This is a genomic window from Microbispora sp. H11081 (genome assembly GCF_012999535.1).
Taxonomy (GTDB): domain Bacteria; phylum Actinomycetota; class Actinomycetes; order Streptosporangiales; family Streptosporangiaceae; genus Microbispora.
In genome coordinates this window covers 285,664-401,006 of the sequence record NZ_JABBWV010000002.1, presented here as the reverse complement: position 1 = coordinate 401,006, position 115,343 = coordinate 285,664, and the positions used below count along the sequence as shown (strand labels likewise).

At 72.3% G+C, this 115,343-nt stretch carries 95 protein-coding genes (2 of these 95 only partly in view); 47 read left to right on the top strand and 48 right to left on the bottom strand.

Annotation, left to right across the window (positions count from 1 at the left end; all coding sequences use genetic code 11):
- A protein-coding gene (locus HHX31_RS06935; protein WP_169946215.1) for an aromatic amino acid ammonia-lyase crosses the window boundary here: on the top strand, window positions 1–1,088 show its 3' portion. Its footprint begins 418 nt before the window's first position; only the last 1,088 of its 1,506 coding nucleotides appear in the window; the start codon falls outside the window, past its left edge; it ends in the stop codon at window positions 1,086–1,088.
- Between the two features lie 73 nt (window positions 1,089–1,161).
- Here the strand turns inward: HHX31_RS06935 and HHX31_RS06930 are convergent, their stop codons facing one another.
- On the bottom strand, window positions 1,162–2,169 hold the full coding sequence (locus tag HHX31_RS06930; protein WP_169946213.1) for a LysR family transcriptional regulator: 1,008 nt from the start codon (window positions 2,167–2,169) through the stop codon (window positions 1,162–1,164).
- Between the two features lie 195 nt (window positions 2,170–2,364).
- Here HHX31_RS06930 and HHX31_RS06925 point away from each other — a divergent pair, with 195 nt between their 5' ends.
- From HHX31_RS06925 to HHX31_RS35555, 3 genes are read left to right on the top strand one after another with little or no spacing between them, the layout of a single operon-like run.
- A complete protein-coding gene (locus tag HHX31_RS06925; RefSeq protein ID WP_169946211.1) occupies window positions 2,365–3,516 on the top strand; it encodes an epoxide hydrolase family protein in 1,152 nt (383 codons plus the stop codon).
- Window positions 3,513–3,662, top strand: coding sequence for a hypothetical protein (locus HHX31_RS06920; RefSeq protein ID WP_169946210.1), 150 nt, complete (start codon window positions 3,513–3,515; stop codon window positions 3,660–3,662). The genes HHX31_RS06925 and HHX31_RS06920 overlap by 4 nt, the downstream gene beginning before the upstream one ends.
- Window positions 3,659–5,005 carry a fumarylacetoacetate hydrolase family protein gene (locus HHX31_RS35555; protein WP_211589371.1) on the top strand — a complete coding sequence of 449 codons (1,347 nt, stop codon included), beginning with the start codon at window positions 3,659–3,661 and terminating at the stop codon, window positions 5,003–5,005. The genes HHX31_RS06920 and HHX31_RS35555 overlap by 4 nt, the downstream gene beginning before the upstream one ends.
- 41 nt (window positions 5,006–5,046) lie before the next feature.
- On the opposite strand, the gene HHX31_RS06905 is transcribed toward HHX31_RS35555, so the two are convergent.
- Window positions 5,047–5,862 (bottom strand): helix-turn-helix domain-containing protein, encoded by an 816-nt coding sequence (locus tag HHX31_RS06905; protein WP_169946209.1) that lies wholly within the window; start codon window positions 5,860–5,862, stop codon window positions 5,047–5,049.
- Window positions 5,863–5,964: 102 nt separating this feature from the next.
- Here HHX31_RS06905 and HHX31_RS06900 point away from each other — a divergent pair, with 102 nt between their 5' ends.
- A complete protein-coding gene (locus tag HHX31_RS06900; RefSeq protein ID WP_169946208.1) occupies window positions 5,965–6,798 on the top strand; it encodes an SDR family oxidoreductase in 834 nt (277 codons plus the stop codon).
- A gap of 49 nt (window positions 6,799–6,847) precedes the next feature.
- On the opposite strand, the gene HHX31_RS06895 is transcribed toward HHX31_RS06900, so the two are convergent.
- A complete protein-coding gene (locus HHX31_RS06895) occupies window positions 6,848–8,053 on the bottom strand; it encodes a DUF6716 putative glycosyltransferase (RefSeq protein ID WP_169946206.1) in 1,206 nt (401 codons plus the stop codon).
- Entirely contained in the window at window positions 8,050–9,099 is a 1,050-nt protein-coding gene (locus HHX31_RS06890; RefSeq protein WP_311931633.1) for a hypothetical protein, read from the bottom strand. Before HHX31_RS06890 ends, HHX31_RS06895 begins: the two co-directional genes overlap by 4 nt.
- 99 nt (window positions 9,100–9,198) lie before the next feature.
- On the opposite strand from HHX31_RS06890, the gene HHX31_RS06885 reads away from it, so the two are divergent.
- The 7 genes from HHX31_RS06885 to HHX31_RS06855 all read left to right on the top strand — a co-directional run bounded on the left by HHX31_RS06885 (window position 9,199) and on the right by HHX31_RS06855 (window position 17,744).
- The gene (locus HHX31_RS06885) at window positions 9,199–10,017 is read left to right on the top strand and encodes an aldo/keto reductase (protein WP_169946204.1); all 819 of its coding nucleotides are present in this window, start codon (window positions 9,199–9,201) and stop codon (window positions 10,015–10,017) included.
- A gap of 109 nt (window positions 10,018–10,126) precedes the next feature.
- Entirely contained in the window at window positions 10,127–11,626 is a 1,500-nt protein-coding gene (locus HHX31_RS06880; protein ID WP_169946202.1) for a sulfatase, read from the top strand.
- 338 nt (window positions 11,627–11,964) lie between these two features.
- A complete protein-coding gene (locus HHX31_RS06875; protein WP_169946200.1) occupies window positions 11,965–13,314 on the top strand; it encodes an ABC transporter substrate-binding protein in 1,350 nt (449 codons plus the stop codon).
- An 84-nt stretch (window positions 13,315–13,398) separates the two neighbouring features.
- A complete protein-coding gene (locus HHX31_RS06870; protein WP_169946198.1) occupies window positions 13,399–14,373 on the top strand; it encodes a carbohydrate ABC transporter permease in 975 nt (324 codons plus the stop codon).
- A gap of 5 nt (window positions 14,374–14,378) precedes the next feature.
- The gene (locus tag HHX31_RS06865) at window positions 14,379–15,263 is read left to right on the top strand and encodes a carbohydrate ABC transporter permease (protein WP_396710573.1); all 885 of its coding nucleotides are present in this window, start codon (window positions 14,379–14,381) and stop codon (window positions 15,261–15,263) included.
- A 41-nt stretch (window positions 15,264–15,304) separates the two neighbouring features.
- Complete coding sequence (locus HHX31_RS06860; protein ID WP_169947205.1) at window positions 15,305–16,696, top strand: GH1 family beta-glucosidase; 1,392 nt, start codon at window positions 15,305–15,307, stop codon at window positions 16,694–16,696.
- A gap of 28 nt (window positions 16,697–16,724) precedes the next feature.
- Window positions 16,725–17,744 carry a LacI family DNA-binding transcriptional regulator gene (locus HHX31_RS06855; RefSeq protein WP_169946196.1) on the top strand — a complete coding sequence of 340 codons (1,020 nt, stop codon included), beginning with the start codon at window positions 16,725–16,727 and terminating at the stop codon, window positions 17,742–17,744.
- Window positions 17,745–17,822: 78 nt separating this feature from the next.
- On the opposite strand, the gene HHX31_RS06850 is transcribed toward HHX31_RS06855, so the two are convergent.
- The 9 genes from HHX31_RS06850 to HHX31_RS06810 are packed head-to-tail and all read right to left on the bottom strand — an operon-like array spanning window position 17,823 to window position 35,151.
- Window positions 17,823–20,933, bottom strand: a complete 3,111-nt coding sequence (locus tag HHX31_RS06850; protein WP_169946195.1) for a non-ribosomal peptide synthetase — start codon at window positions 20,931–20,933, stop codon at window positions 17,823–17,825.
- Entirely contained in the window at window positions 20,930–22,870 is a 1,941-nt protein-coding gene (locus HHX31_RS06845; RefSeq protein ID WP_169946192.1) for a non-ribosomal peptide synthetase, read from the bottom strand. Before HHX31_RS06845 ends, HHX31_RS06850 begins: the two co-directional genes overlap by 4 nt.
- Window positions 22,871–22,900: 30 nt before the next feature.
- A complete protein-coding gene (locus HHX31_RS06840; RefSeq protein WP_169946190.1) occupies window positions 22,901–24,310 on the bottom strand; it encodes a condensation domain-containing protein in 1,410 nt (469 codons plus the stop codon).
- Window positions 24,307–24,495 (bottom strand): MbtH family NRPS accessory protein, encoded by a 189-nt coding sequence (locus HHX31_RS06835; RefSeq protein WP_169946188.1) that lies wholly within the window; start codon window positions 24,493–24,495, stop codon window positions 24,307–24,309. Before HHX31_RS06835 ends, HHX31_RS06840 begins: the two co-directional genes overlap by 4 nt.
- A complete protein-coding gene (locus tag HHX31_RS06830) occupies window positions 24,492–26,270 on the bottom strand; it encodes a condensation domain-containing protein (protein ID WP_169946186.1) in 1,779 nt (592 codons plus the stop codon). The genes HHX31_RS06835 and HHX31_RS06830 overlap by 4 nt, the downstream gene beginning before the upstream one ends.
- Window positions 26,267–26,497, bottom strand: coding sequence for an acyl carrier protein (locus HHX31_RS06825; RefSeq protein WP_169946184.1), 231 nt, complete (start codon window positions 26,495–26,497; stop codon window positions 26,267–26,269). The genes HHX31_RS06830 and HHX31_RS06825 overlap by 4 nt, the downstream gene beginning before the upstream one ends.
- Window positions 26,497–28,053 (bottom strand): condensation domain-containing protein, encoded by a 1,557-nt coding sequence (locus tag HHX31_RS06820; protein WP_169946182.1) that lies wholly within the window; start codon window positions 28,051–28,053, stop codon window positions 26,497–26,499. Before HHX31_RS06820 ends, HHX31_RS06825 begins: the two co-directional genes overlap by 1 nt.
- Before the next feature lies 1 nt (window position 28,054).
- Entirely contained in the window at window positions 28,055–29,617 is a 1,563-nt protein-coding gene (locus tag HHX31_RS06815; protein ID WP_169946180.1) for a class I adenylate-forming enzyme family protein, read from the bottom strand.
- Window positions 29,614–35,151, bottom strand: a complete 5,538-nt coding sequence (locus HHX31_RS06810; protein ID WP_311931631.1) for a non-ribosomal peptide synthetase — start codon at window positions 35,149–35,151, stop codon at window positions 29,614–29,616. Before HHX31_RS06810 ends, HHX31_RS06815 begins: the two co-directional genes overlap by 4 nt.
- Window positions 35,152–35,653: 502 nt before the next feature.
- Here HHX31_RS06810 and HHX31_RS06805 point away from each other — a divergent pair.
- The 6 genes from HHX31_RS06805 (at window position 35,654) to HHX31_RS06780 (ending at window position 42,656) form a co-directional block, all read left to right on the top strand.
- On the top strand, window positions 35,654–36,577 hold the full coding sequence (locus tag HHX31_RS06805; RefSeq protein WP_169946176.1) for a thiamine pyrophosphate-dependent dehydrogenase E1 component subunit alpha: 924 nt from the start codon (window positions 35,654–35,656) through the stop codon (window positions 36,575–36,577).
- Window positions 36,574–37,551 (top strand): alpha-ketoacid dehydrogenase subunit beta, encoded by a 978-nt coding sequence (locus HHX31_RS35550; protein WP_169946174.1) that lies wholly within the window; start codon window positions 36,574–36,576, stop codon window positions 37,549–37,551. Before HHX31_RS06805 ends, HHX31_RS35550 begins: the two co-directional genes overlap by 4 nt.
- On the top strand, window positions 37,548–38,810 hold the full coding sequence (locus HHX31_RS06795) for a 2-oxo acid dehydrogenase subunit E2 (RefSeq protein WP_169946172.1): 1,263 nt from the start codon (window positions 37,548–37,550) through the stop codon (window positions 38,808–38,810). The genes HHX31_RS35550 and HHX31_RS06795 overlap by 4 nt, the downstream gene beginning before the upstream one ends.
- A 4-nt stretch (window positions 38,811–38,814) precedes the next feature.
- A complete protein-coding gene (locus HHX31_RS06790; protein WP_249345672.1) occupies window positions 38,815–40,137 on the top strand; it encodes a GH1 family beta-glucosidase in 1,323 nt (440 codons plus the stop codon).
- 608 nt (window positions 40,138–40,745) lie between these two features.
- Window positions 40,746–41,642: an aldose 1-epimerase family protein gene (locus HHX31_RS06785; protein WP_311931630.1), complete on the top strand. Its 897-nt coding sequence runs from the start codon at window positions 40,746–40,748 to the stop codon at window positions 41,640–41,642.
- A gap of 9 nt (window positions 41,643–41,651) precedes the next feature.
- Complete coding sequence (locus tag HHX31_RS06780) at window positions 41,652–42,656, top strand: phosphotransferase family protein (RefSeq protein WP_169946168.1); 1,005 nt, start codon at window positions 41,652–41,654, stop codon at window positions 42,654–42,656.
- Window positions 42,657–42,674: 18 nt separating this feature from the next.
- Here HHX31_RS06780 and HHX31_RS06775 read toward each other — a convergent pair whose 3' ends face one another.
- Window positions 42,675–42,842 carry a hypothetical protein gene (locus HHX31_RS06775; protein ID WP_169946166.1) on the bottom strand — a complete coding sequence of 56 codons (168 nt, stop codon included), beginning with the start codon at window positions 42,840–42,842 and terminating at the stop codon, window positions 42,675–42,677.
- 129 nt (window positions 42,843–42,971) lie between these two features.
- On the opposite strand from HHX31_RS06775, the gene HHX31_RS06770 reads away from it, so the two are divergent.
- Together HHX31_RS06770 and HHX31_RS06765 are read left to right on the top strand one after the other, a co-directional pair.
- Window positions 42,972–44,219 carry an FAD-dependent oxidoreductase gene (locus HHX31_RS06770; RefSeq protein WP_169946164.1) on the top strand — a complete coding sequence of 416 codons (1,248 nt, stop codon included), beginning with the start codon at window positions 42,972–42,974 and terminating at the stop codon, window positions 44,217–44,219.
- An 11-nt stretch (window positions 44,220–44,230) separates the two neighbouring features.
- A complete protein-coding gene (locus HHX31_RS06765; protein WP_169946162.1) occupies window positions 44,231–45,583 on the top strand; it encodes a class II 3-deoxy-7-phosphoheptulonate synthase in 1,353 nt (450 codons plus the stop codon).
- A gap of 92 nt (window positions 45,584–45,675) precedes the next feature.
- Here HHX31_RS06765 and HHX31_RS06760 read toward each other — a convergent pair whose 3' ends face one another.
- Window positions 45,676–46,041: a thioredoxin domain-containing protein gene (locus HHX31_RS06760; protein ID WP_169946160.1), complete on the bottom strand. Its 366-nt coding sequence runs from the start codon at window positions 46,039–46,041 to the stop codon at window positions 45,676–45,678.
- A gap of 124 nt (window positions 46,042–46,165) precedes the next feature.
- On the opposite strand from HHX31_RS06760, the gene ctaD reads away from it, so the two are divergent.
- Window positions 46,166–47,854 (top strand): cytochrome c oxidase subunit I, encoded by a 1,689-nt coding sequence (ctaD, locus tag HHX31_RS06755; protein WP_169946158.1) that lies wholly within the window; start codon window positions 46,166–46,168, stop codon window positions 47,852–47,854.
- Between the two features lie 44 nt (window positions 47,855–47,898).
- Here the strand turns inward: ctaD and HHX31_RS06750 are convergent, their stop codons facing one another.
- The 3 genes from HHX31_RS06750 to HHX31_RS06740 all read right to left on the bottom strand — a co-directional run bounded on the left by HHX31_RS06750 (window position 47,899) and on the right by HHX31_RS06740 (window position 51,934).
- Window positions 47,899–50,343 carry an ExeM/NucH family extracellular endonuclease gene (locus HHX31_RS06750; protein WP_169946156.1) on the bottom strand — a complete coding sequence of 815 codons (2,445 nt, stop codon included), beginning with the start codon at window positions 50,341–50,343 and terminating at the stop codon, window positions 47,899–47,901.
- Between the two features lie 150 nt (window positions 50,344–50,493).
- Window positions 50,494–51,375 (bottom strand): universal stress protein, encoded by an 882-nt coding sequence (locus HHX31_RS06745; RefSeq protein WP_169946154.1) that lies wholly within the window; start codon window positions 51,373–51,375, stop codon window positions 50,494–50,496.
- An 88-nt stretch (window positions 51,376–51,463) separates the two neighbouring features.
- Window positions 51,464–51,934 (bottom strand): universal stress protein, encoded by a 471-nt coding sequence (locus HHX31_RS06740; RefSeq protein ID WP_169946152.1) that lies wholly within the window; start codon window positions 51,932–51,934, stop codon window positions 51,464–51,466.
- 460 nt (window positions 51,935–52,394) lie between these two features.
- Between HHX31_RS06740 and HHX31_RS33560 the strand changes: the two genes are divergently transcribed.
- Complete coding sequence (locus HHX31_RS33560) at window positions 52,395–53,111, top strand: permease prefix domain 1-containing protein (protein ID WP_211589368.1); 717 nt, start codon at window positions 52,395–52,397, stop codon at window positions 53,109–53,111.
- Here HHX31_RS33560 and HHX31_RS06730 read toward each other — a convergent pair.
- Complete coding sequence (locus HHX31_RS06730) at window positions 53,071–53,394, bottom strand: helix-turn-helix transcriptional regulator (protein ID WP_169946150.1); 324 nt, start codon at window positions 53,392–53,394, stop codon at window positions 53,071–53,073. The genes HHX31_RS33560 and HHX31_RS06730 overlap by 41 nt on opposite strands.
- Window positions 53,395–53,486: 92 nt before the next feature.
- Between HHX31_RS06730 and HHX31_RS06725 the strand changes: the two genes are divergently transcribed.
- The 4 genes from HHX31_RS06725 to cydC are packed head-to-tail and all read left to right on the top strand — an operon-like array spanning window position 53,487 to window position 58,830.
- Entirely contained in the window at window positions 53,487–54,674 is a 1,188-nt protein-coding gene (locus HHX31_RS06725; protein WP_169946148.1) for a cytochrome ubiquinol oxidase subunit I, read from the top strand.
- A 13-nt stretch (window positions 54,675–54,687) separates the two neighbouring features.
- Window positions 54,688–55,434 carry a cytochrome d ubiquinol oxidase subunit II gene (locus HHX31_RS06720; protein ID WP_169946146.1) on the top strand — a complete coding sequence of 249 codons (747 nt, stop codon included), beginning with the start codon at window positions 54,688–54,690 and terminating at the stop codon, window positions 55,432–55,434.
- 10 nt (window positions 55,435–55,444) lie between these two features.
- A complete protein-coding gene (gene cydD / locus HHX31_RS06715) occupies window positions 55,445–57,130 on the top strand; it encodes a thiol reductant ABC exporter subunit CydD (protein ID WP_169946144.1) in 1,686 nt (561 codons plus the stop codon).
- Entirely contained in the window at window positions 57,127–58,830 is a 1,704-nt protein-coding gene (gene cydC / locus HHX31_RS06710; RefSeq protein WP_249345670.1) for a thiol reductant ABC exporter subunit CydC, read from the top strand. Before cydD ends, cydC begins: the two co-directional genes overlap by 4 nt.
- 76 nt (window positions 58,831–58,906) lie before the next feature.
- Here the strand turns inward: cydC and HHX31_RS06705 are convergent, their stop codons facing one another.
- The 6 genes from HHX31_RS06705 to HHX31_RS06680 form a co-directional block, all read right to left on the bottom strand.
- A complete protein-coding gene (locus tag HHX31_RS06705; protein WP_169946142.1) occupies window positions 58,907–60,217 on the bottom strand; it encodes a S1C family serine protease in 1,311 nt (436 codons plus the stop codon).
- A 133-nt stretch (window positions 60,218–60,350) separates the two neighbouring features.
- Window positions 60,351–61,886: an acyl-CoA synthetase gene (locus HHX31_RS06700; RefSeq protein ID WP_169946140.1), complete on the bottom strand. Its 1,536-nt coding sequence runs from the start codon at window positions 61,884–61,886 to the stop codon at window positions 60,351–60,353.
- Window positions 61,887–61,944: 58 nt separating this feature from the next.
- Window positions 61,945–63,084 (bottom strand): Fic family protein, encoded by a 1,140-nt coding sequence (locus tag HHX31_RS06695; RefSeq protein ID WP_169946138.1) that lies wholly within the window; start codon window positions 63,082–63,084, stop codon window positions 61,945–61,947.
- A 73-nt stretch (window positions 63,085–63,157) separates the two neighbouring features.
- The gene (gene lon, locus HHX31_RS06690; RefSeq protein WP_169946136.1) at window positions 63,158–65,518 is read right to left on the bottom strand and encodes an endopeptidase La; all 2,361 of its coding nucleotides are present in this window, start codon (window positions 65,516–65,518) and stop codon (window positions 63,158–63,160) included.
- A gap of 116 nt (window positions 65,519–65,634) precedes the next feature.
- Window positions 65,635–66,213, bottom strand: coding sequence for an HAD family phosphatase (locus HHX31_RS06685; RefSeq protein WP_169946134.1), 579 nt, complete (start codon window positions 66,211–66,213; stop codon window positions 65,635–65,637).
- Between the two features lie 30 nt (window positions 66,214–66,243).
- On the bottom strand, window positions 66,244–67,077 hold the full coding sequence (locus HHX31_RS06680; protein WP_169946132.1) for a hypothetical protein: 834 nt from the start codon (window positions 67,075–67,077) through the stop codon (window positions 66,244–66,246).
- 151 nt (window positions 67,078–67,228) lie between these two features.
- Here HHX31_RS06680 and arfB point away from each other — a divergent pair, with 151 nt between their 5' ends.
- Together arfB and HHX31_RS06670 are read left to right on the top strand one after the other, a co-directional pair.
- On the top strand, window positions 67,229–67,651 hold the full coding sequence (gene arfB, locus HHX31_RS06675) for an alternative ribosome rescue aminoacyl-tRNA hydrolase ArfB (protein WP_169946130.1): 423 nt from the start codon (window positions 67,229–67,231) through the stop codon (window positions 67,649–67,651).
- A gap of 283 nt (window positions 67,652–67,934) precedes the next feature.
- Window positions 67,935–69,737, top strand: a complete 1,803-nt coding sequence (locus HHX31_RS06670) for a hypothetical protein (protein ID WP_169946128.1) — start codon at window positions 67,935–67,937, stop codon at window positions 69,735–69,737.
- Between the two features lie 91 nt (window positions 69,738–69,828).
- Here the strand turns inward: HHX31_RS06670 and HHX31_RS06665 are convergent, their stop codons facing one another.
- Complete coding sequence (locus HHX31_RS06665; protein WP_169946126.1) at window positions 69,829–70,476, bottom strand: hypothetical protein; 648 nt, start codon at window positions 70,474–70,476, stop codon at window positions 69,829–69,831.
- Window positions 70,477–70,518: 42 nt separating this feature from the next.
- Complete coding sequence (locus HHX31_RS06660; RefSeq protein ID WP_169946124.1) at window positions 70,519–71,298, bottom strand: HAD-IIA family hydrolase; 780 nt, start codon at window positions 71,296–71,298, stop codon at window positions 70,519–70,521.
- 88 nt (window positions 71,299–71,386) lie between these two features.
- On the opposite strand from HHX31_RS06660, the gene HHX31_RS06655 reads away from it, so the two are divergent.
- The gene (locus HHX31_RS06655; protein WP_169946122.1) at window positions 71,387–72,430 is read left to right on the top strand and encodes an LLM class flavin-dependent oxidoreductase; all 1,044 of its coding nucleotides are present in this window, start codon (window positions 71,387–71,389) and stop codon (window positions 72,428–72,430) included.
- A 3-nt stretch (window positions 72,431–72,433) separates the two neighbouring features.
- On the opposite strand, the gene HHX31_RS06650 is transcribed toward HHX31_RS06655, so the two are convergent.
- Window positions 72,434–73,093 carry a response regulator transcription factor gene (locus HHX31_RS06650; RefSeq protein ID WP_169946120.1) on the bottom strand — a complete coding sequence of 220 codons (660 nt, stop codon included), beginning with the start codon at window positions 73,091–73,093 and terminating at the stop codon, window positions 72,434–72,436.
- Window positions 73,072–74,337 carry a sensor domain-containing protein gene (locus HHX31_RS06645; RefSeq protein WP_311931629.1) on the bottom strand — a complete coding sequence of 422 codons (1,266 nt, stop codon included), beginning with the start codon at window positions 74,335–74,337 and terminating at the stop codon, window positions 73,072–73,074. Before HHX31_RS06645 ends, HHX31_RS06650 begins: the two co-directional genes overlap by 22 nt.
- Window positions 74,338–74,472: 135 nt before the next feature.
- On the opposite strand from HHX31_RS06645, the gene HHX31_RS06640 reads away from it, so the two are divergent.
- Window positions 74,473–75,087: a class I SAM-dependent methyltransferase gene (locus tag HHX31_RS06640; protein WP_169946118.1), complete on the top strand. Its 615-nt coding sequence runs from the start codon at window positions 74,473–74,475 to the stop codon at window positions 75,085–75,087.
- Window positions 75,080–75,748, top strand: coding sequence for a DedA family protein (locus tag HHX31_RS06635; RefSeq protein WP_169946116.1), 669 nt, complete (start codon window positions 75,080–75,082; stop codon window positions 75,746–75,748). The genes HHX31_RS06640 and HHX31_RS06635 overlap by 8 nt, the downstream gene beginning before the upstream one ends.
- On the opposite strand, the gene HHX31_RS06630 is transcribed toward HHX31_RS06635, so the two are convergent.
- Window positions 75,654–76,547: a TIGR03619 family F420-dependent LLM class oxidoreductase gene (locus tag HHX31_RS06630; protein WP_169946114.1), complete on the bottom strand. Its 894-nt coding sequence runs from the start codon at window positions 76,545–76,547 to the stop codon at window positions 75,654–75,656. The genes HHX31_RS06635 and HHX31_RS06630 overlap by 95 nt on opposite strands.
- Before the next feature lie 24 nt (window positions 76,548–76,571).
- Here HHX31_RS06630 and HHX31_RS06625 point away from each other — a divergent pair, with 24 nt between their 5' ends.
- On the top strand, window positions 76,572–77,417 hold the full coding sequence (locus HHX31_RS06625) for a phosphotransferase (protein ID WP_311931628.1): 846 nt from the start codon (window positions 76,572–76,574) through the stop codon (window positions 77,415–77,417).
- Window positions 77,418–77,463: 46 nt separating this feature from the next.
- On the top strand, window positions 77,464–77,697 hold the full coding sequence (locus tag HHX31_RS06620; RefSeq protein ID WP_249345669.1) for a zf-TFIIB domain-containing protein: 234 nt from the start codon (window positions 77,464–77,466) through the stop codon (window positions 77,695–77,697).
- A 53-nt stretch (window positions 77,698–77,750) separates the two neighbouring features.
- Here the strand turns inward: HHX31_RS06620 and HHX31_RS06615 are convergent, their stop codons facing one another.
- Entirely contained in the window at window positions 77,751–79,334 is a 1,584-nt protein-coding gene (locus HHX31_RS06615; RefSeq protein ID WP_169946107.1) for an ABC-F family ATP-binding cassette domain-containing protein, read from the bottom strand.
- A 333-nt stretch (window positions 79,335–79,667) separates the two neighbouring features.
- Here HHX31_RS06615 and efeU point away from each other — a divergent pair, with 333 nt between their 5' ends.
- Genes efeU through efeB form a run of 3 tightly spaced genes read left to right on the top strand, consistent with a single transcriptional unit; the run spans window position 79,668 to window position 82,974 of the window.
- Window positions 79,668–80,513 carry an iron uptake transporter permease EfeU gene (gene efeU, locus HHX31_RS06610; protein ID WP_169946106.1) on the top strand — a complete coding sequence of 282 codons (846 nt, stop codon included), beginning with the start codon at window positions 79,668–79,670 and terminating at the stop codon, window positions 80,511–80,513.
- A gap of 14 nt (window positions 80,514–80,527) precedes the next feature.
- On the top strand, window positions 80,528–81,670 hold the full coding sequence (efeO, locus tag HHX31_RS06605; protein WP_169946104.1) for an iron uptake system protein EfeO: 1,143 nt from the start codon (window positions 80,528–80,530) through the stop codon (window positions 81,668–81,670).
- Window positions 81,667–82,974: an iron uptake transporter deferrochelatase/peroxidase subunit gene (gene efeB / locus HHX31_RS06600; RefSeq protein WP_311931627.1), complete on the top strand. Its 1,308-nt coding sequence runs from the start codon at window positions 81,667–81,669 to the stop codon at window positions 82,972–82,974. The genes efeO and efeB overlap by 4 nt, the downstream gene beginning before the upstream one ends.
- A gap of 26 nt (window positions 82,975–83,000) precedes the next feature.
- Here the strand turns inward: efeB and HHX31_RS06595 are convergent, their stop codons facing one another.
- The 5 genes from HHX31_RS06595 to HHX31_RS34145 all read right to left on the bottom strand — a co-directional run bounded on the left by HHX31_RS06595 (window position 83,001) and on the right by HHX31_RS34145 (window position 90,260).
- Window positions 83,001–84,965, bottom strand: coding sequence for a CehA/McbA family metallohydrolase (locus HHX31_RS06595; RefSeq protein ID WP_311931626.1), 1,965 nt, complete (start codon window positions 84,963–84,965; stop codon window positions 83,001–83,003).
- 98 nt (window positions 84,966–85,063) lie between these two features.
- Window positions 85,064–86,068: a methylmalonyl Co-A mutase-associated GTPase MeaB gene (gene meaB, locus HHX31_RS06590; RefSeq protein ID WP_169946100.1), complete on the bottom strand. Its 1,005-nt coding sequence runs from the start codon at window positions 86,066–86,068 to the stop codon at window positions 85,064–85,066.
- The gene (gene scpA, locus HHX31_RS06585; protein WP_169946098.1) at window positions 86,065–88,197 is read right to left on the bottom strand and encodes a methylmalonyl-CoA mutase; all 2,133 of its coding nucleotides are present in this window, start codon (window positions 88,195–88,197) and stop codon (window positions 86,065–86,067) included. Before scpA ends, meaB begins: the two co-directional genes overlap by 4 nt.
- Window positions 88,194–89,993, bottom strand: a complete 1,800-nt coding sequence (locus HHX31_RS06580) for a methylmalonyl-CoA mutase subunit beta (RefSeq protein ID WP_169946096.1) — start codon at window positions 89,991–89,993, stop codon at window positions 88,194–88,196. The genes scpA and HHX31_RS06580 overlap by 4 nt, the downstream gene beginning before the upstream one ends.
- Window positions 89,994–90,071: 78 nt before the next feature.
- Entirely contained in the window at window positions 90,072–90,260 is a 189-nt protein-coding gene (locus HHX31_RS34145) for a peptidoglycan-binding protein (protein WP_249345667.1), read from the bottom strand.
- A gap of 160 nt (window positions 90,261–90,420) precedes the next feature.
- Between HHX31_RS34145 and HHX31_RS34140 the strand changes: the two genes are divergently transcribed.
- From HHX31_RS34140 to HHX31_RS06555, 5 genes are all read left to right on the top strand, one after another.
- Window positions 90,421–90,801 carry a hypothetical protein gene (locus HHX31_RS34140; protein ID WP_249345665.1) on the top strand — a complete coding sequence of 127 codons (381 nt, stop codon included), beginning with the start codon at window positions 90,421–90,423 and terminating at the stop codon, window positions 90,799–90,801.
- A 216-nt stretch (window positions 90,802–91,017) separates the two neighbouring features.
- The gene (locus HHX31_RS06570) at window positions 91,018–92,139 is read left to right on the top strand and encodes a DUF5925 domain-containing protein (protein WP_169946094.1); all 1,122 of its coding nucleotides are present in this window, start codon (window positions 91,018–91,020) and stop codon (window positions 92,137–92,139) included.
- 45 nt (window positions 92,140–92,184) lie between these two features.
- Window positions 92,185–93,342 (top strand): C39 family peptidase, encoded by a 1,158-nt coding sequence (locus HHX31_RS06565; RefSeq protein ID WP_169946092.1) that lies wholly within the window; start codon window positions 92,185–92,187, stop codon window positions 93,340–93,342.
- Window positions 93,339–95,180 carry a prolyl oligopeptidase family serine peptidase gene (locus HHX31_RS06560; protein WP_311931625.1) on the top strand — a complete coding sequence of 614 codons (1,842 nt, stop codon included), beginning with the start codon at window positions 93,339–93,341 and terminating at the stop codon, window positions 95,178–95,180. Before HHX31_RS06565 ends, HHX31_RS06560 begins: the two co-directional genes overlap by 4 nt.
- Window positions 95,173–96,444, top strand: a complete 1,272-nt coding sequence (locus HHX31_RS06555) for a M20/M25/M40 family metallo-hydrolase (protein WP_169946090.1) — start codon at window positions 95,173–95,175, stop codon at window positions 96,442–96,444. Before HHX31_RS06560 ends, HHX31_RS06555 begins: the two co-directional genes overlap by 8 nt.
- Before the next feature lie 7 nt (window positions 96,445–96,451).
- On the opposite strand, the gene HHX31_RS06550 is transcribed toward HHX31_RS06555, so the two are convergent.
- The 3 genes from HHX31_RS06550 to HHX31_RS06540 are packed head-to-tail and all read right to left on the bottom strand — an operon-like array spanning window position 96,452 to window position 99,810.
- Complete coding sequence (locus HHX31_RS06550) at window positions 96,452–97,291, bottom strand: ABC transporter permease (protein WP_169946088.1); 840 nt, start codon at window positions 97,289–97,291, stop codon at window positions 96,452–96,454.
- Window positions 97,278–98,207 (bottom strand): ABC transporter permease, encoded by a 930-nt coding sequence (locus HHX31_RS06545; protein ID WP_169946086.1) that lies wholly within the window; start codon window positions 98,205–98,207, stop codon window positions 97,278–97,280. Before HHX31_RS06545 ends, HHX31_RS06550 begins: the two co-directional genes overlap by 14 nt.
- A 7-nt stretch (window positions 98,208–98,214) precedes the next feature.
- Entirely contained in the window at window positions 98,215–99,810 is a 1,596-nt protein-coding gene (locus HHX31_RS06540) for an ABC transporter substrate-binding protein (protein WP_169946084.1), read from the bottom strand.
- A 120-nt stretch (window positions 99,811–99,930) separates the two neighbouring features.
- On the opposite strand from HHX31_RS06540, the gene HHX31_RS06535 reads away from it, so the two are divergent.
- Genes HHX31_RS06535 through HHX31_RS06525 form a run of 3 tightly spaced genes read left to right on the top strand, consistent with a single transcriptional unit; the run spans window position 99,931 to window position 102,655 of the window.
- Window positions 99,931–100,905, top strand: a complete 975-nt coding sequence (locus HHX31_RS06535; protein WP_169946082.1) for a LuxR C-terminal-related transcriptional regulator — start codon at window positions 99,931–99,933, stop codon at window positions 100,903–100,905.
- A gap of 58 nt (window positions 100,906–100,963) precedes the next feature.
- Window positions 100,964–101,779, top strand: a complete 816-nt coding sequence (locus HHX31_RS06530; RefSeq protein WP_169946080.1) for a DUF4253 domain-containing protein — start codon at window positions 100,964–100,966, stop codon at window positions 101,777–101,779.
- A gap of 24 nt (window positions 101,780–101,803) precedes the next feature.
- Window positions 101,804–102,655, top strand: a complete 852-nt coding sequence (locus HHX31_RS06525; RefSeq protein ID WP_311931624.1) for an SAM-dependent methyltransferase — start codon at window positions 101,804–101,806, stop codon at window positions 102,653–102,655.
- On the opposite strand, the gene HHX31_RS06520 is transcribed toward HHX31_RS06525, so the two are convergent.
- Both HHX31_RS06520 and HHX31_RS06515 read right to left on the bottom strand, forming a co-directional pair.
- Complete coding sequence (locus tag HHX31_RS06520) at window positions 102,645–103,643, bottom strand: lactonase family protein (RefSeq protein WP_169946078.1); 999 nt, start codon at window positions 103,641–103,643, stop codon at window positions 102,645–102,647. The genes HHX31_RS06525 and HHX31_RS06520 overlap by 11 nt on opposite strands.
- A gap of 37 nt (window positions 103,644–103,680) precedes the next feature.
- The gene (locus HHX31_RS06515) at window positions 103,681–106,092 is read right to left on the bottom strand and encodes a cation-transporting P-type ATPase (RefSeq protein WP_169946076.1); all 2,412 of its coding nucleotides are present in this window, start codon (window positions 106,090–106,092) and stop codon (window positions 103,681–103,683) included.
- 221 nt (window positions 106,093–106,313) lie between these two features.
- On the opposite strand from HHX31_RS06515, the gene HHX31_RS06510 reads away from it, so the two are divergent.
- Entirely contained in the window at window positions 106,314–106,787 is a 474-nt protein-coding gene (locus tag HHX31_RS06510) for a hypothetical protein (protein ID WP_169946074.1), read from the top strand.
- Here the strand turns inward: HHX31_RS06510 and HHX31_RS06505 are convergent, their stop codons facing one another.
- From HHX31_RS06505 to HHX31_RS06495, 3 genes are read right to left on the bottom strand one after another with little or no spacing between them, the layout of a single operon-like run.
- A complete protein-coding gene (locus HHX31_RS06505; protein WP_169946072.1) occupies window positions 106,788–107,381 on the bottom strand; it encodes a hypothetical protein in 594 nt (197 codons plus the stop codon).
- A gap of 54 nt (window positions 107,382–107,435) precedes the next feature.
- On the bottom strand, window positions 107,436–108,425 hold the full coding sequence (locus HHX31_RS06500) for an Acg family FMN-binding oxidoreductase (protein ID WP_169946070.1): 990 nt from the start codon (window positions 108,423–108,425) through the stop codon (window positions 107,436–107,438).
- A gap of 20 nt (window positions 108,426–108,445) precedes the next feature.
- Window positions 108,446–109,105: a CBS domain-containing protein gene (locus HHX31_RS06495; protein WP_169946068.1), complete on the bottom strand. Its 660-nt coding sequence runs from the start codon at window positions 109,103–109,105 to the stop codon at window positions 108,446–108,448.
- 219 nt (window positions 109,106–109,324) lie between these two features.
- On the opposite strand from HHX31_RS06495, the gene HHX31_RS06490 reads away from it, so the two are divergent.
- A complete protein-coding gene (locus HHX31_RS06490) occupies window positions 109,325–110,026 on the top strand; it encodes a CBS domain-containing protein (RefSeq protein WP_169946066.1) in 702 nt (233 codons plus the stop codon).
- Window positions 110,027–110,052: 26 nt separating this feature from the next.
- Here HHX31_RS06490 and HHX31_RS06485 read toward each other — a convergent pair whose 3' ends face one another.
- A complete protein-coding gene (locus HHX31_RS06485; RefSeq protein WP_211589367.1) occupies window positions 110,053–111,915 on the bottom strand; it encodes an HNH endonuclease signature motif containing protein in 1,863 nt (620 codons plus the stop codon).
- Between the two features lie 874 nt (window positions 111,916–112,789).
- Between HHX31_RS06485 and HHX31_RS06480 the strand changes: the two genes are divergently transcribed.
- Complete coding sequence (locus HHX31_RS06480; protein ID WP_169946062.1) at window positions 112,790–113,605, top strand: PRC-barrel domain-containing protein; 816 nt, start codon at window positions 112,790–112,792, stop codon at window positions 113,603–113,605.
- Between the two features lie 76 nt (window positions 113,606–113,681).
- On the opposite strand, the gene HHX31_RS06475 is transcribed toward HHX31_RS06480, so the two are convergent.
- The 3 genes from HHX31_RS06475 to lnt all read right to left on the bottom strand — a co-directional run.
- On the bottom strand, window positions 113,682–114,212 hold the full coding sequence (locus HHX31_RS06475; protein WP_169946060.1) for an FxsA family protein: 531 nt from the start codon (window positions 114,210–114,212) through the stop codon (window positions 113,682–113,684).
- A gap of 76 nt (window positions 114,213–114,288) precedes the next feature.
- Entirely contained in the window at window positions 114,289–115,032 is a 744-nt protein-coding gene (locus HHX31_RS06470) for a polyprenol monophosphomannose synthase (protein WP_169946058.1), read from the bottom strand.
- Window positions 115,032–115,343, bottom strand: the end of a protein-coding gene (gene lnt, locus HHX31_RS06465) for an apolipoprotein N-acyltransferase (protein WP_311931623.1). 1,245 nt of this gene lie beyond the right edge of the window; only the last 312 of its 1,557 coding nucleotides appear in the window; the start codon falls outside the window, past its right edge; its stop codon occupies window positions 115,032–115,034. Before lnt ends, HHX31_RS06470 begins: the two co-directional genes overlap by 1 nt.

Below are 115,343 nucleotides of genomic sequence, written 5' to 3'. Positions count from 1 at the left end.
GCTCCGTCGGCGCGAGCGGCGACCTGATCCCGCTCGCCTACGCCGCCCAGGCGCTGCGCGGCCGGGGACAGGCGTATCTCGACGGCGCGCGGCTGCCCGCGGCCGAGGCGCTGCGCCAAGCCGGGCTGACCCCGCTGACGCTCGACGGCCGGGACGCCCTCGCTCTCGTCAACGGCACCTCCCTCACCACGGCCGCGACCTCCCTCGCTCTGGACAGCGTGCGGTCCTCGCACCGCGCGCTGCGGGCGCTCACCTGCCTGCTGGTCGACCTGCTCGGCTGCGACCCGGGCTTCCTCGACCCGCGCCTGCTCGGCGCCTACGGCCATCCCGGCGCGATCGACGTCGCCGACGGCATGCGCAAGACCCTCGCCGGGATCCAGCCGGCCGGCACGCGCCCGCTGCAGGAGCCGTACAGCATCCGCTGCTCCCCGCAACTGCTCGGCGCCGCGGAGGACGCACTGCGCTACGTCGACGGTGTCGTGGCGGCCGACCTGTCCAGCGTCAGCGACAACCCGCTGTTCTTCCCCGACGACGACCTGGTCGTGCACGGCGGCAACTTCTTCGGGCAGCCGGCCGCGTTCGCCGCCGACGTCCTGGCGATGGTCACCGCCCAGCTCGGCAACCTCGCCGAGCGGCAGCTCGACCTCCTCGTCGACCCGGCCCGCAACGGCGGCCTGCCCCCCATGCTCGCCGCCGGGCCCGGCCGCCAGCACGGGATGCAGGGGGTGCAGCTCGCCACGACCGCGTTCGTCGCCGAGATCCGCCGCGCCGCCGTGCCCGCCAGCACGCAGAGCCTGCCCACCAACCTGCACAACCAGGACGTGGTGCCGTTCGGCACCCAGGCCGCCCTGCGCGCCTACGACATGGCCGAGCTGCTGCGGCTGCTCTGCGGGTCGCTAGCGGTGGGGTTGCGGCAGGCGGCGCACGTCGGCGCCCGCCGCCCCACGGCTTCCGGCTGCGCGGCGCTCCTCGACGCCCTGGCCGAGGCGATCCCCGCGGTCGATCCCGACCGCCCGCTCGACGCCGATGTCCGCAGAGCCGCCGACCTGCTCACCGGGACACCTGCGCTGGGGTCTGTACAGGACTGAGAGGAAGAGAGACAGAGCCGTTGGTTCGGACAGACCTCAGCCGTGTCCTGGCGGATGCCGTTGAGCAGGCTCTTCACGGGACTTCGGCTTGGTCCGGCCGGGCAGGTGGCCGGTCCGTCATCTCCGGCGGCACGGTGACGGAGGACGAGGTGAGTTCACGCCCCGGTGACGGCGGATGCCGGCGCGTTCGTCGCAACTGGGTCTCGGCGTGTTTGCAGAAGGCCGCGACCAGGTGGCTCCGGTCGCCGGCGCGGGTGGCGAGGACGACCTGGCTCGGTTCGACGTCGCGCAGCGGGATGGTGGTCAGACCGGGATGCAGGCCGGTGGCGTGGTCAAGGGGCGGGCCGATGGCCACGGCCTGCCCCGCGGCGATGAGTTCGTGCTTGTCCTCAAGCTCCTCGACGAGTGGGCCGTCCGGTGCCGGGCGCCCGTCGGGGCGAGGGTCCATGCGCCAATAGGCGTTCAGCAGGGGATCGGTCTGTCGCACGTGAGGGATCGGCTCGTCGGCTATGTCGTCGAGTGTGACCGACTCCCGGCCGACGAGTGGGTGATCGAGCGGTACGACCAGGACGCGGGGCTCGTCGTAGAGGACCGTGACGCGTAGCTGGTCGGTGGCGAACGGCAGCCGGGTCACGACCGCGTCGACGCGATGGTCGAGGAGCGCTGATCGTGAGTCGTTCCAGGCCAGGAGGCGGGTCTTCACCTCCGCTTCGGGCTCCGCCTTCCGCAAGGCGCGTACGGCCGGGGTGATGAGCAGGCCGCGGGTGTAGCCGACGGTGATCTCACGCGGCCGGGCGGCGGCCCGGGTGCGGGCCATGGCCTGGCCGGCCGAGCGCAGCAGCCCGGCCGCCAGGGGCAGGAAGACCTCGCCGGCCTCGGACAGCCGGGTGCCACGCGTCGTACGGTCGAGCAACCGTACGCCGAGCTGCTGTTCGAGACGCCGGATCTGACGGCTCAGCGACGGCTGGGTGGTGTGCAATGCCTCCGCCGCACGGCCGAAGTGCCGGTGCCTGGCGACGACGACGAAGCACTGCACCAGCCTCAGGTCGAGGTCGACGGGGTCGGGGAATGCGTCAGCCACCCGGCCAGGGTAGTCCACCTGCTGTTATACGCAGATCGTATTACCCATTCCGGAAGTTTCATTGGACGCCGCGAGTGGCGCGGTCGCATGGTGGACCTGCTGAAACCGAGCCCGGCGGGCATCGCCGACCGGCGTGCCTCGACGCCGGAATTTCCGGCCGGGCTATCGACACCGCTCACGGAGAACCCGAAGATCATGGAATCAGGCACAGATCGCCAGGACAGTGTCCTGCCGTTTCACATCGACGTCCCGGACAGTGCGCTGGCCGATCTCAGAGAACGGCTGAGCCGGGTACGCCTGCCCGACCCGGAGACCGTGCCGGACGGCAGCCAGGGCGTGCAGATCAGAAGGTTGCGGGAACTGCTCGACTACTGGGCCACCGGCTACGACTGGCGCAAGATCGAGCGGCACCTGAACGACATCGGCCAGTTCCGTACCACGATCGACGGCCTCGCCATCCACTTCATGCACGTTCGCTCACCGCAGGAGAACGCGACACCCCTGCTGCTGCTGCACGGATGGCCCGGATCGTTCCTGGAGTTCCTGAAGGTGACCGGCCCGCTGACCGATCCCATCGCCCACGGCGGGGACGCACAGGACGCCTTCCACGTCGTCATCCCGTCCATGCCCGGCTACGGATTCTCGGACGCGCCCACCACCAGGGGCTGGAACCCGGACCGGATCGCCGCCGCCTACGCGGTGCTGATGCGGCGCCTGGGGTACGACTCCTATCTGGCTCAGGGCGGCGACTGGGGCGGCGTGGTGGCCACCCGCATGGGCAAGCAGCGCCCGGCCGGCCTGCGTGCCGTCCACGTCAACTTCCCCGAGTTCCTCGCCATGCCGCCGGTCAGCGACGAGCCGGCCCCCGAAGAGACCGCGGCCCTTGCCCAGGGCGACGTGTTCGCCTACGTGCACTCCGGCTATCACCTGCTGCAGCGCACCCGGCCGCAGACCATCGGCTACGCCCTGACCGACTCCCCCGCCGGACAGGCCGCCTGGATCTACGAGAAGTTCCTGGACTGGGCCGCCCCCGACGCGTTCACCATGGACGAGATACTCGACCTCATCTCCCTGTACTGGCTGACCGGGACAGCCGCCTCCTCCTCCCGCCTGTACTGGGAGTACGCCCGGGAGCCCCTCGGGCTGACCGAGCTGGACCTGCCGGTGGGCGTGAGCGTCTTCCCCCACGAACTCACCCGCACACCGCGGATCTGGGCCGAACGCGCCTACCACGACCTGCGCTACTTCAACGACGACATCGCCGCCGGCGGCCACTTCGCGGCGTTCGAGCAGCCCGCACTGTTCGCGGACGAAGTACGCAGGTTCGCGCGGGCGGTGGCGGAGTGAGGACGGTCGTCGTCACCGGTGGCACCGACGGCATCGGTCCGCGCGCCTCCTCGCCCGCCGACGCCCGGCGTCTTTGCGAGTACACCCAGAACCTGCCGGCCGAACGGCAGCGATCGAGCGAGAACATCGAGGTTTCCGAACGATGAAGTGGGTCAGTTACCGATCGTCCGACGGCTCGGAGCGTTGCGGACTGGTGCGGGAAGGCAAGATCCTCGGCCACGCCCCGGGAATCACCTTGCTGGACGTGCTGCGCTCCGGTGAGGGGCTGGAGGCGGCAGGCGCCCTGGTGACGTCGAACCCGGCCGAAATCGTGGACCTGGCCTGGGCGGATGTCCTGGCACCGATTCCCGTGCCTCCGTCGGTCCGGGACTTCGCGGCCTTCGAGCGGCACCTAAGCAACGCGGCGGTCGCCGCGGGCGGCGACGGCACGGTCAGCCCGATTTGGTACGAGGAGCCGGTCTTCTACTTCTCGAACCCGGCCGCGATCCGGGGCCCGCGCGACGACGTCCCCGTTCCGGCGGGGACGAAGTCATGGGACTACGAGGTCGAGGTCGCGGCCGTGATCGCCGACGACTGCTCGGACCTGGACGCGGCGACGGCCGAGAACCACATCGCCGGCTACCTCGTCTACTGCGACTGGAGCGCGCGCGACGTCTCCGCCCGGGAGATGGGTTTCGTCTTCGGCCCCTCCAAGAGCAAGGACACCGCGACAAGCCTCGGCCCGTACCTGGTCACGCCCGACGAACTGCGACCCCACCGGTCGGGCAAGGGATACACCCTCACGATGAACGGCTACGTCAACGGTGAACTGTACGGAGGCGGCAACTGGGGCGAGATCCACTGGTCGTTCGGCGAGATGCTGGCCCACGCATCGCGCGACACCACGTTGCGGGCCGGTGACATCATCGCCAGCGGGCCCGTCGGCACCGGATGCATCTTCGAGCTGTCCGAGCACCGCGACTACCTCGCGCCCGGTGACACGGTCCGGGTCGAGGTGGAGCGACTCGGCGCGGTAGAGGCGCGGATCGTCGCCAAGGGCGAGCAGCCCGTACCCGAGATGACGATCGCACGGAGCATCCTTATCGCCGCTCCCCCGGCGGCCGTGTTCGACGTGATCGCCGATCCTCGCCGGCACGCCGACTTCGACGGGTCCGGCACGGTCGCGGGCACGATCGCCGGCCCCGGCCGCCTGACCTTGGGCTCGCAGTTCAGCGTCTCGATGGTGCTGTTCGACGTGCCCTACGAGGTGACGAACACCGTTCGGGAGTACGAGGAGAACCGCCGCATCGCCTGGGCGCACCCGGGGCAGCACCGCTGGCGCTACGAGCTCGAGGAGGTCGAGGGCGGCACCCTGGTCACCGAGACCTGCGACTTCACCACCTCACCGCGGGGAGAGCGCCTGGCGGCATCGGCCTGGGGCCGGCGGGATGCCGAGGGCATCGAGAAGACCCTGCCGCGGCTCAAAGCGCTGGTCGAGAACGGCGCCTGAACCCCACCAGCTCGGACGCCCTCCAGGCGCCGGTTTCCCGGTCAGGCGGTGGCGTCGAGCGACGCGAGCAGAGCGAGGGCATCGGCCGAGGACGTGCCGGGCTCGGCGTGCAGGAGCATCGCCTCCAGCCCGACGGCGCCGACCACCTGGAACTTCTCGGCCATGAGTTCCAGGGGGCCGACCCGTGGGTGCCGCACCCGGAAGGTGACGCCCTGTGCCGAGCGCACGTCGTGGCGTCCCCACAGATGGCGGAACCGGTCGCTCTTGACCGACAGCTCCCCGATCAGCGCGTGCAGCCGCTCGTCGCCGGTGTCCGTGCCGGCCTGGGCCCGCAGATGGGCCACGGCGACGGCCGTGTACCGCTCCCAATCGGTGTGGTACTCGCGTGCCGCCCGGTCGGTGAACAGTACGCGCAGACGGTTCACGCCCGGCCTCAGGTCCGGTGACAGGGCCCGGGCCAGCCGGTTCGCGGCCAGTACGTCGCTGTACTTGTCGAAGACGAGGGCGGGCACGTTGAGCGTCCGCAGCAGCGCGTCGAGGCCGGGCGGCACGTGCTCGACGGGCCGCCCGCGGCCACGGCGCGGCTTCGGGCCCGCGAGCGACATCAAGTACGCCGTGCTCTCCGCGTCGAGCTGGAGCACGCCGGCCAGCGCGTCGATCACCTGGGCCGAGGGGTTGCGGTCGCGGCCCTGCTCCAAGCGCAGGTAGTACTCGACGCTGATGCCGGCCAGCAGGGCCACCTCCTCGCGCCGCAGCCCTGGCACCCGGCGCTGCCCGTGCCCGGGTGCCAGGCCGGCCTCGGCGGGAGTGACCAGTTCACGCCGCGCGCGCAGGAAATCTCCGAGGGCGTTGTCCACGAATCGAGCGTAGGTGGTCCCGCGCGTCGCCCGGGTGTTCCTCCCACTACCAGGAACACCACCCTCTGGCAGGGTTCGGCAGCAGTCGTGAAGGTTCGTGGCATGACGACACAGACATGGTTCATCACCGGAGTCAACAGTGGTTTCGGACGGGAGCTGGCCCGGCAGCTGCTCGCCCGCGGCGACCGCGTCGCCGGCACGGTCCGGCGGGAGGGCTCGGCCGACGACCTGCGGGCCACGTACGGGGACCGCTTCTGGCTCGGTCACCTCGACGTCACCGACCTGCCGAAGGTCCGCGAGGTCGTGGACGCCGCCTTCAACGACCTCGGCCGCATCGATGTGGTGGTGGGCAACGCCGGCTACGGTCTCTTCGGCGCCGCCGAGGAACTCACCGACGACCAGGTCCTCCACCAGATCACTACCAACCTTCTCGGCTCGATCCAGACCGCCCGGGCCGCGCTGCCGCACCTGCGCGCCCAGGGCGGCGGCCGGCTGATCCAGATCTCCTCGGTGGCCGGGCTGGCGGCGCACGCCGGGGCCTCGCTCTACCACGCGAGCAAGTGGGGGATCGAAGGGTTCATGGAGGCCCTCGCCCAGGAGGTCGCCCCGTTCGGCATCGGTGTCACCCTCGTCGAGCCGGGCGGCGCCCGCACCGCGTTCTCCCGCGGCAGCCTGCGCATCGGCGAGCCGCTGGCCGCCTATGACGGGACGCCGGCCGCGTTCGTACGCCAGTTCAGGAAGACTCAGGTGCCGGTCATCGGTGACCCGGCGCGGATCGCCGCCCGCGTCATCGACAGCGCGGCGCAGTGGCCCGCGCCCCTCAGGGTCGTGCTCGGCAGCGACTCCTACCAGGCGGTCACCGGGGCCCTGCGTCGACGCCTGGAACAGGTGGAGGGCCAGAAGGCCACCGCCGCGGAGACGGACGCCACCGACTGACCGCCGTCGCCGCGGCGCTGGACAAACTCACGAACCGGCCTCTGAGAGCTCAGAGAGCCTTGAGGTAGCGGCGCATGCGGCGCTTGGCGCGGTAGCCGTACCGCAGGACCTTGGGCGGCACCTCCAGGCGCAGCCGGGCGCGGCGGCGGGCGGCGGCGTGCTCCGGCCCGTCGAGCGTCGAGCGGGCCGGCTCCAGGGTGCCCGCGCGGGCCGCGGCGAGCAGTTCCTCCACCCGCCCGGTCCAGTCGGTGGCCGAGGGGTCGTGGAAGTAGTTGGCCGCGCACCACTCCCCGTCGGGGGTGCGGAAGCCGGCCTTCGCCAGGTCGTCGAGGGTGCCGAGGCAGCCGCTGCCCTCGAACACCAGGTTGATCATCTCGGCGCTCACCCCGAAGTCCGACAGCACGAGCAGCGGCACGCCCGCGGCGATCGCCTCCAGCGCGGCCGTGGAGCTGACGGTCACGAACCCGGCGGCGCGGCTCAGGTGCTCGTGCATCGGCCCGGCGGCGAAACGCACCAGGTCGCGCTCCACCCGGCCCTGGCCGGCCAGCTCGGCCCACAGCCGCTCGTAGTGGTGACGCTCGTTGTGCGTCTGCCGCTCGTCGGCGCGGGCCCGCAGCTTGACCACCACGTCCAGGTCGGGCCTGGCCCGCCCGAGCTCGGCCAGGGCGAGCAGGATGCGCTCCCGCTCCTCGCGCCGGCGGGGCACCTTGGCCTGGGTGGCGAACACGACCCGGTCGCGCACGCCCTCGGGGTCGCGCGCGCCGAGATCGAGGTAGGGCAGGCGGGCCAGGGCCACGGCGCCTCCCCCGCCGAGCCGCGCGCCGATCCCGGAGAACTCGGCGACCTCCCGGCCGCTGTGCACGACGAACAGGTCGCAGCCGCCGCGCAGCAGCCACGCCTTCTCCGTCGCGGGCACCGAGATGCCGGGCAGCCCCGACACGAGCACGGGACGGGGCCGCAGCCCGGCCAGCGTCTCCGCCGCCAGCGCGTCCACCACGGGACCGGTGCAGGCCAGCAGCACGGCGTCCGGCCTGAACCGCTCCGCGGCCCGCCGCACCTGCCGGGCCGGCAGCACCGGGGGAAGCCCCGGCGCGCGGGTGCCGCTCACCGCGGCGGCGATCTGCGCCGGAGAGGGGGCGATGGGCGTGCGGACGACGGCCAGATCCGTGACCCAGTCCGGCGGGGCCGAGTCGAGCAGGCCCGCGGCCCACTTCAGATAGGAGTCGGAGTCGGCCACGGCGAGCAGGCGGGTCAAGGAGCGACCTTTCCGGGATCGTGCTGGTCGGACTGGTTGGACTGGCTGGGCCGGCTGGGCTGGTGGGCGAAGAGCTGGAGGTGCGACCGCAGCGAGGGGCCGGCCGAGGCCGTCCACCAGTCGTCGGGGACGTCCACGGTCTCCACCGGCACGCCCCGAGCCGACAGCAGGACGCGCAGCGACGTCACCGCGGTGGACGGCAGGCTCAGGACCCGCTGGCCCGGGCGCAGGTCGCGCAGCGTCATCTCGGCGGGCGCCCCCGCGTCGTACACGGTCAGCCCGGTGATCCGGCGCACCCGGTCGAGGTCGCCTGGATCCTCCCTGCGATGGGGGTAGTACGCGACGGGCTCGTCGATCCGCTCCAGCCAGCGCAGGTAGCGGTCCCTGTGGATGAGCCCGTTGCGTACGAGCGAGGTGCCGAGCACGACCGTGCGCTCCGGCGGCGGCCGGTGGGCGGGCCGGGCGCGCAGCCAGGCGAAGTCGTGCCGGGCGAGCCGCACGCCGGCGCCCTCCACGTCCTCGGCTAGGCCGGGGGGCACGGGGAGCGCGGTGAACACCAGGGGCCCGCGGGTGCGCAGGCGGAACCCGGCGGCGGCGCCGAGCGCCCTGCGGCCGAGACCGTGCCTCCCCCGGGCGCGCAACAGCGGACGCCGCGCGACCAGCAGCTCAAGCAGGCGGATCGTGGCCAGCCCGTCGTCCACCAGCACCGTACGGCCGGGGACGGAGGTGAGCAGGGCGAGCTGGACGCGCCCGGAGAATGCGTCGCCGACCGCCCACGTCCGGCCGGGCCGGGGAGCCCGCTGGGACGGCTCGGCGAGCTCCAGCCCTTCGGGCGGCCCGAGCCGCTCGATCTCGCGGCGGGTCAGCCGCAGCGCGGGCAGCCCCACCCGCGGCACCACCCGGGTGGTGGGACCGAGGAGCCCCGCGTGGTGGGCCTCGACGACGCAGAGCAGCTGCAGCGGGGACTCCACCCACGCGACGGCCTGCTCATGCGCGGCGGCGTGGCGCCGTCCCTCGTTCTCCACGCCCCGTAAAGAAACGTTCACGACGCGCTCACCCTAGCCGTCCGACACGACGGCGGCGGGAACGCCCGGTGAACAGACCCCGAAGAGATCTTCCCAGGGTGTTCCGGCAGCATGGAGGGCATGAACGTCATCACCCTGAACAACGGCGTGCGGATGCCCCAGCTCGGCTTCGGCGTGTGGCGGGTCGCCGACGACGAGGCGGAGAAGGCCGTCGCGACCGCCCTGGAGTGCGGCTACCGCAGCATCGACACCGCGAAGCTGTACCGCAACGAGGAGGGCGTCGGCCGCGCGCTGCGCGCCTCCGGCATCCCCCGCGAGGAGCTGTTCGTCACCACCAAGCTCTGGAACGACGAGCACGGCTACGACGAGACGCTGCGCGCCTTCGACGCCAGCATGGGGCGCCTCGGCCTGGAGACCCTCGACCTGTACCTGATCCACTGGCCTGTCCCCCAGCAGGACAGGTACGTCGAGACGTGGAAGGCCCTGGAGAAGCTGTACGCCGACGGGCGCGTGCGGGCGATCGGGGTCTCCAACTTCACCGTGGACACGCTGGAACGCCTGCTCGCCGAGACCGGCGTGGTGCCGGCGCTGAACCAGATCGAGCTGCACCCGCAGCTCGCCCAGCGGGAGCTGCGTGCCTTCGACGCCGAGCGCGGCATCGCCACCGAGGCGTGGAGCCCGCTCGGGCAGGGTAAGGGCCTGCTCGACCTGCCCATCCTTGCCGAGATCGGCGCGAAGTACGGCAAGACGGCCGCACAGGTCGTGCTGCGCTGGCATGTCCAGCTGGGCAACGTGGTGATCCCGAAGTCGGTGACGCCGTCGCGTATCAAGGAGAACATCGAGGTCTTCGACTTCGAGCTGAGCCCCGAGGACATGGCGGCGGTCGACGGCCTCGACGAGGGCCGCAGGCTCGGGCCGGACCCGGCCACCTTCGGCTGACCGGCGGAGGCGCGGCATTCGCCGCGCCTCCCCACATAACGGACGGCGCGTGACCGGGTGGTCACGCGCCGCACGTTTCCCCTGGGGAACGCGTGGCAATGATGCTGCCGTGCCCCAACCACGACGATCGACCAAGCTGTGGGCCGGGCTCGCCGCGGTGCTCCTGCTGTGCCTCGGGCTCACCGGCGCCGCCCGCGTCGAGCCCGCCCCCGCGGCCCATCGGCCCAACATCGTGCTGATCCTCACCGACGACCTGGACGCCGGGGATCTGAGCCGGTTCCCCAACATCACCGACCTGCTGGTGCGCCAGGGCACCACGTTCTCCCGTTTCTTCGCCACCAATCCCTGGTGCTGCCCCTCCCGCTCGTCGATCCTCCGCTCGCAGTACATGCACAGTCACCAGGTGGAGAGCAACCGGTCGCCGACCGGCGGGTTCCCGAAGTTCCGGCCGCTGGAGGCGTCCACCCTCGGGACGTGGATGCACGACGCGGGCTACCGCACCGCGCTCATGGGCAAATACCTCAACAACTACCCCGAGGGGGCGCCGCGCACGTACGTGCCGCCCGGCTGGGACGAGTGGCACGTCCCCGTCACCCGCCTCTACCAGGAGTACGGTTACACGCTCAACGAGAACGGAGTGCTCCGGCGGTACGGCGACGCCCCGGAGGACTACCTGGAGGACGTGCTGAGCGCCAAGGCCGCGGCGTTCGCCGCCGACTCCGCCGCCCGGGGGGACGCGCCGTTCTTCCTCTACCTCGCCCCGGTCGCGCCGCACCTGCCCGCGCACCACGCGCCGCGCCACGCCGCCGCGTTCGCCGGCGAGCGGGCGCCGCGGACCCCGTCCTTCGACCAGGCGGACCTGTCCGCCGAGCCGCGCTGGCTGAGCGAGCGCGCGCCGCTCTCGCCCGCGGACACGCGCAGGATCGACCGGGTCCACCGCGACCGGCTGCGCGCGATGCTCGGGGTGGACGACATGGTCGGCGCCCTGGTCGACGCGCTGAACCGGGCGGGCACACTGGACGACACCTACATCGTCTTCACCTCCGACAACGGCTTCCACCTCGGCCAGCACCGGTTGCGGCCGGGCAAGACGACGCCCTTCGAGGAGGACATCCGCGTGCCGATGGTGGTGCGCGGGCCCGGCGTGCCCGCCGGGGGCGTCGTCGACGCGCTCGCGTCGACGGTTGACCTCGCGCCCACGTTCGCCGAACTGGGCGGGGCCGTGGTGCCGCCCACGGCCGAGGGCCGCTCGCTGGTCCCGCTCCTGCGCAGGCAGGACGTCGCCTGGCGCGACGCCGTCCTCGTGGAGTTCTACCATCCCTCCTACTCGCCGCAGTCGCCTCCCTCGTACGCGATGCTGCGGACCGGACGGTACGCGTACGTGGAGTACGAGACCGGAGAGCGGCAGTTCTACGACCTGTGGCAGGATCCCGCGCAGATGCGCAACCTCGCGGCGTCGGCCGACCCCGCTCTGGTCGCCGTGCTCTCCGCCCGCCTGGCACTGCTGCGCGCCTGCTCAGGGCCCGCCTGCCGGCTGGCCGACGCCGCGGGCGCCGGGCTGTCCGTGAGCGGCGGAGTGTCCCTGGGGACGGCCGGCTCCCCTGGGTGACGGCTGAGGCGACGGACCGAAAAGGGACGGGCACCCCGGCGGGTTCGGGGTGCCCGCTAAATATTTCTGCCCATATGGCTATGGGAGCGCTCCCAAGTGTGCTATGTCCTAAGATGTCCGTTTGAACGGCTCTAACCACCCCGGGAGTAACAGTTAGGTTTCGGCATATTGACGCCCGCGTTGCTCATAGAGGACCCTTCGTGGGAGCGCTCCCAACGTGTTCACCAACACGGTGCTCACCACGAGCACAACCTCTGATCGCGGGCCGTGAGATCGGGGACCGGCCTGGGATGCATCTCCCATGAACGATTCGGGATACCACCTGAGAGGGGTCCGGAATGATTAACAACTCGCGCCGCGGCAAACTGCTCGCGGTCGCCGCGGTGGCCGCGCTGGCTCTCGGCGCCACCGCCTGCGGGTCCGACGACACGGGCACGGACACCGCCGCGGGCGGCGGGTCCTCCGCGGCGGCCGGCCCCGTCACCATCACGCTCCAGACGTTCGGCGGCGGCAAGAACTTCGGCTACCAGGAGGCCGTCGACAAGTGGAACGCGGAGCACAAGGACATCCAGATCAAATATGACAACCTGACCGACCAGTTCGAGCAGATCTACTGGCCCCAGATGATCCAGTGGCTGCAGTCCGGCGCGGGCGCCGGCGACGTGGTCGGCATCGACGAGGGCGGCATGGGCCTCGCCAAGGCGCACCCCGAGTGGTGGGCCGACCTCGGCGAGTTCGGCCTGCAGAACCGCAAGAGCGACTTCGCCGACTGGAAGTGGGAGAACGGCGTCACCGCCGACGGCAAGCTCTTCGGCCTCGGCACCGACGTCGGCGGCATGAGCCTGTGCTACCGCCGTGACCTGTTCGAGAAGGCCGGCCTGCCGGCCGACCGCGACGAGGTCAGCAAGCTGTGGCCGACGTGGGACGACTTCGTCGCCGTCGGTAAGAAGTTCCAGGACAAGGTCAAGGACACCAAGTTCGTCGACGGCACCAACACGCTCTACAACGTGGTCCTGGTGCAGGAGGCCGCCAAGAACGGCAACGTCTCCTACTTCGACAAGGACAACAACCTGATCGTCGACAAGAACCCGGCGGTCAAGACGGCCTACGACTTCGCCCAGAAGATCAGCCAGGAGGGCCTCACGGCCAAGCTGCGCAACTTCACGCCCGAGTGGAACACCGGCATGAAGAAGTCGCAGTTCGCCACCCTCGGCTGCCCGTCGTGGATGCTCGGCGCGGTGAGCGGTGACGGCGGCGCCGGACCGGACTTCAAGGGCAAGTGGGACGTCGCGGCGGTGCCCGGCGGCGGCGGCAACTGGGGCGGCTCCTGGCTCGCCGTGCCGAAGCAGTCGAAGCACCCCAAGGAGGCCGCGCAGGTCCTCGACTACCTGACCGGCAAGGACGCCCAGGTCAGCGTCTTCAACTTCGCCGGCAACATGCCGAGCAACACCCAGGCGCAGCAGGACCCGGCCGTCCAGGGCGCGAAGAACGAGTACTTCAACGACGCCCCCGTCGGTGACATCTTCGCCAAGTCGGCCGCCGCGCTCCAGCCGGTCTTCCTCGGTGTGAAGCACGCCCAGGTCAAGAACGCCGTCGAGTCGGTCGTCTCCGCCATCGACGACGGCTCGGTGCCGTACGCGAACGGCTGGAAGAAGCTCGTCGACGACGCCGTGAAGGCCGCGGGCTGATCCTGCCCGCCAGGTGAACACCGGCCCGCCGCAGCGGCACCCCGCCGGCGGGCCGGTCGCCTGCTTTCACCCGAAAGGTAACTCATGAGCCTGCACGTCGACGCCGGGCAACCCACCCGGGCACCGATGCCGCCGAGCCGGAAACGGCCTCAGCCGCGACCGGGCCGGTCCTTCCTGACCTGGCTGGACCTCAAGGCCGCGCCGTACCTCCTGGTCTCGCCCTATTACCTGCTCTTCCTGGCCTTCGGGCTCTTCCCGCTCGCCTTCACCCTGTACTTCTCGTTCTTCGACTACGACCTCGCGGGCACGGTCGAGTGGACAGGCCTCGGCAACTACGTCGCCATGCTCGACGACTCGGCCTTCTGGAAGGCGGTCGTCAACACCCTCGCGATGTTCGTCCTCGCGACCGTCCCGCAGATCCTGCTGGCACTGCTGCTGGCCAACGCGCTGAACAAGCGGTTCAAGTTCCAGCTGTTCGTCCGGCTGGGCGTCCTGCTCCCCCTCGTCACCTCGGTCGTCGCGGTGGCGGTCGTCTTCACCCAGTTGTACGGGCGTGACTGGGGTCTGATCAACTGGATCCTCGGCTGGTTCGGGGCCGACCCCATCGACTGGAAGGCCCAGCGCCTTCCCTCCTGGATCGCCATCGCGACCATGGTCGACTGGCGCTGGACCGGCTACAACGCGATCATCTTCCTGGCCGGCATGCAGACGATCCCCAAGGACCTCTACGAGGCCGCCTCGATCGACGGCGCGTCCCGGCGGCGCCAGTTCTGGCAGATCACGGTCCCGATGCTCCGGCCCACGATGATCTTCGTGGTGCTGAACTCCACCATCGGCGGCCTCACCCTGTTCGCCGAGCCGACCACGTTCTACAACGGCAACGTCCACGGCGGCACCGACAGCCAGTTCCAGACCGTCTCGATGTTCATCTTCGAGCAGGGCTTCCGCGAGTTCGACTACGGCTACGCCTCCGCGGCCGCCTGGATGCTCTTCCTGCTCATCCTCATCGGATCGGCCATCAACTTCCTGCTCATCCGCCGGATCGGGGGCAACAAGTGAGCACGATCTCCGCGCCCGCCGGCACGAGGCGGCGCCGGGCCAACGCGCCGGGCGGCGCAGGCACCCTCTGGACCGCCACGCCGATGACGAGGATCGTCCTCGCCGTCACGCTCGTCATCTCGGCGTTCCCGCTCTACTACATGATCGTCATCGCCTCGCGCACCAACACCGAGGCTACCGACATGCCGCCGCCGTTCCTGCCTGGCGGCAAGCTCGGGGAGAACATCCAGCGGGTGCTGTCCAACCCCGACGCGCACTACCTGACCGGTCTCACCAACTCGCTGGTCATCGCCGCCACCGTGACGGCCTCCGTGGTGATCATCTCGACGTTCGCCGGGTTCGCGTTCGCCCGGCTGAACTTCAAGGGCGGCAAGATCCTGCTGCTGCTGGTGCTGCTGACCATGATGGTCCCGCTGCAGCAGATGGGCATCGTCCCCCTCTACCGCCTCATGGTCAACCTCGAATGGGTCGGCTCGATCAAGGCGGTGATCCTGCCCTACCTGCTCAACGGCTTCGGCGTCTTCCTCATGACGCAGTACACCCAGCAGGCCGTGCCCAACGAGCTGATCGAGGCCGCCCGCGTCGACGGCGCCTCCACCCTGCGGATCTGGTGGAACGTCGTGCTGCCCGCCGTACGGCCGGGCATGGCGGTGCTGGGCATCAACACGTTCATGCTGACCTGGAACGACTTCATCTGGCCGCTGCTCGTGCTCACGCCGGACAACCCGACGGTCCAGGTCGCCATCAACTCGCTCAACGCGAAGTACGGGACCGACTACGTGCTGATCTTCAGCGGCACGCTCATGTCGATCCTTCCGCTCGTCGTCGTTTTCATCGCGTTCGGCCGACAGATCATCGGCGGACTCATGGAAGGTGCGGTCAAGGCGTGACAACGCAGGACACACGACCCGAGGCAGAAGCCGCCAGCCTGATGTTCCCCACCGGGTTCGTCTGGGGCGCCGCCACCTCCGCGTACCAGATCGAGGGCTCGCTCTCCGCGGACGGGCGGGGCCGCTCCATCTGGGACACCTTCTGCGGACAGGACGGGCGGATCGTGGGCGGCGACAACGCCGACACCGCGATCGACCACTACAACCGGTACCGCGATGACGTGAAGCTCATGGCGGACCTCGGCCTCACCGCCTACCGGTTCTCCGTCTCCTGGCCCCGGATCCAGCCCGACGGCTCCGGCGCGTACAACGCCCAGGGCCTCGACTTCTACAAGAGGCTCGTCGACGAGCTGCTCAGCTACGGCATCGACCCGTGGCTGACGCTCTACCACTGGGACCTCCCGCAGCCTTTGGAAGACGCGGGCGGCTGGCCCTCACGCGACACGTCGAAGCGCTTCGCCGACTTCGCCGCTACCGTGCACGCCGAGCTGAGCGACCGGGTCAGGCACTGGAGCACGGTGAACGAGCCCTGGTGCTCGGCCTTCCTCGGCTACGCCTCCGGGGAGCACGCCCCCGGGCGGCGCGAGCCGGCCGCCGCGCTGCGCGCCGCGCACCACCTCAACCTCGCCCACGGCCTCGCGGTCCAGGCGATGCGGGCGCAGAACGCGGACTCGCAGATCGGCGGATGCGTCAACGTCTACCCGGTCACGCCCGCCACGGGGAGCGAGGCCGACCAGGACGCCGCCCGCCGCATCGACGGGCTGCAGAACCGGTTCTTCCTGGACGCGCTGCTCAAGGGCGCCTACCCCGAGGACGTGCTGGCCGACCTCGGCCACCTGTCCGACATGGAGTTCATCCAGGACGGCGACCTCGCGACGATCTCCGCGCCGCTCGACATGCTGCTGATCAACTACTACAGCCGCTTCACCGTGTCGGGCGCGCCCGGCGGCGCCGCCTCGGCCGCCGCCGCGCCGACGGACTCCGGCTCGCCGTGGATCGGCAGCGAGCACGTCGGCTTCGTCAACGGCGGCCGCCCGGTCACCTCCATGGGCTGGGAGGTCGACGACAGCGGCCTGTACGAGATCCTGCGCCGGATCGCCGACGAGTACCCGCGCGTCCCGCTCTACATCTCGGAGAACGGCGCGGCCTACGACGACGAGATCGGCGAGGACGGCTCCGTGCACGACCCGGAGCGGCTCGCCTACATCGAGGCCCACCTGCGGACCTGCCACGCGGCCATCGAGTCGGGCATCCCGCTCCAGGGCTACTTCGCCTGGTCGCTCATGGACAACTTCGAGTGGGCGTGGGGTTACGGCAAGCGCTTCGGCCTCGTTTACGTCGACTACGAGACCCAGGCCCGCACCCTGAAATCAAGCGCTCTGTGGTATGCCGACGCGATCAGGCACGGTGGGCTCCTGGGTCGGGCACAATAAGCGCAGACGTGATAAGGGGGCAGTATAGATGAACGGGGACCGCCGTTCCGGAGGCCGGCCGACTCTGGAAGCGGTCGCCGCGCGCGCCGGGGTCGGCCGCGGCACCGTGTCGCGGGTGATCAACGGCTCGCCGAAGGTGAGCGACCGGGCCCGCGACGCGGTGTTACTGGCGATCCAGGAGCTCGGCTACGTGCCGAACCGCGCGGCGCGCACCCTCGTGACCAACCGGACCGACACCATCGCGCTGGTGGTGTCGGAGTCGGAGCAGCGAGTGTTCGACGAGCCGTACTTCGCCGGACTGATCCGGGGGATCGGCTCGGCGCTGTCGGAGACGGGCCTTCAGCTCATTCTCACGATGGCGCAGAACCGGGCGGAGCACGACCGGCTGGAGCACTACCTGACCGGGCAGCACGTCGACGGGGTGCTGCTCACCTCGGTGCACGGCGCCGACCCGCTGCCGGGGCGGCTGGAGGAGATGGGCGTGCCCACCGTGCTCGGTGGCCGCCCTGTCGGGCTCAACCCGTACAGCTTCGTCGACATGGACAACCGGGCCGGCGCCCGGCAGGCGGTCAAGTACCTGCTCTCCAAGGGCCGGACGAAGATCGCCACCATCGCCGGTCCGCAGGACATGGGCGTGGGTGTCGACCGTCTCGCCGGATACCGCGACGCGCTGCTCGCCACCGGCATGAGCGAGCGCGTCGCGTACGGCGACTTCTCCGAGGAGAGCGGCTCGGCCGCCATGCGCGAGCTGCTCGCCCGCCATCCCGATCTGGACGCCGTGTTCACGGCCTCCGACCCGATGGCGGTGGGGGCGCTGCGCGTGCTGAAGGAGCAGGGCATGGTGGTGCCCGACGACGTCGCGATGATCGGCTTCGAGGACTCCAAGGTGGCGCTGCACACCGACCCGCAGCTGACGAGCGTGCACCAGCCGACCGAGGCCATGGGCAGGCAGATGGTCCAGCTCCTGATCGCCCGGATCAACGGCGAGCCGCTGGAGCAGCCGGTCGTCATCCTCGACACCCACCTGGTGATCCGCGCCTCCGCCTGACGGGGCCGCGCGTACGAGGAGAAGGGACCGCCGTGCACCCCCCGGTGCGCGGCGGTCCCTTCGTGTCTCCGGGGAAGGTCAGCCGCCCGCCGACGACAGCAGGCGCTCGGCCTCCTCCTCCGACATGTTCTCCAGGTCGGCCACCAGCAGGTCCTCGAGCGCGACCGCCAGCTCCGCCACGGTGCGCCGTTCGAAGATCGTCCGCATCGGGACCTCCACCCCGGTCGCCCGGCGCAGCCTGGCCGCGATCCTCGTCGCGAGCAGCGAGTGCCCGCCAAGCGTGAAGAAGTCGTCGTTCACGCCGACGGCGGCGATGCCGAGCAGCTCCGCCCAGATCTCGGCCACCAGGAGCTCCGCGTCGGTGCCCGGCGGGACGTGCCCGGCCGACGTCTCCCGCACCGGCGCGGGCAGCGCCGCGCGGTCCACCTTGCCGCGGCTGGTGAGCGGCAGCGAGTCGAGCACCACCCACGCGGCCGGGACGAGATGGCGCGGCAGGGTCCGCGCGAGGTGCGCGGCGAGCTCCTCCCCCGTCGCCGTCCCGGTCACGTACGCCACCAGTTCCTCGGCGTGGACCGTCACGAACGCCTGGCCGACGCCCGGGTGGTCGAGCAGCCGAGCCTCGACCTCGCCCGGCTCGATCCGGAAGCCGCGGACCTTGAGCTGACCGTCGATCCGCCCGAGGAACTCCAGCTCGCCGTCCTGGGTCCAGCGGGCCCGGTCCCCGGTGCGGTACCTCCGCGACCCCGGCCGTCCCGACGGGTCGGGGACGAACGCGGCGGCGGTGAGCGCCGGGCGGCGCAGGTAGCCGCGGGCCACCCCGGCGCCGCCGATGACCAGTTCGCCGATCGCGCCCTTCGGAACCGGCGCTCCCGCGGCGTCGAGCAGGTGGACCGTCGTCGCGCCGATCGGCCGGCCGATGGGCGGCCTGCCGTGCCGCGGCCCGCCGAGGTCGGCCGAGGTCGCGATGACCGCGGCCTCGGTCGGGCCGTAGGTGTTCAGCAGGCGGACGCGGTCGCCGAACCGGCCGCGCCAGCGCGCCACCGCGCCGCCCGACGCCTGCTCGCCGCCGATCACGACCAGGCGCAGCCCGGGCGGCCAGGCGATCTGGTCGATCTCCTCGACCAGGTGGTGCCAGTAGGCGGTGGGCAGGTCGAGCACCGTGACCCGCTCCCCGCCGGGGGCGGCCAGCAGGTCGGGCAGCGTCGCCGCCCCGCCGGGCAGCAGCACCAGGGTCGCCCCCGCGGCGAGCGCGGGGAAGACCTCTTCGAGGTGGGTGTCGAAGCTCAGCGACGCGAACTGGACGACGCGGTCGCCGGGCGTCATGCCGTACTCCTCGCGCATCCACCGGATCCGGGCGGCGATGGCGCCGTGCTCGACGGCGACGCCCTTGGGCCGGCCGGTGGAGCCGGAGGTGAAGATCACGTAGGCCACGTCGCCCGGCTCCGCCTCGGCCGGGCCTTCCCAGGCCGCCTCGTCCCCGCCGGCGAGCGGGTCGACGGCGGTGAGCCCCTCGGGCAGCGCCCGGTTCGTGATCACACGCGTCGCCCCGGCGTCCGCGAGCGCGAAGACCAGCCGCTCCTCCGGCTCGTCCGGCTCGAACGGCAGATAGGCCGCGCCCGCCCGCCAGACCGCGAGCAGGGCGACGATCGCCTCGGCCGAACGGGGCAGGCAGACGCCGACCACGTCGCCGCGGCGGACGCCCCGCTCCCGCAGCGCCGCGGCGAGCCGCGCCGCCCGCCGGTCCAGCTCCGCGTAGGTGATCTCGGTCTCGCCGCAGACCACCGCGACGGCGTCCGGGGCGCGCCGGACGCTCTCCGCGATCATCTCGGGGACCGCCGGGCCGGGCGCGCCCTCGCCGTCGCCGGCCATGGACCGGATGTCGGCATCGTCGCCTGCGGTCCAGACCCGCAGCTCGGAGATCCGGCGATGCGGCTCCGCCGCGGCCGACTCGAGCAGCAGCAGGAAGCGGTCGGCGAGCCGGCGGACCGCCTCCGCCTCGTGCGGAGAGCCGCTGGACCCGTCGTGGCCGAGCGACACCACGATCCCGCCGTCCTCGAGCCGCGCCTCCGCGTACAGGCCGAGCTTGACCTGGCGGTAGTCGTCCGGGAACTCGCCGACGGACAGGTCGCCGAACGGCCGGGTGGGGCCGGTGTTCTGCGTGTGCAGGATGAACATGGTCGGCATCAGCGCCTCGGCGGGGTGCCCGATCCGCTCGAACGGCACCGAGGGTTTGCTCATCGCCGTCAGCGCCTCCTGCCTGGTGCGCCGCAGCAGTTCGGCGAACGACGGGTCCCCGTCCAGGTCGCCGCGCAGCACGACCGTCTGCGACAGGTAGCCGACCATCGGCTCCAGCTCGACCCGGTCGCGTCCGGCGACGGCCGTCCCGACGAGGATGTCGGTCTGGCCGGTGTGCCGGTGCAGGAGCACCTGGTAGGCCGTCATGAGCACGGTGAACAGCGTGGTCCTGTGCTCGCGGGCGAGCCGGTCGAGCGCCTCGGCGACCTCCCTGCCGGTCCTGACGACCTGGTAGCCCGCGCGGTCCTCGTCGCGGACGCCTCCCGCGCCCTCGCCGCCGAGGCCGCACGGCAGGTCGGGCGACGGCGGGTCGGCCAGCCGCTCCTGCCAGTACGGCACCGCGCGGTCGGCGCGGCGGCGCTGCCAGCGGGCGTAGTCGGACGGCCGCACCGGCAGCGGCGCGAGGTCGGGCGCCCGGCCGCGCAGCCGCGCGGTGTAGCACTCCGCCAGGTCGTCCAGGAGGATCCCCAGCGACCAGCCGTCGCCGATGATGTGGTGCATCGTGACGCACAGGACGTGGTCCAGCGGCCCGATCTCGACCAGGGCGACGCGCAGCGGCACGCCCTCCGCGAGGTCGAACGGCGCGTTCACCCGCTCGGCGACGAGCCGCCTGGCCCGCTCCTCGTCACCGGCCGGGATCCGTTCGACCACCGGGACGCCTCCCGGCGCTCCCGGCGGCTCCGCGACCGCCCAGGGGACGCCGTCCTCCTCCTCGAACCGGGTGCGCAGGCTCTCGTGCCTGGCCGCGAGGTCGGCGAACGCCCCCTCGATCGCGTCCGCGTCGAGCGGCCCGCGCAGCCGGTGGACGAGATACATGGTGTAGAGGGCGTCGCGGGGGTCCAGCTTCTGCAGGAGCCACAGCCGTTCCTGGCCGGGCGACAGGGGCGCCCTCATGTGTCCGACGCCATCTCGTCGAGCACGGCCGCCAGGTCCTCGGCGCTGAGGCCGTCGAGCTCGTCGCGGAGCGCGGCGATCTCGGCGAGGTCCAGGTCGTCGTCGTCGAGCCGGTCCATCGCCGCCGCCAGGCCGGCCACCGTGGGGTTCTCGAACAGCACCACGATCGGCACATTGATCGCGAAGCGCGCCTGGATGCGGGCCACGATCTGGGTGGCGGTCAGCGAGTGCCCGCCCAGCTCGAAGAAGTCGTCGTCGACGCCGACCGGCTCCGCGATGCCCAGCACCTCCGCCCACATCGCCGTGAGGTCCTCCTCCAGCGGGGTGGACGCGGGCCGGTACGGCCGGCCGCGCGCCCGGGTCCACTCGGGCACGGGCAGGGCCTTGCGGTCCAGCTTGCCGTTGGGGGTGAGCGGCAGCGCGCCGAGCACCACGAGGTGCGCGGGCACCATGTATTCGGGCAGGCTGTGGCGCAACAGGTCGCGCAGGGGCGGCCACAGGCCCGCCTCCTCCCGCTCCCCGTCCGCGCGTACGACATAGGCGACCAGACGCGGCAGCCCGTCGGGGCCGTCGCAGACGCCGACGGCGGCGTCGGCCACCTCGGGGGCGGCGCGCAGCGCGCCCTCGATCTCGCCGAGCTCGATCCGGAAGCCGCGCACCTTCACCTGCTGGTCGGCCCGGCCCAGGTAGTGGAGCCTGCCGTTCTCGACCTTGGCGAGGTCGCCGGTGGCGTACATGCGGGCCCCCGGCGTCGCGGAGAACGGGTCGGGCAGGAACCTGGCGGCCGTCTGGCCCGGCATGCCGCGGTATCCCCTGGCCAGGCCGGCTCCGCCGATGTGCAGCTCACCGGCCTCGCCGGGCGGCACGGGACGCCCGTCGGAGTCGAGGATCCACACCGTCGTGTTGCCGATGGGCTCGCCGAGGTCCACGGGCGCGGGAGACGGCGCCACCCGGCCGGCCGTCGACCAGACCGTCGTCTCGGTCGGGCCGTACACGTTCCAGAGCCGGGCCTCGCCGGTGAGGAGCGCGTCGGCGAGGTCGCGGGGCAGCGCCTCGCCGCCGCACAGCCGGGTCGCGATGTTCTCCGGCACGCCGCCGGACTCGAGCAGGATGCGCCAGCTCGCCGGCGTCGCCTGCATGATCGTGACGGCCTCGCTCACGGCGCGCGACCGCAGGGCCCGCCCGTCGGCCGTCTCGTGCCCGGAGGCGACCACGACCCGCGCCCCGCAGGCCAGCGGCAGGAGGAGTTCGAGCACCGAGATGTCGAACGACAGCGTGGTGACCGCCAGCCAGGCGTCACGCGGGGTGAGCTCCAGCAGGGAGGCGAAGGACTCCAGCAGGTTGACCACCGCGCCGTGCGGCACGGCGACCCCCTTGGGCCTGCCGGTGGAGCCGGAGGTGTACATGAGATAGGCCAGGTCACCCACCTCGCCGGCCACCGGCTCCTCCTCCGGGCCGCCGTGCTCCCCGCCCGTGGCGGGCAGGCCGTCCGGCGTCAGCTCGACGACGTCCCGTACGCCGTCGAGCAGCCGGGGCTCGACGCCGGGGCTCGCGAGGACCAGTTCGATGCCGGCGTCCTCCCGCATGAACCTGAGCCGGTCCTCGGGGAATCCCGGGTCGAGCGGCACGTACGCGCCGCCGGCCCGCCACACGGCGAGCAGGGCGACGACCATGCCCGCGCAGCGCTCCAGGCACAGGCCCACCGGGACCTCGGGGCCGACGCCGCGGGCGCGCAGCAGCGCCGCCAGCCGGTCGACCCGCTCGTGCAGCTCCCGGTAGGTCAGCACGCCGCCCGCGCCGCTCACCGCGACCGCGTCGGGGCTCGTGTCACGCCATCGGCGGATCAGCGCGAGCGCCGTCACGGCGTCCGTTCCCGTCCCCGGCCGCCCGGCGCCCCGAGGCGCCGCCACGCCGCTCACCGCGTCAATCACTTCCACGCACCTTTCACTTCTCAGAACGCGCCGCTCTCAGAACACGCCGCTCAGCGCGGACAGCCGGACGTCCGGGTCCGCCCCGGCCCGCCGTACGACCTCGGCGAAGCCGCGGACGAGCCGGTTCGCGGTCGCGGGCGCGAACAGATCGCTGCTGTAGTCGAGGACGCCGCCCAGTCCCTCGGGCCCTCGCCACAGGTCGATCGAGATCTCCGCCTTGGTGTGGCTGGGCGGGACCACGTGGATCTCCCGGTCGAGGTCGCCGAACCGGGTCCCCAGCAGATCGTCGTTGGGCAGGTTGTGCAGGTTGAACATGGTCTGGCACAGCGGCGGCCTGCCGATGTCGCGGGGCACCCGCAGCGCGGCCAGGATGTGCTCGAACGGCACGTCCGCGTGCCGCATCCCGGCCAGGGCCGCCTCCCGCACCCGGTCCAGCAGCTCATGGAACGACGGATCGCCGGACAGGTCGGCCCGCAGCACCAGCGTGTTGCCGAAGTAGCCGATCAGCGGCGCCAGCTCGCTGCGGGGCCGGCCCGCCACCGGCACGCCGACGCAGAAGTCCCGCTGGCCAGACGCCAGGCCGAGGGTCACCTCGTAGGCGGCGGCCAGGGCCATGAACGACGTGCAGCGCCGCCTCCTCGCCACCCGCTCCAGCGGGGTGACGTCCTCCGGCGGCAGCAGCAGCTCCACCCGCGCGCCGCGCCCCGACCACCTAAGCGGCCGGGGACGGTCGGCGGGTAGGTCCAGCGTCGGGGCGCCGGCCAGCCGGCTCGCCCAGAACCGCAGGCCCTCGGTGTGGTCCCGCTGTCTCTCCTGGACGGCGAAGCGGGGATACTGCGTGGGCAGCTCCGGCAGCTCGGGCTCCCGTCCCTCGCGCGCGGCGGCGTAGCACTCCGCGAGCTCGCGCAGGAGCACGTCGAGCGACCAGCCGTCCACCACGATGTGGTGCAGGACGATGCACACGACCGCGTCGTCCTCGCCGGGCGTGGCGAGGCCGGCCCGGAGGGGAGGCTCGTTCTCCAGGTCGAACGGGCGCTCGGCGAACTCCCGCAGCGCCCGGTCGAGGTCCGCCTCCCCGGAGATCGCGATCTTCTCCAGCGGCACAGGGCCGGGCGGCAGCACGACCTGCACCGGGGCGTCCCCGCGCAGCCGGAAGCGGGTCCGCAGCACCTCGTGCCGCGCCACGACGCGGGTGAACGCCGCCGCCAGCGCGCCGGCGTCGAGCGGCCCGCGCAGCCGCATGCACCAGGGCGTGTTGTAGCTGGCGTCCTCGGGGTCGAAGCGGCTGAGGAACCACAGGCGCTCCTGTCCAGGCGACAGCGGCCACTCCTGCCCGTCCGCGTCCGCTCGCTCGCCTCCGAGCGAGCGCAGCAGCGCCGCCCGGCGCTCGGGCGGCAGGCCGGCCAGTTTCCCGATCAGCGCGGCGCGGCGCTCGGCGGCGGTCATCTGCCCCGGTCGCGTGCGCTCAGCGGCCGCATGTCGGTCCACACCGTCTCGATGTGGTCCAGGCATTCCTGACGGGTGCCCGCGAAGCCGGTGGGGCGCCATCCGGCGGGCGGCTCGCGGTCGCTCCACCATACGGAGTACTGGTCCTCGTCGTTGACGACCACGAGCATCGGGGAATCGGTCATGTCACTTTTCCCAAGGGTTCGTTGAGGGGGGACGGTTCCCTGCCCCCGCCCTCCGTCAGGCGGGGAAGGCCGGGCCAGCCGCCGGGATCGGCCGGGGGCTCCGCGCACAGGACGTAGTGGTGGGGGGCGAGCACGTCGGTCCGGCCGGCCGCGGCGCGCATGAAGGCGGTGTGGACGGCCTCGGGCGTGTCCAGCCCGGGGCGCGCGACGAGATACCCGGTCAGCCGGGCGGGTCCCTCGCCCTCGTCCAGCGCGACCGCCGCCGCGCCGGTCCCGCACACCCGGCGCAGCAGCGCCTCGGTCTCCGGCAGGCTCACCCAGTCACGCCCGATCTCCGTCCACCCGGCGGGGCGGCGTACGGGGTCCAGGCCCGCGATCTTCGCGACGTGGTCCAGCGGCACCTCCTCGGCGACGGCCAGGACCAGCAACTCCTCCAGGCCGGTGAGCATCCGCACCGCGACGTCCGAGGGCAGGAACGCCGTGTCCACCAGCACGTAGAACTCGCAGGTGGACGCGGCGGGGCCGGTGGCGAAGAAGATCTTCGCCTTGACCGCGGGGTAGGCGCCGACGAAGAACGTCCTGGTCCTGTCGCGCAGCGCGGCGAGGGCCCCGGCGTCCCGCGCGTCGACCGGGGGCAGGCCCTGCCAGCGGCCCGCCCGCCTGACGTCGTTGAAGAACGCGTCCAGGTCGATGTCGGCGCCGCGCCGCCACGCCTCCGCCTGCCACGCGGCCAGCACGAGCGCGGGGTCGTAGTGCCCGTTCCGGTACGTCGCCATGGTGCTGCGATGTCCGCCTGGGAGCGCGTCGGCGAACGTGCCGTCCCCCAGGTCGACGACGCACAGCCCGTCCTGGGCGGCGGGCCCGGCCATGGCCTCCGTCCCCTGATGGTGCCGGTTCGACACGATGAGCTGCATCGCCGCCGTGTCATGCCCGGTGACGGCGCCCAGCAGCGCGGCGCACGCGACCGTGAGGACGCTGGAGGTGGTGACGCCGTGGCGGGCGGCGAGCGCCTGGGCGGCCACGGCCGCCGAGGGGGACTCCATGCCGTGCCGGACGAAGCGCGGCTCCTCCGGCTCCCGTGCCGGGAAGTCGAACATCGAACGCGGCGCGGACGCCAGCGCGTTCCGCCAGTGCCGCAGCGCCTGCCCGCCCGGCGGCGGGTCGGACGCCTCGAAGGCGGCCTGGTCGAGCGGCTGCCAGTCCGGGCCGGGCAGGTCCTCCCCCGCGACCAGCCGCGGCCACTCCTCGGCCACCATGCTCAGCGACCAGCCGTCGAGCGCGAGATGGGACAGCGCGAGGGCGAGCGCGCGCGGCTTGCCCCTCCGGCACACGACCGCGCACCGGATCGGCAGCTCGGCCGCGTAGTCGAACCCGGTCGCGGCCAGCTCGGCGGCCAGCGCCCTGGCCGCGCTCATCGGCTTGGCCGCCGCCTCGTACACGCCGACCGTGAGCCGGCCCTCCCTGCTCACCCGCTGGACCGTGCTCCGGCCGTCCTCCCCGCCGGGCACGAACGCCGTACGCAGCGTCTCGTGCCGTTCGACGAGGCGGCCCACGGCGCGCAGCACGGCGTCGAGGCCGGCGTCGCCGGTCACCGGCAGGGTCCAGGGCAGGTTGAAGTAGGGGTCGCCGTCGTCCAGCCACCGGGTGGAGCGCCAGATCCCCTGCTGGCCCCAGGTCAGCGCCGCCTGCCCGCCCCGGGCGCCGCGGAACTCCACGGTGCGCGGCGGCAGCGCCGTGAGACCGGCGACCTGCGCCGTCGGCGGGCTCGCGGTCACTTCCGCTGCTCCGCGATGTGCTCGACGAGGCCGTCGAGCGTGTCGAGGTGGCCGCCGTCCAGGTCGAGCTCGCAGTCGAACTCGACCTCCAGCAGGTCGATCAGCCGGAGGTAGGCGATCGAGGTGAGACCCAGGGCGGGCAGGGTGCAGTCCGCCGCCAGGATGTCGGCGGTCACCAGGTCGCCGCCACTCGCCTTCGACACCAGCTCGGCCACGCGCTCCCTCATCACGCCTCCTCCCGCAGCCGGGCGATCTCCGCCGCGATCCCGGCGATCGTCGGCTCGTCGAAGAACACGTCGAAGGACAGCTCCGCGTCCATCCGCTCGCGCACCTTCGCGATGATCTGCGTGATCGACAGCGAATGCCCGCCGAGGTCGAACAGGTCCTCGTCCGGGCCGATCTCCGGCATGCCGAGCACCTCGCGCCAGATCTCCGCCACCTCGGCCAGGTAGGGCGTCGCGTCCGCGTCGCCGCCCGCTCCGGCCGGGGCCGGCGTCTGCGCGGCCGCGGCGAAGGACGGCTCGACCGGGGACGGCAGCGGCAGCGCGGCGATGTCGGCGTCCGGGGCGGCGGCCACCGCGCGCAGCAGGGACAGCAGGTGCCCGGCGACGGTCTCGCCGCCGGAGCGGCTCAGGACGAGCGGGTTGAACTGCAGCCGGGCGGCGATGCCGTCCCGCGCGTCCACCACCTGGAGGTGCAGCGTGCCGCGCACCGCGCCGTTGAACGTCATCCAGTCCACCGCCGCGTCCACGCCGGGGAACTCCGGCGTGTTCCCGTCCCGCCTGCGGTAGCTGACCGACACCGGCGTCAGCGCGGTGCGGGGGGTCACCCCGCCGACGGCGCGCGCGAGCGGCACCTGCCGGAACCGGTAGACGGCCCGCAGCTCCTCGCGCAGGGACCTGGCGAACTCGGCGAACGTCCCGCCCGGGGCGGGGGCCGTCACCGGCAGCTCGTTCACGAAGGGGCCGATGTGGCCCCGCGTCTCCTCGGTCCTGGTGGACAGGTCGACGGCCACCGCCGCGCCCTCGTTCCCGTACGCCGCGAGCAGGGTGTGCAGCGCGGCGAGGACCAGCTCGAACCGGGTGACGCCCATCTTGTCCGCGCAGACCGCGAGCTCGGCGGGCAGCTCCACGTCGACGGCCTCGCCTGCCGCGGCGCGGATCGAGACCCCGGACAGCCCGGGGAGGCGCAGGTCCTGCCGGTCCCGCCAGCGGTCGCGCCAGAACTCGGCGGCCTCGCCGAGCAGTTCGGCCACCCGGGCGTTCTCCCGCCCGACGGCCTCGCCGTACGCCGAGGGAGGGGCCGGCGGCCGCGATCCCGCGTAGGCGTCGGCCAGGCCGCGCACCAGGATGTCCTTCGACATGCCGTCGAAGACGGCGTGATGGGCGACGACGACGAGCAGGTGCCGCTCCGGCGCGAGCCGGAAGAGCGTGAAGCGGGCCGTCGGCCCGGTCCCCAGGTCCAGCGTGAGGGACGTCTCGCGCTCGACCAGCTCGGCCGGCTCGCGTCCCGTGGCGTCCTCGAACACGACGGGCGGCGGCACGGCGGCCGGCGTCAGGCGCAGCACGCCGTCGCGCTCGGCCAGCGCCGCCCCGAGCTGGGGGTGCGCGCGGACCACGTCGTCGCAGGCGGCCAGCAGCCGGGTCACGTCCAGGGGGCCGTCGAACCGGATTGCCAGCGGCATGCGGTACACGCGGCCCCCGCAGCCCAGTTGCTCCGTCATCCACATGCCGTGCTGAGCGAGGGACGCCTGCGCCCCCTCCTCCATGAGCGTCGGTGACATCTCACTTGCCTTCCGTGCTGATAACGGAGTCGCCCAGCAGCGCGGGCAGCTCCTTCTTGATGACCTTTCCCGACTGGTTCCTGGGCAGGCTGTCGACCACGAGGACCCGTTCGGGCAGCTCGTGCCAGGCCAGCCGGTCCATCAGGAAGGCGCGCACCTCACTCGTGGACAGCCCCGGCGCCCTGGGCACCACCGCGGCGCCCAGCACGGACCCGAGCACCGGGTGCGGCAGCCCGAAGACCGCCGCCTCGGCGACCAGCGGGTGCTCGTACAGCGCGGCCTCCACCTGCAGCGTGGACACCTTGAACGCCCCCGTCTTGACCACGTCGCTCTCCCGGTCGACGAGGTAGAGGTAGCCGTCGGCGTCCACGTAGCCGAGGTCGCCCATGCGCACCCAGCCGTCGCGGAACGACCTGGCGCTCGCCTCGGCGTCGCCGAAGTAGGACCGGGGGACGGTGGGCGAGCGCATCCACACCTCGCCGGTCTCCCCCGGCGGGAGCGGGGCGCCCTCCTCGTCCGTGACGCGCAGCGAGCCGCCGAACGCGGGCCGCCCAAGCGCGGCCGGCCGCGTACGGTCATAAATCATGATCGTCTGGGCGGGGGCGGCCTCCGTGGACGTGTAGTAGTTCGTCACGGTCGCGTTCGGGAAGGCCGCCGACAGGCGCTCCGACAGGGCGGGAGGCAGCGCCGCCGCCGCCGACCCCAGGAGCACCACGCTGGACATGTCGTGCCGCTCGTGCAGCCCCGCGTCGAGCAGCTCGATCGCCATGGAGGGCACCACGAACACGGTGCCGGGACGGTAGGTCTCGATCAGGCGGGCGAACCGGCCGGGGGTGAACCTCGCGGGGGTCAGCACCGTCGGCCGGGCGTCCAGCGCGTTCACCAGCATGGTCTGCCCGGCGTTGGTGCCGATCGGGAAGGCGTGCAGCAGGTGCCGCGAGTGGGCGAACCTGCGGTGCTTGGGCTGCGTGACGCACCCGTAGGCCAGGTTGGCGTGGGTCGCGCCGACCCCCTTGGGCCGCCCGGTCGTGCCGGAGGTGTAGAGGATCTGAGCCAGGTCCCTCGGCCGCACCCGTGGTCCCTCCCACGCGGGCTCCGGTCCCGCGCCGGCCTCCAGGTCCGCCGGGGTCGCGCTCCACGTCTCTGTGTTCTCCTCCCCCGCGCCCTGCTCCCCCGTGCCTGGCCCGGGCGTCGTGAGGTCCCGGCCGAGCAGCACCGCCGTCGCGGCACAGTGCCGGATCATGTAGCGCAGCTCGGCGGGCGCCAGCCGGTCCGACATCGGCACGGCGACCGCGCCCGCCTTCAGCACCCCGAAGAACGCCACGGCGAAGTCGATCCAGTCGCGGCTGCCGAAGTGCAGCGCCACCCGGTCGCCCGGCGTGACCCCCCGGGCCACCAGCCCGGCGGCGAGCGCCTCCGACCTGCGCTCCCACTCCGCGAAAGTGAGCGTCCCGTGCCCCTCCACGATCATCGCCTCGCCGTCCGGCTCCTGCCCCGCGCGCAGGCGCAGCAGCTCCGGCAGGGTGAGCGCGGGCACGCCCCGCGTGCGTGTCGCCGCCGTCATGCGAGCTCCTTCTCCGGTTCGCGGACCGCCTGCGCGCCGCCCCGCGCCGCCGCCACGCGCTCGGTCACCGCCTGGTAGCCGACGACGTCGTCGGGCAGCGCGTCGGGCACCTCCGCGTCGAACCTGCGCAGCACCCCCACCCGCATGGCGACCAGCGCGATCACGGCGATCGCCAGGGCGAAACAGGCGTACATGAAGCCGATCCCGCGGCCGGGTCCGGTGCCTAGCACCACGCCCACGGTGTCGGCGAGCGGCCCGCCGGGGGCGAGCAGCGGCTCGAAGACCTGGGCGCCGTACGGCGCGACCACGCCGAAGCCGATGGGCAGCGTCGACCAGGCGACCAGCGTGTTCAGCGCGATGACCCGGCCGTGGAACCGCTGCGGCACCTTGACCTGGATGATCGTGGCGTAGACGCCGTTCAGCAGGGTGAGGCACAGCGACATGCCGAACGCGCCGATGGCGATGATCAGCAGGTCCTGGTAGAGCCCGGTCAGCAGGCAGAACACCGATAGGGCGAGCGTGGACAGCAGCACGCCGTACAACCGCCTGCGCCGCGGGCCGCCCCAGGCGGCCATCGCGAGACCGCCGAGGAATGCGCCGAGCCCGCCCGCGAACGACACCCTGCCGACCTCGGTCAGCGTCGCGAACGACAGCACCAGCGGCGAGATCATCATGAACAGCGGGGACAGGAAGACGTTCAGCACCGCGAAGTAGAACAGCATCGCGCGGAAGCCCCGGTGGCCCCAGGAGTGGCGGATGCCGCCCATCATCTCGGCGAGCACGGTCTCCCGCCGCTTCCACGCCATCGTCGCCGGGAAGCGGATCAGCGCGATGGTGAGCGTGGCGACGACGTAGCTGACCACGTCGATGATGAGGATGCCCTCAAGGCCGATCGTCGACATCAGCCCGACCGCGATCAGCGGCACGATGAGCTGCGTGCTGCCCATGGCCATCTGGACGATGCCGTTGGCGTGCCCGAGGAACCGTTTCGGCACGAGCTGCGGGATCGCCGAGTTGTACGCGAGCCGCTGGAAGGTGAGCGCGACGGACAGGCCGACCAGCAGCGGATAGATGTGCCAGACCTGCAGGTTGCCGGTCCACAGCAGCAGCCCGAGCGCGAGCTGGGTGCCGCCCGCGGCCACGTCTCCGGCGATCATCACCTTGCGCCGGTCGAACCGGTCGACGATGGCGCCGGCCAGCGGGGCGACGAGCATGCCGGGCAGCAGCCCGAGCACGGAGAACAGCGCGAACCTGGCGAGCGACCCCGTAGTGAGGTAGATCCACAGCGGGATGGCGAACTCGGTCAGCGCGGAGCCCGTCATCGAGACGAGCTGCCCGGCCGCGACGAGGAGGAAGCGCCGCATGCTGGGCGGCGGGCCGACTCTCACCCCGGCTCTCACGGTCTCGGTCCCGGCCCCGACCTCGGCCTCGGCCCCGGCTTCCGGGCCGGTCCCGTTTTCGGTTCCGGGTCCGGCCTCCGCGGACCTGCTGGAGACGCCCTGCAGCCACCAGGTGCGGTCCTCGTCCCGCTCCAGCCCCTCCGTACGCCCGGAGGCGAGGGCGGTGTGGGTGCCGGTGACGATGTCGGCGAGCTCGTGGTTGCGGTACCGCAGGAAGAAGTGCCCGGCCTCGTCGAGGACGACGCACGCCGTCGTGTCCGACAGGCAGTGCCACTCTTTGTAACGTTCCTGGTAGAACTCGGCCGCCGGGTCACGCTCGCCGACCACGGCGATCACCGGCGCGCGCAGCGCGGTGCCGTGCTCCTCGAAGATCCGGGTGAAGTACCGCTCCGCGGCGCGGGTGCCCTCGCGGCGGTTGCGCACGATCAGTTTGACCTGTTCCCTGCCCAGGTCCTCCACGTCGAGCCCGGCCGCGGTCAGGGCGTTGACCCGCTGCTGGTCGCTGGTGAGGTTGTCCAGGAAGGTCCCGAGCCAGTTCATGCCGCGGCCCGGGCGGGCGAAGGGGAACACGCCGCCGAGATACAGCGCGTCCACCGTGTGGCCGTCGGCCTCCAGCCTCCTGGCGATCTCGGTCGACAGCATGACGCCGAGGCCGCAGTGGCCGTACAGCACGAGCGAGCCGCCGTTCCCGGCCACGATCTCGGAGATCTCGGCCACGCAGTCGACGACGACCTCGTCGAACGGCCGGGACTCCTCGCCCAGTTCGTGGCCGGGCACCGCGACCGAGTAGAGCGCCCAGTCGTCCGGCAGCGCGTCCGCGAGCGGCTGGTAGACGACCGCGCTGCCCCCGCCGTACGGCACGCACACCAAGGTGGTGGTGGCGGGCCTGGCGGGGGTGAGCCGGTGCAGCAGCGAGCGCGGCACGTCACCCTCGGCCGTGAGCAGCCGGGCCAGCTCGCGGACCGTGCGGTGCTTGAACACGTCGAGCACCGTGATCTGCCGGTCCGGATGCGCCTTGCGCAGCCGGGCGATGACCCGCATCGCCAGCAGCGAGTGGCCGCCCAGTGCGAAGAAGTCGTCGAGCGCCCCCACGCGCTCGACCTCCAGCACCTCGGCCCAGACGCGTGCCACGTCCTCCTCGGCGCCGGGCGAGGGGGCGACGTACTCGGCCGCCGCCACGTCGGCCTCCGGCTCCGGCAGCCGCGCGCGGTCCACCTTGCCGTGCGACTTGAGCGGCAGCTCGTCGAGCCAGGCGTACCGCGAGGGGACCATGTACGCGGGCAGCCGGTCGGCCAGCCACGCGCGCACGTCCGCCGCCTCCGGCCGCGCGCCTTCGACGGCGGGCACGAGATAGGCGACGAGCTGTTCGCCGCGCGGCTCGGCGACGGCCTGGGCGACGTCCGGATGGTCGGCCAGCACCGACTCGACCTCGCCCAGCTCGACCCGGTAGCCGCGGATCTTCACCTGCAGGTCGCGGCGGCCGAGGAACTCCAGGTCGCCGGAGCCCGACCACCGGCCGAGGTCGCCCGTGCGGTACATGCGCGACCCCGGCGGGCCGTACGGGTCGGGCAGGAACCGGTCGGCTGTCAGGCCCGGCCGGTTCAGGTAGCCGCGGGCCAGCCGGTCGCCGCCGAGGTAGATCTCCCCCGGCACGCCCGCCGGCACCGGCCGCAACCGCTCGTCCAGCACGTACGCCCGCGCGCCCGGCAGCGGCGAGCCGATCGGCAGGCTCACGCCCGACTCGGCCTGGCCGCGGGGAGCGGGCAGCCGTGCGACGTCGTAGGTCGTCACGCCCACGGTGGCCTCGGTCGGACCGTAGTGGTTGACGACCCGGCAGCGGCCCTTCGCCGCGAGCTCGGCGGCCCAGCCGCGCGGCGCCGCCTCCCCGCCCAGCAGCAGCAGCTTCCGGGGAAGCAGGTCGTCAGGACCCGCGTCCGCGAGCAGCGCGGCCAGATGCGACGGGGTGATCTTGAGGTAGTCGATCCCGGTGCGCCGGAAGATCTCCGCCAGCTCGGGGCCCGCGGTGCGCGAGGGCACCAGGTGCAGGGTGCCGCCGGTCATCAGGCACAGGTAGAAGACCGTGACGCCGAAGTCGAAGGCGAGCGACTGGAGCAGGGCGAAGGACGAGCCGGGCTCGACGTCCAGCCGTTCCCGCACCCCGGCGAGGTAGACCATCACCTCGTGGTGCTGCACCGCGACGCCCTTGGGCCGCCCGGTCGTGCCGGAGGTGTAGATCACGTACGCGAGGTCGGCCGGCGCCACCGGCTCCCAGGGGTCCACCGGCCCCCGCGCGTCCTCGCCGGGGTCCACGGCGGTGATGTCGCCGGGCAGCCGGTCGCGCAGGTCCTGGGTGGTCACGACGATCGACGCCCCGGCGTCGGCCAGCACGTACTCGAGCCGGCCGCGCGGGTGCTCGGGGTCGAGCGGCAGGTAGGCCGCGCCCGCCTTGAGCACGCCGAGCACCGCGACCGCGAGCCCGGTCGACTGCTCCAGGCAGATCGCGACGCGGTCGTCGCGCCGTACGCCGAGCTCGCGCAGCCGCCGGGCGAGCCGGTCGGCCGCGGCGTCCAGCTCGGCGTACGTGAGGGTGTCGCCGCCGCAGGCGACGGCGGTCGCGGACGGCGTGCGGGCCGCCTGCGCCGCGATCGCCTCGTGCGGCGACGACGCCCCGTCGAACGCGTCCGCGGCGGGCGCCCCCGCCCCGGGCGCCGCTCCCGCGAACCCGAGCACGCGGCCGCGCTCGCCGGCCGGGAGCAGTTCGAGGTCCGACAGCCGCGCGTGGGGGTCGGCCACGATCGACCTGAGCAGGTTCTCGAAGCACTCCGCCAGGCGCGCGATCGTCTCCGGCCGGAACAGCTCGGTGCGGTAGGTGAGGGTGCCCCGCAGGCCGTCGCCCAGGTCCATCAGGTACAGCGCGAGGTCGAACCGGCTGGCGGTCACCTCGAACGGGTACGCCGACATGGCCAGGCCCTGGGTGCGCAGCGGCGCCGACCGGTAGTTCTGCAGCGCGAACATCACCTGGAACACCGGCGACCTGCTCACGTCGCGCTCGACGCCCAGCTCGCCGACCAGCCGGTCGAAGGGCAGCTCCTGGTGCGTGTAGGCGTCCAGCGCCGTCTCCCGCACCCGGCCGAGCAGCTCGGTGAAGGCCGGGTCGCCGGACAGGTCGGCCCGCATCGGCAGCGAGTTGATGAAGAGACCGACCACCCGTTCCAGCTCCGGCAGGTCGCGCCCCGACACGGGCGACCCGACCGCGAAGTCGTCCTGGCCTGAGTAGCGCCCGAGCAGCACCTGGAAGGCGGCGAGCAGCGTCATGTACAGCGACGCGCCGTTCGCCCCGCCCAGCTCCGTGAGCGCGTCCACCAGCTCCCGGTCGAGCGCGACGGTGTGCGCGGCGCCCGCCGAGCCCTGCTCAGGCGGGCGCGGCAGGTCGGTCGGCAGCTCCAGCGGCGGCAGCCCGGCCAGCCGGTCCCGCCAGTAGCGGATGTCGTCCTCGTGGGTGCGGCCGCGCTCCCAGAGCGCGTAGTCGCCGTACTGCACGGGCGGAGCGCCGAGATCGGGCTCGGTCCCGGTCCGGTACGCCTCGTGCAGGGCGAGCAGTTCCTCCATCACGATGTCGCACGACCAGCCGTCCGTGACGGTGTGGTGCATGGTCAGGAGCAGCACGTGCTCGCGGACGCCCAGCCGGACCAGGAGCACCCGCAGCAGCGGGCCGGTGGCCAGGTCGAACGGCCGGGCCAGCTCCTCCTGCACGACCTCCCGCACAGTGGCGGGGTCGTCGGACAGCCGCAGCTCCACCAGGGGCTCGTCGTCGAGCACGATCTCCGGCGTCCCGTCGTCGGTGGTGACGAACCGGGTGCGCAGGCTCTCGTGCCGCCTGGCCACCTCGGTGAGCGCGCGTTCCAGGGCCGCGTCGTCGATCTCGCCGCCGTCCAGCCTGACGGCGAAGGCGACGGTGTAGGCGGTGGTGCCCGGGGCGTACTGCTCCAGGAACCACAGGCGCTCCTGGGCGTGCGAAAGCGGCGGGTGGGTGCCGTCCGGCCGCGGCGGCACGGTGAGCCTCGCGGCTTTCCCGGCTCTGAGCCGCTGCGCCAGCAGCGCTTGTTTGGCCGGTGAGAGGCCGGTCCGGGTCACGACGCCGGCACCATGATTGAAATTTGCATTAAGAACATGGCATTCCTTTGTGCGCTCTACGCCTCGGGCACGCCGGCGAAATCGATGCGAAGACGCGGGCGGCCCACGACCCGGCGGCGGCATCTCCGCCGGTGAGCTTCCTGCCTGGTGCCTGGCGCGGCATGGAATCCCATTCGCCGCTCGCGCCGGTACCCCCCATTTCGGACGAAAGAGTGGGAACGCTCCCACGGCAGTGGAGGCTAGGGATCGGGCCTTTCCTTCGTCAAGTGTCATGGAAGTTTCTGTCCGTTATTAGCCCCAAGGTGGGGAATGTGAGGATATTGCCCCAGATCACGGACAATGCGGACACACTCTCCCAAATTGTCTCTATTGCCAGGGATTGACAAGGCCTCTTTCCACACCTACGCTCCGTGGGAGCGCTCCCAATAGGGTGCTCCTGTCCCTGGCAGCGAAGCCCGGCGTCGAGCGCCTCTCCACCAGACGCACCAGGAGCGGACCACCTGTGATCGTCACCGCTGCACCGGCCCGGAGCCCGCGGCATGCCCTCAGCGACGAGGATCTCCGCTCACTCCTGCTCATCCGGCACTTCGAACGCGCCCTGCTCCGCCTGTTCGAGCAGGGGGTGCTGAGCGGCACCACCCACACCTGCCTCGGGCAGGAGTACATCCCCGTCGCGGTGTCGGCCCTGCTGCGCGACGACGACTTCGTGTTCAGCAACCACCGGGGGCACGGCCACTTCCTCGCCCGCCATCCAGACCCGCACGGGCTGCTCGCCGAGATCATGGGGCGGGAGGGCGCGCTCTGCGGAGGCGTCGGCGGCAGCCAGCACATCTACCACCGGCGTTTCCTGTCCACGGGTGTGCAGGGCGAGAGCCTTCCCGTGGCCACCGGAGTGGCCCTGAAACTGGCCGGCACCGGCGCGCTGGCCTGCGCGTACATCGGGGACGGCACCTGGGGCGAGGGCGCCGTCTACGAAGCGCTGAACATGGCGTCCCTGTGGAAGGTGCCGCTGCTGGTCGTGGTCGAGCACAACGGCATCGCCCAGTCGACCCCCACCTCCGCCCAGATGGCGGGCACGATCGCCGCCCGCGCGGCGGCCTTCGGCGTCCGGCACCACCACGTCTCGTCCACCGACGCCGCCGAGATCAGGCAGGTGCTCGCGCCGCTCGTCGAGGCCGTGCGGGCCGAGCCCGCCCCCCTGGTGGTCGAGTTCGCCACGCACCGCCTCGGGCCCCACAGCAAGGGCGACGACACCCGCCCGCCGGAGGAGATCCGCCGGGCCGCGGAGTCCGACTGGTACGACCGGTGCGCGAAGGCCGATCCCGAGCGGTTCGCCAGGATCGACAGGGAGCAGCGCGAACTCGTCGAGCGCGTGGTCGCCGAGGTCTCCGCCCGGCCCCACGCACGGCCGGGGGGAGCCGCGTGACCCGGGTCTCCGAGCACCTCAACCAGGCGCTGCACGATCTCATGGAGTCCGACCCCTCGGTCCACCTGCTCGGCGAGGACGTCGGCGACCCGTACGGCGGCGCGTTCAAGGTCACCAAGGGGCTGTCGAGCCGGTTCGGCTCCCGCGTGAGGTCCACGCCGCTGAGCGAGGGCGCGATCGCCGGGGTCGGGGCCGGGCTGGCCCTGGCGGGCGACAAGGCCGTCGTCGAGATCATGTTCGCCGATTTCGTGGCGCTGGCGTTCGACCAGATCACGAACTTCGCCGCCAAGTCCACCTCGATGTACGGCAGGCCCGTGCCGGTGCCGCTCGTGGTGCGCTGCCCCACCGGCGGCAACCGCGGCTACGGCCCGACCCACAGCCAGAACCCGCAGAAGCACTTCATCGGCGTGCCGGGCCTGTCGCTGTTCGAGATGACGCCGTTCCACGACGCGGGCCGGCTGTTCTCCCTGATGTTCGGCCTCGGGCGGCCCTGCCTGTTCTTCGAGGACAAGGTCCTCTACACGCGGCAGATGTACCCCGCGGACGACCTGTTCGGGTTCGAGCTGGTGGACGACGTCGCCCGGGTGTACCTCGACGGCGCGGGCCGGCCCGACTGCACGCTGGTCACCCACGGCGGGCTCGTCCACCGGACGCTCGACGCCATGCGCACGCTGCTCCTGGAGGACGACCTGGTCTGCGAGCTGCTGGTGCCCGCCCAGCTCTACCCCGTGCCCCATCTGCCGGGCCTGGAGGACGCGCGGCACGTCTGCGTCGTCGACGACGGGACCGCGGGCGGCACCTGGGCGGCCGAGGTGGCCACGACGCTCTACCCGCGCCTGTGGGGCCGCCTGCGCCGCCCGATCACTTTGGTCAACTCGGCGGACGGGGTGATCCCCGCCGCCCCCCATCTGGAACGCGAGGTGCTCGTGCAGGCCGACGGCATCAGAGCCGCGGTGAAGGAGTCGCTGTCGTGACCGAGTTCCGCGTGCCCAAGCTCAACAACAACGACACCTCCTACATCCTGGTCGAGTGGCTGGCCGAGGACGGCGTGACGGTGCGGGACGGCCAGCCGATCGCGCTGCTGGAGACGTCCAAGGCGACGGAGGAGGTCGAGGCCCCGGCGGACGGCGTGCTGCGGCGACTGGTCGCCGAGGGAGCCGAGTGCGAGCCGGGACAGGTGATCGCCCGCCTCCTCGGGAGCGCCGACGTGGCCGGCGCGGACGGCTCCGGGGAGACGGCCGGGGAGACCGCCGAGGACACCGCCGAGGACACCGCCGCGAAGACCGCTGCGAAGACCGGGGCCGCGAGCGCCGGCGTCGTCGTGACGGCGCCCGCGCGCGACCTGATCGAGGCGCACGGCATCGCCATGGAGCGGGTGTACGCGCTCGGCCGGAAGGTGATCAGGCGGACCGACGTCGAGGAACTGATCGCCGGGCAGCGCCCCCAGGCCGCCGGCGCGGACGACGCCCCCGCCCCGGACTCCCCGGCCCAGGACTCCCCCGCCCATGACTCCCTAGCCCAGGACGACGGCGCGCAGGACGACGACGCACGGTGGATCACGCTGTCGCGGGCGCAGCAGCGGACGGCCGAGGTCGTCGAGCGGTCCCGGCGTGAGATCCCGGCGGCCTTCACGGCGATGAACGTCGACGTGACCGAGATCCTGGCGCTCGCCCGCGACCTCACCCGCAAGATGCGCGCCCTCGTCGGCCTGCCCGAGATGGTGGTGAAGGCGGCGGGCGGGCTGCTCGACCGCTTCCCCATGTTCTTCGCGGAGCCGGGCCCCGGCCCGCGGGCGAGAAGGGCCGCCACCGCCGACGTCGGCGTGACGGTCGACCTGGGCCGCGGGCTGTTCATCCCGGTCGTCCGCGACGCGGGCAACCGGCCGCTCGCCGAGATCGCCGCCGACCTCACCGCCTTCCGGACGACCGCGCTCACCGGGTCGTTCCGGGAGCGCGACCTCATGGGAGGCGCCATCACGCTCACCCTGCACACACACGACGGCATCGTGTTCGCCGTCCCGATCGTCTTCCCCGGCCAGACGTGCGCGCTGTCGCTGACCGCGCCGCGCTCGGAGGTCGTCCACGACGGTTCGGGCTTCGCCGTACGCAAGACCGCCACCCTGGGCCTCGCCTACGACCACCGTTACATCAACGGTCGCGATGCCGCGGAGTTCCTCGGGGAACTCCGCACGGCGCTAGAAACACCCGCGCGATTCCTCACCGAGAATGGATGAAGCCATGAACTCACCCGCACGGTTTCCGGCCGACTTCGTCTGGGGCGCGTCCACCGCGGCGTACCAGATCGAGGGGGCGACGACGGAGGACGGCCGCGGGCCCTCGGTGTGGGACACGTTCTGCGCGGTCCCAGGCAACGTGCGCGACGGCGACACCGGTGAGCACGCCGCCGACCACTACCACCGTTACAACGAGGACCTGGACCTGATCGCCGATCTGGGGCTGGACAGCTACCGCTTCTCCATCGCCTGGCCGCGGATCCAGCCGACCGGGTCGGGCAAGCCCAACCAGAAGGGCCTCGACTTCTACCGCAGGCTCGTCGACGGGCTGGCGGAACGCGGCATCCGGCCGATGGCCACGCTCTTCCACTGGGACCTGCCGCAGGCGCTGCAGGACCGAGGGGGCTGGGAGAACAGGGAGACGGCCGAGCGCTTCGCCGAGTACGCCGAGATCTGCTTCGACGCCCTGGAGATCCGCGACTGGCTGACGATCAACGAGCCCAAGACGGTCGTCGACTGCGGCTACCGGGAGGGCCAGCACGCGCCGGGCTTCAAGGACGACGCGCGCGCGTTCGTCGCCTGCCATCACCTGCTGCTCGCGCACGGCCTCGCCTCCCGCGTACTGCACGAGCGGCACCCGGGACGCCGCATCGGGCCCGCGCTCAACCTGCACCCCACCTACCCGGCCGACGACACGCCCGAGGCGCGGGAGGCGGCCCACCACCAGGACGGGCTGGAGAACCGGCTCTACCTCGACGCCGTCTTCAAGGGCAGCTACCCGGAGGACACGCTGCGCTGGATCTCCGAGCGCGGCCCGATGGCCGACTACATCCTGGACGGCGACCTCGCGATCATCAGCGAGCCCATGGACATCCTGGGCGTGCAGTACTACACGCCGATCTTCGTCGATGGCAAGGGCGAGCGGGTCTTCCTGCACGAGCGGGCCCAGGCCGAGTGGCTGGAGATCTACCCCCAGGGCCTGCACGACCTCCTCGTCCGGGTGCAGCGGGACTACCCCGGCGTGCCGATGGTCATCACCGAGAACGGCCTGGCCGTCGTGGACGGGGTCGACGCGGACGGCCGGGTCCGTGACGACCGGCGGATCGCCTACCTCCGCGACCACCTGGCCGCCGTGCACCGCGCCATGGAGGACGGCGCGCGGGTCGAGGGCTACCACGTGTGGTCGCTGCTCGACAACTTCGAGTGGGCGCAGGGCTACAGCCAGCGCTTCGGCATCGTGCACGTGGACTACACGACCCAGAAGCGCACCCCCAAGGACAGCGCGCTCTGGTACCGCGACGTCGTAAAGAGCGGCGAACTGCGCTAACCCCCACCCCCTCCCCTCACCCCGCGTGATCTTGCAGTTTGTCGCACCGCCGCGGCGCACCAGCACACATTCCTTTCGTGATCTTGCAGTTTGTCGCGCCACCCTGGGCTGACCAGCACCCATGCCTACCGTGATCTTGCATGGTCTGGCACCTCCGCCGCGCGACCTGCGCGAACAGGCATCGTGATCATGCAGTGCAAGATCACGATGCCTGTTGTGGCTGGTCAGCGAGCCACAGGCCTCTCTGCCGCAAGATCACGAAGAGGGAATCCGCTGGTCGAAGCCGCGCGTGCGACAAACTACAAGATCACGGGGGTGGGCGGCCGGGCAGGTGAGGGTGAAAGTTTCAGGTCGGATCGGTGGGCGATGGCCCATGCACGTGCACGCGAGACCCGCCTCGCGGCAAATCGGAGTCTTTATACCGATCCTGGCCATAATCACGGGATTAAGTTGACGCGTCCGTCGAAAAGACTTAGCTTTACCGGTTATGGGAGCGCTCCCACTGACCTTTCACCCCGCTTGGATCAAGGGCGATGAGCTGGGATAAGGTCCCTGCATACGGTCAGATGACCCGCTTCTTGACGATGCGTCAGCGAGAGGACTCCCCCGTGCCCGATTACACGATTGCCGGCGGTGGTTACCAGGCCACGATCAGCGAGCGGGGCGGCGCCCTCCGGGTGCTGCGCCACGAGGGCCGCGACCTGGTGACGAGCTGGCCCGAGGGCGGTCCTGTGCCCTACTACAGCGGCACCGTCCTCGCCCCCTGGCCCAACCGCGTGGTCGGCGGCACGTACGTCTTCGAGGGGCAGCGCCGGCACCTCCCGGTGAACGAGCCCGACCGCGGCCACGCCCTGCACGGCCTCGTCGCGGGACTCGACTGGGAGTGCGCGGAGCTGCTGTCGGTGGAGGACCACCACGGCCACGTACGGCTGACGCACGTCGTGGAGCCGACCGAGGGCTATCCGCACCGGATCGCCCTCGAAGTGCGGCACGCGGTGTCCGAGGACGGCCTGTCGACCACGCTGACGGCGCAGAACGTGGGCGACACGGCGGCGCCGTACGGCTGCGGGCCGCACCCGTGGTTGCTGGCGGGGCCGGACGTCACCGCCTACGAGCTCGGCCTGCCGGCCGGGCGGGTGCTGCTCACCGACGACCTGCTCGCCCCCACCGACCTGGTGGACGTCACGGGGACGCCGTACGACTTCCGTACGCCGCGGGTGATCGGGGACACCGCCGTCGACCACGCCTACACGGGCGTGACGGAGGGACGGGTGCGCGCGCTCGGGCCCGAGGGCGGGGTGGAGCTCACCTGGGACCCGGCGGTGATGCCGTGGGTCCAGATCTGCACCGGCACGGGGCTCGGCCACAGGGGACTGGCCGTGGAGCCCATGACCTGCCCGCCCGACGCGTTCAACTCGGGCACCGACCTGATCGTTTTGCAGCCGGGGGACAAGCACGAGGCCACGTGGACCATCGCGGTCACCACTCCGACCCGGGAAGACTGAGAAGACCGAATGGACAGCAGGACGAAGAGGCGGTTGTCCCCCGCGCAACTCGACAAGGTCGCCCGCGACGCGCTGGGCTGCGGGCTGACCTCGTCGGAGGAGCTCAACGACGGTTTCGCCAACGCCGTGTGGCGGCTCGGCCTCGACGACGGACGTGAGGCGGTGCTCAAGCTCGGGCCGCCGCCCGACCTGCGGTTGCTGGCCTACGAGCGGCACCTGCTGCGCACCGAGGCGATGGTCTACCACCTCGCCGGGCCCACGGGGCTGCCGATGCCCGAACTGCTGAAGGCGTCGTTCGACGATCCGGTGCTGGGCGGGGACTACCTCATCCTGTCGGCGCTGGACGGGGTTCCCTGGAACCGGACGAAGGTCACCCCCGCGGAGGAGGGCGCGCTGCGGTTCCAGCTCGGCCGCCACCTCGCCCGCCTGCACGCCGTCCCCGGCACGGGCGTCTTCGGCTACCCGTACGCCGGGCTGACCGGCCAGACGTGGCGGGAGGCGTTCCTCGTCATGATCGGCGCCCTGCTCGACGACGCCGTCCACTACAACACCCGGCTCCCGGCGACCATCGTGGAGATCGTCGGGCTCGTCCACATGAACGCGCACGTCCTCGACCAGGTCACCACGCCGTCGCTGGTGCACTTCGACCTGTGGCCCGGCAACGTGTTCCTGGACGGCGACAGGCGCGTCCAGGCGCTCATCGACCACGAGAGGGCCTTCTGGGGCGACCCCCTCGCCGACTTCGTCACGCCCACCATCTTCGGCGAGCTGCGCGAGGACGACCCGATGCTCGCCGGGTACCGGCAGGAGGCCGGCCCGGTGCGGCTCGACCACGCCGCCCGGATCCGCATCACCCTCTACCGCGCCTACCTCTACCTGATCATGCTGGTGGAAGAGGGCCCGCGGCAGTATCCGGAGGAGGCCTACGCCTCCACCAGGGACGTCACCACGCGGTCACTGGCCGCCTGCCTGGACGTGCTGCGGGCGGGGTCGCGCAATCCCGCCCACGTCTGACGCCACGCGCGCCGGAGGTCAGGCCTCCAGCGTGAGGGACTCCGAGCCGCGCACGTTGCCGGTGTGCGGCTCGGAGCCGGGGCTCGCGGCGAGCGCCGCGGGGGCTCCCACGGTCAGCGACGCCACGAGGGACAGGACCATCGCCCCGGCCGCGACGCGCGGCAGGCTGGTGACACGAGCACTCACAGCGGACTCCCGAAGGCCGACTCCATTGATCACAACGTAGCGGGTCCCGTGTGCGCCGCGGTAGGCCCACCGGGGCCGGCCCTGGCGGCCCGGCCCGCCGCGTGAGATGATTTCAGCGGGTGATGAATTATGGAGACCACATGCGTGATCGCGGGCGGCGGGCCCGCGGGGGCGATGCTCGCGCTGCTCCTGGCCCGCGCGGGCGTCGACGTCACTCTGCTGGAGAAGCACGCGGACTTCCTGCGTGACTTCCGCGGCGACACCATCCATCCCTCGACCCTCCAGGTGCTGGACGAGATCGGGCTGTCCGAGGCGTTCCACCGGCTGCCGCACCGCAAGGCGCACACCATGTCGGTCAGGACCGACGACGCCGAGGTGCCCATCTCCGACCTGCGGCGCCTGCCGGGCAAGTATCGGTACATCGCCTTCGTCCCGCAGTGGGACTTCCTCGACCTCCTCACCCGTGAGGCGCGCGCCTACCCGGGCTTCCGCCTCCTGATGAACGCCACGGTCACCGATCTCGTACGGAGCGACGGCGCGATCCGTGGCGTGCGCTACCGCGACGAGCGGGGCGAGGAGCACGAGATCAGGGCGCTGCTCACGGTCGCCGCGGACGGCAGGCACTCCGACCTGCGGCGGGCGGCGGGTCTTTCGCCGAAGCGGTTCGGCGCGCCGATGGACGTCGTCTGGTTCCGGCTGCCGCGCGCGGCGGACGACCCGGGGGAGCCGTTCCTGCGGACCTCGGCGGGGCGGCTCATGGTCGCGATCAACAGGGAGACGTACTGGCAGCTCGCCTACGTCATCCCGAAGGGCGGCTTCGCCGCGCTGCGGGACGGGGGCGTCGACGGGCTGCGCCGCGAGGTCGGACGGCTGCTGCCCTTCCTCGCCGGCAGGACGTCCGAGCTGCGCGGCTTCGACGAGGTGGGCGTGCTGAGCGTCGAGCTGAACCGGCTGACCCGCTGGCACCTGCCCGGGCTGCTGCTGATCGGCGATGCGGCCCACGCGATGTCGCCGGTCTTCGGCGTCGGGATCAACCTCGCCGTGCAGGACGCCGTCGCGACCGCCAACATCGTCGGGCCCGCCCTGCGCCGCGGCGAGGCCCCCGCGGCGCTGCTGGCGCGGGTGGAGCGGCGCAGGAAGGCGCCCACGGCCGTCGTCCAGGCCGCGCAGCGGGTGGTGCAGGAGCGGCTCATCAGGCCCGCCCTCACCGGGCCGGTGGCGCGGATACCCGACCTCACCCGCGTACCGGTGGTGCGCTCGCTGCTGCCCCGCTTCATCGGGCTCGGCGTGCTGCCCGAGCATGTGCGGCTTCCCGCGCAAGAAAAAAGATCTCAGCAAGTGGACAGGGAGGGAGCCGCACAGGACGGGGTGCAATAACCTTGGTGACCGTGAGCGCATCAAACCCCGACACCTCGCGTGCCCTGGCCACCTGGCGTGACCTGCCCGCGGCCCAGCAGCCGGACTGGCCCGACCGCGGCGAACTGGACAAGGTCGTGGCGGAGCTGACGTCCCTGCCCCCGCTGGTGTTCGCCGGCGAGTGCGACCAGCTCAAGGACCGCATGGCCGCCGTGGCGCGGGGCGAGGCGTTCGTCCTGCAGGGCGGCGACTGCGCGGAGACCTTCGCGGGCGCGACTGCGGAGAACGTGCGCAACAAGCTCAAGACGCTGCTTCAGATGGCGATCGTGCTGACCTACGCGGGCCGCGTCCCGGTCGTCAAGATCGGCCGGCTCGCCGGGCAGTTCGCCAAGCCGCGGTCCAAGCCCACGGAGACCCGCGACGGCGTCGAGCTGCCGGCCTACCGGGGCGACATGGTCAACGGGTTCGACTTCACCCCCGAGGCCCGCCGTCCCGACCCGAACCGGCTGCTGCGGGCCTACCACTCCTCGGCGAGCACGCTGAACCTCGCGCGGGCCTTCACCAAGGGCGGCTACGCCGACCTGCGCCAGGTCCACGCCTGGAACCAGGACTTCGTCGCGGAGTCCCCGGCCGGGCGGCGCTACGAGCAGCTGGCCCGCGAGATCGACCAGGCGCTGGCGTTCATGCGGGCCTGCGGGGCCGACCCCGAGGAGTTCCACACCGTGGAGTTCTACTCCTCCCACGAGGCCCTGATCCTCGACTACGACCAGGCACTCACCCGGATCGACTCCCGTACGGGCCTGCCGTACGACGTGTCGGCGCACATGGTGTGGATCGGCGAGCGCACCCGGCAGCTCGACGGCGCCCACGTGGAGTTCTTCAGCCGCATCCGCAACCCGATCGGCGTGAAGCTCGGCCCGACCACCACGCCGGAAGAGGCCCTCGCGCTGATCGACAAGCTGAACCCGGACAACGAGCCCGGCCGGCTCACCTTCATCACGCGGATGGGCGCGGGCAGGGTCCGCGACGCGCTGCCGACGCTGGTGGAGAAGGTCAACGCCAGCGGCGCCACCGTGGCCTGGGTGTGCGACCCGATGCACGGCAACACCTTCGAGGCGCCGAGCGGGCACAAGACCCGCCGCCTCGACGACGTGCTCGACGAGGTCGCCGGGTTCTTCGAGGTCCACCACGCGCTCGGCACCCACCCCGGCGGCATCCACATCGAGTTCACCGGCGACGACGTCACCGAGTGCGTGGGCGGCGGGCACGCGATCGTGGAGGAGGATCTGGCGCTGCGGTACGAGACCGCCTGCGACCCCCGCCTCAACCGCGGCCAGTCGCTCGACCTCGCCTTCCGCGTCGCCGAGCTGTACCGGTCGAGCTGACCGGCGCGCCGCGGGCGCGCACACACTGACACCGCCGTCGCCCTCCGATCACTCGGACCGGGTGACGGCGGTCTCGTCTGCCGGGCGGCTCCTCAGCTGTTCTTGGCCTCGGCCTCGATCTGGGCGCGGATGGCGTCCATGTCGAGCGCCCGCAACTGGCGGATCAGGTCCTCGAGCGCCGGCGCGGGCAGCGCGCCCGGCTGGGCGAACACCACGATGCCGTCACGAATCGCCATAATTGTCGGAATCGCACTGATCTCAAAGCCCTCCGACAGGGCCGGCTGCGCCTCGGTGTCGATCTTCCCGAAGGTGATGTCCGCGTGCTCCTCGGACGCCTTTTCGAAGATCGGGGCGAACGAGCGGCAGGGGCCGCACCAGGACGCCCAGAAATCCAGCAGTACGATGCCATTGTCGGCGATGTCGTTGAAGTTCTTCTCGGTTACCTCGATGGTCGCCACGGGCGACTCCTTTCGCTCGGTCTTCAGCGGGCATAACCAGCCGGACGATCCCAGCATTCCATTTCGCGACACCACTCGCGTGACTGGGCAGGAGACACCTTCTTGATGTAGAAGGAGCACCCGGATGACGACTCACGCCGTACGGCCGACCGATCTGACGGTCCCGAAAGGGCCCGGGGGCCGGATCACCACCTGGATGTCGAGCACGGACCACAAGGTGATCGGCAACCTCTACATGATCACCGCGTTCGTGTTCTTCATCATCGGCGGCCTGGAGGCCATGGTCATCCGGGCGGAGCTCCTCGAGCCCGGCATGCAGTTCGTCACCCTGCAGCAGTACAACCAGCTCTTCACGCTGCACGGCAGCGTCATGCTGCTGCTGTTCGCGACGCCGCTGTTCGCCGGGTTCGCCAACGCGGTGATGCCCCTGCAGATCGGCGCGCCCGACGTGGCGTTCCCCAGGCTCAACATGGCGAGCTACTGGCTGTTCCTCTTCGGCGGCCTCATGGTGCTGGCGGCCTCGCTCGCGGGCGGTGCGCCGACGTTCGGCTGGACGGCCTACACGCCGCTGGCGCACACGGCCTACACGCCGCAACTCGGCGCGGACCTGTGGATCATGGGCCTGGCCCTGTCCGGACTCGGGACGATCCTCGGCTCGGTCAACTTCATCACGACGATCATGTGCATGCGCGCCCCCGGCATGACGATGTTCCGGATGCCGATCTTCACCTGGAACGTGTTCTTCACCTCGATCCTCGTGCTGCTGGCCTTCCCCGTGCTCGCCGCCGCGCTGCTGGCCCTGGAGATCGACCGCAAGTTCGGCGCGCACATCTACGATCCGCAGACCGGCGGGCCGCTGCTGTGGCAGCACCTGTTCTGGTTCTTCGGCCATCCGGAGGTCTACATCATCGCGCTGCCGTTCTTCGGCATCGTCACCGAGGTGATCCCCGTCTTCAGCCGCAAGCCGCTGTTCGGGTACGTCGGCATGGTCGGCGCGACGATCGCGATCACGGGTCTGTCGATGACCGTCTGGGCGCACCACATGTTCGCCACCGGGCGCGTGCTGCTGCCGTTCTTCTCGCTGATGACGTTCCTGATCGCCGTGCCCACGGGCGTGAAGTTCTTCAACTGGACCGGCACCATGTGGCGGGGCCATCTCTCGTTCGAGACGCCGATGCTGTGGGCGGTCGGCTTCCTCGTGACGTTCCTGCTCGGCGGGCTCACCGGGGTGATCCTGGCGTCGCCGCCGCTCGACTTCCACGTCACCGACAGCTACTTCGTCGTGGCGCACTTCCACTACGTGGTCTTCGGCACCGTCGTCTTCGCGATGTTCTCGGGCTTCTACTTCTGGTGGCCGAAGTTCACCGGGAGGATGCTGAACGAACGGCTCGGGAAGATCCACTTCTGGATGCTGTTCATCGGCTTCCACATGACGTTCCTCATCCAGCACTGGCTCGGCTCGCAGGGCATGCCGCGGCGGTACGGCGACTACGCGGCCAGCGACGGCTTCACCTGGATGCACCAGGTGTCGAGTGTGGGCGCGTTCCTGCTCGGGCTGTCCACGCTGCCGTTCCTCTACAACCTCTGGTGGACCGTGCGGCACGGGGAGAAGGTGACGGTGGACGACCCGTGGGGGTCGGCCAACTCGCTCGAATGGGCGACGTCGTGCCCGCCGCCGCGCCACAACTTCGTCTCCATCCCGCCGATCCGCTCCGAGCGGCCCGCCTTCGACCTGCGCCACCCCCGTGTGGGCGGCGAGCCGGGCGAACCGCCGGCGACCAAGCGGGACTTCGTCGATCCCGACGCGAAATAGGAGAAGGGACCCCCGTCGCCGGGGGCCCCTTCTCGCGCGGGTCGTCAGTGCTTGCCGCCGGGCAGGTCGAGCCCGATCAGCAGCGGGTCGTGGTCGGAGGAGCGGAACGCGTCGGGCCGGTACAGGCTCCGCGGGTTGAACTCCAGGTTGTAGTCGAGGATGCGCGGCTCGTCGGCGTTGACGTGCCAGATCGTCGCCCCCGTCACCCGCTTGACCAGTTGCTTGCCGGCCATGGCGTGGTCGAGCTCACCGGACAGCCCGTCGAACAGGTAGCTGTAGCGCTGCGCCGCGGGGACGAACCGCTTGGACAGGCTGGTGAGGCCGCCCTGCTCCAGCGTGCCGATCGGCTCCTCCTCGCCGTAGGCGTTGAGGTCGCCGATCACCAGCGGGTTCGGCAGGTCCAGCGAGTCGATCAGGCCGAGCACCGTCGTAGCCTGCCGTACGCGCTCGGCGTTGTAGCAGCCCTGGCCGTCGCCCTGGTCGATGTCGCCGCCGGTCGCCTCCTCGTCGCAGCCCTTCGACTTGAAGTGGTTGACGAGCAGCGTGAACGGCTGGCCTCCGCCCGTGCGGCGGAAGGTCTGGATCAGCGGCGGACGCCGGAAGACGGGGTCGGTCGACGACAGCGTCTCGCCCACCGGGCTCACCCGCGCCGGCTTGTAGATCGCCGCCACCTGGATCGCGTCGGTCCCCGGGTAGGGGTGCGCCAGGGCGGCGTACGTGCCCGCGCCGACCTCGGCGTTCAGGGCGGCGACCAGCGCGTTCAGCGCGGTCTGCCCGTTGTTCTCGACCTCCATGAGCCCGACCACGTCGGCGTTCAGGCCCTTCAGCGTGGCGATGAGCTTCGTGAGCTGCCGCTGCTGCTCCTCGGCCGTGTCGGCGCCGCGCGAGTCGAGCGTGGTGAACCAGTTGAGCGTGTTGAGGCTCGCGACGCGGACGTTGCCGCCCACCGGCGCGGGCGCCGGAGTTCTCGGGTTGGTGCGCGCGAAGGTGATCGGCTTGGTCGGCTCCAGCCGGTAGGCGCCGAAGCCGTAGCTCAGTACGCCGGTGACGCCCGTCGCGGTGTCCCCGAGCCGGACGACCTCCGGAGTCGTGTACGGGATCGTGGCCGGGTTCTCGGTGTTCGAGCCGTCGTCGATCAGCAGCGACCTGCGGGCGTCAAGCGCGGGGTCCACGCCGGGCCGGTCGGTCGGCTGGAACAGCCTGCCGCCCGCGGCGACCGTCACCTCGCCGTACCTGCCGAGGTTGTAGTGGTCGGTGACCGTCAGCGGCTCGGGGAACGTCACCAGCACGTTCTCGTACGGCTCGAAGGTGGCGCCCGTGGCCCGCGGCAGGTCGTAGGCCGCCGGGGTGATCGTGCCGGTGCCGCACACGTCCACGGCCGTGACCGGGGACAGCTCGGTGAGCCCGTTGAACTCGACGACCCGTCCGGTGACGAGCACGCGGTCGCCCACCTTGACGTCCTTCACGGTCGCCCTGGCGAACGCGAACAGGCCGTCGGAGGTGGCCGGGTCGGCGTCGGGCGTCGGGTCCTGGAAGTAGAAGCCGCTCTGCTGGCCGGTCTCCTGGAAGTCGCCGGTCACGATGCCCTCGACCCGGACGGTCTGCCCCACGAGCGGGGAGGCGTCGCCGCTGCCCTGGACCTCGGCGATCTGCCGGGTCGCCGGCACCTCGCAGGGGTCCGTGGCGGGCGACGGCGAGGCGGAGGGCGACACGGAGGGCGACACGGAGGGCGACACGGAGGGAGACGCGGAGGGGGACGCGGAAGGACTCGCCGACGGCGACGGGGAGACCTCGCCGCAGGGCGCGGGAGGCGTCGCAGTGTTGCGCGGCGCGGGCGTGCCCACGGCGAAGTCGGCGGCGTTGTCGTCGGTGTCGGCGCAGCCGCCTCCGGCGCGCACCGCGGCGGTGGCGTTGCCCAGCCCCGGGGCCGCCGCCGTGCCCTCGTAGTAGTTGGCCGTGCCGTACCCGACGAGGTCGGCGATCTGCGCGGTCTGCTCCGGGGTGCAGAGTGCGGAGCCGCCGTTGCAGGCCAGGCCCGTGGCCGAGCGGACCAGGGCGACCTTGCCCGCCGTGGCGCTCAGGCTGAGCGTGCCGGTGGTGTCGGGGGCCGGGAGCGCGCCGCTCGGCGTCGATCCGGCGGAGAGCTGGACGAGGTGGTACCGGCCGGGAGCGAGCGAGCCCGACAGGTTCTGCTTCTGGGAGCCGAACAGGCCGGTCCCGGTGGCGCTCGTGTACTGGACGGACCAGCCGTCCAGCGAGACGGTGGCCGTGCTGCGGTTGAACAGCTCGACGTAGTCGTTGGTGTAGGGGGCGCCGGAGTTGCCGCCTCCCCCGTACACCTGGCTGATCACCACGTCGCCCGGCTCGGCGGAGGCGGGCGCGGGCGAGACGACCGCGACGCCGGCGGCCAGGAGGCCGGCGGCGGCGAGCACGGCGATCGCACGGGCGCCGAAGCGGTCAGGAGAACTGACCCTGGATAGAGCACGCATGCCCCGGACTTTAGGGCGATACCACCCCCACGCCAGGACATATAAGTGTCTTTATCGGAAACTTGTAGGACTTTGCCGATTACCTGACCTCGCCACCGTACGCGCGCTGCCCTTGCGCGTCCCGGCCCGACGTGGATCGGTCCCGTCCGGTCAGGCGTGGACGACGGCCACAGGACAGGTGACCGCGTCGATCAGCGGCCGGGTCACCGACCCGAGCCTGCCGAGCACGCCCCTGGAGCGGGTCGCCCCGACGACCAGCATGGTCGCGCCGGGAGACGCGCCGGTCAACACGTCGAGCACGGCGCCCTCGACCGGCTGGAGCAGGGTGTGCACGTCCGGGTACCGCGCGCGCCAGGACGCCACGGCGGATTCCAGCGCCTCGACGGCGTCCCTGCCCGGGACCTCCGACATCACCATCGGCGCCATGCCGGCGCCCCACGCGGCCGACGGGTAGTGCCAGGCGTGCACCGCGATCAGGGACAGCGCGCGCAGGGCGGCCTCGCGGTAGGCGAAGTCGAGCACGTGGTCGTCGCCGCCGCCGACCCCGACGACGATCGGGCCGGGGTGCCTGCGGTGCGGCAGCGCTCCCGCGCCGCGGACCACGATGACCGGGCAGAGCGCGTGCGTCGCCACATGACCCGCGACCGAACCCGCCACCCGCCGCATCGCACGCCGGGCCGCGCTGCTCAGCCCGCGCGAGCCCACGACGACGAGCTCGGCCGTCTCGGACAGCGCGACGAGCCGATCGCAGGGCGAGCCCTCGAACAGGTCCTCGCGCACGGTGACGCCGCTCGTGCACTGCCGCGCGCACTCGGCGCCGTGCCACAGCACGTGCTCGGCCGCGTGGTGCAGCGACTTGCGCGCCTCCTCGTCGGCCTCGCCGTACGGCGTCCGCCACGCGTGGCTGACCGTGATGGGCGTGTCGCGGTACTCGGCCTCGTCCATCGCCCAGTCGAGCGCCTGCATGGCGAAGTCGGAGCCGTCGTAGCCGACGACGATGCCGCGGCGGCCGGCCGGGCTGCTGGGTTCCATACCCTTCATGCTCCGCCGCGGGCCGCGCGGCCCGGCAGGGCGGAAAGTCCCTAGACCGGCGGGACGTCCGGCCTGCGGGGGGATCAGATCAGGATCTGCTGCCGGCGAGCATTCCGGGACGGCGGTCGTGCTCCATGCCGGGCAGCACGACGACGACGGGGCACCTGGCCCGCAGCAGGCAGGCGGACACGACCGGGTTGAGCACGGGATAGGGCTCGGACTCCGCCTCGTGCGCACCGAGCACCAGCAGGTCGGCGCCCTCGGTCGCCCGCAGCAGGACCTGCGCAGGCGGCCCCTCGACCACCACCGGCTCGACATGGCGCTCGCCGAGCTCCGCGACGGCCTGGCCCGCGACGTCGAGCGCCCTGCCGTGCTCGTCCTCGCGTGAGGTGCGGCTGGCGATCGGCGCGTAGTGGGCGTGCAACCCGCCCGTCCACTCCCAGGCGTACACCGCTTCGACCCGCGCGCCGCGCAGCGCGCCCTCGGCGGCGGCCCACCGCAGTGCGGCCTGCGACGCCATCGATCCGTTGATGCCCACCACGATCTTCGGCTGGTTCACGTTCCGCCTCGCTCTCCGCTCTCAGTCTCGCCGTACAGGGTTAACAGGACGTTGCCGCGGCGAAACGGTCAGACGACACCGCCCACGAGCATCCCTGTACCCAGGAACACCGTCTGTACCTCGGGTGACGGCGGGGACAGGCCCATGTTTTGGGAGGCTGGACCGCACCCGAGAACAGGGTATCCGCGAATCCCTGTGCTGCCGGTACGGCCCTTTGCCGACCCCGGGGCGGCCACGGGCCCATTCCTTGCCATGCCACGACACCACTCCACGACACCACTCCACGACGACACCCCACAAGAACACCGCGCGGCGGCCCGTGGCGGCAGTGCCGTACGGCTCGCGCGGCGCGGGACCTTCGGCCCGGGTTCCCGGCCTTCCCCTGACACCGTCTCAGGGACCACCCTGATGCGCCCCCGGATCCTCCGGCCGTAGCCTTGCGGCGGAACGGGGAGGGGCGATGGCGAACGCGGGTCCGATCGACGAGCACGTCGCGTCGATGCGCCGTGCGCTGCGCGGGCCGCGCGGCGCCAGGCGCGACCTGCTGGCCGAGGCGCGCGACAGCCTGCTGGACGCCGCCGAGGTGTACGAGAGCGAGGGCCTGCCCCGGGCCGAGGCCGAGCGCCTGGCGGTCTCCGACTTCGGGACCGTGTCCGAGATCGCGCCGGGTTTCCAGGCGGAACTGGCGGTGAGCCAGGGCAGGCGGACGGCGGGGCTGCTGTTCCTCAGCGTGCCGCTCACCGCGTTCCTGTGGGCGGTGATCTGGCGGGTCTTCCCCGAAACACCGCGGATCGAGCAGGTCAAACCGGATTGGTTCGGGCTCCTGGCCAGGACGGTGGACCTGATCCAGCTCGGCGTGGGGGTCGTGGGCGGCCTCGCGCTGCTCGCACTCGGGCGCGGGTCGCGGCGCTTCCGCCGTCCCGCGCTGCTCACCCGGTGGCTCGGCGTGTTCGTGTGGGTCCAGACCCCGCTGGTCGGGGCGATGGGCCTGGCGCTGGCGGCGGCCGCGCAGGGCCCCGTGGGCTTCACCGGCTACCTGCCCGGGCTGGCGGTGGCCCTGTTCAGCTACGTGCTCTCGGCGGCGCAGCTGTACCACGCGACGCGCTGCCTGCGCTGCACCATGGCGGTGCCCGCGCTCAGCGCAGCGGATCGAGGACCCTCCCTATCGCGGTCGTGAACGACCGCCAGGCCGACCGCTCCCCCGCCAGCGCCTTGCGCCCGGCGTCGGTGAGGCGGTAGGTCCGCCGCCTGCGCCCGCCGTCGGAGGCCCATTCACCGGCGAGCAGCCCGGCCCGCTCCAGCCTGCGCAGCGCGGGGTAGACCGTGCCGGTCGGCACGTCCAGGGCGCCGCCGCTGCGCTCGCGCAGGGCCTCGATGATCGCGTAGCCGTGCAGCGGCTCGTGCTCCACCACGGAGAGCAGCAGGGCGTCCATATGGCCCCGGAGCGCGTCGGCGTTCACGGCCGCAGCCTATCCCGGTTCTTCACGCGCCCATTCTATATGTAGGCTGTCTACATGTAGGCAGTCTACTTATGGACGTCGAGGAGAGACCTATGGACGTCGTCGGCCTCGCCCGGCTGCAGTTCGCCGTGACAGGGAGCCTCCACTTCCTGTTCGTCGTGCTCACGCTGGGGCTGGCCCCGCTGGTGGCGATCATGCACACGCGGTACGCCATCGGCGGGAACCCCCTGCACGAGCGGATGACCCGCTTCTGGGGGCAGATCTATGTGATCAACTACGCGCTCGGCATCGTCACCGGGCTCGTGATGGAGTTCCAGTTCGGGCTGAGCTGGAGCGGGCTCTCGCGCTACGCGGGCGACGTGTTCGGCGCGCCGCTGGCCCTGGAAACACTGCTGGCCTTCTTCCTCGAGTCCACGTTCCTCGGCCTGTGGATCTTCGGCTGGCACCGGCTGCCGCGCGGGCTCCATGTGGCGTGCATCTGGGTGGTGACGCTGACGGCGTACGCCTCGGCGCTGTTCATCATGGTCGCCAACTCCTTCCTGCAGCACCCGGCGGGCGCGGCCGAGGAGGGCGGACGGCTCGTGCTGCGCGACTTCGGCTCGCTGTTCACCAACCCCTCCCTCGTCTTCGCGCTCCCCCACGTGGTGGGCGCCGGCCTGTGGGCCGGCGGGTTCGTCATGATGGGCGCCGCCGCCTACCACCTGTTCCGGCGAACCCCCGAGCGGGAGTTCTTCACCCGCTCCCTGCGCCTCGGCGTGCTGACCTCCCTCGCCGGGTCGCTGCTGACGGTCGGGTTCGGGTACGCCCAGTTCGGGCCGGTCGCGTCCGTCCAGCCGGGCAAGTTCGACGGGGCGGTCCCCGGCACCGCACTCGGACTGATGATCATGATCGGGCAGCTCGTCCAGTTCGCCGTGACGTTCGTGCTCGCGCCGCTGCTGATCCGCGACCTGCTGGCCCGCTGGCGCTGGCTGCACCCGCTCCTCATGGCCATGACCCCGCTGCCGTTTCTCGCGGCGATCGCCGGCTGGCTCGCCCGCGAGGCGGGCCGCCAGCCCTGGCTGGTGTACGGCAAGCTCTCCGTGGCCGACGCGCTCACCCCCGGGCTGACCCGCGCGGACATCACCGCCTCCTTCGTCGGTTTCGCGGGCGTGCTCGGGCTGCTCGCCCTCGTCGACTACGTCCTCATCGCCCGCGCCGTACGGCGCGGCCCCGGACAGGTCGCGCTCGGCGCCGCGGACCTTCCCGTCGCCGCCGAGCCCGCCCCCGCCCACTCGCTGTAGAGGACCCGCTCCCATGGACATCTTCTGGTTCCTGACGTTCGCCGTCCTGCTGGCCGGCTACTTCGCCCTGGAGGGCTTCGACATCGGGCTCGGCGTGCTGCTGCCCGTGCTGGGCCGCTCCCCCGCCGCCCGCGACCGCCTCGTCGGGGCGATGGCGCCGTTCGTGCTCGCCAACGAGGTGTGGCTGGTCGCCCTCGCCGGCGTGCTGTCCGGCGCGTTCCCCGCGAGCCAGCCGCTGAGCCGCGTCTATCCCCTCGTCGTCGCCCTGCTGCTGGCGTGGATCGTGCGCGACGCCGGGCTGTGGTTCCGCCGCAGGGCCGACGGCGCCGCCTGGCGGCTGTTCTGGGACGGCGCGCTGTGCGCGGGATCGGCGGGGCTGGCTCTCGCCTGGGGCGCGATCCTTGTGGCCGTCGCGCGCGGCCTGCGGCCGCTCGACGCGCCCGGCGTCGTCGCGGGCGCCGCGGGAGGCGTCGCGCTGCTCGCCCTGTTCGCCTGGCACGGCCGCACCTTCGCGGCCTGGCGCCTGCGGGAGGGCCCGCGCGCCGGCGGGCGGGCGCTGCTGCTGTCGGCCTGCGCCGCCGCCGCGCCCGCGGTCCTGGTCACGGCGGCCGCCGGCGCCCACCTGCTCGACGGCGCCGCCCCGGATCCGGCACTGACTGTGCTCAGTGTCATGGTGGTTCCGTTCGCCCCGATCCTCGTGGGCGCGCAAGTATGGGTGTGGCGCACATTCTCCAGGGGCGCCCTGCCGACGTTCTTCTGATTGGAGACCGTTGCACAAGGATCTCCTCCGGCTGGCCCGCGCCGAGCGGAGCGTCCGGCTGCACCTCGCCTGCTGCCTGGCGGCGGCGGTGGCGGCCGGGCTGCTCGTGCTCGTGCAGGCGGAGTTGCTGGCCGGGGTGCTCTCCGGCCGCTTCACGGTCGCCGCGCTGTTCCCCCTCGCGCTCGTCGTCGCCTCCCGCGGGCTGCTCGGCTCCGCGCAGGGCGTGCTCGCGGGCCGGGCGGCCACGGCGCTGAAGTCGGCTCTGCGGCGGCGGCTGCTCGGCCGGGTGGAGGCTCTGGGACCGGCGTACCGCTCGGGTGAGCTGGTGACCCTCACCGGCCGGGGGCTCGACGCGCTCGACCCGTACCTGACCGGCTATCTCCCGGCGGTCGCGGTGGCCGGGGTGGTGCCGATCGCGGTCGTCGTCCGGCTCTTCGTGGCCGACCTGGCGACCGCCGTGATCGTGGTGCTCACGCTGCCGCTGATCCCGATCTTCGGGGCCCTCGTCGGGTGGACCACCAGGGCCGTGACGGAACGCCAGTGGCGGGCCCTGTCCCGTCTCGGCGGCCACTTCCTCGACGTGGTGCGCGGCCTGCCGACGCTGCGGGCCTTCGGCCGGGCCCGCCACCAGGCGTCGGTGATCCGCGAGGTGGCCGAGGCCCACCGCGCCGCGACCATGCGCACACTGCGGGTGGCGTTCCTGTCGTCGCTGGTGCTCGAACTCGTCGCGTCGCTGTCGCTGGCGCTGGTCGCGGTGCCGGTCGGGCTGCGGCTGCTGTCGGGCTCTCTCGACCTGGGCACGGCGCTGCTAGTGCTGCTGCTTGCCCCGGAGGCGTACCTGCCGCTGCGCGCGATGGGCACCCGCTTCCACGCCGCCATGGAGGGCGTCGCCGCCGCCGACGAGGCGTTCGCGGTCATCGACTCCCCGGAGCGGCCGCGGGAGTCGCGTTCGCCGGCCCCAACGGCTCCGGCGGCGGCGAGCGGGCCGCCGCGGATCCGGCTGGAGGAGGTCACCGTGCGCTACCCGGGCCGCGAGGAGGCCGCGCTCGACCGCGTATCGCTCGTCATCGAGCCGGGCGAGCGGGTCGCGATCGTGGGCCCGAGCGGCGCGGGGAAGAGCACGCTGCTGCACCTGCTGCTCGGGTTCGTGGCCCCGACCGAGGGGCGGGTGCTCGTGGACGGGACGGATCTGGCCGGCCTCGACCTCGACGAATGGCGGCGGCGGCTGGCCTTCGTGCCGCAGCGCCCGCACCTGTTCGCGACCTCTGTCGCCGACAACATCGCGCTCGGCTCCGCGGCCACGCCCGAGGAGATCAGGGCCGCCGCCGAGGCGGCGCGGGTGGCGGAGTTCGCCGGCGCGCTGCCCAGGGGATACGACACCCCGCTGGGCGAGCGCGGCGCGAACCTGTCGGCGGGCCAGCGTCAGCGCGTCGCCCTGGCCAGGGCGTTCTGCCGCCCCGGCGCGCAGGCGCTGCTGCTGGACGAGCCCACCGCGCGGCTCGACGGCAGGAGCGAGGCGGCGATCGTGGCGGCCACCCGCAGGCTGGCCGAGGGCCGTACGGCGATCATCGTCGCGCACCGCCCCGCCATGATCGACCTGGCCGACCGGATCGTCCGCCTCGACGGCGGCGCCCTCGTCCCCGTGGGTCCCGCTCCCGCCTCCCCGGTTGCCACGCGGGGCGGTGAGGCCCGATGAGCCTGCCGCCGCTGTCCGTGACCGCCGGAATGGGCCGGCGGCTCGTGCTCGCCGCGCTCGCGGGCTCGGCCGCCGACCTCGCGGGCGTCGCACTCATCGCGTCCGCCGCCTGGCTGATCACGCGCGCCGCCGAGCAGCCGCCCCTGGCGGCGCTGTCGGTCGCCATCGTGGCCGTGCGGGCGTTCGCCACCACCCGCGGCGTGTTCCGGTACGGCGAGCGGCTGGCCGGGCACGACGTCGCGCTGCGCGCCCAGGCGGGCACCCGTGAGCGCCTCTACCGGGCGCTGATCCCCGCCGGGCCGCTGCCGCAGCGCGGCGCCGACCTGCTCAGCCGGATGGTGGACGACACCGACGCCGTGCAGGACCTGCTCGTCCGCTGTCTGCTGCCGGCCGCCGCCGCTCTGGTCACCGGCGTCACGGCCGTCGCCGTCACGGCCTTCCTGCTGCCCGCCGCCGCGTTCGCGCTCGCCGCCGGCCTGCTCGCCGCCGGGGTGCTGCTGCCCGTCGTCACGTCGGCGGCCGCCCGGCGCTGGTCCGCGCGGGTCGCCCCGGCCCGCGCCGACCTGGCCGCCCGGGTTGCCGACCTGGTCCACGGAGCGGCCGACCTCGCGGCGTACGGCGCGCGGGACCGGGCGCTGGCGGCGGCGATGGACGCCGACGGGCGGCTGGCCCGGCTGGAGCGGGGACAGGCTCGGATCAACGCCGCCGCGCTCGGCGCCGGGATGCTGACGCAGGGGCTGACCGTCGTCGCCGTGGTGCTGGTGGCCCAGGCCGCCGGTCTCGGCCGGGTCGCGACGGCCGTGGCCGCCCTGACCTCGCTGGTCGCCTTCGAGCCCGCGCTGCCCCTGGCCGCCGCGGGCGAGCGGTTCGCGGGGGTGCGCGCGGCGCTGCGCAGGCTCGGGGAGACCGCCGCCACTCCCCCTGCCGTCCGGGAGCCCGCGGACCCCGCGCCCCCGCCCGAGCCGCCGCTGACGGTCGAGGTCGAGGACCTCGTGGTGCGGCACGGCGACCGCGAGCCCGCGCTGAACGGCGTCAGCCTCACGCTGACCCCGGGCCGGCGGGTCGCGGTGGTGGGCCCGAGCGGCGCGGGCAAGAGCACGCTGCTGTCGGCGCTGATGCGGACCGTGGAGTTCGAGTCGGGCGCGATCCGGCTGAACGGCGCCGACGTGCGGCGCCTGTCCTCCGACGACGTGCGGGCGCTCGTGACCGGCCTCACCCAGGACCCGTACGTCTTCCAGGCCACGGTCGCCGACAACCTGCGCCTGGCCGGTCCTGACGCCTCCGCCGAGGAGCTCAGGGCCGCCGTACGGCGGGCGCGGCTGGACGCGTGGACCGAGCGCACCGGCTGGGACACGGTGCTCGGCGAGGACGGCCGGACGGTCTCCGGAGGCCAGCTCCAGCGGCTCGCGCTGGCGCGGGCCCTGCTGTACGACCCGCCCGTCCTGGTGCTGGACGAGCCGGCCGAGGCGCTCGACGAGGACACGGCCGACCTGCTGATGGCCGACCTGCTCGACGCCACCAGGGGCCGCACCACGCTGCTGGTCACCCATCGGCTGCACGGCCTCGAGCAGGTCGACGAGATCGTCGTTTTGGAGGGCGGCAGGGTCGCGCAGCGGGGCACCCACGCCGACCTCGTCGCCGTGCCCGGCTACTACCGGGACCTGTGGGAGTCGGAGGCGCTCACCCGCCACCTCGCGTGAGCGAGGTCGCCTCCCGGAACGCGAATCGCCGGCGGGCCGTCCCCCCGGGGGCCCGCCGGCGACGATCGCGCGGACGTCAGCTCGTGGCCGACTGCTCCGCGAGCGTGGTGGTGATGGTGCTCTCCTTGCCGTCACGGGTGAAGGTGACGGTCACCCTGTCGCCGGGGCGGGCACTGCGGATGGTGCCGACCAGCGTCTCCGCGCTGTCCACCAGCTTGTCGTTGATCTTGGTGATCAGGTCGCCCTCCCTGAGGCCGGCCTTCTCCGCCGGGCTGCCGGCCGTGATCGACCTGACCACCGCGCCGGACACGCCGGCCGAGCCGCCGACCGCGTCGGCGACGCTCACGCCGAAGAAGGCGTGGGTCGCCTTGCCCGTCTGGATGAGCTGGTCGGCCACGAGCTTCGCGGTGTTGATGGGGATCGCGAAGCCGACGCCGATGTTGCCGGAACTGGAGCCGGCGGTGGCGATCGCCGTGTTGATGCCGACGACCTCCCCAGAGGCGTTGACCAGCGCTCCGCCGGAGTTGCCGGGGTTGATCGCCGCGTCGGTCTGGATCACGCCGCCGATCGTCGTGGCCTGGCTCTGCTGCGGCTGCTGCTGCCCCATGCCCCAGGGGAACTGGGGCTGCTGCTCCTCCGGGCTCTCGGTGAGCGTGCGGTCGAGAGCGCTCACGATGCCGGAGGTGACCGATCCCGCCAGTCCCAGCGGGCTGCCGATGGCGAGGACCGAGTCGCCGACCTGGAGCTTGTCGCTGTCGCCGAGCGAGGCGGGGGTCAGGCCGGACACGCCCTGGGCCTGGATGACCGCGAGGTCCGTGGTGGGGTCGGTGCCCTTGATGATGGCGCTGGCGGTCTTGCCGTCGCTGAACTTCACGGTCACCGTGCCGCCGCCACCCGCGCCGACGCTCACCACGTGGTTGTTCGTCAGGATGAGACCGTCGGCCGACAGGATGACACCGGACCCCTCGCCGCCGGCCGTGGCGGTCTTCACCTCGATCGACACCACCGACGGCATGATCGCCTTGGCGACCGCCGCGATCGTGGTGCTGGAGGAGTTGGACACCCCCTTGACCACCGGGCTCGCGATCACCGTCTGCCCGCCGTTCACACTGTTCGCGATGAGAGCGCCGGCGGCCCCGCCGCCCAAGGCCACCGCCACCAGGGCCAGCCCCGCGCCGGCCTTCTGGCGGGCGGTCAGCGTGCCCTTCCGCGCCGGAGGCGGCGGAAACTGCGCGGTGTCATAAGGACCGTTTCCATAGGCGCCGTACGACTGGTATGCCCCCGTGTACTGCCCGTGCCGCGGCGGGGCGCTCCCGAACTGGCTCCAGCCGTTACCGGGGAGTACCTCGGTGTTCTCGTTGCCGGGAACGTGCTCAGGTGAGCTCATCGCCATCCCCCTCAATGGATTCGCCGGTGATCCCGGCTCTCCGCCGGTACAGGTAATACGATGGCGCATCGGCGATAAGGTCACGCTAAGCGATCAGCGGCAGGTCTTCCGAGCGCCCTACGCGTACCTTATGTCAGCCCGTCCGAGGCCAGTACTCGTCCCTGAGCAGGCGTTTGTAGAGCTTTCCCGTGGGGTGGCGGGGCAGCTCGTCCCGGAAGTCGACCGTTTTCGGGCACTTGTAGTGGGCCAGGCGGTCCCGGCAGTAGGCGATCAGCTCGGCCTCGAGCGCGGGACCGGCGTCGGCCGGGTCGGCCGGCTGCACCACGGCCTTCACCTGCTCGCCCATCTCGGGGTCCGGCACCCCGAAGACGGCCACGTCGGCCACCTTGGGATGCATCGCCAGCACGTTCTCCGCCTCCTGCGGGTAGATGTTCACGCCGCCGGAGATGATCATGTAGGAGCGCCGGTCGGTGAGGTAGAGGAACCCGTCCTCGTCCACGTACCCGATGTCCCCCAGCGTGGTCCAGCCACGTCCCAGGGGGTCCTGGACCGACGCGGTCTTCCCCGGGTCGCCGTGGTACTCGAACGCCGGCCCGTCGGAGAAGTAGACCGTGCCGTGCTCACCGGGCGGCAGTTCGTTGCCCTCCTCGTCGCAGACGTGGGTCACCCCGAGCAGCGGCCTGCCCACCGTGCCCTTGTGCGCGAGCCAGTCCTCCGGCCCTGCGTACAGGAAGCAGTTGCCCTCCGTGCCCGCGTAGTACTCGTGGACGATCGGGCCCCACCACGCCATCATCCGCTCCTTGACCTCGACCGGGCAGGGCGCGGCGGCGTGGACGGCGCAGCGCAGCGACGACAGGTCGTACCGCCCGCGCACCTCCTCCGGCAGCTTGAGCATCTTGATGAACATCGTGGGAACCCACTGCGCGTGGGTGACCCGGTGCCGCTCGATGAGCGCCAGCGCCTCCTCGGGGTCGAACCGCTCCATGACCACCACGGTCGCGCCCAGGCGCTGGAAGGACATGCTGTATCGCAGCGGGGCGGCGTGGTAGAGCGGCGCGGGCGACAGGTAGACGCTGTCGGCCTCTGGCGAGAACAGGAGCCGGATGAGCCGCACCAGGGCGCCGGGCGCCTCCAGCGGCGCCCGGCTGAGCGGCGGCTTGACCCCCTTGGGACGCCCGGTGGTGCCCGAGGAGTAGAGCATGTCGGCGCCCTGGCACTCGTCGTCGACCGGCGTCGCGGGCCATCCCGCCACCGCCTCCTCGTAGGAGGTGAAGCCCTCGGCGACGCCGTCGACCATGAGCCGTAGCTCCACCCCGGGCGTGGCGCCGGTGACGGCGCCCGCCACTCCGGCGAGCCTGGCCGAGGAGATGAAGACCCGCGCGCCGCAGTTGTCCACGATGTAGGCCAGCTCGTCGGCCTGCAGACGTGAGCTGATCGCGGTGTAGTACAGGCCGGAGCGGTGCGCCGCCCAGGCTATCACGAGGAAGAGCGGATGGTTCTCCAGCATGAACGCGATGTGGTCGCCGGGCTTCAGGCCCGCGGCCCGCAGCAGATGGGCGAGCCGGTTGGACTCCTCGTCGAGTTCGCGGAAGGTGACCACGCGGCCGGAGCCCGCCATGATCACCGCAGGCTTGTCCGGCGTCACCGCCGCGATCGCCCCAGGGTGCATGACCGAACGGTACTCGGTTCGGTGGCGATGTGGTAGGAGCGGATCACGGCGCGTCCGCTCAGCCCTCCGGCGTCCGGTAGGGGTCGCGCAGCGGCCCGGCACGTTCGGCGAACGCCGCCTTGATCTCCGTCATCTTCGGGCCCGGCGCGTAGAAACGGCCCTTCGTCTCGCCGTACGGCAGGAGCCACCCGGTGGCCGCGAGCTCGCGCAGGTCGCGGGCGGCCTGGCCCTGGCTCAGCCCTTCGTCGGCCTGGTACATGCCCCGGCGCAGCCGCCGGGAGACGAACACCTGGTAGAGCGCGGAGACCGTGCGCGGGTGCAGGCCCTGCGCCCAGATCCGCTCCTCCAGCAGCATCCACACCTCGCCCGCCTCCGCGAGCCTGCGCCCCACCCGCTGCGCCTGCATGTGGTGGCAGCGCAGCACGAACCGCACCCAGGAGAGGGTGTCCCCGTGCGGGCCCCACCGGCCGTTCTGCACCATCCGGAGCGCTTGGTAGTACTCGAGAGTGGTTTCCCCGATACCCAGCCACTCCTCGATCGAGGAGAACTCCGGCGTGGTGATCTGGTCGCGGCCGAGCACGAGCGTCTGCAGCGCCCGGGACATGCGGCCGTTCCCGTCCCGCCAGGGGTGGATCGCCACCAGATTGAAGTGCGCCATGGCGGCGCGCACGTAGCTGGGCGCGTCGAGGTCGCCCTCGTTGAGCCACTCCACGAGTTCCGCCAGCAGGCCGGGGACCTCCTCGTGGTCCGGGCCCTCGTAGACCACCTCGCCGGTGGCCGAGTTGCGCACGTAGATCCCGCCGGGCCGGACCGTCCCCGGGGTCTTGTCCATGTGGTGGCCGATCATCATGAAGTTCAGCGCGTGTAGCAGGCCGGCGTCGTAGCGGAAGGCCCGCGCCCGCGACAGGGCGCCGATGTAGGTGAGCGCCTGCCGGTAGCCGGCGATCTCGCGGGCCACGGCCGCCGGCGTCTCCAGCGGGTCCTCACCCGACATGATCGACTCGATGTCCTCGACGCTGGCGTAGTAGCCCTCGATGGAGTTGGACCCCTGGATCGCCCGCGCCTGCAACTGCCGCCGCAGCAGGCCGTCCCAGCGGTGGGCCTCGGCCAGCCGGTATTTCAGGTCGCGCCGCATCTCCTCGATCTCGGCGAGCACCTTCTCGTCCGCCGCCTCCAGCGCCGGTGTGCCGTACAACATGGAGTCATGACAGCATGGACGAATCATCCAGTCAACCGACTGGATGATTCGTCCATTTATGCGACTTGTAAGGTCAGGCGACCGTCTGCCGGGCGACCCTCGCCGGGGTGAGAGCCAGGTCGAGGACCTCGCGGACGTCGCCCACCGCGTGAACGGTGAGGTCGGCCAGCACCTCGGCCGGGACGTCGTCCAGGTCGGGCTCGTTGCGCGCCGGGATGAGCACGGTCGTGATCCCCGCCCGGTGGGCGGCGAGCAGCTTCTGCTTCACGCCGCCGATCGGCAGCACGCGCCCGGTGAGGGAGACCTCCCCGGTCATCGCCACGTCGGCGCGGACCGGCCGGCCCGACAGCAGCGACGCCAGGGCCGTGGTCATCGTGACACCGGCCGAGGGGCCGTCCTTGGGCACCGCGCCCGCGGGCACGTGGATGTGCACCGACCTGTCCTTGAGCGACCCGACCGGAAGCTCCAGCTCCGCGCCCCGCGACCGCAGGAACGACAGCGCGATCCGCGCCGACTCCTTCATCACGTCGCCGAGCTGGCCGGTCAGGGTCAGGCCCGTCGCCCCGGTCTCCGGGTCGGCCAGCGACGCCTCGACGTAGAGGACGTCACCGCCGGCGCCGGTCACCGCCAGGCCGGTCGCCACGCCCGGCACCGCCGTCCGCTGCCGCGCCTCCGGGAGGGACGACTCGGGCACATGACGCGGCCTGCCCAGGTAGGAGACCAGGTCGTCCGCTGACACCGCCACCGGGAGCGTCGCCTCGCCGAGCGCGACGTTCGCCGTCAGCTTGCGCAGGATCCGGGCGATGGCGCGTTCGAGGGAGCGGACCCCCGCCTCGCGGGTGTACTCGCCCGCCAGGCGGCGCAGCGCCGCGTCCTCCACCGTCACGTCGTCGGCGGTGAGACCGGCCTTCTCCAGGTTGCGCGGGAGCAGGTGGTCACGGGCGATCGCGACCTTCTCCTCCTCGGTGTAGCCGTCGAGCGTGACGATCTCCATGCGGTCCAGCAGCGGCCCCGGCACCTGCTCGAGCACGTTGGCCGTGGCGAGGAACAGCACGTCGCTCAGGTCGAGCTCGACCTCCAGGTAGTGGTCGCGGAACGTGTGGTTCTGCGCCGGGTCGAGCACCTCGAGCAGCGCCGCCGTCGGGTCGCCCCGGTAGTCGGCGCCCACCTTGTCGATCTCGTCGAGCAGCACGACCGGGTTCATCGAGCCCGCCTCGCGGATCGCCCGGACCACCCGGCCGGGCAGCGCGCCCACGTACGTGCGCCGGTGGCCGCGGATCTCCGCCTCGTCGCGGACGCCGCCGAGGGCGACCCGGACGAACTTGCGGCCCATGGCGCGGGCGACCGACTCGCCGAGCGAGGTCTTGCCGACTCCGGGAGGCCCGGCCAGCGCGAGCACGGCCCCGCTGCGGCGGCCGCCGACCACGCCGAGGCCCTTGTCGGCCCTGCGCTTGCGGACCGCGAGGTACTCCACGATGCGGTCCTTCACGTCGTCCAGGCCGGTGTGGTCGGCGTCGAGCACCGCGCGGGCCCCGGCGATGTCGTACTCGTCTGTCGTGTGGACGTTCCACGGCATGTCGAGCACGGTGTCGAGCCAGGTGCGGATCCAGCCGCTCTCCGGCGACTGGTCCGACGACCGCTCCAGCTTGGCGACCTCCTTGAGCGCGGCCTCCTTGACCTTCTCCGGCAGGTCGGCGGCCTCGATGCGGGCGCGGTAGTCCTCCTCCTCGTCCGAGGGGTCGCCGTTCAGCTCGGCGAGCTCCTTGCGGACGGCCGCGAGCTGCTGGCGGAGCAGGAACTCGCGCTGCTGCTTCTCCATGCCCTCCTGGACGTCCTTGCGGATGGTCTCCGCGACGTCCACCTCCGCGAGGTGGTCGCGCGCCCAGCCCACCAGCTTGTCGAGACGCTCGGCCGGGTCGGCGAGCTCCAGCAGCAGCAGCTTCTGCTGGGTGGTGAGCCAGGGCGCGTATCCGGAGCTGTCGGCGAGAACCGCCGGGTCCTTGATCTGGTTGACGGCGTCGACCACCTGCCAGGCGCCCCGCTGCTGCAGGATGGTGGTGGTCAGGGCCTTGTACTCCTTGGCGAGCTCCTCGGCCCTCGGCCCGGTGGCGACCCGCTCCAGCACGGTCGCCTCCACCCACAGGGCCGCGCCGGGACCGGTGGTGCCGGTGCCGACGCGCATGCGGTCGACCCCCCGGACGACGGCCGCGGGCTCCCCGCCCGGCAGCCTGCCGACGTGCTCCACGACCGCGCTCACCCCCACGGGGCCGTAGCGGCCGTCTATCCGTGGCACCAGCAGGACCGTGCTCTCGCCGTTGGCACGGGCGGCGTCGATGGCCGCGCGGACCTCGGACTCCGACAGGTCGAGGGGCACGACCATGCCGGGCAGGACGACCTCGTCGTCGAGCGGGAGGACAGGAAGGATCTGGGACATCAGCGCACTCCAGTAGGTTGAGTTATGTCGGCTCAACTAACAGGAGTCCGATCCTGTTCCCTGTTCTGCGCCCGTTCGCTGTGAGCGATCGTAATTGTGTAATCGCCGCAGGCGGCTCAGGTCAGCAGCGCCTTGAGGTCCTCGCGCAGCGCGGCGGCGTCCCGGAAGTGGACGACGCCGAGCCCGGCCCGCTCCGCAGCCGCGATGTTCTCCAGCCGGTCGTCCACGAAGACGAGGTCGGCGGGGGCGACCCCGAGCCAGGCCACGGTCTCGTGGAAGATCTCCGGCTCCGGCTTCACCAGGCCCATCCGGCCGCTGTAGAAACGCGGGCCGATCGGCCGCATGAACGGCAGCCCGTCGATGCCCTCGGCGACGCAGACCGGCATGTTGGACAGCAGCGCCATGGGCACCCCCACCCCGGCGAGCTCGTCGATGATCGCCACCGTCTCCTCGTTGGGCCGCGACCAGCTCGCCACGTCGAGGGCGACGACCGCGTCCAGGTCCCGGCCGGCCATCGGCCTGCCGTACACGTGGGACCAGTACGCGGCGGGGTCGAGCGAGCCCCGGTCGAAGTCGAGCCGCACCTCCCAGTAGCGGGCCTCGAACCCCGGATCACCTCCCGCCATCCGCTCGACGTCCTCGGGGGCCTGGGGGAGCGACACGACGTTGCCGTAGTCGAAAAGAACAGTCTTCATGGTCGTACGATCATAGCCCGTGTTCGTTAGTCAGGCCACGTACGCCTTGAGGAACTCGTTGGCGCTGCCGCAGCGCAGGTAGTTGCGCACGGTGTGGAAGTCGAGCCAGTCAATGTCGCAGGAGACGTCCCGGTCGACGCCGTCGAAGCACGACGCGAGCAGGGCGGGGATCGCGGCGATGTCGTCCTTGTCGGCGATGTTGACCCAGCGGCGCACCCCCGGCGGACGCGCCCCACGGCCCCGGACCGGGACCGGCGCGAGCCGCTCGAAGACGACGTCGCGCATGCCGAGCGGGCTGCCCAGCGTCACGAGCAGGTCGACCGAGAGATCGGGGTGCGCCCACAGCGCCTCGTACGTAACGACGCTGCCGAGGGAGTGGGCGACGACCACGCGGGGACGGCGCCTGCGCACGACGTCGGCCACCGCGTCGCGGGCCCGCACGCGCGGGTCACCTCCGCCCAGGTAGGCGGCCACCTCCGGGCAGAAGTCCTGCGCGAAGCGCACCGCCTGCGGGCCCATCCTCGTGAGCAGCCACTCGGCCAGCCGGTGGGCGAGACCCGTGAGCGACTCCCCCGCCGCGTCCCGGAAGGGCCCGCCGAGCTGGGCCGCCCAGTCGGCGAGGACCAGCTTGGCCGGCGTCTCCATCTGCCTGGGCGGCTTGGGAGGCCCGCTGCGCAGGTGGTGGGCGTAGTAGGCGATCTCGGCGAAGTAGTCGCCCGCGCCCCCGCGGCGGCCGGTGAGGCCCTCGTGCAGGTAGGCGTTCCACTTGGCCCGCATGGCCTCGGCGGCGCCGCCCGCCGACCGGCCCGCCTCCTCGTAGTAGTGGTACTTGCCGATGCCGTGGACGCCCACGATCGAGGTCATGCTCCCGCCATCCCTTCGCCGGAATACCGGGGGCCACTGTGCACGACGCGGTAGGCCACGACAACCGAAAGCCACGTACGCGGTGATAAATGGCGAGCGGTGGTGATATTCACCGATATAGGTTGGCCATCCGAATCGAGGGAGGAACGTCATGACAGTCCCGTTGCACGTGCGCGGCTCCATCGTCGTGCCCAACGCGGAACTCGCCTGGCGCTTCTCCCGCTCCTCCGGCCCCGGCGGTCAGGGCGTCAACACCACCGACAGCCGGGTCGAGCTGAGCTTCGACCTCGCGCGCACGACCGCGCTCGGCCCGGCACTGAAGGCCCGGGCGGCCGAGCGGCTGGCCGCCCGCCTGGTGGACGGCGTGGTCACGGTGACGGCCTCGGAGCACCGCTCGCAGTTGCGCAACCGGGAGGCGGCGCGGGAACGGCTCGCCGCCCTGCTCCGCGACGCAATCGCGCCGCCGCAGAAGCGGCGACGCCCGACGAAGCCGTCCAAGGGATCGGTCGAGCGCCGCCTGGCGGCCAAGAAGCACCGCTCCGACCTCAAGCGCCTGCGCCGCGCCGAGGGCTGAGCCCCGGCCCCGGAGCACCGCGCCAGGCGGCGAAACGGCCATATCAAAACGGCCATATCAAACGGCCTCATCAATGAAGCGACAATCGGTGGGATAAGAGCTCGCCGAGGTTCGTTTGCCGCTCCGGCCGCCGAGGAAATTCGGCGTACATCGATCCGTCACGGATCTTAGAGCGGACATTCTCGCCACCGAGGGAAAATCGGCAGTCTGGCGAGAATTGGTTGAAGGGGTGCAATTGCCCACAGTCGGCGATTTTGTTAGATCCATCGCGATAAGTGCCGCGTTGACCGTCATCTCCCCCCTGCTGGACGGCGTCGCCACGGCCGCCGTGGGAGTGGATTCCGGCGGCACCGCCACCATCTCTCCCGCGCCGCCGTACGGCGGACCCGGCGGAGCTTCGCGCGGCGGAGGGAACAGGAACAAGAACAAGAAGAGGCAGCGGCAGCATTCGCACCAGAAGGACGCGCAGAAGCAGAACGCGCTGCGCGATTTCACGCAGATCCTGGCACCGCTCCAGAAAGCCGGCTCGGACACCCGGGCGCTGCCCTACAACTGGCAGGCCGCGGGCGCGGAAGCCATTCCGTGGACCGGCCTGAACGGCGTGCAGAGCGCGGACAACAGGCCATGGAATCAGCAGGTCGCCAGCCCCGCACCCGGGACGACCGCGAACCTGGCGGCGAATCCCGCCACGGATCCTGCCGCGGACCCCGCGGCGGACCCAGCGGACCCGGCGGCGGACCCGCCGGACCCGGTGGTGGGAGCTCAACCGGTCCCCACCCCCGTCCCGATGCGCACCACGGGCACCGGCGACTACACACTGAGCTGGGACGACCGCAACGCCCAGGGGGACACGTACGCCGATCTCATCCAGCGGCTCCGTCAGGATCTCCAGTTCTCGCAGCCCGGCTACCGCTACACGAAGGTGTCGGAACTGCTGACCGGCTCCCTCCCCGGTGGTCCCTTCGCCAACCGGAGGTGCCCCGCTCCGACTCAGGACAGCGGCGCGCTGGTCACGCCCCAGGGTGAGCGGGTCCGCAATGTGGTCGACTGGTTCTGCCTGGCCCCCGAGGACGCCACCGGCCCGTGGACACCGCAGGGAATCAGCGGCACCTCGGATTCGACCGCACAGGGGACGGCCTATGACGACACCGCCAAGGCGTTCGTCTTCTCGTGGCACGGTCCCGCCAACAACAGGTCGCGTGTGACCTTCCTGAACGAGGTGGGCACCGGGCCGTTCAACCACTACCAGCATGTCCTTCTGGTGAATCCGTTCGCGGACGCGAGCGGCCCCGTCTCCTTCGGTCCCATGCAGATCCACACCGGTGGAATCGTCTGGTATCACCAATATCTGCTCATCGCCGACGACAACCGGGAGCATCCGGAAAACAACGGCATTCTCATCTTCGACCTGCGCGACCTCTTCGATCTGCGGCTGAGCGAGGTCAGCGACATCACCGACACCGGACGGCCGATCGGCCTGCACAACGGCACCTACTACTCCCAGGGCTACCGGTACATCCTGCCCCTGCTGGGCATCTGGCGGCCGCAGGTCACCGGCGTACGGTGCGCGTCCATGAGCAGGCCGCCGTGCTTCGGATATCTCGGTCTCGACCGGAGCACGACACCGCCGAGCGTGCTCACCGGTGAGTGGTGCGACGCCCGTCAGCCCACGCCCACCTGCAGGCCGGCCTCGCCGCAGGCGGCGGCCCCGACGGGCCGCGTCGCGCGATACAGGATGGCGCCCGACAACAGCGCGTGCGACCGGGGCTGTCTCGCGTACGGCTCCGACGGCAGGGCGCGCGCGACCGCGGCGTACACGCAGCCGACCCCCTGGACGCAGGGTGGCATCTCGTGGAACGGCCTCTACCAGTTCACGATGAGCAACAACAAGGTGGCCACCCTGGGCCGGCGTTACGACGCGGTCCCTGGCGGACCGCCGGTGCCGCACTTCGCGGCCAGGGGTGTGCAGGAGCTCTACTGGCACCGATCCAGCGATCCGGCCCAGCCTCCGATCCTGTGGTCGCTCACCGAAGGAGAAGGGGTGAAGAACCGGGTGTTGTACGGGGTCGATCCCTGGATCCCGTAGGTCGGCGCGGCGAGTAGCGACGGCTGACGCTCTCCCCGGACGCTCCGTGCCCGCGGAGAGCGTCAGCCCTGTGGACCTCCGAGACGCGCGCTCAGATCCGCCGGTCCTCCATCTCCCAGATGTGGTCGGCCACGTGCCAGATGACGCGGCGCGCGGCGTACCGGACCGGCCATCCCTCGCCGCCGGGCGGGAAGGCCTCTGAGGGCTCTGAGAGCACCCGCGTGATGTCCGCGCGCATGGCGGTCAGGCCGGCCTCGCCGGTGAAGGGCTTGTGCCGCACGCCGATCTTCCGGGCGTACGCGCGCTCGGCCTCCACGACATGGGAGACCATCTTGTCCCGGTCCCTGCCGCCGCCCCTGGGGCCCTTGCGCAACTCCTCCGGAGACGCCGCGGCCACCTCGGCGAAGACCGCCCACGCCGCGCGGGCGAGGGCGGCCGTGCGCGCGGCCTCCGGCGCGTCCACCGGCTCCCGGTCGAAGCCGGGGATGGCGGAGATCGCGCCGAAGTCCGTCGTTCTGTCGCCCTTGACCCGTGCGACGACCTCCGGCTCCCCTGGCGCGAACTCCAGCCCCGCCCGCTCGGCGATCACCCGGAAACGCGGGGCGTAGTCCACGAGGGCGCCGAGCGCGGCTTCCTCGGTCTTGCCGATGCGGCACCAGCCCGGCCAGTCGATCGAGCAGGCGAAGACCTTCTTGGGGCCGATCTCCAGGTAGACGCGATGGTTGACGCGATGGTTCATGCCGGCCAGCATGGCACCCGTACCTGACGGAACGCGTCAGGTTCAGACCAGCTCGATGAGGTCGGCCACGGAGTTGACCACCTGCGTGGGCCGGAACGGATAACGGTCGATCTGGTCCTTCTGGGTGACGCCGGTGAGCACGAGGATCGTGTGCAGTCCGGCCTCGATGCCGCAGACCACGTCGGTGTCCATGCGGTCGCCGATCATGGCGGTGGTCTCGCTGTGCGCGTCGATCTGGTTGAGCGCGCTGCGCATCATCATCGGGTTCGGCTTCCCGACGAAGTACGGCTCCACCCCGGTCGCCTTGGTGATCATCGCGGCCACCGCGCCGCACGCCGGCAGCGAGCCCTCCGTCGAGGGGCCGATGGGGTCGGGGTTGGTCGCGATGAACCTGGCGCCGTTTTCGATCAGCCGGATCGCCCGCGTTATCGACGTGAAGCTGTAGGTGCGGGTCTCGCCCAGCACGACGTAGTCCGGGTCGAGATCGGTCAGCACGTAGCCGACCTCGTGCAGGGCCGTGGTCAGCCCCGCCTCGCCGACGACGTACGCCGAGCCCTCGGGCCGCTGGTCGGCGAGGAACTTGGCCGTCGCGAGCGCGGAGGTCCAGATCGACTCGGGCGGCACGTCCAGCCCGGCCGCGCGCAGCCGTACGGACAGGTCGCGGGCGGTGTATATCGAGTTGTTGGTGAGGACGAGGAACCGCTTCCCCGACTCCTTCAGCCGCCTGACGAACTCGTCGGCACCCGGCACCGGCTGGCCCTCGTGGACCAGCACGCCGTCCATATCGGACAGCCACGACTCGATGGGCTTTCGCTCGCTCATGGTCCAAGCATGGCAGGTGACGGACGAGCCAAGCACATACCACGCCACGTCCGGAAATATCCGGCTGAAACCTCCGGTTGGGCCCTGCATGAGCGATGACAACATCCGCGGGGTGCCGCGCGGGACGGCCGAGGTGCCGCTGTCCATCCTGGAGCTCGCGACCGTCGGAGAGGGCTCGACGCCCGGCGAGGCGCTGCGCGACGCCACCGCGCTCGCCCAGCGGGCCGAGGACTGGGGGTACCACCGCATCTGGGTCGCCGAGCACCACGGCATGCCCGGCGTGGCAAGCTCCTCCCCCGCCGTGCTCATCGCGCATCTCGCGGCGGCGACCCGGTCGATCCGCATCGGTTCCGGCGGCGTGATGCTGCCCAACCACGCTCCGCTGGTCATCGCCGAGCAGTTCGGCACGCTGCACGCCCTGCACCCCGGCCGGATCGACCTCGGGCTCGGCCGCGCCCCGGGGACCGACATGGCGACGGCGAACGCCCTGCGCCGCTCCGCCGAGGTGGACCCGGACGACTTCCCGCAGCAGGTGGCCGAGCTGACCGGCTTCCTCGACGCCGCCTTCCCGCCCGGCCACCCGTACGCGCGGATCCAGGCGGTGCCGCGCGGCGACGACCGGCCGCCGGTCTGGCTGCTCGGCTCCAGCGGCTTCAGCGCGCGGCTGGCCGGGCTGCTCGGGCTGCCGTTCGCCTTCGCCCACCACTTCAGCGCCGCCAACACCGAGCCCGCGCTCGACCTCTACCGCGACTCGTTCCGGCCCTCCGAGGTGCTCGACCGGCCGTACGCGCTGATCGGCGTGGCCGCCGTCGCCGCCGACACCGAGGAGGAGGCGCTGCGCCAGACCATGCCGGGCGCGCTGTCGTGGCTTCGCCTGCGGCAGGGGCGGCCCGGCCGCACGCCCACCCCGGAGGAGGCGGAGGCGTACCCGTACAGCCCGATGGAGCGGGAGTTCGTCCGCGAACGGCTGTCGACCGTCGTGCACGGCGACCCGCAGACCGTGCGCGCCGGGCTGGAGGAGCTGCGCAAGCGCACCGGCGCCGACGAGCTGATGATCACCACCCAGGTCCACGGCGGCGCCGCCCGCCTTCGCTCCTACGAGCTGATCGCCCAGGCGTACGGGATGGTCTAGCCGCTAGCCGCGCAGGAACGTCACGACGGCGAGGACGCGGCGATGGGCGTCCTCGTCTGGCGGCAGGTCGAGCTTGGCGAGGATGTTGCCGATGTGCTTGCCGACGACGGCCTCCGACACCGCCAGCGCGCGGGCGATCGCGGCGTTCGACCTGCCCTCGGCCATGAGCGCGAGGACCTCCCTCTCCCGCGGGGTGAGCCGCCGCAACGGGTCGCGGCGGCGGCGCAGGAGCTGGCGCACGACCTCCGGGTCCACGACCGTGCCCCCGCCCGCGACGGTGGTCAGGGCGGCCACGAACTCCTCGACCTCCCCGATCCTGTCCTTGAGGAGGTAGCCCACGCCGGTGCCGTCCCCTGAGTCGAGCAGTTCGGCCGCGTAGGTCTGCTCGACGTACTGGCTCAGCACCAGGACGGCGAGCCCGGGGTGCGCGGCGCGCAACGCCACGGCGGCCCGCAGTCCCTCGTCGGAGAAGCCGGGCGGCATCCGCACGTCGGTGACGACGATGTCGGGGGCGTGCTCCTCCACCGCTTCCACCAGCCCCTCGGCGTCGCCCGCGGTGGCGGCCACCCGGTGGCCGAACCTGGCCAGCAGCGTGGCCAGTCCCTCGCGGAGCAGCACGCCGTCCTCGGCGATGACGACGGTCAGGGAACGGCCGGCAGGCATTCGATCTCCGCGCGCAGCAGGGTGGGGCCGCCCGGCGGGCTCGACAGCATCAGCCTGCCCTCGAACGCCGAGACGCGGTCGGCGAGCCCGGCGAGGCCGGTTCCTGCGGTCACGTCGGCGCCGCCCACCCCGTCGTCCCTGATCTCGACGGTGAGCAGCCGGCCGTCGAGGCGGCACCGCACGCGGGCGCGCTCGGCTCCGCTGTGCTTGGCCACGTTGGCCAGGCCCTCGCTGACGACGAAGTAGGCGACCGACTCCACCGGTCCGGGCAGCCGGGGGACGTCCACGTCGACCTCGACAGGGACGGGCGACCGGTCGGCCAGTTCCGCGACCGCGGCGGGCAGGCCGCGGTCGGCGAGGATGCGGGGATGGATGCCGCGGATCAGGTCGCGGATCTCCGCGAGGGCGAGCTTCGCCTCCTCGTGCGCCCTGGCCACAAGATCGGCCGCCTCCTCCCCCCGGGAGACCTTGGCCAGGCCGAGCGTCATGGTCAGCGCGACCAGCCGCTGCTGCGCGCCGTCGTGCAGATCGCGCTCGATGCGCCGCCGCTCCACCTCGAACGCCTCGACCAGGCGGCTGCGCGAGCGGGTCAGCTCGGCGAGCCGCTCGCCCGGCTCGGCCTTCCCCGGCGTGAGCAGCAACCTGGCCAGCAGGGCGTGCGCGGTCGCGAGGGCGGTGATCGGGTACGCCGCCAGCACGAGCACCGCGACCCCGAGGAGCCCGGCGGCGAACGCCTCGGCGAGCGAGTCGAGCGGCCAGAACTTCAGCAGCACGATGGGCCCCGCCTCCGCCACGCTGACCGGGGCGAAGATCATCACGAGCGGCACCAGCAGGCCGTACGTCACGGCTATCAGCTCGACCGGGCCGAGCACGACGGCCAGCAGGCCCGTGTAGGCGAGGGCCCGCCAGGTCGCCTGCTCCCGCAGGCGCGTCCCGAGCCATCCGCGCGGTCCGGGGGGCGCGGGGCGGTGAGGGCTCGGCGCGGGCTCCGCGTCCATGATCCGCAGCCGCCGGCGTTCGAGCGCGCCCAGCGGCACGGCGGCGGCCACCGGGAGCGCCAGCAGCGGCACTCCCACCAGGAAGACGGTGAGCAGCGCCCCCGCGGTCAGCGAGACGACCAGCGCCGCCAGCACGACCACGCCGACGACCGCGCCCGTCACCAGGTAGGCGAGGGCGCGCCAGGGCAGCGAGGTCACCAGCAGGTCCCTGCGGGCGAGGGCCTGCCACGAGCCGTTGAGGCGCACCCGACTCACCCTAGAGGCCGTCCGTGCCCGGCCGAAGACGGCCTGGCCCCCCTGCGGAGGTATGGCCGGCCATACCTCCGCAGGGGGGCCGGGACGGCTGGTGGACCCGGGTTCCGCACCGGTCTGATGGGCCGCATGAACGAAGCAGTCCAGCAGATCTCCGACCTGAGGGCGTTCGCGGGCGTGGCGCTGCGCAGGCAGGGCGTCGTGGGAGCCGTGGCCCCGAGTTCGCGCTCGCTCGCGCGGGCCCTCACCGCCGTCGTCCCGACGACCGGTCCCGCCGTGATCGTGGAGCTCGGGCCCGGCACCGGCGCGATCAGCGAGGCCATCAGGGAACGGCTCGCCCCCGGCTCCCGCCAGCTCGCCGTCGAGATCGACCCGGGGATGGTGGCGCACCTGCGGCGCGCCCGGCCCTGGCTGGACGTGCTGCAGGGCGACGCGGCCCGCCTCGGCGCGCTGCTGGCCGGACGGGGAGTCTCCCGGGTGGACGCCGTGATCAGCACGCTGCCGTGGACGCTGCTCCCCGAGGACGCGCAGGAGTCGATCCTCGGCGAGGTCGGGCGGGTGCTGCGCCCGGCGGGGGCGTTCACGACGGTGACCTATCTGCCCGCGGTGCCACTGGCACGGGCGCGGCGCTTCCGGCGCCGCCTGCGCGCCGCCTTCGACGAGGTGCTCACGACCGGGCCGGTCTGGCGCAACGTTCCGCCCGGCCTCGCGTACGTGTGCCGGAGGCCGGTGGATCATGGCTGACCTGCTCGGCCGCCTTCCGGTTCCCCTTGTGCTCGCGGTCGCGGCGATGCTGATCGTCGCCGAGGCCGGCACGCTCGCCGGGGTGGTGCTGCCGGGGACGAGCGTGCTGGTGGCCCTCGGCTACCTCACCCGCCTCGGCGTGCTGCCGCTCGCCGGGACGATCGCCGTGGCCGTGGCGGCCGCCGTCGCCGGCACGCACCTGTCGTACGCCCAGGGCCGCAGACGCGCGGGCGCCGCGACCATCCACCCCCTGGCGGGCCGGTTCGCGCCCGCCGCGTGGGCGCGGGCCCGCCGCATGGTGGCGAGGAGAGGCGCCTGGGCCGTCGCGGGCGGTCAGTGGCTCGGCGCCGCCCGCACCCTCGTCCCCAGGCTCACGGGCTGGTCGGGCGTGCCGTACGCGGCCTTCGCCCGCGTCAGCGTGCCCACGGCGGCGGCGTGGGCGACGACCCTCGTGACCCTCAGCAGGTTCGTCCCCGACCTCGCGGACGCGGTGACCGCCCACCTCGCGGTCGCCGGGCCGCTGGTGGTGGGGCTCGTCCTCGTCGTGTCCCTGACGGCGGCGGAGCTCACCGGGGGGCGAGCGCTTCCAGGGCCTCTTCGGCGCGGCGCATGGAGTCGCGGGGGTCGGCCTGGGGATTGCCGATCTCGGGGTCGAAGTTGAGGTCGTGGAACACCTCCGTCACGCCCTTGGCGGCGAGCGCCTCGACGTCCCCCCGGATCTTGTCGTACGACCCGGTCAGCGGGCCCTCCTCCGACGTCCTGACGCGGGTGACGCCGCGGACGACGAAGCGCAGGGCGCCTGGGTCGCGGCCCGCCTGCCGTGCCGCCTCCTTCACGATGGCGATCTGCTGGTCGATCGTGCCCAGGTCGGCGCGGCTGGAGCTGATCCAGCCGTCGGCGATCCGCCCGGCCCGCTCCAGCGCCACCCGGGCCGTGCCGCCGAGCATCACCGGCGGCGGCGTCGCCGGTCTCGGGTCCTGGTGCGAGGGCGGCACCTCGTAGAACTCGCCCTTGTGCTCGACGACGTCCTCGGTCCACAGCCGTCGCAGCAGGGCGACGTACTCCTCGCCGCGCCTGCCGCGCCGCTCCATCGGCACCCCGGACGCGGCGAACTCCTCGGGCAGCCAGCCGAGACCGAGGCCCACGTCGAGCCTGCCGCCCGACACCTCCTGGAGGGTGGCGAGCTGCTTGGCCATCAGCACCGGGGAGACGAAGGGCAGGTTGAGCACGGCCACCCCGAGCCGCACCCGCTCGGTGACGCCCGCCAGGTACGCGAGCGCGACGACGGGGTCGTGCACGCTCCGGTAGACCGGGCCCATCGGGTTGCCCACGGGATAGAGCAGGCGCTGGAACGTCCACACCCCGTGGTAGCCGAGTTCGTCGGCGCGGCGCGCGATCCGCCTCATGTTCTCCGGCGTGGCCCACGAACCCGACACCGGCACACAGAAACCAACCTTCATGACGACACCCTAGGGTTGTCCCACGTGATCGAGGAACTGGCGCGGCTCGCGCGCCGCGACGGACCGGTGACGGTGCTCAAGAAAGGCCGCGTGCTCGTCGTCAGGGCCGGGGACGTGGTCGTCAAGGCGCATCCCCCCGGCACAGACGAGCGCGCCCTGCGCGCCCGCCTCGAGGCCGTACGAGACCTCCCCGGGATCATGCTGCCTCCCCTCGGCCTCGAACGGCTCGACGGCAGGCTGGTCACGATCTGGCCCGCCGGTGAGGCGCTGACCATGGCCGACGTGGACGCCGGGACCACCCCATGGGAGGAGGGCGGCCGGCTGCTCGCCCTGTTACACGCCCGCCCGGCGCCCGCCGGCCTGCCTCCCGCCGGCGGGCCGGCGCGGCTGGCCCGCGCCATGGCGGACCTGGCGGCCGCCGGTGTCCCGGACGACGTCGCCGCCCCGATCCTCGCGGCGTACGCGACGCTGCCGCCCGCCAGGGACGGCGGCGCGCTGACGCACGGCGACTGGCATCTCGGCCAGATCGTCCGGTACGACGGCGCGTGGCTGCTGATCGATCCCGACGACCTCGGCGGCGGAGACCCCGCCTGGGACCTGGCCCGTCCCGCCGCGTGGTACGCCGCGGGACTGCTCGGCCCCGACGACTGGGAACGGTTCCTGACCTCCTATCTCGCGGCGGGCGGAACGGCCGTGTCCAGGGACGATCCGTGGCGGGAACTCGACGCGCCGGCCCGGGCGTTGACCGTCCAGCTGACCGCGACGGCGGTGGCCACTGCGGCGAAATCGGGGAATTCCCCCGACGACGCGGCGCAGGCGCTACTGTCCGCGTGCGGGAGGATCGTCGCGGTCGCGAAGGCCGGGACCTGATCGAGGGAGAGTTCGTCACATGGAGTGCCCCAAGTGCCGTGGCCGGATGCGGACGTTCGACCGCAACGGGGTCCACATCGAGCAGTGCGACAACTGCCGCGGAATCTTCCTGGACTACGGCGAGCTCGAGACGCTCAGCCGGATGGAGTCCCAGTGGGCCCAGCAGCACTACGCTCCCCCGCCGCCCGCGCACGGCGGGCCGGCCTGGGGCGGCGGCCACCACGGCGGGCACCACGGACACCGCCGCAACAGCTGGGTCGGCATGCTGTTCTCCAGCTGAGAGCCTTCGCGGAAGGGCCGCGGCCGGGTTTCCGGCCGCGGCCTTTCGCGTGCTCAGCGCGCCGGCCCCAGCCCCTCCGGGCCGAGCGCGAGCCACCTGGTGATGCCGATCGACTCCAGGAACGGCAGGTCGTGGGAGACCACCACGAGCGCTCCCCGGTAGGCCGCCAGCGCCTGCGCGAGCCTGCCGACGCTGACCAGGTCGAGGTTGTTGGTCGGCTCGTCGAGCAGGAGGAGCCGCGGCGCGGGCTCGGCCAGCAGCAGCGAGGCCAGCACGGCGCGGAACCGCTCGCCGCCCGACAGCGTCCCCGCCGGCCGTTCGGCCCGTGCGCCCCGGAACAGGAACCGGGCGAGCCCGGCCCTGACGGCGTTCACCGACGCGGTGGGCGCGACCGCCCGCACGTTGTCGACCAGGCTGAGCGCGTCGTCGAGCACGTCGAGCCGCTGCGGCAGGTAGCGCACCGGGACGTTCAGCCGGACCGTGCCCCCGGCCGCCGGGATCTCCCCCAGGACGGTGCGCAGCAGCGTCGTCTTGCCCGAGCCGTTCGGCCCCAGCAGGGCGACGCGCTCAGGTCCGCGCACGACCAGGTCGCCGATCGGCCCGGCGGCGGTGCGCACGCCGGCCAGTTCGAGCACCGTGCGCCCGGCCGGCACCTCGGTGGCGGGCAGTTCCACCCGGATCTCGGCGTCGTCGCGCACCGCCTCCTCCGCCTCGGCCAGCCGCTCGCGGGCCGCGGCCACCCTGTCCTCGTGCATGAGCCGGTGCTTGCCCGCGGACACCTGGGCCTGGCGTTTGCGCTCCTGCATGATGATCTTCGGCTCGCGCTTCTGCTCGTACATCTTGTCTCCGTAGCGCACCCGCCTGGCGAGCTTGGTCCGCGCCTCGGCCAGCTCGCGCCGCTGGCGGCGCAGGTCGCCCTCCGCCGCGCGGACCATCCGCTCGGCCGCCTCCCGCTCGACCGCGAGCACCTCCTCGTACTCGCTGAGCGTGCCGCCGAAGGTACGGCGGGCGGGCAGGTCGGCGATCTGGTCCACCAGGTCGAGCAGCGTGCGGTCGTGGCTGACGACGACCAGAGTCCTCGTCCACGAGGAGACGGCGTCGTACAGGCGCGACCGCGCGTCGAGGTCGAGGTTGTTGGTCGGCTCGTCGAGCAGCAGCACGTCGGGCTCCGCGAGGAACCGCGCGGCGAGCCCGACCATGACGGTCTCCCCGCCCGACAGCGTCGCGACGGTCCGGTCGAGGCCGACCCCCGCGAGCCCGAGACGGCCGAGCTCGGCCAGGGCGCGCTCCTCGACGTCCCAGACCACCGCGTCGTAGTTCGCCTCGCTGAGGTCGCCCCGCTCGATCGCGTGCAGCGCCTCGCGCGCGGGCGTGATCCCCAGCAGGTCGGACACCGTACGGCTCGCGCCGAGCGGGAGGGTCTGCGGCAGGTAGCCCAGCCGCCCGGTGACCGACACCGAGCCGCTCGACGGGGCCAGCTCTCCGGCGATCAGCTTGAGCAGGGTCGACTTCCCGCTGCCGTTGACGCCGACGAGCCCGGTCCGGCCGGTGCCGAACGCGAAGTCGAGCTCCTCGAAGACGGGCGTGCCGTCGGGCCAGGAAAACGACAGATCCGTACAGATGATGGAATAAGACATGAGGCGGCTCCGGGTATCCCAAGGGCGGAATGGTGATCGAACGCGTGGGACACCGCGGGCACGGGCCGCGAGGCGAGGGGCATGCCTGAGGTCGCTGCGCCGGACCACCGAGGGCGGCCGTGGCGCGGTGTCGGACCTCAGAGCTTCAAGTGACCCCTCCGGGGGCGCGGCGACAGGACGTCCGTCACGGTAACCGGAGGGCGGGGACGGACGCCAGCTAATTACTCCGCGGGCGCCTTGTTCCGCGAGGGCCGGTCTGACTTATGCGGGTCTTGTCGGTAAGGTGATCCTGACCTAACTTAGGTAAGGCTTACCGTGCGCCCGGGGGGCGATGTGTTCGCGAGTTATCTCATCGGGCTTCGAGAGGGCCTGGAGGCGGCGCTCGTCGTCTCCATCCTCGTGGCATTCCTCGTCAAGAGCGACCGCCGGGAGCGGCTGCCCCTGGTCTGGGCCGGCGTCGGCGTCGCCGTCGCGCTGTCCGTGGGGTTCGGCGCGCTGCTGACCTTCACCGCGGCCCACCTGTCCACGCAGCAGCAGGAGCTCTTCGACGGCGTCACGTCGCTGGCCGCGACCGTCTTCGTCACCTTCATGGTCTTCTGGATGCGCACGGCCGCCCGGAAGATATCGGGCGAGCTGCGCCAGAAGATGGGCGAGGCGCTGGAACTCGGCGCCACCGCCGTCGTCGTGGTGGCGTTCCTGGCGGTCGCGCGCGAAGGGCTGGAGACGGCGCTGCTGTGGTTCGCCGCCGTCCAGGGCGCGACCAGCAGCGCGAGCCCGCTGGTGGGCATCACGCTCGGGCTGCTCACCGCGGTGGCTCTGGGCTGGGGGCTGTACCGCAGCGCGCTGCGGATCAACCTCACCAAGTTCTTCACCTGGACGGGCCTGCTGCTGATCCTGGTCGCCGCCGGGATCTTCAAGTACGGCGTGCACGACCTGCAGGAGTCGGGGCTGGTGCCCGGGCTGAACGCCCACGCCTTCGATATCAGCGGCGTGCTCGACCCCAGCGCCTGGTACTCCACGCTGCTCAGCGGCATGTTCAACATCACCCCGCAGCCCAGCGTGCTCGAGGCCGTCGCCTGGGTCGTCTACGTGGTTCCCGTCCTGATCCTCTTCCTTCGGCGGCCCTCGGCGAAGGCGCCCGCCAGCCCCGCCCCCACGTCGGCCCAGCCCGCTTCCTGACCGGAGACCACCCGATGCGCACCCCCTTCGTCCTCGCCACCGCGGCGCTGGCTCTCGCCGGTCTCACCGCCTGCTCGGCCACGGAATCGGGCTCCGGTGGCACGACCGGGGCGGCCGCGGCCGGCGACGGGAAGATCGCCGTGGCCGCCACCGACACCGAGTGCGGTGTGGCGAAGTCCGAGCTGGCAGCCGGCACCTCGACCTTCTCCATCACGAACAAGGGCACGAAGGTGACCGAGTTCTACGTGTACGCGGCGGGCGACCGGATCATGGGCGAGGTCGAGAACATCGTCCCCGGGCTCACCCGCGACCTCGTGATAGAGCTGCCGGCGGGCATGTACGAGACCGCGTGCAAGCCCGGCATGACCGGCAAGGGCATCCGCGGCGCCCTCAAGGTCAGCGGCGAGAGCAAGCCGCTGACCAGCGACGCGAAACTCGCCGAGGCCGTGGCCGGCTACAAGCGCTACATCAAGAGCCAGTCGGACACGCTGCTCGCAAAGACCAGGGAGTTCACCGAGGCGGTCAAGGCCGGCGACGTGGACAAGGCCAAGGAGCTCTACCCGGTCGCCCGCACCTACTGGGAGCGCGTCGAGCCGGTGGCCGAGGTCTTCGGCGACCTCGACCCGGCCATCGACGCCCGCGAGAACGACGTGGCCGACGGCGAGGAGTGGACCGGCTTCCACCGCATCGAGAAGGACCTGTGGGTCGAGAAGGACGTGAAGGGCGACGGTCCGATCGCCGACAAGCTCATGGCCGACGTGACCACCATCGTGGAGAAGTCCGCGGCGCTGGAGCTGTCTCCCGTGCAGCTCGCCAACGGCGCCAAGGGACTGCTCGACGAGGTCGCCACCGGCAAGATCACCGGTGAGGAGAACCGCTACTCCCACACCGACCTGTGGGACTTCGACGCCAACCTGCAGGGCTCCAAGGCCGCCGTCCAGGCGCTGCGCCCGGTGCTGGAGGAGCGCGACCCCGACCTGGTGAAGACGCTCGACGAGAAGTTCGCCGACGCCGAGGCCGCGCTCGGCGCGCACCGCCGCGGCGACGGATGGCAGCTCCACACGGAACTGTCGAAGGCCGACCTCAAGGCGCTGTCCGACGCGATCAACGCACTGGCCGAGCCGATCAGCAAGGTGGCCTCGGTGGTGGCCCGGTGACGGGCGGCACTGCGGGCGAAGGCACTGCGGGCGAAGGCACTGGGGGCGGCGGCATCAGCCGCAGGCGGCTGTTCGGCCTGGGCGCGGCCGGCGTCGCCGCCGTGGGTGCCGTCGGGGCCGGGGCGGTCGCCGGCCGGTCCTTCGCGCCGGAGCCGGTCGCCCACGCCGCCGCGGCCTCCGCCGACCCCGTGCCCTTCTACGGCCCGCACCAGGCGGGCATCACCACGCCCGCCCAGGACCGGCTGCACTTCGTGGCGTTCGACGTCATCACGAAGAAGAAGGCCGAGCTGGTGGAGCTGCTCCAGGAGTGGACCGCCGCCGCGGCCAGGATGACCCAGGGCAAGGACGCCGGCACCTTCGGCGCCGTGGGCGGGTCGCCCGAGGCGCCCCCGGACGACACCGGCGAGGCGCTCGGCCTGCCCGCCTCCGGGCTGACGCTGACCATCGGCTTCGGCCCTTCGCTGTTCGACGAGCGGTTCGGCCTCGCCGACCGCAGGCCGCCCGCGCTGGCCGACCTGCCCGCGTTCCCCGGCGAGGACCTGCGGCCCGAGCTCTCCGGCGGCGACATCTGCGTGCAGGCCTGCGCGCACGACCCGCAGGTGGCGGTGCACGCCATCCGCAACCTCGCCAGGATCGGCTTCGGCAAGGTCTCCGTCCGCTACTCGCAGCTCGGTTTCGGGCGCACCTCGTCCACCTCCAGGTCGCAGGCGACGCCGCGCAACCTGATGGGCTTCAAGGACGGCACCAACAACCTGAAGCTCGAGGACACCGCCATGCTGCGCGACCACCTGTGGGCCGCGCCCGGCGACGGACCCGCGTGGATGGACGGCGGCTCCTACCTCGTCACCCGCAAGATCCGCATGCACATCGAGACCTGGGACCGCGCCCCGCTGTCGGAGCAGGAGGCCATCTTCGGCCGCGACAAGGGCGAGGGCGCGCCGCTCACCGGGCACAAGGAGTTCGACGCGCCGGACTTCGCCAGGAAGGGCCCGGACGGGCAGCCCGTGATCGCCGGCGACGCCCACGTACGGCTCGCGCACCCCGACGCCCACGGCGGCGCGCGGCTGCTGCGGCGCGGGTACAACTTCGTGGACGGCTCGGACGGCCTCGGGCGGCTCGACGCCGGCCTGTTCTTCATCGCCTACCAGCGCGACCCGCGCAAGCAGTTCGTCCCCATCCAGCGGACGCTGTCGGCGAAGGACTCGCTGAACGAGTACATCAAGCACGTCTCCAGCGGCCTGTTCGCCTGCCCGCCCGGCGTGACCGACGGCGGCGACTACTGGGGCCGCACGCTGTTCTCCTGATCCCTCCCGGCCACTGCTGGCCGGGGTCACAGGCGGGACTCGTAGACGGCCCTGGCCTTCTCCATCAGGTCGAGATGGTCACGGAGCTGTGCCCGGCTTCGCAGCCGGGCGCTGGCCCTCACCAGCTCGCCCAACAGGTCCAGCCACCGCAGGCACCACCGCACGTCCTCCTCCCGCGCCACGTGCCGTCCCCGCACGTCCAGGTAGACCGGGCTGGTGTGGGCGTACGCCCGGCCGCGCGGCGACCGCGGATGGCGGCCGCCGTGCACCACGACGACCACGTAGTCGGCGTCGCCCACGGGCAGGGACGCGGTGATCTCACCGCCCTGGCCCTCGGCGAGCACGCCCGCGGCCGTCCTGATCTCGATGTGCTCCACCTCCGGCCCCACGGCCCGCGCCCGGATCGCCACCGTCTCGCCGCCGTCCAGGTGGAGCGTCTCCCCCGGCCCCAGGCCGTTGACGGTGAGCTCCAGCCAGGGGCCGGTGGTGGCGAACGTGCGCCCTCGCCGTACGGCCTCGGCGAACGACTCGGCGCTGAGCGGCCCGTCCACCCTGGCGTACACGCGCTCCCAGCCCGGCGGGCTGGAAACGGTCTCCTGACGGGTGAACGACAGCATGGTGTCGGTCCCGGCGAGCACCGCGAGCCGGTTGCCCGCGCCGACCAGCCTCCGGTAGACCTCGGCGGTGCCCGGCTCCTGCGACAGGTCGCCGAAGTGGAGCACCTCCACCCCGTCGACCAGGCCGAGCGCGGCGTCCACGACCAGGGCGCGGCCGGTGCAGTTCCTGGTCCCCACGCCCGCGACGTCCTCCGGGGAGGAGATCGGGCCGTGGAAGGGGTGCGCGTACCCGAGCACGGCCCGCGGCTCGCGCAGGCCGCCGCAGGCCGCGGCGTTGGGCGGCCAGTCGGCGTCCGCGCCGAAGCCCGTGTGGTAGACGTCGGGCGGCACGGCCACCCCGAAGACGTGGATGTGCCCGAACAGGTCGTTGCGGTACTCGACGCCCATCCGGGCCACGTGCCCGGCGTCCGACCACGGCAGATCGCGCCCGGCCCAGTGCTGGAGCGCCTCCCTGTCGTAGACGCGCTCTCCCGCGACGTTGCCCGCGACGAGGTTCAGCACGTGCAGGTCCTCGCCGAGTTGCGCGGCGGCCGCCTCGGCCGGATCGGCGACCAGGTCGCCCGCCCAGTTCATGTGGACGTGCAGGTCGCCGCCGTACCAGCCGAGCGCGGCCGCGTCGTACAGCCGCTGCGGCGTGAGCCCGACCAGGGTCTCCTCCCCCGCCCTGGGGACGACCGTCGTCTCGGCGACGCCGTACTCCATCCCGCGCGCCACCCGGATCGCCACCGGTTCCGCGGGCACGTCGAGCACGACGTCGTCGCCGTGGAAGAACGGCACGTCGTCGTTGTCGCGCCGTTCCGGCGCCCCGTCCGGATACCACCCGTGGCCGTCCGCCGAGGTGACGCTCCACCGGCAAGGGAAGCCGGCGCGCAACCGGAGCCGCGCGGCCGGCGCGGGCCTGGCCAGCCCCGACAGGTCCACCGTCACATCGCCCACCGTGAGGACGGTCGCGGTCGTCACGTCGAGGAGCCTGGCCCCGCCCGCCGCGACGTCGTACGGCACGCCGTCGGCCGTCACCTCCACCGGGTGCGGCAGCCCGGAGTCGACCAGCAGGACGACGGGCGCCGGCGCAGGCGACAGCAGCGGCCGGGCCGGGCCGTGGTCCAGGCGGTGCGCCAGGCGGTGGCCGTCCGTGGTCAGCCGCAGGACCGCCAGGCCCCTGGGGACCTCGCCGTCCAGCGCGTCACGGAACTCCGCGTCGAGGTCGGGCCCGCCGCTCATCCGGCCCGCCTCCTCGGGAAACCGGAGAAACGGCATCATCCGGACATACCCCAGCGGAGGCTCTCCCCAGGTGATGCCATGCCTGGACAGCAACGCCCGGTACTCGCTCAGCGCGCGGGCAACCCGCGGCGGCGTCATCGGATCGTGGTTCACCGCACCTCCCCGTGATCGAAGAGGCACATCGTGACACGGTTCCGATGACGGAAAACACGCGACAGTGCATAACCCGTGACGCTGGGTAGCGAGGTTTCTCACTCAGGAGGAAAAGTGATCTCCCGAGTGTCAACCGCGGTGTCAAGCGCGTCACCGGCGGGCAGGAAGGCGGCCAGGATCCGGTCGGCGGCCAGCGCCGGGGTGAGGGCTCCCTCCAGGACCTGCCGTTCGATCTCCGGAGCGATCCCCGCGGTCGTCTCGCGGAGCATGGTCAGCAGCCGGTCGCGCACCAGCGCCCACGTCCACTCGACCTGCTGCCGGCTGCGCCGGGCCGCGAGGTCGGCGTCCTCCTGGTGGCGCACGACGTGCCGCCACAGCTCCTCGATGCCGGCGCCGGTGAGACCGCTGCAGGTGAGCACCGGCGTGGCCGCGCGCAGCAGCCGCAGCGCCCCGGACAGCTCCCGCGCCGCCTTGCGCGCGGCCGTCTCGTGCTCGCCGTCGGCCTTGTTGACCGCGATGACGTCGGCCAGTTCCAGCACGCCCTTCTTGATGCCCTGGAGCTGGTCTCCGGTGCGGGCGAGGGTGAGCAGGAGGAACGTGTCGACCATGTCGGCGACCGCGGTCTCCGACTGGCCGACCCCGACCGTCTCGACCAGCACGATGTCGTAGCCCGCCGCCTCCACGACGACGACGGCCTCCCTGGTGGCCTTCGCCACGCCGCCGAGCGTCCCCGCCGTGGGGGACGGCCGGATGAAGGCGTTCGGGTCCGCCGACAGCTTGGCCATCCGGGTCTTGTCCCCCAGGATGCTGCCGCCCGAGCGCCGCGACGAGGGGTCGACGGCCAGCACGGCCACCCGGTGCCCCTGCCCGGTGAGGTAGGTGCCGAGCCCTTCGATGAAGGTCGACTTGCCGACCCCGGGCACCCCGGACACGCCCACCCTGCGGGCCTTGCCGGAGTGCGGGGTGAGCTCGACCAGTAACCGCTGCGCCAGCTCCCTGTGGTCGGCCCTGGTCGACTCCACCAGCGTGATCGCCCTGGCGGTCCACCGCCGGTCGCCCGACAGCACGCCCTTGACGTAGTCCTCTACAGCCGGTGCGCTCACTGGTGCCCCAGCCTGGCGGACAGCTCGCGCAGCAGCTCGAGAGCGGCGTCGGAGATCACCGTGCCGGGCAGGAAGATCGCCGAGGCGCCCGCCGCCCGCAACTCCCCGACGTCGCCCGGCGGGATCACGCCGCCGACCACGATCATGACGTCCTCCGCGCCGAGTCCGGCGAGCGCCCGCCGCAGCGCGGGCACCAGCGTGAGGTGCCCGGCCGCCAGCGAGGAGACCCCCACGACGTGCACGTCGGCCTCGACGGCCTGCCGCGCGACCTCCTCGGGCGTCTGGAACAGCGGGCCGACGTCGACGTCGAAGCCGAGGTCGGCGAAGCCGCTCGCGATCACCTTCTGGCCCCGGTCGTGGCCGTCCTGGCCCATCTTCGCGACGAGGATCCTGGGCCGGCGGCCCTCGGCCTTCTCGAACCTGGCGCACGCTTCACGGACGCGGTCCGCGGCGTCGCCCACCTCCGCGCGGTACACCCCCGATATCGTACGGATCTGCGCGGAGTGCCGTCCGAACACCTTCTCCAGCGCGTCGGAGATCTCCCCGACCGTCGCCTTGGCCCTGGCCGCGTCCACGGCGAGCTCCAGCAGGTTCTCCCCGCCGGCCGCGCCCTTCGTCAGCGCCTCCAGCGCTCCCGCGACGGCGTCGGCCGAGCGCTCCTCGCGCAGCCTGCGGAGCTTGTCGATCTGCTGGTTGCGCACGGCGGTGTTGTCGACCTTGAGCACCTCGATCGGCTCGTCCGCCTCGGGGCGGTACTTGTTGACGCCGATGACCGGCTGCCTGCCGGAGTCGATGCGGGCCTGGGTGCGGGCGGCGGCCTCCTCGATGCGCATCTTGGGCAGCCCCTGGTCGATCGCCCTCGCCATGCCGCCGGCCCGCTCGACCTCCTGGATGTGGCCCCACGCCGCCCGCGCCAGCTCGCGGGTCAGCCGTTCTACGTAGTAGGAGCCGCCCCAGGGGTCGATGACCCGGGTGGTGCCCGACTCCTGCTGGAGCAGCAACTGGGTGTTGCGGGCGATCCGCGCCGAGAAGTCCGTCGGCAGCGCGAGCGCCTCGTCCAGGGCGTTGGTGTGCAGCGACTGCGTGTGCCCCTGCGTCGCCGCCATCGCCTCGACGCAGGTGCGCACCACGTTGTTGTAGACGTCCTGGGCGGTCAGCGACCAGCCGGAGGTCTGGGAATGCGTGCGCAGCGACAGCGACTTGGGGTTGGCCGCGCCGAAGCCCTTGACCAGCCGGGCCCACAGCAGCCGGGCGGCGCGGAGCTTGGCGACCTCCATGAAGAAGTTCATGCCGATGCACCAGAAGAACGACAGGCGCGGCGCGAACGCGTCGATGTCGAGCCCGGCCGCGGTCCCGGCCCGCAGATACTCCACCCCGTCGGCCAGCGTGTAGGCCAGCTCCAGGTCGCAGGTCGCCCCCGCCTCCTGGATGTGATAGCCCGAGATCGAGATCGAGTTGAACTTCGGCATCCGCTGCGAGGTGTAGGCGAAGATGTCGGAGATGATCCGCATCGACGGGCCCGGCGGATAGATGTAGGTGTTGCGGACCATGAACTCCTTGAGGATGTCGTTCTGGATGGTCCCCGCCAGCTGCTCCTGCTTCACCCCCTGCTCCTCGGCCGCCACGATGTACAGCGCGAGGATCGGCAGCACCGCGCCGTTCATCGTCATCGACACGCTCATCCGGTCCAGCGGGATCCCGTCGAAGAGGATCCGCATGTCATGGATGGAGTCGATCGCCACGCCCGCCATGCCGACATCACCGGCGACGCGGGGATGGTCGGAGTCGTAGCCCCGGTGGGTGGCCAGGTCGAAGGCGACCGACAGCCCCTTCTGCCCCGCCGCCAGGTTGCGCCGGTAGAACGCGTTGGACTCCTCCGCCGTCGAGAACCCCGCGTACTGCCGGACGGTCCACGGCTGCGTCACGTACATCGTCGGGTACGGCCCGCGCAGGAAGGGCGCGATGCCCGGATAGGTCTCCGGGCCGTCCGGGAGGTCGGCTGCCGTGTAGAACGGCTTGACGGCGATGCCCTCCGGCGTCTCCCACACCTCGGCCTCTCCGGCCTCCCCGGCCGGGTGGTCCGCCGCGGCGCCCGACCCCAGGGCAATCTCCGAGAAGTCCGGAATCATCGGTTCACTCCCAGGTCGTCGAAGGTCCTGCGCAGCACCCCTAGCGCGTCGCATCCCGCGTACAAGGTGGCGTCCACCCCCTCATACTCTCCCTTTCCGGCCAGCCAGATCGTGCGCGCACCGGCCTCCCGCAGCGCCGCGGCGACCGCCGCCGCGTGCTCGCCGTAGAGCCGGTCGCCCGAGCACAGGCAGGCCACAGGGGTGCCGCAGTCGCGGAACGCCGCGGCGATCGCGGCCGGGTCGGTGCCGGGGCCGCTGGTGACGGTGGCGACGCCGCCCGCCGCGAACAGGTTGGCGGCGAACGCCGCCCGCGCGGTGTGCGCCGCGACCGGCCCGATCGTGGCCAAGAAGACCGTGGGCCGGTCCTCCTGGGCGTCGGCGAGGTCGCGCAGCGCCTCGAACTCCTCGGCGTAGCGCGCCACCGGCAGCCCGCCCCCGGACTTCGCGGCGAGCCCGCGGCCGGGCCGCCGGGTCACCCGCCTCTCCTTCAGGTCGGGGAACTCGCTGACTCCCGTGACCGGGTCGCGCCGGTGGGCGAGGTTGTCCGCGCGCCTGGCCCTCGTGGCCGCGAGCCGCTCGGGGACCAGCCCCGCCAGCGCGGCCTCCATGCCGCCGGCCCGCTCGATCTCCCTGAACCACTCCCAGGCCCGGGTGGCGAGGTCGTCGGTGAGCCGCTCCACGTACCACGAGCCTCCCGCGGGGTCGGCCACCCTGGCGACGCCGGCCTCCTCCACCAGCAGCGACTGGGCGTTGCGGGCGATGCGCCGGGCGAACGCGTCGGGCAGCCCGAGGCAGGCGTCGAACGGCTGGACGGTCACCGCGTCCGCCCCGCCCACGCCGGCCGCGAAGCAGGCCACGGTCGTGCGCAGCATGTTCACCCAGGGATCGCGGACGGTCATCATCGCCGACGAGGTCACCGCGTGCTGACGCTGCCCGCCTGACACCCCGACGACCTCGGCGACCCGCGCCCACATCCGCCGGGCGGCGCGGAGCTTGGCGATCGTGAGGAACTGGTCGGCGGTCGCGGCGTAGCGGAACTCGAGCTGCCCGAACGCCTGCTCGGCCGTCAGGCCCGCGCCGGTCAGCGCCCGCAGGTAGGCGACACCGGTCGCGATGGAGCAGCCCAGCTCGTCGGCGTCGGCGCCCCCCGCGTCGTGGTACGGCAGCGCGTCGACGGTGATCGCCCGCAGGCCGGGAAGATCCGCGGCGCAGCGGCGGGCGAGCTCGACCGCGAGACCGAGGTCCGCGCCCGCGCCGGTGCGGGCGGCGAGCCCAATCGGGTCGGCGCCCAGGTTGCCGCCGGGCACCGAGACTCCGTCGGCCAGGCGCAGGAACGCCTCCGCCGCCTCCGCCGTACGCGGTCCGGCGTCGAGGACGACCGGGGCGAGGTCGAGCAGGACGCCGTCCAGCACCGTGGGCAGCGCGGCCGGGTCGATCGCCTCCAGGTCGAGCCACAGGGACGTGACGCCGTTCTCCAGGTCGGCGTGGATCGCCTCCCGGGTGGCGGCGGGATCGGGGTCGGCGTGCCGCTGACGCACGTCCCAGGGTCCGGGGCCGCGCACCACCCGGGGCGCGTCCGGCAGGTCGGCGGCGTCGTACAGCGGAGCCACGGCGACGGCGTCGTAGGTGGTGGTGGACAGTGCGTCCTCGACCGCGTCCGGCGGGCCGTCCCAGCCGGATCTGCGCAGCACGTCGGCCGCCAGTTCCCGCCACCGCTCACGCGTGGCCTGCGGAAATCCCGCTGCGGGATCGGCGAGATCGCCGAAGTCGTCGAGTTCAACAGGCGGCACCGTCATGCACCGGATGCTAGTTGCACCGGTCCAACGTGCGGCTTCCGGGGTCCCGGTCCACGACGCCGTACGGTGGCGGGCGCTCTAGGGCTTGGCGGCGAAGGCGGCGTTCCAGGTGTCGGGGCCGACGACGCCGTCCACGTCGAGGCGCCGGTCCTTCTGGAACCTGCGGCACACCTCCTGGGAGGCCGGGCCGTACGCGCCGTCGACGTCGATGTCGTAGCCGAGCGCCTTCATCCGGGCCTGCCATGTGCGCACGTCGTCGCCGCGCATCACGGGGGGGATATCTCAGCAGCCGGCCGGGCCACTTCGTCCCGGGCTCAGGCTGGGGCTCGGGTTCGGGTTCCGGCTGTGTGGTGCCGGGCCGCGGCGCGCCCTTCTTGACCCAGGCGTAGAGCGGCCCGCCGGGGCAGTCGGTGGAGTAGCCGTCGCGGTGGCCCTTGATCTCCTTGCCCGCGCCGCCCTTGGCGCGCAGGTGTTCCACGGCGTCCAGGATCGCGTGCAGGATGCCGTCGGTCGGCTGGACCAGCCCGGCGTTGCCGACGAGACCGAGCACGGCGTAGTGGCCGGAGTTCAGTCCTGGCCCGTTGGCGGCCGGCAGGCGCCCCGGCCCGCGCCCGACGAAGACCTTCCGGTGCGGGCAGGCGACCATGGAGTATCCGATGTCGATCCAGCCGTTGCCGTCGATGTGGAAGTCCTGGATCGACTTCACCATGGCGACGCACCTGGCGTGGTCGGCGACGATTCCGGGATCGACCCTGCCGCCCGTGTAATGGACCTTCACGCCGCGGGTGGAGGACAGCGACGAATATGAGCCCCGGGGAGTACGCGCGCCCCATTCAGCGCGGGACACGAGATCGATGGCCACAGTGCTCTCCGTTGCACGCCGTATGACTGGACACCGAGCGTAGCGGTAACGCCTCAGCAGGTACTGCATTTTGCCCATATGAGACCGCCTAAACGGCAAAGCACGGTGAATATCACATAAATCCATTCGACAGAGCGCGACGTCCGCCGAGATCATGACGCTATGTCCGTTATCAAGGAGGTCGATTTCACTCCTCACTCCGCGCCCCCGCCGCCGGTGCCGATGCGGATCTGGCTCGACGACTCCGACACTCCGGCCGACGTGATCGACGCGATGGCCCTGTCCCCGTTCGCCACCGGGGAGCAGCCCTGGTCGCGCACGGCCACCCTCACTCGGATCCGCGCCGACGCCCCGCTGGCCCCCGAGGGCGGCCGCCTGCTGCGCGTCGCGCAGCACGGCGACGGGTACGAGACGCGGCTCATCGGAGGCGAGGGGTGGACGCTGCGGGTGGTCCGCAACTCCAACCGCTCCGCGACGCTGACCGCCACGGCCGTCAGCGAGAAGCTTGCCGGGTCGGTCATCGACCAGGCGACCAGGGACGCGGAGGAGGCGGCCCCCGACTCCGACCACGTGCGGATGGGCTTCTGGTGGCGGTCGAGTCACGGCCCCCACCGCTCCGCCAAGCCCATCACCACCTCGTCCTGGCAGGAGATCGGGCGGAACTACCCCCGTGCCGCGGCCGGCCGCCTTGACGCCCTCATGGCGACCACCGCGGCCGGCGTGACCGGCCGGCTGGTCCTCCTGCACGGCCCGCCCGGGACCGGCAAGACGACGCTGCTGCGCACGCTCGCCCGCGAGTGGGCGTCCTGGTGCCAGGTCGACTGCGTGCTCGATCCCGAACTGCTGTTCAACGACCCCGGCTACCTCATGGACGTCGCCGTCGGCTGGGACGGCCCGGGCGAGGACGACGAGCCGCGCTGGCGGCTGCTCGTCCTGGAGGACTGCGACGAGCTGATCCGCGCCGAGGCCAAGCAGTCCACGGGCCAGGGCCTGTCGCGCCTGCTCAACCTGACCGACGGCCTCCTCGGCCAGGGCAGGGACGTCCTCGTGGCGATCACCACGAACGAGGACCTGAGCCGGCTCCACCCGGCCGTCATACGGCCCGGGCGGTGCCTGGCCCAGATCGAGGTCGGCCGCTTCGAGCCGGACCAGGCGGCACAGTGGCTGGGCCGGGCGGACGGCGTCAGCCCCGGCGGGATGACGCTCGCCGAGCTGTTCGCCCTCCGGGACGGCCATCAGGCCGCCGCCGCGGATCCCGTCCCCGCGATCGGCCTCTACCTCTGATGGACCTCTGCTGATGTCCTGTGTGCCGGATACGTAAAACATCCGATGCGCCAGGTGAGGGCGGTAACGACAATCGGCGAGGTGGTCACCCTGCTGCCGGCCGGACCGAGCCCCCAGGCGAGCCCCGTCGTCCTCCACCGGTGGTCCGTCGAGGCCGGGGAGACGGGGACCGCGAAATACCTCGACCCGTTCGCGCCCGGCGGTGAGCGGGAGTGGCCCTGCACGCGCTGGACGTCCCCCGAGCGGGAGATCGGCTTCCCGGCCACCGAGTTGGTGCCCTCGTGGACGGCCGCCGCGCCGCCCGGCGCCTGGCTGGAGATCGAGATCCAGGCGCGGACCGTCACCGGCGCCCTGACCAAGTGGTACGTCATGGGCCGGTGGGCCGAGACCGACGCCGACATCCACCGCACGTCGCTGCCCGGCCAGGGGGACGCCGACGGGGACGTCGCGGTGGACACCTTCGTCGCCGCCCGCCCCTTCACCTCCTACCGTGTGCGCGCCACCCTGTACGGGAGCGGCGGCGGCGTGCGTTCGCTGACGGTGATGGCCTCGGCGGTGGGGCAGGCGCGCAGGGGCGGCCCGCCCGGACTGCGGGCGGTCGAGCTGGACGTGCCGCGCCGCTCGCAGAAGGTCCACGCGGGGCACTACCCGCAGTGGGACGGCGGCGGGGACTCCTGGTGCAGCCCCGCGTCGTTCACGATGGTGCTGGACTACTGGGGGCGCGGGCCCTCCCCCGCCGACCTCGCCTGGGTCGGTCCCGGCGACCCGTGCCCGGCGGTCGACCACGCCGCGCGCGACATGTACGACCACAGCTACCAGGGGACGGGCAACTGGCCCTTCGGCGTCGCGTACGCCGGGCGGTACGGCCTTGACGGCTTCGTCACGCGGCTGCGCTCGCTGGCCGAGCTGGAGCGGTTCATCGCCGCCGGAATCCCGGTGATCACCTCCCAGGCGTTCCGTGACCACGAACTGCCGGGTGCCGGATACTCCACCGGCGGGCACATCATGGTCGTCACGGGCTTCACGGCCGACGGCGACGTGATCGCGAACGACCCGGCCGCGCCGGACGACGACGGGGTGCGGCGGGTCTACCCGCGAGCCGCGTTCGAGCACGTCTGGCTGCGCGCCACGAGCAGCGGGGGGATCGCGCACATCGTGCATCCCCCCGGCACTCCGCTTCCAGACTCCGGGGGGAACTGGTGACCATTCGGGCCGCCGACGTCGCGCGGGTGGACGACCGCCCGCTGTGGGTGGAGATCGCGGGAGACGAGGTCTGGTGGGACGAGCCGCGCCCGGGAGAGGGCGGCAGGCGCTGCGTGGTCCGGCGCAGGGCCGACGGCGTGATCGAGGACGTGCTTCCGCAGGGCTGGAACGCCAGAAACCGGGTCATGGAGTACGGCGGGCGGTCCTGGCGGGCGCACGAGGGCCGTCTGGTGTTCACCAACTGGGCGGACGGGCGGATCTACCTGTGCAGGCCCGGCGAGGAGCCGGTTCCGCTCACCCCTGAGGAGCCCGCCCGCTACGCCGACCTGGTCGTCCACGGCGGCGAGGTGTGGTGCGTGCGGGAGCGGGGCGACGCCCGCCGCGGCGAGCGCGACATCGTCGCGGTGCCGCTCGACGGCTCCCCCCTGCGCAGCGTGGTGCGGACCCACCACTTCCTGATGAACCCGCGCGTCTCCCCGGACGGGCGGACGCTCGCGTGGATCGGCTGGAACCACCCGGACATGCCCTGGGACGCCACCGAGCTCTGCGCAGGACCGGTGGACGGGGGCACCCACCGCGTCCTGCTGTCCGGCGCGTCCACCTGCCAGGCCGAGTGGCGCGACGACGACAGCCTGTACGCCGTCACCGACCCCACCGGCTGGTGGAACATCCACCTCGTCGGGCTGGACGGCACGGCGCGCGACCTGACCCCGCTGCCGCTGGAGTTCGGCGACGCCACCTGGAAGATCGGCGCGACGTTCTTCGCCGTCGCGGACGGGCAGATCGCCGCCGTGTACGGCACGGCCGACGAGCGGCGGCTCGGTATCCTCGACGACCCCGCCCAGACGAGCTCCATCAGGGACGTGGGCGGCGGCTACACCCACTGGGCGCCCGCCCTGTCGGCCCGCGGCTCCCACGTCGTGGGCGTGGCTGCCTCGCCCCACCGGCCGTACGAGGTGGTGCGGGTCGACCTGGACACCGGGCCGCGTGAGGTGCTGTCACCCGGCAAGCCGGTGCCCCCGGACGCCGAACTGCCCACACCCGAGGCCGTCACCGTCGGGGAGACCGCGGACGGAGTGCACGCCCACCTGTACGCGCCGTCCGACGGCGAGCCCGCGCCGTACGTCGTGTTCGTGCACGGCGGGCCGACGAGCTCGGCCGCGCCGGTGCTCGACCTGGAGATCGCGTACTTCACCAGCAGGGGCATCGGCGTCGCCGAGGTCAACTACGGCGGCTCGACCGGCTACGGCCGGGCCTACCGCGAGCGGCTGCGGCACAACTGGGGCGTGGTCGACGTCCGCGACTGCGCGACAGTGGCGCGGTGGCTGCTGGACACCGGACGGGCGGAGAAGGTGGCGATCAGGGGCGGCAGCGCGGGCGGCTGGACCTCGATGGCCGCGCTCGTCCACAGCGACGTCTTCTGCGGCGCGGTGTCCCACTACGGCATCTCCGACCCCGAGCGCTGGGCGGCCGAGACGCACGACTTCGAGTCGCGCTACCTCGACGGGCTGATCGGCCCGCTGCCCGAGACCAGGCAGCGCTATCTGGACAGATCACCCGAGCTGCACGCGGAACGGGCGTCCGGCCCGGCCCTGCTCCTGCACGGCCTGGAGGACAAGGTGGTCGATCCGGCGCAGTCGGAGCGCTTCGCCGCCGCGCTGGCCCGTCACGGGCACCGCTGGGCGTACCTAAGCTTCGAAGGGGAACAGCACGGGTGGCGGCGTGAGGAGACGATCGTCCGGGCTCTGGAGGCCGAGCTGGCGTTCTACGGGATCGTCTTCGGATTCCCCACCCCCGAGGTGCCACCGCTGAAACTGGAAGGGGGGGACTGTGACTGAGGTCGCGACGATCTGCTCGGAACTGCTGCGGATCGACACCACCAACGACGGGTCAGGCGACGGGCCGGGCGAGCGGCGGGCCGCGGAATACGTGGCGTCGCTGCTCGACGAGGCCGGGATCGAGCCGGTGGTGTTCGAGTCCGCGCCGCGCCGCACCAGCGTGGTGGCCCGCATCCCCGGCGACAGCCCCGACGCGCTGCTCCTGCACGGGCACCTCGACGTCGTGCCCGCCGACCCCGCCGAATGGCGTACGCACCCGTTCTCGGGTGAGATCGCCGACGGCTGCGTGCACGGCCGGGGCGCGGTCGACATGAAGGGCACGCTCGCCATGACCCTCGCCTGGGCCCGCGAGAACGCGCGCAGGGGCGTGCGCCCCCGGCGCGATCTCGTGCTGGCGTTCCTCGCCGACGAGGAGTCCACCGGCGAGTACGGCGCGGGCCACGCGGTCGAGCGGCACCGCGACCTGTTCGAGGGCTGCACGGAGGCGATCAGCGAGTCCGGCGGCTTCTCCTGGTACGAGGGCGACGTCCGCGTCTATCCGGTGGCCGTCGGGGAGCGCGGCACCGCCTGGATGCGCCTGACCGCCCGCGGCGTGCCCGGTCACGGGTCGAAACCCGCCGTGGACAACCCCGTGGCCGAACTCGCCCGTGCCCTCGCCCGCCTCGCCGACCACACCTGGCCGGTACGGCTGACGCCCGAGGTGGCCAGGCTGATCGAGGAGCTGTCGCGGGCGCTCGGCCGGCCGATCGACGCCGGCCGGCTGGACGAGGAGATCGAGCGGATCCCCCGCGCGGCCGCGCTGTTCAAAGGTGTGCTGCGCAACTCGGCGAACCCGACGATGCTCGACGCGGGATACAAGGTCAACGTCATCCCCGGCACGGCCCAGGCCCACGTGGACGGCCGGTTCCTGCCTGGGCAGCGCGAGGAGTTCCTGGAGACCGTCGACCGGCTGCTCGGCCCGAAGATCACCCGCGAGTTCGTCAACTTCGAGGGGGCCGTATCCTCCCCCGCGGAAGGGCTGTACGACGAGCTCACCGCCGCCCTGCTCGCCGAGGACCCCGCCGGCAGGCCCGTGCCGTACGTCATGACCGGCGGCACCGACGCCAAGTGGTTCGCCAGGATCGGCATCAGGGGGTACGGCTTCGCGCCGCTGCTCCTGCCGCCTGACCTCGACTACTTCGGCATGTTCCACGGCCTCGACGAGCGGGTGCCCGTCGAGGGCCTTGAGTTCGGCGTCCGCGTCCTCGACCGCCTCCTCACCTGAGACCCGCTCACCGCAGGCGGGGGTCGAGGGCGTCGCGGACGACGTCGCCGAGCATGAGGAAGCTCAGCACGGTGGCGGTGAGGAACAGCGCGGGGAAGACCAGCAGGTGCGGGTGCTCGGCGAAGAACGTCTGGGCGATGTTCAGCTGCAGGCCCCACGACACGTCGGGGTACTGCAGGCCGACGCCGAGGTAGTCGAGGGTGGCCTCGCCCGCGATGACGTTGCCGACGTTCAGCATGGCCACCACGATGACCGGGGCGATCGCGTTGGGCAGGATGTGGCGGAACATCAGCCTGCGGTCGCTCGCGCCCAGCATGCGGGCGGCGGCGACGAAGTCCATGTCCTTGACGGCGATGACCTGGCCGCGCATCAGCCGGGTCATGGTCGTCCAGCCGAGCAGCACGAGGACCAGCGTCATCGCCCAGATGCCGTGGTCGGGGAAGGCGACCAGCACGACGGTCGCGCCCAGCACGAACGGGATGCCGAAGAACACGTCGGTGGTCCGGGAGATGAGCGCGTCGGCGACGCCGCCGTAGTAGCCGCCGACCAGCCCGAGCACGACGGAGATCAGCAGGGCGAAGACGGTGACGGCGACGCCGACCACGATGGACGCCCGTGTGCCGTGCACGACCTGAGACCAGTAGTCGCAGCCCTGCAGGTCGTACCCGAACAGCGCGCCGCTCGCCGGGCCGCGCTTGGACATGCGCAGGTCGCACTGCTCGTTGGGGCCGAGACGGGCGAACAGCCCGGGGAAGGCCGCCATCGCGAGGGCCACGACCAGGACAGCGGCGGAGAACCAGAAGACCGCCCGGCCGCGCAACTCCGCCCACGCGTCACGCGCGAGCACGGCGGATCCTCGGGTCGAGCACGCCGTACAGCAGGTCGACGGCCAGGTTGGCGAGGATGAAGATCATGACGAGCAGGGTGACGACGCCGACGACGACCGGGCCCTCCTGGAGCTGGATGGACTGGAACACCTGCTGGCCGATGCCGGGCAGGTTGAAGATGCCCTCGGTGACGACCGCCCCCGCCATGAGGTTGCCGAAGTCGACGCCGAGGTAGGTCACGACCGGGATGAGCGAGTTGCGCAGCGCGTGCAGGCCCACCACCCGCCGCCGGGCGAGGCCCTTGGCGGTGGCCGTGCGCACGTAGTCGGCGCGCAGGTTCTCCACGAGGGAGGTGCGGGTGAGCCGGGCCACGTACGCCAGCCCGAACGAGCCCAGGACCATGCCGGGCAGCAGGTAGCTGCCCGGCCAGCCCTCGTCGGTCCCCGCGGTCGGGAACAGCCCCAGATTGAGGCCCAGCACGATCTGGGCCGTGTACCCGACCACGAACACCGGGACCGCGATGACGAACGTCGTGCCGGCGAGGACCGCCGTGTCGGCGGCCCCGCCCCTGCGCAGCCCGGCCAGGACGCCGAGCCCCACCCCGACGGCGAGCTCGAACACCCAGGCGGTGAGCGCGAGCCGCGCGGTGACCCCCCACCGGTCCTGGAGGAGCTCGCTCACCGGCTGGCCGGTGAAGGTCTCCCCCAGGTCGCCCCGGAACACCCCGAGCATGTAGTGGCCGTACTGCACGAGCAGCGGCTCGTCGAGGTGGTAGCGCGCCCGCATCACGGCGAGCACCTGCTCGGGCACCGGCTTGTCGCCCGCGAGCGCCAGGATCGGGTCGCCCGGCAGCGCGAACACCATCGCGTAGATCAGGAAGGTGGTCGCGAAGAAGACCGGGACCGCCTGGACCAGGCGCTGCGCGGCGTACCTCACCCTCCGGTCACCCCTGTGTGACGCTGACCGCGTCCAGGTTGGCGCTGTACGGCGTGACGTTCACTCCGCTGAGCCTGGTGGAGTAGCCGATCTGGTCCTGCCAGTTCCACAGCGGGATCATCGGCATCTCGGCGAGCGCGATGTCCTCGGCCTTCTGGTAGAGCGGGATGCTGTCGTCGAAGGTGGGGGCCGAGTTGGCCTGGCCGATCAGGTCGAGGAACTCCTTGTTCTCCCAGCCCATCCGGTTGCCCTCGCCCCACATGGACTCCAGGTAGTTCTGCGGGCTCGGGTAGTCCATGACCCAGTTGTTGCGGTACGGCCCGTCCTGCTTGTGCGCGCGGAGCGTCGAGAGGTAGTCGGACGCCGGGACCTTGCGGAACTTGACGTCGGCGACGCCGAGGTTCTGCTTGAGCTGGTTGGCGACCGCCGTCATCCACTGCTCGTAGCTGGGGTCGGCGTTGGAGAACCACAGGTTCAGCGTGCCGGTGAAGCCTCCCGCCCGGTCGTACAGCGCCTTGGCCTTGGCCGGGTCGTACGCGCACGCCTCGCCGCAGGCGTTCTCGCGGTAGCCGGGCACCAGCGGCGCCAGCAGCGACGCCATCGGCTTGAACGTGCCGTTGTAGACCGCGTCCACGATGGCCTGCCTGTCGATCGCCATGGAGATGGCCTTGCGCAGGTCGGCGCTGGCGAACCGCTTGTCGAAGACCGGGAGGCCGAGGTAGTCCATCGTGCCGCCGGCCGTCGCGACGTACCGGTCGCCGAGCAGCTTCTTCGCCTCCGGCGCGCTCGCCGGGGGGATCGTGAGCTGCAGGTCGACCCGGCCGGCCCGCAGGTCGGTGTACGCGGTGTCGCGGCTTGCGTAGATCTTGAAGGTCACCGCGTCGGCCTTGGCCGGGCGGTCGCCGGTGTAGGACGGCGACCGCTTCACCTTGATCTGCTTGTCGTGCTCCCAGGCGCCGTCGAGCACGAACGGCCCGTTGCCGATCGGCGCCTGGTCGTACGCCTTGAGGTCGGCGAAGGCGGCCTTCGGCATCGGCGCGAACGCGATCCACGCCAGGGTGATCGGGAACTGGCTGAACGGCGCGGTGAGCGTCACCTTGAGAGTGGTGTCGTCGACGACTTCGAGACCGCTCAGCTTGTCGGTGGTGGGCTCCCCGCTCTCGGGGTTGAGCTCGTCGTAGCCCTCGATCTTGTCGAAGTAGTAGTTGTTGGTCCACGCGTTCGGCCCGTACGCGGTCGCGTTCCAGGCGTCGGCGAAGCTCTGCGCGGTCACCGGCTCGCCGTTGCCGAACGTCCGTCCCGGCTTGAACTTGATCGTCCAGACCTTCTGGTCGGTGCTGGTGACCGACTCGGCCGCCCGCATCAGCGGCGTGCCCGACGCCGGGTCGATGGCGACCGGGGTGTCGAACAACGCGTCGAGCACGGTGAGCGAGTAGCTGCTCGATGTGTTGCCCGGGGTGAGATGGTCGGGTTCCGTCAGCGCGACGGAGAACTCGTTCGCCGCCTTGCCGCCGCCCGCCGGCGATGACCCTCCCCCGCACCCGCCGCTCAGCATGATGGCCGCCACAGCGAGGGCGGCCGCCCGGCTTCTCGTGACCCGCACTGGTCCTCCGCCTCTTCGTCGTGTTGCGGGTGAGGGTAGGTAACCGAGCCCCCGTCTGCATCGGAGACTTTACGTATTCCTTACGGCGGCTTGACCGGGCAGGCTGAGCATGGAGGATCCATGGACGCAATCAGCCTCAGCGCGCGGAGCCTGCACGCCGTCGCGGAACTCGGCTTCCAGGTGGCCCGGCAGGGGGCGCACGGGGCGATGACCGCGCTGGGCGAGGTCATCCCCCTGGAGGCCTACGAGTTCGTCGCGTTCGACCCGGCGACCGGCCGCCACCGCTCGCTGGTCTCCGCGGGCTACACCCGCGTGGACGACGACGCCGCGGAGGAGTACGCCAGGCTCGACGCCTACCGCCGGGCCATGTCGCGGCGCACGCCCGTCGTCATGGGCTCCCCCGGCACCGAGCGCTACTTCCGCCGCCACCTGGAGCCGTACGGCTGGCGCGCCGGGATCAGCACGCCGCTGTTCCTGACCGGCGGGCGCTACACCGGGCTGCTGCACGTCGGCGCCCGCGCGGAGCTGCCGCCGGAGGCGCCCGCGGTGATCAGCGCGGTCTCCCCCGCCCTGGCCCACCTCACCGACGTGACCCACTGCGTCGTCGACCCGCTCGGCCTGCCGCCCGGCTTCCACGCCGTCGCCTACGAGAGGGGCGGGCGGCGCAGGGACGTGGCCGGGTGGCCCCCGTCGGAGGCGCTCGCCGCGGAACCGGCGATGGCCGAGCTGGCCAGGGCGTTCATCGACTCCCGCGACCTGTCGCGGCGGGGTCTGTGGCTGGACGGCGCCGGTCAGTGGCGCGAGCTGCGCCTGCACCGGGCCGGCGTTGGCTTCCACGGCTCCATCCAGGGCGCGGTCATCGCCGAGCGGCCGTGCGCGGCCCCGCCGTACGACCTGACCGCGCGGGAGATCGAGGTGCTCACCCGGGTCGCGCAGGGCGACTCCAACCCGCAGATCGCCGCCGCGCTCGTCCTGAGCGTGCGGACCGTGACCACCCATCTGGAGCACATCTTCGCCAAGCTGGGCTGCGACAGCCGTACGCGCCTGACCACGAAGGTTCTGGCCGAGGGATTGTGCCGGGTCGACATCCCGTAAGCCCCGTAATGATCGCCCTCGCGGGACGCGCCTGGGCCGGGTCCGACATTATTGGCGCATGTCGGTTCACGAGCGTCGGCGGCTCCCCCCGGGTCTGGAGCTGCTGTTCGGTGACGGCGGCGACGGGCGGGTGCTGTCCGTCGGCCTGCCGTCCGGGTCACTCGTGTGGCCGGACCCCGACTACGACAGGCTGCGCACCCATCACCGTCCCTCGTTCTGGCTGAGCGACGAGCCGGTGCCCGCCGGCCTGTGGGCCCGGCTGCGCGCCGAGCATCCCCGGTCGGGCCTGTGGCCGGTGCTGCTGGAGGACGGCGTGCAGCCCTGGTCTGCCGGGCAGATCGCGCCGGACTCGACCCACCACATCGACCACTACACCGCCGCCGGGTTCATGGCCGAGGCGTGGCAGGACCTGCTGCTGGGCCACGAGGCGTACCTCGCGCCTTTCGGGGCCGAATGCCCGGGGGTCGCGCCCGCCGCCGCGCTCGTTGCCGACCCCGACGTCGTCGCCGACTGGTACGCCGACGTGGTGGCCGAGCGGAGAACGCCGCTCGGGCTCGCGGCGGTGGACCGCGGCGCCGACGCGATGGTCGCCATGGGCTGGCAGGGGGCGCTGCACCACAACGAGTGGACCGTGCCGCTGGCGGCCGTCGTGCGCAGCTGGGAGGAGCGGTTCGGGGCGCGGGTGGTCGGCATGGGGTTCAACACGCTCGACCTCAGCGTCGCCGCACCGCCCGCCACACCCGCGCACGCGCTGCACGTGGCGGCCGAGCACTGGACGTTCTGCCCCGACAGCGTCCTCCAAGGCCCCGGCACCCTGGCCGACTACGCGGAACAGATCGTCGGTCAGAATGCCTGGTCGTTCTGGTGGGATTAAGACGATAATTACCCCCGGACGATCGTGAGCGAGGGAGACGATTTGGGCGGCACGGAGCCAAGCGGGGGCGCGCGGCCCGTCAAGGTGGCGGGCCTCAGCACGGGCACCGCCAACATCGCCAGGATGAGCGACTACCTCCTCGGCGGGAAGGACAACTTCGCCGCCGACCGGGAGTTCGCCGAACGGCTGATGACCATAGCGCCCGAGGTCAAGACGATGGCCGTGGACACCCGCGCGTTCCTCGAGCGGGCCGTGCGCTTCCTCGTCGGGCAGGGCGTGCGCCAGTTCCTCAACGTGGCCTCGGGGCTGCCGACCCGGCGCAACACGCACGAGGTCGTGCAGGAGCTCGCGCCCGACGCCCGGGTGGTGTACGTCGACGACGACCCGGTGGTCCTCACGCACGCGCGGGCCATGCTCGCCTGCGACCAGAACACCGGAGTGGTGGACGGCTCCATCCTGCGCCCGGCGGAGATGCTCGCCCACCCCGAGATGCTGCGGCTCATCGACTTCGAGCAGCCGGTGGCGGTGCTGATCCCCGCCCGGCTGCAGTACCTCCCGGACGGCGCCGAGCCGTACAAGTGCGTCGCCCAGGTGCGCGACCACCTCGCTCCGGGCAGTTACCTGGCCATCGGCCACGCCGTCTTCGACAGCCGCCCCGAGCTGACCGCGCCGATCGTCGAGCTGTTCCGGCAGATCATGCCGGAGGCCGACGACGTGCCCCGGGACCGCGAGAAGGTGCTGCGCTTCTTCGACGGCACCGAACTCGTCGACCCGGGCCTCGTCTACATCCGCCAGTGGCGCCCGGACATCCAGCGGAGCGAGAACCAGGCGCAGCGGGTGTGGATCGTCGGCGGCGTGGGCCTGATCACCGGATGAGCACGCAGGAAGGGCTGCCGACCGCCAGCGCCTGCTCGGCGGGCTCGGGCAGGCCGTCCTTCAGCGCCAGCATCGCGACCGCGTCCGAGCGCTGGTTGGCGACGTAGAGGCGGTCTCCGTCGACGGCGAAGTGGCGCGGCCAGCTTCCGCCCGCCGGCGTCTCGGCCACCATCGTGAGCCGGGGCCCGTCGACCTCGAACACGCTGATGGTGTCCGGCCCGCGGTTGGCGACGTACAGGTGCCGGCCGTCGCCGGACAGCGCGATGTGCGAGGGCAGGTTCTCGCCGCCGCTCTCCCCTGTGTCACCGCTCGCCCGTACGACGCCCGCCTCCCGCCATTCGCCGTCGTAGACGCGCACGGTCCCGTCGAGCTCGCCGGTGACGTACCAGTGCCCCTCGTGGTGCAGGAAGTGCCTGGGCCCGCTGCCGGGGGCCAGCCGTACGGGACCGCCGGGGTGCGGGCGCATGCCGGGCAGGAAGCGGCGCACCTCGTCGGTGCCGAGGTCGGTCACGTACAGCGCGCCGTCGGGCCCGAAGACCGCCTGGTGCGCGTGCGGGCCCTCCTGCCGGTCCTCGCGGGGGCCGCGACCCTCGTGGGGGAACGTCAGCGGACCGGGCTCGGGCAGCCCGTCCTCACCCAGCCGGTAGGCCGTGACGGTCCCGTCGCCGTAGTTGGCGATGGCGAGCCACCGCCCCTCCGGGTCGATCGCCAGGTGGCACGGCAGCGAACCGCCGCTGGAGTGCTCGGCCAGCGGCCGGGGAACCGCCTCGTCGGCGAAGACCGCGAGCCCGCCGTTCCCCTCGCGTTCGAGCACGGCGTACAGCAGCGGCAGCCGCGGGTGGGCGGCGACGAACGACGGCCCCGACACGCTCGTCTCGGCCACCGCCTCCAGCCGCCCGTCCGCCTGCGCCCTGGCCACCGTCAGGCCGGGGCCCGATCCTGCCGTGTCCGGGGTGTATCCACCGATCACGAGACCGGGACGGGGCATTGTCACTCCAAAGGGTCGGATCATCGGATACCGAATGCTATCGGCCTGACCACGGGCGCCGCAGCGCGTCGCACAGCACCACGGTGAGCACGGCCGCTCCGACGGCCATCGCCCAGCCGAGCGGCGGCAGCGGCACGAGGGCCAGCGGCGCGCCGAGGACGGGCACCGCCGTGACGAGGGTCTGCAGGACCAGGGTGACCGCCACCGCCACCAGCACCGACCGGCCGCGCCACCAGCCGCGCTCGAAGGTCATGCGGCGCGCCCGGGTCACGTACGCCAGGGTCAGCCGGGCGAAGACCAGGGCGAGCACGGCCTGGGTCCTGACCTGCTCGTCGCTCCAGCCGAGCCGCCGCGCCGTCTCCACGGCGGCGAAGGCGAGCACCGCGACGACCAGCGCGCGCAGCCCGATGCGGCTCAGCGCCGTCCACGCCATCAGCCTCTCGCGCCGCCGCAGCGTGAGGGGGTCGCCCGCGGGGCGGTCGACGCCGAGCGCGATCGCCGGGATCCCGTCCAGGGCCAGGTTGATCCAGAGCAGGTGCACCGGCAGCAGCGGCACGACGAGGTCCGGCCAGAGGATCAGCCCGGCCAGGACGATGAAGATCTCCGCGAGGTTGCCCGCGAGCAGGTAGCCGACCATGGAGGCCACGTTGTGGCGCAGCCGGCGGCCCTCCCGCACGCCGGTCACGATCGTGCCGAGCTCGCCGTTCGTCACGACGACGGCGGCGGCCTCGCGGGCCACGTCGGTGCCCTCGTCGCCGGCCATGGCGACGCCCACGTCCGCGTGCCGCAGGGCCGGGGCGTCGTTCACGCCGTCGCCGGTCATCGCGACCACCTCGCCGCGCTCCTTCAGGTCGCGTACGAGGGCGAGCTTGGTCTCGGGGTCCACCCGGGCCACCACGGCGTCGGCGTCGATGCCGACCTCCCTGGCGACCGAGCGCGCGGTCTCCGCGTGGTCGCCCGTCACCATCATCACGCGGATGCCCGCGGCCCGGCAGTCGGCCACGGCCTGGGGCGCGGAGGGCCTGATCTCGTCCAGCAGCGCCACCAGGCCGAGCGGACGCAGCCCGGTGGCGTCCAGGTCGTCGGTGTCCCCCTCGGCGAGCGCGAGCACCCGCAGCCCTCGCTGGGCCAGCCCGGACACGGCCTCCGTGAGCCGCTCGGTCTGCTCACCCGGGACGCAGCGGGCCAGCACCACCTCGGGGGCGCCCTTGACCGTCAGCAGCGGGCTCGCCCCGTCTACGGCCGTCACCACCGCCATCGAGCGGGTCTCGGCGTCGAAGGGACGGGCGCCGGTCCGCTTCTCCCCGGCCGGCAGCCGGACGTCCGCACGGGCGGCCGCGGCGGCCAGCGCGACGTCCACCGCGTCGCCCAGCCCGTCCTTGGCGTCGTTGCAGCGCAGCGCGGCCCGCCACAGGTCCGTCCCGGAGACGGCGATGTGGTCGACCACGGCGAGGTGGCCGGTGGTCAGCGTGCCGGTCTTGTCGGCGGCGATCACGGTGGTGGCGCCGAGCGCCTCGATGGCGGTCAGCCTGCGCACGATCACCCCGAGCTTGGCCATCCGCTGGGCGCACAGCGCCAGCGCCGTGGTGACGGCCGCGGCCATGCTCTCGGGCACGGCGGCGATGGCCAGCGCCACCCCCGCGAGGATGATGTCGACCAGCGACGCCTCTCCCCGGCTGACCCGGGTGAGGCCGATGAGGATCATCAGGGCGCCCGCGACGACCGCGAGCAGGCCGATGCGCCGCGACACCTGGGCGAGCTCGACCTCCAGCGGTCCCTTGCCGCCGCCGCGCAGGGCCGACGCGATCCGGCCGACCTCGGTCGCGGCGCCGGTCCGCAGCACCTCGGCCGTGCCACGCCCGCGCACGACGAGCGTGCCGGAGAAGATCTCTCCCGTGCGGTCGCCCAGCGGCACATCGGGGCCGCCGGGGCCGCCAGGGCCGCCGGGGCCGCCCACCTGTTTGGCCGCCGACAGCGACTCCCCCGTCAGTAGCGCCTCGTCCACCGCCAGCGCCTCGGCCTCGACCAGCCGGGCGTCCGCGGGCACCCGGTCTCCCGCCGCGACGACGACGAGGTCTCCGGGGACGACCTCGGCCGCGGGCACCCGCCGTACGGCGTCGCCCCGCACGACCGTGGCCATCGGCGCGGTGAGCGCGCGCAGCGCCCGCACGGCCTTGTCGGCCCTGATCTCCTGGCCGGTTCCGATCAGCACGTTCACCAGCAGGATGGCCAGGATCGCGATGCCCTCGGGCACCTCGGCGAGGACGAGGAGCGTGACCAGACCGGCCACCAGCAGCAGGAGCGACAGCGGATCCGCCAGCTGACGCGCGGCCCGCACCGGCAGGGACGGCGGCCGGGGTTGAGGGATCTCGTTGGGCCCGTGCTCGGCGAGCAGGCGCGCGGCCTCCTCCTCGGACAGACCGCGCGACGTGCGCACAGCGGGTGTCATGTCACCAGTAGATCATCGAGCCTCGGGCCGCGACGGCGGGCGAAAGCCACCGGCCCTCGGGACCTTCGGCCCGCACGGGGGAGGGTAATCATCCGTGCCGGAATTCCCCAGGACGCCGGCGCGGGCCAGGCGAGACGGGCATATACCCCTATGTCGCTTATATGCATGGTTGCATATCCACGGTTGAGTGGGCGGGTGGGTGCCAGGTGTCTCGTCACTGCGTGTCTCCTCATTGCGCGGACGTTCCCAGAACCGGTCTGGTCGCTACGGCGCGGCGGCTCGCGGTGGCCGCGGTCGTCGTCTCGCTGACAGGCCTCGCCGTCCCCGGGGCGGCGGACGCGGCGTCCGCGCCGCTGCGCCGCAAGCCCCACGCGGCCGTGGCCGCCGAGACGAAGGCCACGACGGCGAACGCGCGGGCGAAGGCACGAGCGAAGGCCCCGGCGAAGGCCCGGGTGAAGGCGAAGCCCAGGCCGGGCCCGCGTGGTCACCAGTCCGTCCGGGGCTCGCACACCAGTGCCAGACAGCACCACGCGGGCAACGGCCAGAACATCCAGAACCTCAACGGCGTCAACACGCCGTCGCTCCTGAGCGGCCCGCAGTCGACCACCGTCACGTCCGCGGGAAGCATCACCAGTCAGGGTGTGTACTGCGCCTCGGGCGGCCAGCCTTGTGAGATCTCCCAGAACATGAGGTGATCAGATGTGGTGGCGTCGCCACCTCCGGTCGGCCGCCGCCCAGGCCTCCTCCCACGCGCGGTAGCGCCCGCGGTCCAGCCGATGACGTCCCAGCGCGAAACCCGCCAAGGCCAGCACAACCGCCGCCGACATCACGCCGAAGGCGGCCAGCCCCGCCCTGGTCATCGTCTCGGCCCGCTGCGGCGGCGCCGTGACGGGCATGCCCGTGGCGTCGACCCACAGCCGCGCCTTCGCCGGGCCGTCCCGCAGGAGTAGGGCCGCCGGGACCATGCCCTCCCGGACCTCGCCGCCCGGCAGCGTCCACCGGGCCGCGCTCATCCCCAGCAGCCCGCGGCCGTTAGCCGGGACCGCGGCCACGTCCCCGACCAAGGTGGCCTCGACCAGTTGCCGCGCCCCCGGCCCCACCCGCTCGGCGCTCCCTCCGTCGTACACCGCACGGGCGGCCAGCGCGGCGGGCCACACGGCCAGCAGGACGGCGGTCAGCGCCGCCGCCAGGAGCGCCGCCTCGACCCGGTCGGAACGGCGTCGCAGCGGGTTGCGATCAGGCCGGTAGCGGCGTAAGCGCCTCACGACCCAGCGGGCGATCGGTCTCATGGGCACCTCCTGACGACCACACAGGAGGTCCCACTTCCCCGAGATCGGCCTACCTCACTCCATGACCTCCGAGGCGGCGCGGCGGACGCTCCCGCCCTCGTCGATGACGAACCCCAACCGCATGATCATCTGCGGCGACTCGCCGGAGCACACATGCGTGCAGATGAACTCACGCAACTCAGGCATCTCGAGTGCCTGGGTGTGGAAGGCGACGCTCAGCCCGTACGCGGAGGCGTGCAGCAGCATCCGCTGCAGCGCCTCGCCGGCACGCAGCCAGTCCTCCCTGTCGTCGCCGCCGGTGCTGAGCAGCGCCACGAGACCCGTCGACGCCGACAGCCGTTCGTCCGGCGCCTGCCCCCATTCGTGCCCGCGTGCGTAGTCCCGCTGCGCGAAATGCTGGGGATAGGTGCGCCGGGGATCGTTCGGATAGCCTCCCGGGGGCACCCCGTCGCGGCGCGAACTGCCGGGCGGCCTGGCCCAGCGCATGAGCTCCAGGACGAACTGCCGGTCCTCCGACTGCACGTCCTGGGCCGCGCCGGTGAGCGCGGCGAGCACGCGGGTGGCGGCCTCCGAGGTGATCGGCGTCAGCCGTCCGCCCTCGGGCTCCGCTTCCGCCACCAGCGCGTCCACCAGGCGGTCCGGCACCGGCAGGGCCGTGAACCCGGACCGGTGGGTACGGCGGCGCTCGATCTCGGCATGCAGCAGGCGGATGTGCTCGTCCGGCTCGTGCCCCGGCCGCACCCGTATCCTGGCCAGCAGCAGCGGACGCTCCGGGTCGGGGAAACGGCGCACCTCCGGCTCGTAGCCGAGCGCCTGCAACGTGACGCGCACGTTGAACAACGCGGCGCCGCAACTGATCGTCATCTGCCGGCCGGTGGGGTCGGAGACCCGCAGCTTCCTGTCAGGGTCGGCCCGCAGGCAGATCTCGTCGCCGGAGACGCCGAACGACCACGGCTGGGTGTTGTGGATCGAGGGCGCCCACAGAGCCGCCTCCACCGCGGCCTTCACCGCCTGTGCGATCCCCTCGGACGTACGACTGTTCACGGTCTCTCCCAGAGGTCCGGCTACAGCAACGGCGGGGCGATGAGCAGGTCGTCGACGAGGAAGGCGACATCGGCGTCCACCTCGATGACCCCCTCGACCCGGCGCACGGCGTGCAGCAGCGGCTTGACGTCCGACCTTCGCGGCACCTGGCCGCTGATCCGCACCACACCGCCGGAGGCGGTGATCCGCAGGTCGTCGGGGCCGAGGTTCATCTGGGCGGCGATCTCCTCGATCTCGGCCAGGATGTCCTCGACCGGGCGGACGAACACGCGCAGCAGGTCGCTCTGGTGCACGGTGCCCACGATGCGGCCGGTCATGGAGTCGATCACGGGCAGTTGCTTGATGCGGTTGCGGTGCATCAACCGGGCCGCGTCCCGCACCGACGTGCCACCGGTCACCGTGATCGCGGGGCGCGACATGATCTGGCCGGCCTTCGTGCCCGCCGCCTTGCGGTGCTCCTCACGCCTGCGGGGGCCGTCGAACACGCTCTCGCCCAGGTCGATCTCCTTCAGGAGGATGTCGTCCTCCGACACAACGCCCACCGGACGCCGGTCGGCGTCGATCACTGTGACCGCGCCCACCTTGAACCGTTGCATGGTGGCGACAAGGTCCGCGAACGACGCGTCCATCGGCACCGCGATGGCGACCCTGCCCATGACATCCTTCACCTTCGCCGTCATGACGACGCCTCCCATCTCCTCACCGCCAGCGTGCCTTGTCGCGTCCTGCCGGGTCAGCGGTGAAGGTCCTAACCACCTGGGACTTTCGGCCACCCGTCGGCCTCCCGTTCCTCCCATGGCGAAGGACCCCGGCAACAGGGCCGTCAGTCCCTTCGCGAGCGGCATCTTCGGCGGTGGGATGGGGAGTGGGAACGGCCACGGCCCGGGAAGGAGCCGATCATGCACATGAAGGTGCGAGACGTGATGACGAGCGAGGTCGCCTCCGTCAACGGCAGCACGCCGTTCAGGGACGTGGCCGAGGTGCTCATCGCGCACGAGGTCAGCGCGGTGCCCGTGGTCGACGGCGAGGGCCACGTCATCGGCGTGGTCTCGGAGGCCGACCTGCTACTCAAGGAAGAGTTCCGCGAGCAGTTCTACCGCGAGGGCTACCGGCCGCCGCTGCGCGCCCGTCTGCGTGAGGCCGTGGGACGCGGGGTCGCCAAGACCCAGGAGCGCGCCCGCGGCGTCACCGCCGCCGAGCTGATGTCCGCCCCCGCCGTCACCACCCGGCCCTACACGAGCGTGGTCAGTGCCGCGCGCCAGATGAGCCGGCACGGGGTCAAGCGCCTGCCCGTCGTCGACGACGAGGGCGTGCTCGTCGGCATCATCAGCCGCCACGACCTGCTCAAGGTCCTCTCCCGCGCGGACGCCGACATCGCCCGGGAGGTAAGAGAGGAGATCATCGGCAACTCGCTGTGGGCCGACCTGTCGGGCCTCGACGTGTCGGTGTCGGAAGGCGTCGTGACGCTCACCGGCTCCCTGGAGCGCCGCTCCCAGGCGCGGGTGCTCACTCGGATGGTCGAGCGGACAAACGGAGTGATCAAGGTCGTCGACCACCTGGAGTGGAAGGAAGACGACTCCGGCCCCTGGGAAGGCTCCTGATCACCGACCGGCCTGCCTACGAATGATCATGTCTGTGACCGCCACGCCCTCGTGCGGCCGTGGTAGGTGAAGGCCCAGCGGTCTTTGCCGGTCTGGTGTCGGGTGTAGCGGTGGGGGTTTTGGTAGCGGTCGCGGTTGTGGAACTGGCAGGCCGGGCCGAGGAGCTTGAGGTCGGTCAGGCCGCCGGTGCTCCAGTTGTCGGCGTGGTCGATCTGGCACAGGGTGGCGGGCAGGGGGCAGCCGTCGATCCAGCAGGTGGCGTAGCGGGCGAAGATCGCTCGCCGCTGGGCGGGGGTGGCGAGGCGGACTTTGCGGCCCATGTCGAGGACCTGGCCGTCGGCGTCCATGACGATCCGCATGAGGGTGGAGGTGCGGGCCAGCCGGTGCACGCTGGTGACCGGCAGCACCTGCCCGGTGATCAGCAACAACCCCGGCACCATCCCCAACCCCACACCCAGGCCTGCCCCCGGTGGCGCTTCCCATGACGCCCCCGATGCTGCTCCCGGCTCCGCTCCTGGTTGCGCCCCCGGTGTCTGCTCGCCGCGCGGGGTCTCACCGCTGCCCTGCTCACCGCTGCTCTGCTGACTGCTGCTGTGCGCATGCGGGACCTCCCGCGCAGGCCGGGGCCCGGCGTGGGCGTAATGGGCATGGGTATCCCCCGGAGGATCAGGTGAGCGCCACTCACTACACCGCGACGAGCGCGGCGAGTCCTGCTGCGGCTCCTCCTGCTTCGCCCAACCCAGCTGCGACGAGCGCCGCCAGTCGTGCTGTGCCTCACCCTGCCCCTGGTCGCTGTGCTCTTGGTCGCTCTGCTGTGGTTCCTGCCGCGACTCGCTCCGCTGCCCGGCCCTCGCCTGCGCGCGGCCGGTCACGTCACCGCCGGACTCCCCGTCACGCAGGCCGGCCGAGCCGCCAACTCCGCCAACCCCACTGCCAACCGTGCTGGCACCTGTGGTGTCGGTGCCGTCGGTGCCGTCAATCTCTTCGGCCCGCCGGGCGTCCCGGTCGCCCTCAGCCGCACCGGCATCCCTCGTGCCGTCGCCGCCGCTGTATTGGTTCTCCACAGTGTCTTCGGGGGTCCCGGCCCGCTCAGGGGCTTCGGCCGTCTCCGCCGCCGGGTCGGCTGCAGGGGCGGTGGTGGACTCGGGTTCGCAGTCGGTGGGGAGGGACTCGGCGTTCACCAGCACCAGAAGCTCGGTGGTGATCTGCTGTTCCAGCAGAGCGATGAACGCGTCCGCCTGACGCTCCGCCAGTGACCGGTCATCGCCCTCCGCCCGTGGCCGGGCGTAGGCATCCAGCAGCGCCCGCAACCGGGCCGCCGCCTCACGCGGCAGATAGAACTCCCCCTCCAGACCCCCGCCCTTGCCCGGGCGCACCCGCAACGACCGCCGCCCGTAATCAGCCCGCTCGTCGCACTCCTCGCCGTCGGGGTCCAGCACCGCCCGCAGATACCGCCCCGCCTTGGCCACCTCCGCCGCGCCCGCCCGCCCCGCCAACTCCACCAAGATCGGCTCGGCCAACCCCGCCTGCTCATCCGAGAGCCCGGCAACGGCGGCGCAGATCGCCTCCACCACCCCCGCCGCCAACCCTCCGGCGGCGAACATCTCCCGCACGGTGGACAGCCGCGCCAGCTCAATCCCCAGGGTGAGCAGGCGGCCCGCACCCCCGACCGTCATCCCCCCGGCCGTCCGCAACCAACTGCGGGTGGAGGCATGCCCATGCTGTCTGGCCTGCCCCGCCCGATGCACCCGCCCCACCCGCTCAGCCAGCGCACACGTGATCCGATCGCGGGCGAACAACAGATCCTCGGCCTCGGCCAGGCAGATCTCCGGTGTATCGGGGACCGGAGCCAACGCCAGCGCCTGCGCCGACTCCCGCAACGACCCCACCAGCACCCACGACGAACGAACCCGTCGACCCTCACCACCGGCACCCGCCGCAGCAGAACCAGCAGGACCCGTCTCACGACCACCGGCACCGGCATCGGCACCACTGGCGTTCGCCTCGGCAGAACCGGCGGCGGCAGCTGAATTCGGTCGCATTTGCCGTAGCAGGCAATTCCACCTTTGTTCGACCCGAGGGTCGCGGACAGACTCGCCGAGGATATTTACACGGCCGAGTCCCGAAATGTGTTCATCAGCGGTGGGCGCGCCTTCCGGTGACCAGAGACGCGAGCCGGCTGTGAGACGCTCCCACCATGTGCCATCCGGTGTTTTCGAACTGTCGGGGGGTTGGGGGTCGATTAGTGGCGAACCCATGACACCCCCTCCAGCTCAGTCGAATACCTGTATGAATTCTTCCAGCCTTCCCTCACCCAATTCAAGCGCGCAGCCGAATTGAATGGAGCCACAGGCGGTGGCGGCATTTTGGCTAAATAGGTTCTTATCCGGTCTCGCGAGGATCCCACAGGTCCCGGTGTGAGCCCTTGCCGACGGCGGCACACAGCCGACCGGACGCCCAGAGCCAAGAAGAAGCCCTCACCGCCGGCCCCAGCCGCCCCGCCGGAACATCAAAGCCCTCCAGAGCATCACGGCCCTCCAGAGCATCACAGGCCGCCGCGACGCCCAGTCCCCACCGGATCGCGAGGACGATTTCACCGCAGCGGCAGACGCCCAAGACGAGCGCCTTACCTGCGACGATGCCGGGGCCTCTATGGCATCTCACGCACCGCGGCCGCGGCGAATTTCCGAAGAAGTGGTTTTCGTTCTCCCATCGGCGGTAGCTCAGATAAGGACCGACCAAGCGAGAGACAAGGAGAAGCACGTGATCACTCACGAGCAGATCCCCATGGTGCTCGGCAACCCGGTCCACGACCCCAGCGGTGACAAGATCGGTGAGGTCGCGCAGGTCTTCCTGGACGACGCGACAGGGCGACCGAAGTGGGTCTGCGTCAAGACGGGACTTCTCCACACCAAGGAGACCTTCATCCCGCTGCACGACGCGACCCTGACGGCCGGTCATGTCGAGGTCCCGTACGCCAAGGATCACGTCAAGAAGACTCCCGAGGTGGAGCTGGACGCCGACGGGCACCTGTCCGCCGAGCAGGAGCGCGAGCTCTATCGTCACTACGACATGGGCTGGGACGCCTCCTGGGAACGCGCGAACCGGCCCGACAGCCTCACCGGCTGGGCCGACACCGGCGGACGGCGCGAGCGTGAACGCCTGGGCACCGGCGTCGACGACCCCGCGCGCCCCGGCGCTCCTGCGGACTACCCCGGCGACCCCGCGAACTACGCGGACTACGCCGTGACCCGCACCGGGGAGCGGTACGGCACCGACGACCCCGCGCTGGGCTCCAGGGACCGGCTGGACGCCGACATCCCCGGCACCCGGCCGGGTGAGCCGCTGGCGCCGCGCGAGCACGGCACCCCGGCCGACGAACTGTTCGACGGCGGCGATCCCTCGCGCACGACCAGCGAGCGGTACGGCACCGAGGACCCGGCTGCCCGGTCGCAGGAGCGGTTCGGCACCGGCGACCCGGTGACCGGGTCCGGCGACCGGTTCGTCAAGGACCCGGAGGCTCGTGAGCGGGCCATCCTCCGCCGCGACGTCCCGGACGAGGACGAGCCGCGCCTGTAGGCGGCGTCGAGTCCGTCACCAGCCCCGTCGCCCCGGCGTCCCTCCGCCGCCGGGACGACGGCGTGCCCGGCTCCGCTCAGTCGTCCTGGACGACTTCGCCGTGGACCACGCGGCCACGGCGGGTCCCCGTGGGCCCGCCGGCATCCGCACCACCACCGAAACCCGCACCCCGGGGATCCGCACCGCCGAATCCCGCGGTCCCGTCGAACATCGGCGCGTACGGCGAGCGGGCGGCGAGCGAGCGCACCCGGCGTCCGAGGAACCAGGACATCCAGCGGCGGGCGATCGGCCGGGTGAACGGCAAGATCATGAAGATCCCGAACACGTCGCTCAGGAAGCCGGGGGTCATCAGGAGCGCGGCGCCGGCCACGATCAGCGCGCCGTCGGCGAACTCCCTGTCGGGCACCCGCCCCGATTCCACGGCCGTGCGCAGCGAGGCCCAGGCCCGCCGTCCCTCCCGGCGCACCAGCCAGGCGCCGAGGATGCTGTCGGCGATGAGCAGGGCGACCGTCTCCCACCCGCCGATCACGTTTCCCACCCGGATCAGAAGCCAGATTTCCAGGATGGGAACCAGGAGGAACGCGAAGAACAGCCCGATCCGCACCATGTCTTGCCCCACTCACCCGGAACTCGTACGTTTGCGTCAACGTCTCCGCGGCCGCTCGGGTTCCTGAGGATCGCGCTTATCGCCGCGGGCGAAACCGGTCGGCGAGGCCCGTGACCCCCCAGACGGCCACGCGCCAGAACGCCTCGATGATGATCCTGCGGCTCATCTTGCTGCTGCCCACGGTGCGTTCGACGAACGTGATCGGCCTCTCCTGCACCCGCAGGCCCTGCCGTACGGTGCGCAGCGTGAGGTCCACCTGGAAGCAGTAGCCCTGCGACTCCACGTCGTCCAGCCCGATCTTCTCCAGCGTGGCCGCGCGGTAGGCGCGGAAGCCGGCGGTGGCGTCGCGGACCGGGATGCCGAGCACGAGCCGCACGTAGGTGTTGGCGCCCCGGGACAGCAGCTCACGCGAGACCGGCCAGTTGACCGTCCTGCCGCCGGGCACCCAGCGGGAGCCGATGGCGAGGTCGGCGCCCTGCGCCACCGCGTCGAGCAGCTTGTGCAGCTCCTCGGGCTGGTGGGACCCGTCGGCGTCCATCTCCACCAGCACGTCGTAGCCCTCGGCCAGGCCCCACCGGAACCCGGCGATGTAGGCCGCGCCCAGCCCTTGCTTGCTCGTGCGGTGCAGGACGTGGATGTGGTCGTCCGCCTCGGCGAGCTCGTCGGCGATCCTGCCGGTGCCGTCGGGGCTGTTGTCGTCCGCCACGAGCAGGTGGACATCGGGCAGCGCCTCACGGAGCCGCCGCGTGATCATCGGGAGGTTCTCCCGCTCGTTGTACGTGGGGACGATAACGAGCACCCGCTCCGGGGTCCGCTCCATCAGCTTTTCCTCCGCCCAGAGATGGCCGCCACCGTCGCTCCGGCCCCCATGAGTACCAGAGCCCACTCCGGCAGCGCACCTATCTCCGCCGCCACCGTGTTCTTCGTCCTGACGGGGACGTCCAGGACGTTCATCCCCGCCACCAGCTCGCCGGTACGCCATCCGATCCGGCCGTCCGGGCCGACGTACGCGGAGATTCCCGTGGTCGCCGCGGTGACCACCGCCCGGTTGAACTCCACCGCGCGCAGCTGCGACATCGCCAGCTGCTGCGGCGGCAGGTTGGTGAGCGCGTAGCTCGCGTTGTTGGTCTG

Bases quoted from the DNA above. Each gene is read 5' to 3' on its own strand.
- HHX31_RS06680 (WP_169946132.1), bottom strand. From the start codon at position 67,077: ATGACCTCGATCGTGGGCGTCCACGGCATCGGCAAGTACCACTACTAC.
- HHX31_RS06665 (WP_169946126.1), bottom strand. From the start codon at position 70,476: ATGAACCATCGCGTCAACCATCGCGTCTACCTGGAGATCGGCCCCAAG.
- HHX31_RS33560 (WP_211589368.1), top strand. From the start codon at position 52,395: ATGGCGAACGCGGGTCCGATCGACGAGCACGTCGCGTCGATGCGCCGT.
- HHX31_RS06660 (WP_169946124.1), bottom strand. From the start codon at position 71,298: ATGAGCGAGCGAAAGCCCATCGAGTCGTGGCTGTCCGATATGGACGGC.
- HHX31_RS06615 (WP_169946107.1), bottom strand. From the start codon at position 79,334: ATGTCTTATTCCATCATCTGTACGGATCTGTCGTTTTCCTGGCCCGAC.
- HHX31_RS06700 (WP_169946140.1), bottom strand. From the start codon at position 61,886: ATGCACCCTGGGGCGATCGCGGCGGTGACGCCGGACAAGCCTGCGGTG.
- HHX31_RS06835 (WP_169946188.1), bottom strand. From the start codon at position 24,495: ATGACCGATTCCCCGATGCTCGTGGTCGTCAACGACGAGGACCAGTAC.
- HHX31_RS06860 (WP_169947205.1), top strand. From the start codon at position 15,305: ATGTTCCCCACCGGGTTCGTCTGGGGCGCCGCCACCTCCGCGTACCAG.
- scpA (WP_169946098.1), bottom strand. From the start codon at position 88,197: ATGATTCCGGACTTCTCGGAGATTGCCCTGGGGTCGGGCGCCGCGGCG.
- HHX31_RS06565 (WP_169946092.1), top strand. From the start codon at position 92,185: ATGCGCCAGGTGAGGGCGGTAACGACAATCGGCGAGGTGGTCACCCTG.
- HHX31_RS06820 (WP_169946182.1), bottom strand. From the start codon at position 28,053: ATGTCACCGACGCTCATGGAGGAGGGGGCGCAGGCGTCCCTCGCTCAG.
- HHX31_RS06870 (WP_169946198.1), top strand. From the start codon at position 13,399: ATGAGCCTGCACGTCGACGCCGGGCAACCCACCCGGGCACCGATGCCG.
- ctaD (WP_169946158.1), top strand. From the start codon at position 46,166: ATGACGACTCACGCCGTACGGCCGACCGATCTGACGGTCCCGAAAGGG.
- HHX31_RS06630 (WP_169946114.1), bottom strand. From the start codon at position 76,547: ATGAAGGTTGGTTTCTGTGTGCCGGTGTCGGGTTCGTGGGCCACGCCG.
- HHX31_RS06520 (WP_169946078.1), bottom strand. From the start codon at position 103,643: ATGCCCCGTCCCGGTCTCGTGATCGGTGGATACACCCCGGACACGGCA.
- cydC (WP_249345670.1), top strand. From the start codon at position 57,127: ATGAGCCTGCCGCCGCTGTCCGTGACCGCCGGAATGGGCCGGCGGCTC.
- HHX31_RS06635 (WP_169946116.1), top strand. From the start codon at position 75,080: ATGGCTGACCTGCTCGGCCGCCTTCCGGTTCCCCTTGTGCTCGCGGTC.
- HHX31_RS06570 (WP_169946094.1), top strand. From the start codon at position 91,018: ATGTCCGTTATCAAGGAGGTCGATTTCACTCCTCACTCCGCGCCCCCG.
- HHX31_RS06640 (WP_169946118.1), top strand. From the start codon at position 74,473: ATGAACGAAGCAGTCCAGCAGATCTCCGACCTGAGGGCGTTCGCGGGC.
- arfB (WP_169946130.1), top strand. From the start codon at position 67,229: ATGACAGTCCCGTTGCACGTGCGCGGCTCCATCGTCGTGCCCAACGCG.
- HHX31_RS06840 (WP_169946190.1), bottom strand. From the start codon at position 24,310: ATGACCGCCGCCGAGCGCCGCGCCGCGCTGATCGGGAAACTGGCCGGC.
- HHX31_RS06720 (WP_169946146.1), top strand. From the start codon at position 54,688: ATGGACATCTTCTGGTTCCTGACGTTCGCCGTCCTGCTGGCCGGCTAC.
- HHX31_RS34145 (WP_249345667.1), bottom strand. From the start codon at position 90,260: ATGCGCGGCGACGACGTGCGCACATGGCAGGCCCGGATGAAGGCGCTC.
- efeO (WP_169946104.1), top strand. From the start codon at position 80,528: ATGCGCACCCCCTTCGTCCTCGCCACCGCGGCGCTGGCTCTCGCCGGT.
- HHX31_RS06815 (WP_169946180.1), bottom strand. From the start codon at position 29,617: ATGACGGCGGCGACACGCACGCGGGGCGTGCCCGCGCTCACCCTGCCG.
- HHX31_RS06875 (WP_169946200.1), top strand. From the start codon at position 11,965: ATGATTAACAACTCGCGCCGCGGCAAACTGCTCGCGGTCGCCGCGGTG.
- HHX31_RS06580 (WP_169946096.1), bottom strand. From the start codon at position 89,993: ATGACGGTGCCGCCTGTTGAACTCGACGACTTCGGCGATCTCGCCGAT.
- HHX31_RS06850 (WP_169946195.1), bottom strand. From the start codon at position 20,933: ATGAGGGCGCCCCTGTCGCCCGGCCAGGAACGGCTGTGGCTCCTGCAG.
- HHX31_RS06925 (WP_169946211.1), top strand. From the start codon at position 2,365: ATGGAATCAGGCACAGATCGCCAGGACAGTGTCCTGCCGTTTCACATC.
- HHX31_RS06505 (WP_169946072.1), bottom strand. From the start codon at position 107,381: ATGAGACCGATCGCCCGCTGGGTCGTGAGGCGCTTACGCCGCTACCGG.
- HHX31_RS06900 (WP_169946208.1), top strand. From the start codon at position 5,965: ATGACGACACAGACATGGTTCATCACCGGAGTCAACAGTGGTTTCGGA.
- HHX31_RS06695 (WP_169946138.1), bottom strand. From the start codon at position 63,084: ATGTTGTACGGCACACCGGCGCTGGAGGCGGCGGACGAGAAGGTGCTC.
- HHX31_RS06470 (WP_169946058.1), bottom strand. From the start codon at position 115,032: ATGGAGCGGACCCCGGAGCGGGTGCTCGTTATCGTCCCCACGTACAAC.
- HHX31_RS06655 (WP_169946122.1), top strand. From the start codon at position 71,387: ATGAGCGATGACAACATCCGCGGGGTGCCGCGCGGGACGGCCGAGGTG.
- HHX31_RS06725 (WP_169946148.1), top strand. From the start codon at position 53,487: ATGGACGTCGTCGGCCTCGCCCGGCTGCAGTTCGCCGTGACAGGGAGC.
- HHX31_RS06855 (WP_169946196.1), top strand. From the start codon at position 16,725: ATGAACGGGGACCGCCGTTCCGGAGGCCGGCCGACTCTGGAAGCGGTC.
- HHX31_RS06790 (WP_249345672.1), top strand. From the start codon at position 38,815: ATGAACTCACCCGCACGGTTTCCGGCCGACTTCGTCTGGGGCGCGTCC.
- HHX31_RS06515 (WP_169946076.1), bottom strand. From the start codon at position 106,092: ATGACACCCGCTGTGCGCACGTCGCGCGGTCTGTCCGAGGAGGAGGCC.
- HHX31_RS06495 (WP_169946068.1), bottom strand. From the start codon at position 109,105: ATGACGGCGAAGGTGAAGGATGTCATGGGCAGGGTCGCCATCGCGGTG.
- HHX31_RS06770 (WP_169946164.1), top strand. From the start codon at position 42,972: ATGGAGACCACATGCGTGATCGCGGGCGGCGGGCCCGCGGGGGCGATG.
- HHX31_RS06825 (WP_169946184.1), bottom strand. From the start codon at position 26,497: ATGAGGGAGCGCGTGGCCGAGCTGGTGTCGAAGGCGAGTGGCGGCGAC.
- HHX31_RS06780 (WP_169946168.1), top strand. From the start codon at position 41,652: ATGGACAGCAGGACGAAGAGGCGGTTGTCCCCCGCGCAACTCGACAAG.
- HHX31_RS06535 (WP_169946082.1), top strand. From the start codon at position 99,931: ATGGACGCAATCAGCCTCAGCGCGCGGAGCCTGCACGCCGTCGCGGAA.
- HHX31_RS06685 (WP_169946134.1), bottom strand. From the start codon at position 66,213: ATGAAGACTGTTCTTTTCGACTACGGCAACGTCGTGTCGCTCCCCCAG.
- HHX31_RS06620 (WP_249345669.1), top strand. From the start codon at position 77,464: ATGCGGACGTTCGACCGCAACGGGGTCCACATCGAGCAGTGCGACAAC.
- HHX31_RS06490 (WP_169946066.1), top strand. From the start codon at position 109,325: ATGCACATGAAGGTGCGAGACGTGATGACGAGCGAGGTCGCCTCCGTC.
- HHX31_RS06530 (WP_169946080.1), top strand. From the start codon at position 100,964: ATGTCGGTTCACGAGCGTCGGCGGCTCCCCCCGGGTCTGGAGCTGCTG.
- HHX31_RS06475 (WP_169946060.1), bottom strand. From the start codon at position 114,212: ATGGTGCGGATCGGGCTGTTCTTCGCGTTCCTCCTGGTTCCCATCCTG.
- lon (WP_169946136.1), bottom strand. From the start codon at position 65,518: ATGTCCCAGATCCTTCCTGTCCTCCCGCTCGACGACGAGGTCGTCCTG.
- HHX31_RS06745 (WP_169946154.1), bottom strand. From the start codon at position 51,375: ATGGAACCCAGCAGCCCGGCCGGCCGCCGCGGCATCGTCGTCGGCTAC.
- HHX31_RS35555 (WP_211589371.1), top strand. From the start codon at position 3,659: ATGAAGTGGGTCAGTTACCGATCGTCCGACGGCTCGGAGCGTTGCGGA.
- HHX31_RS06750 (WP_169946156.1), bottom strand. From the start codon at position 50,343: ATGCGTGCTCTATCCAGGGTCAGTTCTCCTGACCGCTTCGGCGCCCGT.
- HHX31_RS06650 (WP_169946120.1), bottom strand. From the start codon at position 73,093: ATGCCTGCCGGCCGTTCCCTGACCGTCGTCATCGCCGAGGACGGCGTG.
- HHX31_RS06885 (WP_169946204.1), top strand. From the start codon at position 9,199: ATGAACGTCATCACCCTGAACAACGGCGTGCGGATGCCCCAGCTCGGC.
- HHX31_RS06705 (WP_169946142.1), bottom strand. From the start codon at position 60,217: ATGAGCTCACCTGAGCACGTTCCCGGCAACGAGAACACCGAGGTACTC.